Source organism: uncultured Psychrobacillus sp. (assembly GCF_938022135.1).
Classification (GTDB): Bacteria; Bacillota; Bacilli; order Bacillales_A; family Planococcaceae; genus Psychrobacillus.
Window position 1 is genome coordinate 1 of record NZ_CALIED010000039.1, and the last position, 115,343, is coordinate 115,343.

Below are 115,343 nucleotides of genomic sequence, written 5' to 3' on the forward strand. Positions count from 1 at the left end.
TCACAATCTATTTATGTTCTTAATAGCCATTTGAAAGTTCCTTTGTTTATGTTTATAGTCACTATAAAAAAGAATTGTTAGTCAAAATCAACCAATAACTTTAACCAAGCTAAAATAATTTAAGGGAGAATCATATATTGAAAAGAGTAGACGTGGTATACGGCTTAATAACGGATAGGAATGAAGAAAATATACTAATGGTCAAAAATAAGGGGGCAGGCTGGACACTTCCAGGTGGAACAGTCGAGCATGGCGAGACATTGGAGCAAGCAATTAGGAGAGAAATTCAAGAAGAAACTGGTTTAATAACGGAAGTAGAGAGAGTAGTCGCACTAAATGAAGCATTTTTTACACACAAGGATAGCCAGGTATTGTTCGTAACCTTCAAAATGAACGTACTTAATGGAGAGTGTAGCATACAATATCCAGATGAAATAGAAGAGCTAAAATGGGTGGATCATGAAACCGCTAATAAATGGATGCCCTATCACCGAGGAGGAATAAAAAGCTTGTTAAATTCAGCAGCACCCTATACGTTTCAAAACAATTAGGAGGGAATGGAAGTGTTTCATTTATTTAAAAATATTAGTCCTAGCAAAGAAAATGTAGGAAGTAAGGTAGATAGGATACACGAGGACGATGACTTAGGAGTTGGCATACTCATCCACTTTACTCCAATAGCCACTTATATGTATTTATCTACCGATATACTTATAGAAAAAGGAGATACTTTGTATGATTCTAAACACAGAGAAATCATTGTAGAAGGCAACAGTGTATCTATCACTCTAAATAATAGAAGTGAAATCCCAGAGATAATTGATTTATATGGATTAAACAATTTGGATTTACCTTTAATCACTATAGAAGTAACATTATCCTATTAAAGGAGAATTAGGATGGTTATAAGAAAATATGGGGAACGCCCGGGATGGTCAAGAATTTTAAAAAGACGATATACTTTTGTAGAGATTAATTCCGAACAGTTTACGGGAGGGGCATCCCTTTTACATTTAGTAGAGACGGCAAAACCTTTATGGGTTAGTTATGATGCAAAGAAAATTTGTATTGTCGACCACGGGTATATGTGGCTGCAGCACTTTCCAACGGCAGAAAACTATACGGTAACGACCATGTTTGATCAAAACGGAAAAGTAGTTCAATGGTATATAGATATATGCGATAAACATGGTATAGACGATCAAGGTCCTTGGTGGGATGATTTATTTTTAGACATTATAGTCCTTCCATCCGGTGATTACTTTCTCGTGGATGAAGAGGAGCTTGAAGAGGCTTTACATTCTGGTCGAATAAATCAAGAGAAATATGAGTTGGCTAAACATGTAGCTCATAAAATCATGGATGAGCTAAAGGGAAATAACATGAACCTTTTAGGATTATCCGTACATCATAAAAACGAGCTGACAGCACTTCTTAAATAAAAGTGGGGATTATAATGAGAAAAGTTGAAGTTAAAGAGTTTTCAAAGAAATGGGCTACTGATTTCCAACAAGAATCAAAGTCTTTAAATGATATCTTCAAGGAAGAAATAGTAGAAATTCACCATATAGGGAGCACTTCTATAGAAGGGCTTTCTGCAAAGCCGATTATAGATATAATGCCTGTTGTCCGGGATATTAAACGAGTTGATGCTTACGATGAGCAAATGATTCAACTTGGCTATACCCCAAAAGGAGAAAACGGTTTACCAGGTCGACGCTATTTTCAAAAAGGGGGTGACAATCGAACTCATCATGTACATATTTATGAACAAGGAAATCCTGAAATAGAGAGACATCTTATTTTTAGAGATTATTTAAGAAAACATTCTGTGGAGGCAAAGAAATATGGTGAGCTAAAGAGAGCTCTTTCCCAACAGTTTCCTTATGATGTGGAGAGTTATGTTAATGGTAAGGACAAGTTTGTGCAATCATTAGAGGAAAAAGCTATGCGATGGAATAATAGAATTAAGTTGAATTTTCATAGAGCGTTTGGAGTGTATGGTATCTGTATACATGAAAACAAGCTTCTAGTTATTCAGAAAAATGGTGGCCCTTATATCAACCGCTATGACCTTCCAGGTGGGAATTTAGAAACAGGTGAATCGCTGCAGGAGGCAATTGAAAGAGAATTCTATGAAGAAACAGGGTTATTAATCGATGTGCGTAAACAGATTGGAGCAGCTGACTTTATTATTCACACCGATTGGAGAGAAGGCACGGCTGTACACCATGTAGCCGTTTTTTATGAAGTTGAGCATGTAGGAGGGTCGATATCTGAACCATTGCAGTTTGAAGGACAGGACTCACTAGGAGCTGTATGGATTTCGGAACAGGAAACATCGATGGAAAATTCCTCGCCCTTAGTCTTAAAGGCGTTTGAATGGTTGCGAACAAAAAAGATATCTGTTGAAGCTACTTATTATGAACAGTGGAAAGTTAAAGAAAACTGAAATAAGGAGAGGTTTTCGATGATGGGAAATAATTTTTTGAAGGCATTAGATTTAAAGTGCCCTATCATTCAAGCACCAATGGCTGGTGGAGTTACGACTCCAATGCTAGTCAGTGAAGTCTCCAATCAAGGTGCACTTGGAATGATTGGTGCAGGATATTTAAAGCCTGATCAATTACGAGTTCAAATAAATCAGATGAAGGCACTTACGAATGCAAATTTTGGAGTAAATTTGTTCGTTCCTGAGCATTTTGAATTGAATGAGGACCAGGTTGAAAAATCTAAGCAGCTAATAGACAATTATGCGCTCCTTTTAAATCATAAAATGAAAGAACCGGACTTACCTACAAAAGAAATTGAAAAGCAAACATATGAGGAACTACTAAAGATTGTTATAGAAGAAAGAGTGGCTGCTTGTTCCTTTACATTTGGAATTCCTTCCAAAAAAACGATTGAAAGTCTTAAACAAAACGGGATTATGACAATAGGGACAGCTACTACTGTGTCAGAAGCCGTAGCTATCGAACGGGCGGGGATGGACGCGGTAGTTGTACAAGGTAGTGAGGCAGGAGGGCATCGTGGGAACTTTTTAGTAGATTCCCCTAACAGCATGATTGGCTTAATGGCACTAATTCCCCAGGTTACTGATCAGGTGTCAATACCAGTTATTGCAGCAGGAGGAATAATGGACGGTAGAGGACTATCTGCCGCATTATGTTTAGGAGCAGATGCCGTACAAATGGGAACAGCCTTCTTAACAACCAAAGAAAGTGGGGCAAACCCAGTGCATAAACAAGCCGTACTGCAAGCAAAAAGCGAGGACATAGTGAGTACGAAAGCATTTTCCGGGAAGGAAGCAAGAGGAATTGAAAATCGTTTTATGAAAGAAATGCATGTACATGAAAACAAGCTACCGCCCTTTCCCGTCCAAAATGCACTTACACAAAACTTAAGAAAAGCGGCCACTCAGCAAAAAGACGCAGATTTCATGTCTCTCTGGTCGGGCCAAAGTCCAACATTAGCTAGAGAAGAAACGGTTGAACAGCTTGTTCGTCGTGTTGTAAATGAGGCTAACCTAATCTTAAATAGGTAGGCTTTAAGAAATATGGTGACATTAAATGAAATAGCTTTGTTAAATTTTTTGTTTGATTTTGACTAACAATTCTTTTTTATAGTGACTGTAAACATTATAAAAGTGATATTCAAATGATTATTAAGATCAAAAATAAATTATGAAATTGGAGTTCGTGACAGTTTTTCGGCTTAGTTTATGCGAGTAAATTTATTAGCAATTAATCGATGCATTAAAGCTGTTCCCATTTATTGGTTGGAGCGCCAGACGGCGACTCCTACGGGATGTGTGAGACAGATAAGACATCACAACCACGCGCGTAAGCGATGGGGGATGGCTTATCGCTCACCCCGAGGAAAGCGTCCGGCTGGGGCGAAAAATCAATTTAACTCTCTGATCTAAGATTTCTTTGCATCATAAGTCAACCCTAACCTTTTACATATCCAAATTATAAATTCAATTCATTTTATGAATAGGAAAGACAGTAATTCCGATTTTATAGTTGACAACCCTATAAGGATTAAAGGATTATAAGTAATGAAGGTTATCTGTTAGGTAATAGTTTTAAAACCTTTACATAGCATATAGAAAATAGTTTACTAGGAAAATAGGCGAGCTTACTTGTATATCAATAATGTTGAAAGTCTAGTCAGTTATGCTATAATATACAAGTTGTCAATATAATTAGTGAAAAACTGTCCTGTTAAGTTTCAAACTTTTAATATACAGGCTACTAAATTATTGTAATTTATTTATTGGAGGTAGAATAAATGTCAGTTAAATGGGAAAAACAAGAAGGAAATAATGGTCTTTTAACAGTTGAAGTTGCTGCTGATGTAGTGAACAAAGGTTTAGACCAAGCTTTTAAGAAAGTGGTTAAGCAAATTAATGCACCTGGTTTCCGTAAAGGAAAAATGCCACGCCCAATTTTCGAAAAAATGTACGGAGTTGAGTCTTTATACCAAGATGCATTAGATTTCATTCTTCCTGAAGCATATGCTTCAGCAATTGATGAGGCTGGAATCGATCCAGTAGATCGTCCAGAAATCGACATCGTAACTATGGAAAAAGGTCAACCTTTAGTGTTTACTGCTAATGTAGTAGTAAAACCAGAAGTAACTCTTGGCGATTACAAAGGTCTTGAAGTTACTAAGTTAGATCAAACAGTTACAGACGAAGAAATCGAAGAGCAACTTAAAGGGCATCAAGCTCGTTTAGCTGAATTAGTTGTAAAAGAAGATGCAATCGTTGAAGGTGACACTGCAGTAATCGACTTTGAAGGATTTGTAGACGGAGAAGCATTTGAAGGTGGAGCAGGACAAGATTATCCTTTAGAAATCGGTTCTAACTCTTTCATCCCAGGCTTTGAAGGTCAATTAGTTGGCGTTAAAGCTGGCGAATCAAAAGACGTAGAAGTTACATTCCCAGAAGAATATCATGCAGCAGAATTAGCTGGTAAAGCAGCAACTTTCAAAGTTACAGTTAAAGAAGTAAAAGGAAAAGAACTTCCTGAACTTAATGACGAGCTTGCTAAAGAAATTGATGCTGAGGTTGAAGGTCTTGAAGCTTTACGCACTAAGCTAAAAGAAGCAGCAACTGAAGAGAAAAAACAAATGTCTGAACAAAACCTTCGTGATGATCTAGTAGAAGCTGCAGCAGCAAACGCTACTATCGATATCCCAGAAGCTATGATCGAAACAGAAGTAGACCGCATGCTACAAGAATTTGGTCAACGTCTAGAGCAACAAGGTATGAACTTAGAGCTTTACTTCCAGTTCTCTGGTCAAGACGAAGCTGCTTTACGTGAGCAAATGACAGAAGATGCTAAAAAGCGTGTAAAAGTACAATTAACTATTGAAGCTATCTCAGAAAAAGAAGAGCTTCAATCTTCTGAAGAAGAGGTTAATGCTGAACTAGAAAAAATGAGTGCTCAATTCAATATGTCAGCTGATGATATTAAACGTGCACTTGGTGGTACGGAAGTTCTTGAAAAAGACCTTCGCTTCCAAAAAACTGTGGAATTCTTAGTAGAAAACGCTAAAATTTCATAATTACACATAACGCGTTATAATATAACAAGGTACAGCATCTGTCTGTGCCTTGTTTTATACATACATAACTTTTTTAGTATGGCGCTGTTGCTATCGTTGTCACTTGTATCTAGTCTGAATACTGCCTTGAGTAATGCAATCCGATGTTACAGCGTATATAGAATAAATCTTAAGCAAACTTATTATTTGATTCTGGACAAAGAATCTTGTAAGATAATGGCTTGAATAGGGGTGAATATTTTGTTCAAATTCAATGATGAAAAAGGGAACTTAAAATGTTCTTTTTGTGGCAAGCCACAAGAACAAGTTCGTAAACTTGTTGCAGGACCTGGAGTTTACATTTGTGATGAATGTATAGATCTATGTTCTGAAATAGTGGAAGAGGAACTTGGCACAGAAGAAGAAGTAGAGTTCAAAGAAGTTCCAAAACCAAAAGAAATTTTAGCTATTCTTGATGAATACGTAATTGGCCAAGAGCGAGCAAAAAAATCACTTGCAGTAGCTGTTTATAACCATTACAAACGTATTAATTCCAATAGTGTAATTGATGAAGTTGAATTATCTAAATCAAACATAGTTTTAATCGGACCAACAGGGAGCGGTAAAACTTTACTAGCTCAAACTTTAGCTAGAATTCTGAATGTTCCTTTTGCTATTGCAGATGCGACTTCATTAACAGAAGCTGGGTATGTTGGAGAAGATGTTGAGAATATCCTGTTAAAGCTTATTCAGTCAGCAGACTATGATATTGAAAGAGCAGAAAAAGGTATTATATATATAGATGAAATAGATAAAGTAGCTCGAAAATCTGAAAATCCTTCTATTACTAGAGATGTTTCAGGTGAAGGGGTACAACAAGCACTTCTAAAAATATTAGAAGGAACTGTTGCAAGCGTTCCACCACAAGGAGGACGTAAGCATCCTCATCAAGAATTCATTCAAATTGATACAACAAACATATTGTTTATCGTTGGAGGAGCATTTGATGGAATCGAACAAATTATTAAACGCCGTTTAGGTGAAAAAGTAATTGGTTTCGGTGCAGATCCAAATAAAGCAATAGTAGATGTAAAATCAGTATTATCCCAATTAATTCCTGAGGATTTACTAAAGTTTGGTTTAATCCCAGAATTTATAGGTCGTCTTCCAGTATTGGCTAGCTTAGAGCAATTGGATAACAATGCATTAGTACAGATTCTTACTGAGCCTAAGAATGCACTAGTGAAGCAATACCAAAAAATGATTGAGTTGGATAATGTTAAGTTAACATTTGAAGATGAAGCTTTAGTGGAGATTGCGAAAGAAGCTATTGAGCGTAAGACTGGTGCTCGTGGATTACGTTCTATCATTGAGAATACAATGCTAGACGTTATGTATGAATTACCATCTCGTGAAGATATTGTGGAATGTGTGATTACGAAAGAAACAATTACACAACACTCTCGTCCTAAGCTTTTATTGGAAGATGGGTCTGAACTTAAAGAAATAGACAACGAAAAAACATCGGCTTAATAGCCATTGAAAAAGCTGGCTTCCAAACTACGTGCACAGGCGCGAGCAAGGATGTCAGCTATTTCTCTTTATAACGTGAAATCTACCTCTTTTTATCCAGAGGATTTACTGTATTATTAGGATATATAAAGGATACAATATGATGGAGGTGACTTCCAAGATGGCAGAAAAGACGTATTACCCGGTATTACCCCTTCGTGGATTATTTATATTTCCTACCATGGTGCTTCATATAGATATAGGTCGCGAGCGCTCCATCGCCGCTTTGAATACTGCAATGGAACGTGAGGAAAAACTATTTCTTTCTGCTCAGAGGGATTTAGGTATTGAACAGCCAGTGCAAGAGGATATTTATGATGTGGGAATAATTGCACATATAAAACAAGTGGTTAAACTACCTAACGGAACGATGAGAGTTTTAGTGGAAGGTTTACAGCGTGCAATTTGGGATGAATATAAAGTGACGGATACAATTGATGAAGTTACTGTATCGGCTTATATTGAGCCTAAAAACGCTGATCAAGAAGATCAAGCTTTAATGCGTACTCTATTACATAATTTCGAAAAGTATTCTAAAGCTTCGAAGCACGTATCGGAGGAAACATATCGTTCAGTAGCTGATATTGAAGAACCAGGTAGATTAGCTGATATGATCGCAGCAGCTCTGCCGTTAAAGATTTCAGGCAAACAAGAGATTTTGGAAATTATGGATGTTAAAGAGCGCATGGAAACTTTAATCGTGCAGCTTTATAATGAACAAGAAATTTTGAATCTTGAGAAAAAAATTAACAATCGAGTTAAAAATGCGATGGAAAGAACACAAAAAGAGTTCTACCTCCGTGAGCAAATGAAGGCGATTCAAACAGAGCTTGGTGATAAAGAAGGTAAGACTGGCGAGGTTGCCGAGTTAAAAAAACGAATTGAAAAAGCAGGCTTACCTGAGTCTACTAAAAAGAATGTACTGAAGGAATTAGACCGTTATGAAAAGCTGCCAACTCAAGCTCCAGAAAGTGGAGTAATTCGTAACTATATTGAATGGATTGTCTCTATTCCATGGTCCAATTCTACAGAAGACCAGTTAGATATTAAACGCTCAGAGCAAATTCTAGATCGCGATCATGATGGATTAGAAACTGTTAAAGAACGTGTACTAGAATATTTAGCAGTTCGTCAATTGACTAAATCACTAAGAGGACCAATTCTTTGTCTGTCTGGGCCACCAGGAGTCGGGAAAACCTCATTAGCCAAATCTATTGCAGAGTCACTTGGTAGAAAATTCGTTCGTATCTCTCTTGGAGGGGTAAGAGATGAATCAGAAATCCGTGGACATAGAAGAACCTATGTAGGCTCTATGCCTGGTCGTATTATTCAAGGGATGAAAAAGGCAGGAACGATCAATCCGTTAATTCTCTTAGATGAAATTGACAAGATGTCCAATGACTTCCGTGGTGATCCTGCAGCTGCAATGCTAGAAGTGCTAGACCCAGAGCAAAATAACTCCTTTAGTGATCACTACATTGAGGAGACCTATGACTTATCCAATGTATTGTTTATTGCTACTGCTAATGATTTAAGCACAATTCCAGGTCCATTAAGAGACCGTATGGAAATTATATCAATTGCGGGATATACAGAAATTGAAAAGCTGTCTATCGCTAAAAATCACTTGCTACCAAAGCAGCTTAAAGAGCATGGATTAAAGAAAACTCAGCTTCAAGTGAAGGACGATGCACTTATAGATGTCATTCGTTATTATACTCGTGAGGCGGGTGTTCGTAGCTTAGAGAGAGTATTAGCTAATATTTGCCGTAAAGCAGCTCTGCTCATTGTTTCAGGTGATAAAAAACGAGTTACTATTTCCACAAAGAATTTGGAAGATACTATTGGTAAGCGAAAATTCCGTTATGGACAAGCTGAATCGGAAAATCAAGTAGGCGTAGCAACTGGTCTTGCTTATACAACAGTTGGTGGGGATACACTTCAAATAGAGGTCTCCTTATCAGCCGGATCAGGTAAATTACAGCTTACAGGTAAACTTGGAGATGTTATGAAGGAATCGGCTCAAACCGCCTTATCTTACGTTCGCTCTAAGGCAGCTGATTTCGGAATTGATCCTACCTTCCATGAAAATAAGGATATTCATATTCACGTACCAGAAGGTGCTGTTCCAAAGGATGGCCCATCTGCAGGTATAACGATTGTGACGGCACTTGTTTCTGCACTATCTAAACGACCAATTTTACGTGAGGTCGGGATGACTGGTGAGGTTACATTAAGAGGTCGAGTGTTGCCAATCGGTGGTTTAAAAGAAAAAACATTAAGTGCTCATCGCGCTGGCTTGACGACAATTATTTGTCCGAAAGACAACGAGCGTGATATTGAAGATATTCCAGAAAGTGTTCGCGAAGTATTAACATTCCATTTTGTTTCCGATGCTGAAGAGGTGCTTCAACTTGCATTAGAGGAGGCAAAATAAATGAAAATTCATAACGTCGAACTATTAATAAGTGCCGTAAGGCCAGCGCAATATCCAGAAGGTGACTTACCGGAATTTGCGCTTGCTGGGCGCTCCAATGTTGGAAAATCTTCGTTCATCAATAAGATGATTGGGAGAAAAAGCATGGCTCGTATTTCTTCCAAGCCAGGTAAGACACAAACACTGAACTTTTATAAGCTAGAAGAAGATCTGCTATTTGTCGATGTACCTGGATACGGATATGCAAAGGTATCAAAATCGGAACGTGCCGCGTGGGGTAAAATGATCGAAACTTATTTTACCTCCCGTGAGGTTCTAAAAGGTGTGCTATTAATAGTGGATTTAAGACATCCACCTACTAAAGATGATTGTATGATGTATGATTTCTTAAAGCATTACAACATTCCATGTATCGTAATCGCTACAAAGGCGGACAAAATTCCTAAAGGAAAATGGGACAAACATAAGAAGATTGTAAAAGACGAACTTCAAATGGATAAAAGCGATCCACTAATTGTTTTCTCTTCCGAAACTGGGCTAGGATTCGATGCAGCTTGGAAGGAAATCGAAACTAGAATGTAGTATTTTCATATACACTTTTTTTGCCTTAAATTAAGTCGTTAATAAGTCTAGATAAGATTAAAAAAGATTAATTGGGGAATACCATCCTTAGTTAATCTTTTTTTGTGCGAATTAATCAAACTATTATTACTGAGTAGAGAATCATGTTATTTATATCCTTTTCATGAATTAGATAAAGATTGATTTTCACTCTAGGCGGACGCTTTCCGCGGGGTGAGCGATAAGCCATCACCCATCGCTTACGCGCGTGGTTGTGATGTCTTATCTGTCTCACTCATCCCGCCGGAGTCGCCGCCTGCCGTTACAATCAATCACAGAGAATGTCCATCTCGAAAAGGTAAAAAAAAAACTATGTTTAAGATTAATTATTTTTTTATAATAAAAAGTGAAAATGATTTCCGCTCACAATGCTCAAACTTTATAATGGAAAAATTAAATTGAATAGTTAATCTTTTATAAACTTGGACAGAATGTTTGTATATGCGAATAGTTTTTGCTATTATTAATTTATAATAATTCTAAATAAGATTTCATAGCTTGTTCACAAATGTCGAATTCTCTACTTGTGAACCTATGCTATAATAGGTCTTATGAAATGAACGTGAAAGGGTGACATGACTCCATGCACACACTAGTGGTAGGTGTCAATTATCGTACTGCACCTGTTGAGATTCGTGAAAAGCTTTCTTTTGTTGAAGCTGAGCTTCCAAATGCGATGCAGGCGTTACAAGAACAGAAAAGTATTTTAGAAAACGTTATTGTGTCTACATGTAACCGTACTGAAATTTACGCTACTGTAGATCAATTGCATACAGGAAGATACTATGTTAAACAATTTCTAGCAAATTGGTTCGATATCCCGATGGAGAACCTTTCTAGATATTTATTTATTCATGAAGATAATGAAGCAAATAATCACTTATTCCGTGTTACTGCTGGAGTCGACTCCATGGTTCTAGGGGAGACTCAAATTTTGGGACAAGTGAAGAAGAGCTTTTTAAATGGGCAAGAAAATGGGACAACTGGCACGATATTTAACCAATTATTTAAACAAGCAGTGACGTTTGCGAAACGTGCTCATGCGGAGACATCTATTGGTGAAAATGCAGTATCTGTTTCTTATGCGGCAGTTGAGTTAGGTAAAAAAATATTTGGTTCGTTAAATCATAAGCACGTGGTCATTCTAGGTGCCGGGAAAATGGGCGAGTTAGCTATCCAAAACCTACATGGTAGCGGGGCTGAAAAGGTAACCGTTATAAATCGTACGTATGAGAAAGCAAAGGAGCTTGCTTCTAAATTTGCTGGAAATGCTAAGCCGATGGATGAACTTCAATGTGCATTATTAGAGGCGGATATTCTTATCAGCTCTACAGGTGCTACTGAATATGTAATTGACCTGGAACTAATGCAGTTCGTAGACCGTTTACGTAAAGGGAAGCCTTTATTCATGGTAGACATTGCTGTACCGCGAGACTTAGATCCACGTATCGGTGATTTACCAAACGTGTTCTTATATGATATTGATGATCTTCAAGGAATTGTAGAAGCGAATCTTGCAGAAAGAGAACGTGCTGCAGTCCAAATCAATAAAATGATTGAGACAGAAATTGATCAGTTTAATGAATGGGTAGCTACGCTTGGAGTAGTGCCAATCATATCTGCATTACGTCAAAAAGCTAACAGAATTCAAATGGAAACAATGAGTTCTATTGAAAACAAGATGCCGAACTTATCTGATCGTGAACGAAAAATATTAAATAAACATACGAAATCAATTGTTAATCAGCTTTTAAAAGAGCCAATACTACAAGCTAAAGAGCTTTCTACGTCTAAAAATCCAGGTGAACAGCTTCAATTATTCCAACAGATCTTTGGTATTGAGGATGATGTAAAGAAGGAAGTAGAAAGCCAAGCTGAAAAAGCAAAAATTAATTTGAAGCAAGCGTTAATGCATCAAGATTTAAAAGAGAACTTAACGTTCAATTAATCTAAAGGAGGTGTTTTTGTATCTTTATGGAAACTAGAGAGATATAAAAACGCCTTTTTTGTTGTACAAAGGGAGAAATTTATATGGCTGATTTGACGATGACACGGCTCCACGAGATTATGGTCGTCCTTCAATCCGTTAGCCTTGTCTTCTATTTTATAGATTATCTTAATAAGGATCGGCAAGTTCATCGCTTGGCGGTAGGGCTTCTTTCCATCGTCTGGCTACTTCAAACGGTGTTTTTAGTGTTGTATATGGTTGAAATGAAGCGCTTTCCAATTTTATCGTTGTTTGAAGGGATTTACTTTTATGCGTGGCTCATTATTTTGCTTTCCTTAGTCATGCAGCTAGTATTCAAATCAGATTTGCCTGGATTCTTTTTAAATATTATTGGTTTCATATTTATGACTATCCATACATTTGCCCCGAGTCAATTGGAGCAATCTCCAGTGGGTGATGCACTCCGATCGGAGTTATTATTCATTCACATTACATTTGCATTTTTAGCATACGCAGCATTTGCTTTATCGTTTGTTTTTTCTATTCTTTATTTGATATTGTATAGAGTGTTGAAAAAGAAAAAATGGACAAAGCAATTTAGTAGATTACCTTCACTACAGCATGCGGAAACAGGAATGACTCTGTCTATTATTACTGGAATACCTTTATTGTTTGTAAGTCTCGTTCTTGGGTTACAATGGGCTTATATATCTTTAAATGAGTTTTCTATATTTGATTTTAAGATTGTTAATTCCTTTATTCTATTAGTTCTATATATTGTCGTTCTTTTAATAAGAAAGGGTGTACGATATAAAGGAACGAATTATGCGTGGATTCACGTATATGCATTTTTATTTGTTATAATTAATTTTTTACTAGGTAGTCAATTATCACAATTCCATTTTTGGTATTAAGAAAGGTAGCGTGTTTATGCGTAAAATTATTGTAGGTTCAAGAAGAAGTAAATTAGCTCTAACACAAACGAATTGGTTTATCCAACAAATGAAAGATATGGGCGCACCATTTGAGTTTGAAATAAAAGAGATTGTTACAAAGGGAGATCAAATCTTAAATGTAACACTTTCCAAAGTTGGAGGGAAAGGTCTATTCGTTAAGGAAATTGAGCAAGCGTTATTTGACAAGGAAATAGATTTTGCCGTACATAGCATGAAGGATATGCCATCAGTCTTGCCTCCTGGCTTAGTAATGGGATGTACTCCTAAGCGTATTGATGAACGTGATGCTTTCATTTCTACAGGACATGTGAAGCTAATGGATTTACCTAAGGGAGCTATTGTAGGGACAAGTAGTCTACGCAGAAGCGCTCAATTACTATTATTACGTCCAGATATCGAGATTAAGTGGATACGAGGCAACGTGGATACAAGGCTGCAAAAGCTTCAAGATGGAGAATATGACGCTATAATCTTAGCAGCAGCTGGACTTAAACGACTTGGCTGGAGTGACGAAGTAGTAACAGAGTATATTTCCGTTGAGGATTGTGTTCCAGCGGTAGGGCAAGGGTCATTGGGAGTTGAATGTCGTGAAGATGACAAGGAGCTTCTAAATGAGCTTCAAAAACTTTCAGACAAAGAAACTTGGGATACCGTTCTTGCTGAACGTACATTTTTAGCTGCTATGGATGGCGGATGTCAGGTTCCGATTGCAGGGCATGCTGTTATGAATGGCAATGAGATTACGTTCACTGGACTTATTGCAGCACCAGATGCATCTGTTGTGTACAAAGAAGTAGTATCTGGAACAAACCCAGTAACAGTAGGGAAAGAAGCGGCACGAATTTTAACGGAACAAGGAGCTTTCGATTTAATCCAAAAGGTTAAGGCTGATTTAAATGTTTAAAAATTCACCTCTACAAAATGAGCATATCATTTTTACAGGGGTGAATAGATCAGATGAGGCAGCAAACCTTACTGCTAGTTTAGGAGGGGTTCCCTATGTGGCACCCTTCATAGCTACTAAGGAAATTGTGGAGCCCGAAGACAAAGATAAACTCTTAAACAGTAAAACTTACCAATGGTTTATATTTACGAGTCAGGCTAGTGTAGCTGCTTTTCATCAAAAGATGCTTACCTATCATTTAGGTGTAGAAGCTTTTCACGTTAAAATGGCCGCTGTCGGTTCAAAAACGGCGTCAGCTCTCGAGAAAATTGGATTTAAAATAGATTTTATGCCGACTACCTTCAGTGCAGATGTTTTTATTAAAGAATTTCCACGGGTAGCAGCACCGGAAGATACATGTTTGTATTTCCGAGGGAATCTTGCAAAAAATACAATTACAGAGGGTCTGGTCAATTCAGTTGATGAATGGACAGTCTATGAGACCGTGATGCTAGAAGATAATGTAGAGATGGTGAAGGAGCTTTTAACTAGTGGGAAAAGCTGCTCGGTAGTGTTCACAAGTCCTTCTTCGGTGAATGCCTTTCATCAAACGATTGGCAAGGATTTAGGCTATAATAGCTTTACCGTGTGTGCTATTGGTCATATAACGAAAAACCATTTAAAATCATTAGGTGTTACCGTGCAGGTAATGCCTAAAACCTATACTTTAACAGAGGTAGTAAATGCGCTAGCTCAATGGAAGGGATGAATGTAATGACAGACTTATATTTTCAACGTCACCGCCGTTTAAGACAATCGGCTGGTATTAGAGCAATGGTAAAAGAAACTTACTTACATAAAGAGGATTTAATCTATCCAATTTTCGTTATGGATGGAGAGAATATTAAAAATCCCGTTAACTCCATGCCGGGAGTTTTCCAATTTTCATTAGATCGTTTAGGTGAAGAAGTAGATGAGGTCGTTTCTTTAGGAATCCCATCCGTTATTTTATTTGGTTTACCTGCAACAAAGGATGCGGAGGGAACTCAGGCGTATCACGATCATGGAATAGTGCAAAAGGCAATTCGCTTCATCAAGGAACGTCACCCAAACTTAGTTGTTATAGCTGATACTTGCCTATGTGAATTTACGGATCACGGTCACTGTGGAGTAGTAGATGAGCATGAAAGAATACTGAATGACCCATCATTAGACTTGTTAGCAAAGACAGCTGTAAGTCAGGCTCAAGCTGGAGCAGATATTATTGCACCTTCTAACATGATGGATGGATTTGTAACTGCTATTCGTCAAGGATTAGACAGAGCTGGTTTTCACGAGGTACCGATTATGTCGTATGCAGTTAAATACGCATCCGCTTATTACGGTCCATTCCGTGAAGCGGCAGATGGAGCTCCTAAATTTGGAGACCGTAAAACTTATCAAATGGATTATTCTAACCGAATGGAAGCTATACGCGAAGCCACTTCTGATATCGAAGAGGGAGCAGATTTCTTAATCGTTAAACCTGCATTAGCGTATTTGGATATTATTCGTGATGTTAGAAATAGCTTCGACGCCCCTATTGTGGCATATAACGTAAGCGGAGAATATGCAATGGTGAAGGCTGCTGCCATCAATGGCTGGATAAACGAAAAAGAAACAGTTTTAGAAACGTTAACAGGAATGAAACGTGCTGGAGCAGATATCATCTTAACGTATCATGCTAAAGATGTAGCGCGTTGGTTGGAGGAGAAATAATGTCTAAATCATACAAATTATCTAAAGAAGCATTTGCAGAAGCAAAGGACTTAATGCCAGGTGGCGTAAATAGTCCGGTTCGTGCGTTTAAATCGGTCGACATGGATCCGATTTTCATGGAAAGTGGAAAAGGCGCTATCTTGAAAGATATTGATGGTAATGAATACATTGATTACGTACTTTCTTGGGGACCACTTATTTTAGGTCATACGGAGCCTAATGTCGTGAAGGCAATTCAAGATGTAGCTGCAACTGGGACTAGCTTTGGAGCATCTACGTTAGTTGAAAACAAACTTGCAAAATTAGTTATGGAGCGAGTGCCATCTATTGAGATGGTCCGTATGGTTTCCTCTGGTACAGAGGCTACTATGAGTGCTTTGCGATTAGCTCGTGGTTACACTGGCCGCAACAAGATTTTAAAATTTGAAGGGTGCTACCATGGACATGGAGACAGCCTGCTTATTAAAGCCGGTTCTGGTGTTGCTACACTAGGTCTTCCAGATAGCCCAGGTGTTCCTGAGTCGATTGCTAAAAATACGATTACGGCACCTTATAATGACATTGAGAGTGTTCGCTACGTGTTTGAAAACTTTGGTGACGATTTAGCAGCAGTTATTGTGGAGCCAGTGGCAGGTAATATGGGAGTTGTGCCTCCAATTGAAGGATTCCTCGAAGCATTGCGTGAATTAACAGAGAAAAATGGAACAGTTTTAATCTTTGACGAAGTAATGACTGGTTTCCGTGTGGATTATAACTGTGCACAAGGACATTTTGGTATTACTCCAGATTTGACTTGTCTAGGTAAAGTAATCGGAGGTGGCCTACCAGTAGGAGCTTTCGGTGGGAAACGGGAAATCATGGAAATGATTGCACCGGCAGGATCTGTATATCAAGCAGGTACCCTATCAGGGAATCCTCTGGCGATGACAGCAGGCTATGAGACATTATCACGCTTGAACGAGGATACGTATAAGTATTTCGTAAAGCTTGGTGACATGCTTGAAAAAGGGTTCAGAGAAGCTGCAAGCAAATACAACATTCCTCATACAGTAAATCGTGCTGGTTCTATGATCGGCTTCTTCTTCACTAATGAAAATGTAGTGAATTATGACGTAGCTAGAACAGCAGATTTAGACTTATTCGCAAAATACTATCGTCTAATGGCTGAGGAAGGAATCTATATACCACCTTCTCAATTTGAAGGAATGTTCCTTTCCACTGCGCACACCGAGGAGCATATTGAAAAAACAATTCAAGCCTTCCATACAGTGTTTGAAAAGTTAGCTCGATAATAAATATTGAACAGACAAACGTTCTAAGCAATTAGAATGGCTTGTCTGTTTTTTTATTCTCTTTTATATTTACAAATAGCTGTAAGAAGAGGCGAAACTCCTTGAAAGAAAGCGAAGACTGGGGGTAAAACTTTTGAAAAGCTGGCATATTCGTATGGTATTTTTCATATTTTCTTACGTTGAAACATAATTTGTCCTATATGAAGGAGGATGAAAAATGGAAGTTAAAAGTTGGGAAGTTAAGGAACAGTTCTGTTTTCCGCAAAGCTTTGGAGTGCCTAAGGAAGTAAAGACAATTAATGTAACCCCTCAGTATTTTCATGAGGAAATGGACAACATGGTGCATATCAACGGTATTTATCATATTACTTGTCACGTGGAGTTTGAGGAAGGTGAAGTGGAGCATCACGCAACAAGTGAATTTACGGAAATCGAAGACCTAGATTTAAACGGTGAGCTTGGTTATTTTGAATATGCGGTACCGATGAGTGTAGAGATTAGTAAAGATAGAATACAAGCCGAAACGTTACCGACAGTAAGTATAGAAACTATAAATTGCAAGGCAGAGTCAGATGGTATTGAAATCGTATGGCTAGTCAATTGTGAATATGAAACGCATCGTCCTAAAACGGAGGAAGTAGTAGCAGAGGTAAGACAAGAAATGATTGAAGAAGTAGAAGAAACCCTAGTATTAGAGTCTAGTAGCCATAGAGAGGCCTTTGTAAGTAATGAACAGCAGTCCCCACGTACGGTACAGGAACCAGTTCAGGAGCAGACTAATGTGACGATTAAAAATAGAGAAGTGGAAAGCCCGGCTGAGGATGATTCTGAGCTACAGTTTATTTTTAATTTGGAGGATGGTTATACCAAGCTTTCCTTTCCATCAAATAATGTCCTTAAATAATAGAAAACCAAGAAATGCTAGAAATACTAGCAAGAGAAAATCCCATGTTGTTGGAACAATTAAAACACGAACAAGTTGAAAGCAACCGATTGGTATAATGATTCCTTTCACGTAAAAACGAGTTCTTCGTAACCAGTCGGGCAGTAAATAGGGGTTGTATCCTCTTTTCATAGTGTTTTCCTCCTTTCACAAGACTATGCTTGACGGCATATAATAATATCCTATACAATAAAAACAACTATATATGGATGCTATGAATGGGAAGAGTAAAATGACACGGTTATCTAAAGAAAGGAAACAATTTGCTGAAATGTTTCCGTTAGCCACCATTTGAAGGTAGCCCAAGAGCAGCTTTTGTGAACTAACAGTAGCAATTGCCGGTTTGAAGCCGTTATCTAATTGAGAGCGTGATGTGTTATATTGCATCTGCGAATAAAGGTGGTACCGCGAACAAACTCCTTCGTCCTTTAGTGATGATAGGAGTTTTTTTATATTCTTTTTTAAGGAGGAAACGATATGACAAATGAGACAACGATGTCAACCAAGTATGATCCGCAGTCAATCGAAAAAGGCCGCTATGAATGGTGGTTAAAAGGTAAATATTTTGAGGCGCATCCAGAAAGTGAAAAGGAACCATATACCATTGTGATTCCACCGCCTAACGTAACAGGGAAGCTACATTTAGGTCACGCCTGGGATACAACTCTTCAAGACATTATTATTCGCATGAAGCGTATGCAAGGATATGACGCTCTATGGCTACCAGGAATGGACCATGCAGGTATCGCTACACAAGCAAAGGTAGAAGAAAAATTACGTGCTGACAATATTTCGAGATATGACCTAGGTCGTGAAAAATTTGTGGAAGAAACTTGGAAATGGAAAGATGAATATGCAGGACATATTCGCAAGCAATGGTCAAAACTAGGTCTAGGCTTAGACTATTCTCGTGAACGCTTCACTTTAGATGAGGGTCTTTCCAATGCAGTAAAGGAAGTATTTGTTAAGCTTTATAACAAAGGCTTGATTTACCGCGGGGAATACATTATCAACTGGGATCCTGCTACAAAAACAGCACTTTCTGATATCGAAGTAATTCATAAAGATATACAGGGTGCATTCTATCATATGCATTACCCACTTGCAGATGGTACTGGTTCGATCGATGTTGCAACAACTCGACCAGAAACAATGCTAGGGGATACAGCGGTTGCAGTACATCCTGAAGATGAGCGCTACAAACACTTAATCGGAAAAACGGTGAAATTACCAATCGTTGGCCGTGAAATTCCAATCGTAGCAGATGATTACGTAGATATGGAGTTTGGTAGTGGTGCAGTTAAAATTACACCCGCTCATGACCCGAACGACTTTGAAATAGGTAACCGTCATAACCTAGAGCGTATTTTAGTTATGCATGAAGATGGTTCAATGAACAAGAATGCAGCTAAATATGAAGGAATGGATCGCTTTGAATGCCGTAAACAAATCGTAAAAGATCTTCAAGATGCAGGTGTTTTATTTAAAATTGAAGAGCATGCACACTCTGTAGGCCACTCTGAGCGAAGCGGAGCAGTAGTTGAGCCTTACCTTTCTACTCAGTGGTTTGTAAAAATGCAGCCACTTGCAGAAGAGGCGATTAAGCTTCAAGAATCAGAGGGTAAAGTAAACTTTGTACCGGATCGTTTTGAAAAAACGTATTTACGTTGGATGGAAAATATACATGACTGGTGTATCTCACGTCAGCTTTGGTGGGGACACAGAATTCCAGCTTGGTACCATAAAGAAACTGGAGAAGTGTATGTTGGGCATGAGGCTCCAGCAGACGAAGAAAATTGGAAGCAGGATGAAGATGTACTAGATACATGGTTCTCCTCTGCTTTATGGCCTTTCTCTACGCTAGGCTGGCCGGATGTAGAAAACGAAGAAATGAAGAAGTATTACCCAACAAATGCCCTTGTTACAGGTTATGATATTATATTCTTCTGGGTGTCACGTATGATATTCCAAGGAGTAGAATTTACAGGAACTCGTCCATTTGATGATGTATTAATTCATGGTCTTGTTCGTGCAGAAGATGGACGTAAGATGTCTAAATCCCTTGGAAACGGTATTGATCCAATGGACGTAATTGATAAATACGGAGCAGATTCACTACGCTATTTCTTAAGCACTGGTTCTTCTCCAGGACAAGATTTACGTTTCTCAGTAGAAAAAGTAGAGGCCGTTTGGAACTTTGCCAATAAAATCTGGAATGCTTCACGCTTTGCGTTGATGAATATGGATGGATTGAAATACGAGGAAATTAATTTAGATGGGAAAAAATCCGTTGCAGATGCTTGGATCCTAACTCGTTTAAATGAAACAATCGAGCAAGTTACAAGACTTTCAGAGAGATATGAGTTCGGCGAAGTTGGTCGTGCCCTATACAACTTCATCTGGGATGATTTCTGTGACTGGTATATCGAAATGTCTAAGCTTCCACTAAACGGAGATGACGAAGAAGCGAAGCATATGACTCGCTCGGTTCTAGCATACGTATTAGACAACACGATGCGTTTATTGCACCCATTTATGCCTTTCATAACAGAAGAAATTTGGCAAAACCTACCGCATGAAGGCGAATCGATTACAGTAGCGGCATGGCCGACAGTGAACGAAGAGCTTTCTGATCAAAGCCAAGCAGCAAGCATGAAGCTACTTGCAGAGATCATTCGCTCTGTTCGTAACATCCGTTCAGAGGTACAAACACCGATGAGCAAAAAAGTACCGTTATACATTTCTGCAAAAGATGCAGATACGCTAGCAGTACTAGAAGCAAACGCAAAATACTTAGAGCGTTTCTGTAACCCAGAGCCTCTAGTAATCGGTCAAGACCTAGATGATCCGGGCCAATCGATGTCAGCAGTAGTAACAGGTGCTCTTTTATACCTTCCATTACAAGGCTTAATCGATATTGAGGCTGAAAAAGCACGTCTAGAAAAAGAATTAGAAAAATGGGCAAAAGAAGTGAAGCTAGTTCAAGGGAAACTATCCAATGAACGCTTCGTATCAAAAGCTCCTGAGGCAGTAGTAGCCGAAGAGCGTGCAAAAGAACAGGACTACCTGGAAAAACACGCAACCGTTCTAAAACGTATCGAGGAATTAAATAGCTTGTAAAAAAGTAAGTGTAGCCAGAACCGATGAGGTATCTGGCTACACTTTTTTATTGGGAGTGGGGTTTTGATATATTGCCGAGATGGAACAAAGGTGAGTGGGAAGTATTGTGAAGATGGTACAGAACCTTGCAGAGACGGGAGAGAACCTTGCGGAGACGGAGTAGAATCTTGCAGAGACGAGGTAGAACCTTGCGAGTGATAATGTGAAGCGGTAATGGAAAACGTATTAAAGAGATGGCAAAAAGAGTTGGGCGAACGGGTCGGAAGTGTTGCAGAAAAGTGGCAAAGTGTTGCGCGAAAACTCGAAGGTATTGCGGGAAATAAAAGTGTTGCGGGGAATAGAGAAAGAGTTGCGTAAACGGTCGGAAGTGTTGCAGAAAAGTGGCAAAGTGTTGCGCGAAAACTCAAAGGTGTTGCGGGAAATAAAAGAGTTGCGGGAAATAGAGAAAGAATTGCGCGAATGGCTGGAAGTGTTGCAGAAATAAATGGCTACATAAACAAATAAAAGTACATCAAGCTTAACGCTCGATGTACTTTTTTAATTGCTCATCCATATAATTCATAATTGGTATAGCGATATCCGTCTGGGTTGTTTGATAATATGATCTTGCTCCAACTGGATCCTCTAATTCATTGAAAAGCCATCTGCCGTCGGGTAGAAGTAAGAAATCAATTCCTACGTAATCGCTTTTAATGGCTTTTGCTATTTTAATTACATCTGCCTCTTGAGTTGCAGAGAGCTCATATTTTTCTACAGTTCCACCTAGCGTAAAATTGGATTTAAAGCTATTTGGAGCACCGATTCTTTTTACTGCTCCAATTACCTCGCTACCTAGCATAAATACTCTTACATCGGTAGCATTCGTTTCTACATAAGCTTGAGCGATAATGGTCTGGGATGAAAAGTCATTTAGAAATACATCCGCATCTTGTGCTTCGGTAAATCGTTCTACTTGCATCCCCCCATGCCCGCCAGTGGTCTTAAGTACAACTGGATAATCGCGAATGTCTTGAACGGTGTTAATTTTATAAGTTGGAACTGTAGCGATTCCAAGCATTTGGACTAGCTGGATTGCTTTCCATTTATCATTAGCAATGACATTGACCTCTGATCGGTTGAACATGGGAACACCCCGTTGCTCTAGCTTTTTTGAAAGCTCAGGATTCCTTGCTCGGAAGAAAATGAAATCACAATCCGGAAATTCAGTTTGATTATCATCTATAACGGTAAGAGAATGGCCATGCGTTTTTGCTGCTTGGATTAGCCGATCTATAAAGCTTTGATTTCGCTCAATCTCTTTATATTCATATATCAATAGGCCGTTCATATAACAACAGCACCAATTTTAGATAAAATGTAGTTGATCATCGCATCTCCTACGTTAATGCCTGTGACGTTATAAATGTTACGTATATGGGCTACTCCGTTAACTTCACATACTAAGGGCTCTTCATTTTCCCCAAATAGAAGATCTACTCCTGCGAACTCAGCATTCAGTGCAGTAGCAGCTTGAATAGCTACTTCCTTTTGTCTTTCTGTTAAAATAATTTCAGTTGCAGTTCCACCATTAGTAATATTAGCGCGGAAATCTGTAGCTGATTGGCGATGCATGCAAGCAACGACTTGTCCACCTACCACATTCACCCGTATGTCTCTTCCTCTGCTAGATTCAATAAATTGCTGGAAGACATACTCTACACCCTTAAGTTCTTCTACTTTATCAAAGAACTGCTCTCTTGTTTCTATTAGGTATACACGCTGACCAAAGGAGCCATGCGCTTCTTTAATGATCATTGGCAGTTGAAGTATTTGCAGCACTTGTTCGTAATAGCCTGTATGCATAATAGTGAATTCAGGATAAACTTTTGGTGCTATGATCGTTATAGGCATTGGTACATCAGCTTTTGCTAGCTCGAGATATTGATGTGCTTTGTTATCACAAATCTCAATTACACTAGGATCATTGAACACTGGTATGCCCGCATTCTTCAGATATTTCGCAAGCAAAATATCTTTATCAAGAAAGACGACAAAATCAGGCCTCGCTGATAAGCTTTCATGAACATTCATTAGAAGTTCATAATTCTTTACTAAAATAGCTTGTAAGCCTTTTTTCTCTGCGGCTTCTTTAAGGAGGAGAGCCTGATCGAGAAACTTATCATGTGTAAGACTACCATTGTAAATGATCCAACAAGTTTGCATAATTAAATGACCTCCACGGGTACGTGTTATAATGTGTTCACAAGAAGTTTAGCAGAAAAGTAACCAAGACGGAATAGGGTGAATGACTTGGAAATAAAAAAATTTAACAATTATAAGATAAAGTGGAATATTAATAGTGAAACTATGATTAAACCTGGTCTGGATAGGATAAAAAAGGCTCTAGATTTGCTTGGAAATCCTCAAGATAAACAAAAAATAATTCATGTTGCCGGAACAAATGGGAAAGGTTCAACGATTGCTTTTATGAGAGCGATCGCATCTGAACATAAACTCAAGTACGGAAGTTTTACATCTCCCTGTTTAATTGACGTACATGATCAAATTCAACTGAATGGTAATAATGTGACAGAGGCTCAAATGGATCACGCGTTTGGACAGCTAGTGAATGTGGGTATTAGTGGAATGCTTACTGACTTCGAACTGTTAACTGTTGTTGCTTTTATAGTCTTTGCAGAACAAGATTTGGATGTAGTATTTATAGAAGCTGGTATGGGTGGAAGATTTGACAGCACAAACGTGATTAAACAATCAGTAGCGGTTATACCTAGTATTTCTATAGATCATACTAATTTCCTTGGGGAAACAATCGAAGAAATTAGTTGGCACAAAGCAGGAATAATAAAAGATCATGGCAAATTGATATTAGGGGATACTTTACAGTCTTCTAAAGAAGTTATATGGAAAGAAGTAAATAGTCAAAATGCACAGCTGATCGAGATAAATAAAGATTTTCAAATTCGTAAAAACAGCTATAATTATAAAAACTATGCATTTGAGGAACTAACCCCTCAGATGTTAGGGAAGCATCAGCTTTCTAATATGGCCCTTGCCATTACTGCTATGATAGAAACTGGTTTTATATTAAATGAAGAGAACGTTAGAAAAGCAGTTAGAAAAGCTTCACTCCCTGGTCGAATGGAAAAATGGAATGACCATGTTTACATGGATGGAGCACATAATCAAGCTAGTATAGATGCACTCGTTGATACCATTAAGCAGTATTTTCCTAACGAACGTATTCACTTTATTATTGGTATTTTAAAAGATAAAGATTATAAATATATATTAAGTAGACTAGAAGAAGTTGCGACTAGCTTTGAATTCGTTGACTTCAAACATGAACGTGCTTTAGACGCTACTACATTATTTAACCACTGTACACATAGTGATAAACGTGTAACTAAAGATATCCATTTGATAGACCTACATAAACCTAAAAAAGAAAGTGTGACTATTGTCTCAGGGTCATTGTATCTAATTACTGAATTAAAAGGAATAAACAGTTAAAAGGTAATTTTAATTATTCAGTTTATATATGTTATAATCTTTATAATACAAATATATGTAAAATTAATAGATATGTTGAAGGGAGGTCTAAAGGTCTATGGAATTCACTCAGAGAGCAAAAAATATAATGATAGCCGTATGGTTTATCTTTGTTCCACTAGGTACTCTGTTAGTGTATATAAATTCCCCAACAAAACCTACCGAATGGGAAAACTACGGCTACTATTTACTTTTAGCCTTGTTATCTAGTGTATTTCCTTTTGTGATAGCCGGATCCACCATTGTTCTAGTCCTTTGGGTCAATGTAGCAATTTTCATGCAGTTCGGTATACTAGCAGAATTAATTTCGATGCAATTATGCATGTTTCCTATTATCTACCACATGAAAATAACACGTGAAACGTTATTTAAATACTTCTTCAACTCATCTATGTTTTTCTTCCTTTCCGTAATATGCGGAAGTCTTATTATTGGACTTGGATTTGAAGTGGGTAGTGTGAATATAATGGACGTTATTATTTTTGGTTCCTTATATGCCATCTCTTATATTTTCATAAACCATATTATATTATATGGGCGAGAAGTAATTTGCGGCTTTAAACCACTTTTTCTTACAAAAGATTTCTATTGGGAAACTGCATGTCTTTTAATGACACTGCCTTTTGGGCTAAGCTTATATTTATTTGAAGCTGCAATAGGTCCCATTGCTTTATTGTTAATGGGAATCCCGTTAATGACAATAACTGTGATCGTTCGTTTATATAGTGATTCAGAAAAGGTCAATAATGATTTGAATAAGGCTAGTGAATTTGGACATGAGTTAGCGGAACGTTTAACGTCTAATGAAATACTAGATATTTTTGTGGAAAGAGTTTCTAACATGTTTCCTATTGATAGTGCTTTTATTGTTGATAATTTAAATGGCAAATTTATTATTTTACGTGCAATGGTAGATGGAAGTATGAAAGAGCTAGAATTCCCTCATGAAGAAATTCAAAATAGCTTTGCAGGTACTTGTTACGATAAAGGGGAGCCAACCCTATTTAATAAACAGGTAGAATGGGTATCACAAAAGCCTCCATTTTTATCAACAGAAATGCAAAGTGTCATGTGTGTACCAATTTACCGCAACCAAAAAATTGAGGGAGTATTGGTTCTAGCAACGAAGAGTAAGTTCGCCTTTGAGCCATATCAGTTAAATATAGTTCATTTATTATGCTCCTATTTTGCTGTTTCCCTTGAAAAAGCAAGATTGGTTCGTGAAGCTGTTGCACAAAGTGAAATTTGTGAGCTTACAAAACTCTTTAACTATAGATATTTAGACAAACAAATAGCGCGCGATATGGCAAAAATGGAAGCAGGGGCTTATCAATCTCTTTCATTAATCATGCTGGACATAGATAAATTTAAAGCCGTGAATGATACGTATGGACATCATAGTGGAAATATTATCCTTAAAGAATTTGCTCAGCTTATAAAAAGCGAAATCGGTAGAGAAGGCACTGTAGGGAGATACGGTGGAGAAGAGTTCGTCGTCATCCTTCCTAATTACACCAAGCTACAAGCCATGAATCTCGCCGAGCAGCTGCGATTAAAGATCGAGCAAACGCCATTTATGGTCGAACTAGACCTAGCTGACGTAACGAGAGAAGAAATCATCTTTATTACAGCAAGTATTGGTGTTTCAACTGCTCCAGAGGACAGTGACGAGGGTAATTCTCTAATACGTAATGCTGATCGAGCGCTTTATATTGGGGCAAAGCAGGCGGGTAGAAATAGGGTTGCGGAGTATGTGAAGTGAAAAGAATGTTGAAAAATAAAATATAATATTGAATGATAAAAGGGATTTGGGCTACATTGCTCAAATCCCTTTTAAAGTATCCGTATTTTCTCCTACTCAGGCACTGACTCTTTGTATTTATTGTATTGCCTATTATTACCTTTTAAAGATATAATTGATTTATGCTGATAGAAAAATAATATCATATACAGTTAAAAGACGAATATAGTTACTTTTATTGTGACTAAATTCGTCTTTTCATTAAAATAAAAACATTACAAATCTATTATTTTTGTTAAAAAGGGTGAAAAAATTTGAGTTTTAATAAAATTATTAAAAACCAAGAAGGCTTAAGTCTAGTTGAATTATTAGTAGCTATAATAATAATCACTATAATTTTAATGGCATTTTTAACCTATTTTCTTCAGTCAGCAAAGACAGGGAAAAGTTCAGAAAAAATTGTGGATGCAACTTATGTAGCTCAGACCGAAATGGAAAGGTTTTATGAGTTAAGCTTACGCATTAATAATAGTGATAAACTATTGGGAATTGCAAATCTAGGGTACACTCCATCATCGAGTAATAATGAGGTTCAAGAAACATTTATAAAAAATCATTCGGCAAGCAACGAAATTATAGAAGTTAAGATTAAACCTCATAGTAATCTAAATGGTTTATATCATATAGTTATTGAAATTTATGATTATAAAGATGGTCCTCTCCGTGTGAAAATGGAAAATGTTATCGAATGGAGGTAGTTAGTATTGATATCATTGAAAGATAATAAAGGTTTTACTTTAATCGAAATACTTGCAGTAATAATCATAAGCTCATTATTTATAGGGATTTTTTCTAATATCTTATTTTCAATCTCTACCCAACATAAAAGACAACTCAATGAAAATATGCACTTAACTGATATATCTCTTGCTATGAAATTGATTACAAAAGATATAAGGAAATCCGAGAATCCACTCTGGATTAATGAAAAAAAGATAGATTTGAGTGGAGTAATCTATACATTTGATGAAGATAAACAGGTTATTAATAAAAATAAGGAAGCACTTGTTTATAATATACAAAATTTTAATGTCTCAGTTATAAAAAACAAATGGGAAATAGAAGTAACAAATATACAGGGGAAAAGTGAAAAAACCGAAATTGTAATAAGGAGAGGTGACTAAATTGTTTGATTATTTCAAAAAAACTTTTAAACATTCAGAAAAAGGTTTTACTCTCATAAATGTATTGTTATTACTGGTCCTTACAACAATTCTTGGATTAAGCTTGTTATTAATTACTTGGAATGTATCAAAATTTTCCAGCAATGAAAGAACTGATCAGACAACATTCTATATTGCAGAAGCTGGGGTTGCAACGACTAGGACAGTTATAGAAAAGAAAATTAAAAACATATATAACGAAGCATATGATGAAACGTTAAGGAAAAAAGTGATTTATGAAAGTCTTCCTATCGAACAACAAACGGGATTTAATTTTAGAGAAATTCTAAAAAAGGAGTTTGATAAAAGAATACAGAGTCAAATCCCGACCAATGAGGTATCTGTAGTTAATGGTTTTGAGGAAAACTATGATGAGAATAATAGTTTAGTCAAGCCTGAAGCAACCGTGAAATTTATAAAAACCAACACTGATCCCTTTGGTTACACTATTGAATCTATTGGTAAACTAGGAAAAAAGGTACGTAAGGTTAGTCAAGATTTTATTGTGGATTTAGAATATGGTGACGATGGAAGCGACTCTCCTGAGGTGGAAGAACCTGGAGAAAATGAGATTGAAGATTTAGCATTGTATGTTAATAAGACTATAGAACTATCTGGCAGTGCTACTATTAATGGAAATGTTGCTTTGGCTGGAGCTAAAGAGAATTTTAAAAAATGCTTAGATTGGAAAAAGGACATTATTATGTGTGGAGGCACGAAACATAATGGTGAAATTGTTTCAAATGTAAAGAGGATATACGAATTACCAGATTATCCAAATATTCCGAAGTTGAAAATCCCTAATGACTTAATTGTGTCTAAAAATCAACATGAAAAAACTCATGTTATTAAAGATGGAAATTTACTTATAACTAGTTACTTAACAAACAATTATATTCTGAAAATGAGTGAGTTAGGTGATAGTAATGGGAATTTACAATTTAAAAACCTAATTGTTGATAGTTATAATACATTAGTTATAGATGTTGGTTCAACTGATAAAGTTTTAGTAATTGATAGTTTAAGTTTAAGTGGACACATAAATATTATCGGAACAGGAAGCCTTACACTATTTGTAAAAAATTCAATTGGAATATATAACTCTAGTAGTATAAATAAAAATACTCAAAATGTTAATAAAATTAAAATATATTATAGTGGGAATGAAGAAATTAAAACTACTGGTGGAGAAATTATTTACGGATCCATTTATGCACAAAGAGCTAATATTAATTTAGGAGCTGGTGGCGGTGGCTATTATGGTGACATTTATACAGGTGGTTCTAGTTTTAAAATAAGTGGAGGGGTTAATGGATTTACTAACTTATATCTTGCTCCTAATGCACACTTTGAATTGCTTCAAGGAGGGCATGTAAAGGGTTTGATAGTCGCGGATAAATTTTCAGCAAGTGGAGGGGTTACTCTAACTCATGGAAAAGTAATTCCTAAATTTGAGCCCAAAAAAGAAATTTTTATACCAGAAAGACAAAAAGAAAGTGACTTAATAGATAGAAAAATATTATTAGAAAAATAAAATAAAAGAAATTAAATTATTTACAAAGGATAAAGGAAAGTGGATTGCACCTCAAATAATTTTGTCCTTTAACTATAGTGCCATCCTATATTAGGATTAAATACTGTTTGCTATATAGTAAACAGTATTTTTAGTCTAATTTTATTATTCATTCAACTTAAGAAAATATATATTCATATTTATTTTGGAATTTATTCCAAAAATGACTTGTATTAGATAGATTTATAATATATAAATAAGTAAAAGGGTTTATTATTTCTGATTAAAAATAGGAATATTTATATTGGTCTCTATGAAATAAGTGAAGAATTAGACTATAAAATAGGTTATATTTACTATTTTCGGTTTTGGGAAGGGGCATTTCGGTGGTTGTATTCAATAAAAAGGTGTTATTGATCCTATCTTTTATTTTGTTTATCTCAATTTTAATTACAAGTTTGTCACCTTTAAGTGCTATAGCGAAGAATAAATTAAATTCTACTATAGGGGGTTACGAGGTCTCTACTTCAGATAGAGATGAAATAATATCTTTCCTAAACGAAAAGATTGAGGATTGGAAAGCTAATACTCTTATACTGAACGGCAACCAAACTGAGTTAAATTTAGAATCCACATGGTTTATCTTTGACGTAGAGGCTACAGTTGATGACTTTTTAGCCCAAACGGATGCAGGAATTGCATTTTGGAAGGACGTCCCAACCATACATTTACCTCTTCAATTTACAATGAGTGGTGAAGTTAATGCCCTACTAGAAAGTCAGTCAAATATAGATCTTGAACAAACTTTGGCAAATATAAAAGAAAAAGTAGAAGTACTATCTACCGAACCTATAGAAAGTGTTGCAATAGATTTATCGCAACTACCATTAGAAAGAGTCGCATTTACTTTGGAAAATATTGTGCTAAATACAACGAGTCTTGACGAAATTATTACTTTGCTGGATGAACAAGTTATTGGAAGTGGAAAAGTATTTTCTTTAAATGAACAAGTAAATCAGATGAATATTGGTGCTTCCAATGAAACGTTGAATTTTGTTGGTTCTGTTCTTTACAGTGTAATTCTCCAAACAGAGTTTGAAGTAGTAGAGCGTCATTCTCAAGGGGTGATTCCATCCTATCTAGAAGCTGGAATAGAAGTGGAACTTAGCGAAACAAAAGACTTTAAGTTTAAAAATACTACTGATCATCCAGCTAGCCTCAAGGCGAGTATAAAGGATAATGCTCTATTAATAGAAATGTATGCTATACCTACTGAAACAGAAGGAAAATACCAGATTAGAGAGCGACAGGAAATTAAGCCTAGAACCATTTATAGATATTCCCCTGATTTAGCACCAGGTAAAGAGGAGCTAATTGAAGAAGGGAAACCGGGCTTAAGGGTAGCTGTCTATCGCACGATATCAGACAAAGTAGGACCTTATGAGAATGAAGAGCTAATTTCCCAAGATTATTACCCACCTACTAATAGAGTTATTCTAAAGTCAGCTACAATTCCGGAATCGACGGTAGCTCAAGATCCAGATTTAAATATTGATTTGAACGGAGATGGATTGCCGGATATGAATCCAAATAATTCTACTGTTAGTGAGGAGCCAACATCAACTGCCTCCCAACCAACTACTGAGGAGAGCTCAGATGAACTTCCAGAGGGGAGCTATTATGATAAAGCGGGAAATATTATAAATGGCTCTAAATAACTAGTAATCGATTGGGGTGGCATGGTTTGAAGGTGAATGTAAGGAAGCGGTTAGGGGATTTATTGGTAGAATCAAACGTAATTAATAGTGAACAGTTAGATTATGCACTTACACAAAAGAAACGTGAAGAAAAGCTAGGAGATTTTCTTATTAAGGAAAACCTGCTAACAGAACAGCAGCTAATAGAAGTGCTGGAATTTCAACTAGGAATTCCTCACGTCAATTTAAATCAGTATTCCATCGAGCCGGAATTGATACAGCTAGTTCCTAAAGAGCTAGCGAAGCGAACATATATTATGCCACTTAAAAAAGATCGGAATAAGTTATTGATTGCAATGGCAGATCCAATGGATTATTTTGCAATTGAAGAAGTGAGAATGGCGACAGGCTGTCAAATTGAGACAAGTATCGCAGCGAAGGATGATATATACCGTACCATAACAAAATATTATGATTTACAGGAATCCATGGACCAAGCGTTGATTGATATGTCTCCCAAAGAGATAGAAAACGATACACAAATTACTGATGAGGATTCTCCTATCGTTCGATTAGTTAACCAAATCATTGCTAATGGAGTAGCCCAAAGAGCGAGTGATATTCACTTTGATCCACAGGAGAATGATTTGCGTGTTCGTTATAGAGTGGATGGGATGCTTAAATCTGAACGTTCACTGCCTAAATATATGCAAAATGTTATACTAGCCCGTATTAAAATTATGGGTAATTTGAACATTACTGAAAATCGCATTCCTCAGGATGGCCGTATCAAGTTAACCGTTAATATGAAAGCGATAGATATTCGATTGTCCACCCTCCCTACAATATACGGGGAGAAGGTAGTTATGAGGATACTTGATTTAAGTAGTGCTTTAAATAACTTAGGGAAGCTTGGCTTTAATGATAAAAACTTAGCTGCTTTTAGTAAGATGATTGAACAACCTAATGGAATTGTACTTTTAACTGGTCCAACGGGTTCTGGTAAATCCTCTACGCTATATGCTGCTCTAAATCAGTTAAATGATGAGAATGTCAATATTATTACAGTAGAAGATCCAGTGGAATATCAATTAGAGGGTATTAACCAGATTCAAGTCCGTGATGAAGTTGGATTAACATTTGCTGCAGGGTTAAGATCTATTTTACGTCAGGATCCAGACATAGTAATGGTTGGAGAAATTCGAGATTTAGAAACGGCACAAATCGCAGTACGGGCTTCATTGACTGGGCATCTAGTTTTAAGCACACTACATACAAATAGTGCTGTAGAGTCTGTTTCACGGTTAAAGGATATGGGAGTTGAGCCTTTCCTTCTTTCCTCTTCATTGGTTGGAATCGTTGCACAGCGATTAGTACGTAAAATATGTAGAGACTGTGGAGAAATGAAAGTACCCAATGAAAGAGAAAAAGAAATATTTGCTGAACGTGGGATCAGCATCGAACAGGTTCGAAGAGGCAAGGGCTGTCCTGCATGCAATCAAAGTGGTTATAGAGGTCGTTTAGCAATTCACGAGGTGTTAGTTGTGGATGAATATGTAAAGGATCTGATTCTAACTTCCAAAAGCCCAGCATTAATAAAAGATTATATGAATAAAACTGGGTATTCGAGTTTACTAGATGATGGGCTGCTAAAGGTAAAAGCCGGATTAACCACGACAGAAGAGGTATTGCGTGTGGCGACTGTAAATTGAGGTGTTTAACATGAGAAGATCATTCATTCAGTTACTCCAACAATCTTATGAAGATAAAGCATCAGACTTACACATTACTGTGGGACTGCCACCTGTGTTTAGAGTAAATGGTTCTTTAAAGGCGAATGGAGAAATGGAGCTTACTACCAACGAAACGAGAGAAATGCTTAAAGAAATATTGGATCCATCTAAATATGAGGAGTTTGAAGAAAAAGGAGAAATTGATTTTAGTCATGAGCTGTCAGAGTTATGTAGATTTCGTATTAACGCCTATCATCAACAGGGCCAAGTGTCTATAGCAGCGCGAATGATAGAGTCGAATATTCCAGCAATAGAAAGCTTAGGAATGCCTAATGTTTTGTACGCATTAGCAGACAAACCACAGGGGCTAATACTTGTAACAGGTCCAACAGGATCTGGGAAGTCTACTACCTTAGCATCGATGATTGACTATATAAATTCAACTAAAGCGAAGCACATTATTACCCTAGAAGATCCGATAGAATATGTTCACATGCATAAAAAGTCGGTTATAAACCAAAGAGAAGTAGGTACTGACACACTAAGCTTTGCTAATGGTTTGAGAGCGGCGCTTAGACAAGATCCAGATGTAATTTTAGTAGGGGAAATGCGTGACCTGGAAACTATATCAACCGCTATCACCGCAGCTGAAACAGGACATCTTGTAATGGCGACTTTGCATACAAGCAGTGCACCTACTACTATTGATCGAATTATTGATGTCTTTCCTCCCCATCAACAAGGACAAATAAGAATACAATTGGCAAATGTGTTGCAAGGCATCATTTCTCAAAGGTTGTTTGTCCAAAATGACGGAAAGGGAAGGGTGGCTGCTACAGAAATACTTGTACATACACCATCCATCGCAAATCTTATTAGAAATGAGAAGGTACATCAAATTCAAAATGTTATGCAAACTAGCCGTGCCTTAGGTATGCATACATTAGAATCCTCCGTTCAATCTCTACTGACAAGTGGGAAAATTTCCTTGGAAGTAGCTAAGCCTTTTATGAATTTAGGTGAATATTAATGGTAGTTTTTAAATATAACGGTCGAACCTCTCAAGGAGCACTAAAAAAAGGAATTATCGATGCGACAACTAAACAAAATGCCATTGCTAAACTTCGGTCCCAAGGGATCAACCCTAGAGAGCTTGAAGAGTCTAAAAGTATTCTTCATAAGGAATTAACTCTTGGTGGCAAAGTTAAAAATGAGCATTTCGTTATTTATTGTAGACAGTTCGCAACTCTTATTCGTGCAGGTGTTTCCATCTTGGAGTCTACCAAAATATTAGGAGATCAAACGTCTAGTAAACCTTTAAAGAAGGGGTTATACGATGTCGAGGAGGATGTACGATCAGGTCTATCTTTTTCCGAAGCTGCAGCAAAGTATCCTAAAGTATTCCCGTCTTTATTTGTGAATATGATTCGAGCTGGGGAGGCAACTGGTAACTTAGATGAATCATTGGAAAGATTAGCATTTTCTTATGAAAAACAATTTAATTTGAAAAAAAAGGTGCAATCCACCTTGGCGTATCCTGTTGTTTTGCTTTTACTCACTATTGTTGTAGCAGTGTTTTTAATGCTGACCATTGTTCCTCAGTTCGTAACCATGTTCGATGATATGGGGGCAGAGCTTCCGCTTATTACTAAAATCGTAATGGGCTTTAGTGAATCGCTTCAAACCTCCTGGTATTTCTATTTCGGAGGAGTGTTACTAATAGGTGTAACCTTTTACTTGCTTTATAGCAAGAATACGCAATTTTATTATTCCTTTAATGTGTTTTTATTGAAGATGCCAGTGTTTGGGAAGCTTTTACAAAAGTCTGCAATAGCTAGAATGACAAGGACGCTTTCTTCGTTATTTAGCAGTTCGGTGCCAATCCTTCAAGCATTGACAATAGTAGAAAAAGTAATCGGCAATCCAGTTGTTGCAAAAGTAGTGAGTGACTCAAGGACAAGCCTTGAACAAGGGAGCACATTATCAGCACCTTTGGAAAAAAGTTGGATTTTTCCTCCTCTAGTAACGCAGATGACAGCTATAGGGGAACAAACGGGATCACTCGATTACATGCTAGAAAAAATAGCCGACTTTTATGAGGATGATGTGGATCGAACAGTAGATACACTTAAATCCTTAATCGAGCCATTAATGATTGTTTTCTTAGCTGCAATAGTTGGAACCATTGTGATGGCTATCATGGTACCGATGTTTAGTATGTATGAACAAATTTAATATTAGTTTCCATTTAAGGAGGTGAAAGAGATTAACCGGAATGATGATTTAAACAAAGATATGTTAACAACACAAGGGGGAAATAAAATGAAAAAAATGAAAAAGTTATTAAAAAATCAAAAGGGTTTAACATTAATTGAACTTTTAGCAGTTATCGTAATACTTGCTATTGTTGCGGCAATTGCGGTACCTTCTATCGGTAATATTATAGACAATAGTAGAGTTGGAGCAATTAAAGGGGATGCGCAAAATGCTTTAGCAGCAGCAAGTTTATATTTTACTGAGCAAAATAGTGCAAATAATGCGGAGGTTAGTGTAAAAACTTTGAAAGACTCAAAATATTTAGATGAAACTGGCTCTTTGAGTGTTGAAGGCACTAAAATAAAAAAAACAACTACTGGCAATGTAATTAACGGGTCTGGTACTGGTAGTGGTATAACAGTAACTTTTACCAATGCTACAAATGCTGCAATTAGTGCTCATAAAAATAACGATAATGGAAATGACACAATTGGTATTAAAGTAACAGGAAGATAGGATTTACTAAAATAAAATCAGTTTCTACGCTTCTATAGAGCGTAGAAACTAGATTTCAGGTTTGAGTAAACGATTAATCTCGTTTGTTGAAACGTGAAATTAATATTACTTAGAAAACCATGGGGGAAAAGCCAAAATGTTCAAAAAGAAAAAGAAGCGTTTCGTTGTTCTAGATATAAGCGAGTATGTGATCAGAGCTATTGTTATGAATACTTCCGTTATTAGCGAAGGAGAAGTTTTTGAACATTCTCTAGCTCCCGGCATTATGGAGGGGGATATGATCAAAGATGAAATGGCGTTCTTTGAATTGTTGAAGGAGGTTACTCAACAATGGGGGATAAAGAAAGCGGATGTTCGTTTCTTTGTGCCAGACAGCTCCATTATGATGAAAGCTTTTGAGCATCCGAAAGAGTTGGAATCCTCTAAATTAAAAGGATATGTAGAGATGGAGCTAGGTCGTACCATTCATTTACCATTCACAAATCCTTTAATTGATGTATACGATGATTTACCGAATGATGGTGAGGCGACACTTTTTGCTGCTCCTTCGGAGGAAGTGACTAAGATGGCAGGGATTTTGGATGACTTGACTTTGCACCCAACTCACGCAGATGTAAAGGCACTTTCTACCATTCGTTTTTTGGAGGAAAGTAAAAGCTTTGTGATAGGGAAAATTTATCTGATTACTGATTGGTCTATAAATGGGATCAATATTTCGATATATTCCTCTGGTAAGCTTGAATTTTTACGTTATCAATCAATCGAAACTTCCTTACTCGAGTGGAAACCACGCGTGCAAGGGGAGCAAAATTTGAGTTTTGAGTTTGATGGTGACCTGGAAGACTACCGTACACAACTAATCGATCAAATTGCAGAAATCGACCGTATATTAAACTTTTACCGGTTTTCTTTATACAAAGGAGAGAGAGCGGTAACTGAAATTATTATTTTAGGGGATTCTCCAGAAATGGATTATATTGTATCTCAAATGCATGCTAATTATGATACACCTATTCAATATATCGATGATGATAAAGTTCAGTCAATTTATCCTAAAATGAAGGCAAAATATATTCCGCTTATCGGACTTGGACTGAAGGAGGCATTTTAATGGTTCCAGAAATTAATTTGTTGCCTCAAATAGAGAGAAGAAAATCCAGTAATTTGTTAGTAATTATCGGGGCTATCTTAATCGTATTACTCTTAATATTCCTATGTATTCAATATTTTACTTTAAAAAGTAACGTAACATCCTTAAGTAGTCAGGAAACAGAAATTACTGTCGAAAGAGATTTGTTGTCTGCTGAGGTTGCTGCTATGGCGACAGGAGAGCAAGGAAGTCTTTCCTCTTCCGTTACTTTTGTAGAAAGTGTTTCTTATCCAGTAAGCCCTTTAATAGATGAAATTCAATCTTTATTAGCAGAGAATACATATTTACGTGGCTACCAGTTTAATGAAGAGGGCGTCTTGCTTGAAGCAGATTTTGAAACAATGAATGAGATCTCTTCTTTTATTGAAAAGCTGCTAAATAGCTCATATTTTGGTGATGTAAAAGTCGAAACACTTTCTAGCTTTGAGCCTGTCGGAGAAAACGATACAGAGGATGACAAAATTGACTTTGATGTTCAGTGGAGATACTCTGCAACGCTTTTTTTAGTATATGAAGAAACCTACTTGCGAGATGGAGGTACCCAATAATGAATGAATTAGTAAGTGATAAACGAACGGGGTATCTACTTATTGTTGCTCTAGTAGCTGTATTGTTAGGGGCTTTATACTTTTTTCTTATTTCACCCTTACAGCAAGAAAAGCAGTCGAAAGAAGTGGTTATAAGTAATGTGCGCAATGAAATCGATTTGCTTAGTACCCAACTAGTTGCACCAAGTGAAGAGGAAGAAAATTCATTTCTTTTAGAAAAAAAAGTTCCGCTCTCTCGGGAATTAAATCGACTTGTTCAATCTATTGAAGAAGTGGAATTAATTAGTGAGGCAAGGGTGGAGTCCGTTAATTTTAATAACTATGATGAAATTGTTGCGGATTCGTCTCTAGCGGCTACCGACGAAGAGGTGCCTTTAAATGAACCAGTTGCAACAACTGATGAAGCTAATCCTGAAGGAGAAATAGTTACGGAAGCACCAGTATCTCCTATTGCGAATGCTGTACTTCCTCCACAATTAAAGCTGATCACATTTGATATCACGGTGTGGACAAAGGATTACGATCATTTAAGTACATTTATTAAAGAGATTGAAAGTATTGAACGTATTTATCGAATTGATGCAATTGAATTTTCTTTGCTAGGGGAAGAAGAACTTTATGATTTAGAAGTTCAGGAAGCGGTCAGTGCAACGATACAAGTTACTACTTTCTATTATGGGGATGAATAAATTCTATTAATCTATTATTTAAACCTTACTTATTTGCTTTAATAAAATAACTAGATAGGGAGTCTATCTATGTCGATATCTCAATTGTGTATGTATCTAGCCGTGTATGTGCTGCCGGCTTTATATTTGTTTGGCTTAGCTTGTGTGGTGCTAATGCAGCAGTCCAGGAGATTGGAAAATAGATTGATTACGGCTATTTTAGTGTCCTACAGTTTCCTTTATTTTGGGGAGTTTTTTCGGCACCTGTTACCGATTGAATATAGTTCAACCGTTTCTGGTATTGGACTTGGTTTAATTAGTTTGTTAGTGGTGAGTCTTACTCTCCATTTGTATATACATGTTTCCAACTTGTACATATATATCCCGCGTATCGTGTATCCTGGTGTCTTTTATGTACCTTTTTTGATTGTGCTAGTGGCTCAAATTTTACATTGGAGGATCATTCCATTTATTTTACATGAGCCAAGGGGCTTCTGGTACGTGCCTATTTATAATGAGGAATATTATATTGTTTTGACATCATCCGCTATGTTGAATCTTATAATGGTTTTTATTTTAATTATAGGTTTACGAAAGACCGTGAATTTACAGCAACGCAAGCTATTAAAGTTTTTGATGGTTTGTACATTGGTTGTGTTTACTTTAAAGGCTTCTATGGGTTATCTAAATTTCGGTGAACATATACCTCCCTATACATTCCTGATCGAAGGAATTGTTTTCTCCATTTTTATATCTTTTTCCTTCCTGCATAACGATTTACTGCCAAACATCTCTCGGCGATATCGAACCTTATTTGATATCAGTCCCATACCGATCATGATATTAGATAATAACTTGGATATTTTAGAAATAAACAAGCAAGGTAGGTTTCTATTGAATATCAGTGACCCAACGGATATGAATTTGATGAAATATGCAAGGACCAAGCATAATAAAAAACTTCTCCGGAAACTAATTGAACAACTTCAGCTAAAAGGGACTTTACGAGACTATTCTTTGGCGCTAGACAATCTATACCTTGATGGCCGAATACACATCTCCATAGATGCCAAGTACGTGGTTACTGGAAAGGAAAGAATCTTCTACGCTATGCTTAGAGATGTCACGAGCGAGGTTGAAAAGGAAAAAATGATTATGCATATGGCCTATCACGATGTCCTGACCGATTTACACAATCGAGCTTTTTTTGTCACGCATATTACCAAAAAATTAGTAGAGATGTCGCAGAAGGAATCTGGAGAGGCATACTTTGTTTTACTAGATTTAAATCAATTTAAGATTATTAACGATAGCTTTGGTCATTCGGTGGGGGATCAAGTACTGCAATATACTGCTGAAGTTTTGAAAGATGCAACGAATAAAAACGATTTGGTAGCCCGTTTTGGTGGAGATGAGTTTGTTTTATTTTTAGATGACTTTAATACCCGTGAAGACTTTGAAGGATGGCTATCTCAATTAAGAATGACATTTGAGGAAAAAAACTTTAATTATAACGATATCCATATCAAGGTTATACCAAGTATTGGGATAGCCTACTGCCCTGAGCAGGGAGATTCCTTTGAGGATCTTTTTCATGTAGCTGACCTCAATATGTATGCAGATAAAGAAAGTTTAAAAAGTAGGAAATAAGGTGTTTGAATGGAAATCGTAATCGCAATATTTGTATTAATATATGGTTTAGTGCTTGGCTCTTTTTATAATGTAGTGGGACTAAGGGTGCCGAAAGGTGAATCTATTGTTCGCCCGCCTTCTCATTGCACGATATGTGATCGCAATTTAACGGCTAAAGACTTGGTGCCGGTCTTATCCTATGTTTTTTTGAAGGGAAAGTGCCGAGGATGTGATACTAAAATCCATTGGGTTTACCCAGTCATCGAGCTAACTACAGGCGTATTATTCACATTTGCATACTTCCAACTAGGTTTTTCGTGGGAGTTCCTTGTTTCGCTATTGTTTATTTCTTTATTAATTATCATTACAGTTTCAGATATTGCGTATATGCTCATCCCTGATAAAATACTTTTATTCTTTTTAATTCCACTAATTATTGGTCGCATTATCTCACCTTTAACTCCTTGGTGGGACAGTATAGTCGGAGCAATTGTTGGATTTGGAATTTTACTCTTAGTTGCTATGGTGTCGAAAGGTGGCATGGGTGGTGGTGATATCAAGCTTTTCTTTGTTATTGGTGTCGTGTTAGGAACGGTATCCACCTTAGTGACATTGTTTTTAGCCTCTGTTATAGGAACGGTAGTGGGTATTATTACGTTGAAAATTTCCAAGCAAGGAAGGAAAACCCCTATTCCATTTGGACCTTCTATAGCAATCGCAGCGATAATTTCTTTTTTCTATGGTCAAGCAATTGTCGACTTGTATATTAATTTGTTTTTTTAACTCGATAAGTTTTTAGGACGAGCCGACAAAGGTCTTGTCCTTTTTTAATTGGGGAATGGTAAAGTGGTGAAAAAAGAGGTGAAATTATGCCATTTCGAAAAAAAAATCCTAAGAAAATGATTTTAATGGCTGGACTACAAGGGCTTGTTATAGGAGTTGTCGGGGTTTTATTGTTTGGGTTGTTATTAAATATAGCTAACGATCGGAAGGTAGAAGGGGAAGCAAGTGGAGATAAGAATAATACGGAAAAGCCGGCTACCGAAAATGGAAAGGAAACGGGAGGAGAAAAGGTAGAGACATCTGCGGAGCCGTCCCTAACTTTCAAGGCCAAGCAATATGGAATGTTCTCTACAAAAGAAAGCGCCATTTCTTTTATGGCAGTTGAACCCTCACTAGAGCGTGCCGGTATTGTTCAGGCAGAAGGGCAGTTTTATATTTGGAGTGATTTATATGTAAAAGAAACTGCTGCTGTTAGTACAGAAGCATTGCCATCCTTTATAAAAAATTTTTACGTGTCTACAAGCAGTTGTGAGAATCCAAAAGTTAAAAACATGATGACATTATTGACTGAGGAAAATTTGTCTAAAAATTTTTTTGACTCCATTGCCAGTAAAGAAAAATATCCCGATGATCTAGCCACAATTGTTCAAGCTATCACAACGTTTTCGGACAGTCCATCAGTCATTCGACTACATGTTTTTACCCACTATTTAGAACAGAACGATTGTGTAAAATTAAATTTTTAAATAAGAAAACAGCCTAAAATCAAATAGTCACGTTTTTAACACAATTTTCATTTTCTCCATTCTTTTGTATGCTTAGGAAAAGGGGGAATTTCAATGAAAATAACAACAAATAACAGAATAATTCTAGCAAGCGAGTCACCAAGAAGAAAGGAGCTTTTTGGTAGATTAGGGATCCCATTTGAAATACAAGCCTCTGGTGTATCCGAGGATGTCGAACAGGAGCTATCTCCAGAGGAATTTACACTTGCGATAGCGACCAAAAAATCAGATGAAGTAGTACAAGGAAATGAAGATGCCATCGTTATAGCGGCGGATACTACTGTATATTTAGGCGAAAAACTATTAACTAAGCCTGTTGATTCTAATCAGGCAAAAGAGTTTCTTCAAGCACTCTCTGGTCAAGAGCACCGAGTAATCACAGGAGTATCCATCCAAGGAGCAGGTATTTCTATTGGATTTACCGAAACTACTGCCGTGCAATTTTACGAACTGACAGAAGAACAGATAGATGCTTATGTTGCTAGCGGAGATTCACTCGATAAGGCAGGCGCTTACGGTATACAAACAATGGGTGGAATGTTCGTTGAAAAAATCAATGGCGATTACAACAATGTAGTCGGATTACCGCTAGGCCGTTTGTTCCAGACGCTTTTAACATTGAAAGTCATCCAATTAGAAAAGGAGATTTCTGAATGAGTGTTAAAATTCCTCCAGCTCTCATGATCCGAGATGTACATATAGCGGACAGACCAAGAGAGAGACTGATTAGACAAGGTGCCTCAAGCTTATCAAACCAAGAACTACTTGCAATCTTGCTTCGTACTGGAACGAAGCAAGAGTCTGTTCTTCATCTTGCCAATCGAGTATTGGGTTTTTTTGAACAGATTCAAGAGTTAAAAAATGCTACGCTGGAAGAAATGATGACGGTTAAAGGAATTGGCCAAGCAAAGGCTGTCCAACTTCTAGCAGCGGTCGAGCTAGGAAAAAGATTATCGCAGCAAAAAACAAATGAAAAGTTTACAATTAGATCCCCGAGTGACGCAGCCACTTATTTAATGCCAGATATGACCTCCCTCACGCAAGAACACTTCGTAACATTATTCCTAAATGTAAAAAATCAAATACTACACAAGCAAACGATATTTATTGGGTCTTTAAACGCTTCCATCGTTCATCCTAGGGAAATATTTAGAGAAGCGGTAAAACGTTCCGCTGCATCCATTATTTGTGCTCACAACCATCCTTCAGGAAACCCTTCTCCTTCGACTGAAGACATAGAAGTAACGAAACGGTTGATGGAGGCAGGAAAGCTTATGGGTATTGAACTTCTTGACCATGTAATCATAGGGGACCATCAATTTATAAGTTTAAAAGAAAAGGGGTATATGTGACACTGTGCATTTTTCTTTCTTTCCGTTATAATAAGTGTTATTACTTAAAAAATAAGTGAAACTTGTTTAGATTAGAAAGGGAGTAAAAAATAGTGTTTGGATTTGGATCAAGAGATGTAGGGATAGACTTAGGAACAGCGAATACGCTTGTTTTCATCAAAGGGAAGGGCATCGTTTTAAGAGAGCCTTCCGTAGTAGCAAAAAACGTACAAAACGGTGACATTGTTGCAGTAGGTAACGATGCAAAAAATATGATTGGCCGTACTCCCGGTTCTATTGTGGCGATTCGTCCAATGAAGGATGGGGTTATCGCAGATTTTGATACGACCTCAGCCATGATAGAATACTATTTGAAAAATGCGATGAAGTCATCAGGCATGTCTTGGAGCAAGCCCAATGTCATGATTTGCGTACCTTTTGGTATTACTTCAGTAGAACAACGCGCTGTAATTGATGCTGCAAAGCAAGCAGGAGCTCGTGAAGCATTGACTATTGAAGAGCCGTTTGCAGCTGCGATCGGAGCTAATCTTCCAGTTTGGGAACCTACAGGAAGTATGGTCGTTGATATAGGTGGAGGAACTACAGAAGTTGCTGTTATTTCTCTTGGTGGAGTAGTTACGAGTGAATCCGTTCGTGTTGGCGGGGATGCAATGGACCAAGCGATTACAAGCTATGTTCGTAAGACGTACAATCTAACAATTGGTGAACGTACTGCAGAGGCAATCAAGATGGAAATTGGATCTGCACGTGTTATGGAAGCAGAAGAGTCTATGGATATTCGTGGTCGTGACCTTGTGACGGGGTTACCAAAAACAATTGAAATATCATCAAAAGAGATCGCAAATGCATTGCGCGAATCTATTGCGTCTATCATTGATGGAGTGAAGAAAACATTAGAACAGACTCCTCCAGAGCTTTCAGCAGATGTAATGGAGCGCGGCATTATGCTTACAGGTGGGGGAGCTTTACTTCGTAACCTGGACAAAGTGATTAGTGATCAAACGAATATGCCTGTATTTATCGCTGAAAACCCATTAGATTGTGTTGCAATCGGAACTGGTAAAGCGTTAGATCATATGGGATTATTGAAACGTCAACAAACAAAAGGTTAAGGGGAAGTGAGATATGCCACAGTTTTTTTCAAATAAGCGATTAATCTTGCTACTTGTAGGGATGATTTTTCTTGTGGCACTTATCAGCTTTACATTGCGCGATCGAAATCATGCATCATTGCCAGAACAATTAGTAAAAGATGTAGTCGGTTTTGGACAAACGTTGTTTTCCAAACCGACTCAGTATGTAACGGGTGTTTTTAATAATATAGATTCTTTACTTAATACATATGATGAGAACAAAAGATTGAAAGCAAGATTAGAAGATTATGCCTCCTTACAAGCAGAAGTAAATGATTTAAAGCTCGAAAAAAAAGAATTACAAGAAATAGTTGATAAAAAAGAAGACCTTCGTGATTTCAACCCTATCCAAGCAACGGTTATTGCTCGTAATCCCGATCAATGGGAAGAGAAAATAATCATTAATCGGGGAGAGATTCATGGAGTAGAAGCTAATATGGCCGTAATGACTGCCAAAGGTCTAATTGGTAAGGTTATATTAACTACTCCATATACCTCTACGGTTGAGCTTTTATCTACACAAAACCCGAATTATCGTGTATCAGCTGTCATTGCAAGCGAAGAGGGAGAAGTGTTCGGATTAATAGAAGGCTTTGACGAAGAACGAAAAGAATTAGTTCTGAAGAGAATTGATTCGGAGTTTGAGGTGAAAAAAGGACAGAAAGTCACTACCTCAGGCTTGGGTGGAATATTCCCAAAAGGAATTTTAGTTGGTGAGGTAACCGAGGTTACCACTGATGATTATGGTTTGACTAAACTCGCTTACATTAAACCAGAGGCAAGCTTCTCTATATTGGACCATGTAATCATCGCAAATCGTTCTATGAACGTAGTAGATGGTTCTGATGGTGCTAATACGGAGGCTGACTTGGCTGCCGAGAAAGAGGCAGGGGATGGCTCATGATGCGATATCTAGTAGTGCTCATTTCGGTTCTATTATTTTATATGGAACCGATTTTTGGTCTTTTCTCGCCAATTGAGCTAAATAATGAACTTTATACACTAGTACCAAGGTTTTTAATTATATATTTGATTTTTGTTTCTATTTATTATGATAAAAAAAGAGCAATGTTATATGGATTGTTGTTTGGGCTCTTGTACGATGTCTTTTTCATTGATATTATTGGATTATATTCTTTTATTTACCCATTAATGTGCTTGGTAGCAAGTTTTATAGTAAAATTTATACACCAACACTTGCTGGTAGCTACTATCTTGTCGCTAGTTTTAGTGGCAGTAGTAGAGACATTGCTATTCTTTTTCTATACAGCAATTGGTATTAAAATCATGACATTTAGTAGTTTTTATGAACATAATCTTTTACCAACAATGTTGGCGAACCTCATCTTTATATTGATGTTCGGATGGTTATTTAAATATATTCTTCTATACCGTTTTAATCAAAAAGCATTACTTCTTCAAAAATAATATTTTTTGGTTTCACAGTAGATCTGAGGTGACTTGATTGACGAAAAAGCAGTTAATATCGATTAAAGGAACGAAAGAGGGCCTTGTATTACGTTTAGACGATCAGTGTTCATACACAGAACTTTTAGAAGAATTAACGAAAAAGGTTTCTGATGAAGGTTTTGAAGGCCAGGCAGAAGTACTCTTACAACTTGGATATCGATATTGTAATGACGAACAGGCAAAAGAAATTATAAATTGTGTACAACAGACGGCACATCTCCGTGTTTCTAAAATACAGAGTGAAGTAATGACCGTTGAAGATTGTAATAGAAGATTATTAGAAAATCAGTCGGAGACATATGTTGGGATTGTAAGGTCTGGACAAGTCATCAAAGCAGTGGGCGACCTCGTGGTCATTGGAGATGTCAATCCGAATGGACGAGTAGTAGCTGGAGGAAATGTGTTTGTTCTTGGAAGGCTAAAGGGCATCGCACATGCTGGTTCAAATGGCAACAAAAATGCAGTCATCGCAGCTTCCTGGCTAGAGGCAACCCATCTAATAATTGATAATGTTATAGAAACGATGACGGATGAGTTAAGTGTCTTATCGGAGCAACCCGAAATGGAATGTGCTTATTTACATACTAATGGCTCTATCGCAATTGACCGTTTACAGGAGCTTAGATTAATAAGACCAAATTTATCGACATTTAAAGGAGGAAGCTAATGTGGGAGAAGCAATCGTAATAACTTCAGGTAAGGGAGGAGTCGGTAAAACGACGACCACTGCTAACCTTGGTACTGCATTGGCTTTGCAAGGTAAGAAAGTTTGTTTAATGGATACAGACATAGGTCTTAGAAACTTAGACGTTGTTCTAGGACTAGAAAATAGAATTATTTATGATTTAGTAGATGTTGTGGAAGGTCGCTGTAAGATTCACCAAGCATTAGTAAAGGATAAACGTTTTGAGGATAAACTTTACCTTTTGCCAGCAGCACAAACAACGGATAAAAATGCAGTCAATCCTGAACAGATGAGAGAACTGGTTACAGAGCTTAAACGAGATTATGATTATGTATTAATCGATTGCCCTGCTGGTATTGAACAAGGATATAAGAATGCAATTGCAGGTGCTGATAAAGCGATTGTTGTCACTACACCTGAAATTTCAGCTGTGCGTGATGCAGACCGTATAATCGGCTTGTTAGAGCAAGAGGAAGCTATCGATCCTCCAAAATTAATTATCAATCGAATCCGCCAGCATCTTATGCAAAGTGGAGACGCTTTAGATATTAATGAAATTACAACACATTTATCCATCGATTTATTAGGGATCATAGCGGATGATGAGAATGTTATTACATCTTCTAATAAGGGTGAGCCTGTAGTAATGGACCCATCTAACCGTGCTGCACTTGGTTATCGAAACATTGCAAGACGCATTTTAGGAGAATCCGTACCACTTATGTCAATGGATACCCCTAAAAAAGGCGTTATCTCTAAAATAAAATCTATTTTTGCTAAATAAGATAATAATAGCTTCAAGTGATTAGAAGAAGGCACTTTCTGTTCTATTTTGAATAGGAAGTGCCTTCTTTGTTGTTTATATCCGCCTTAAATCAACTCATCCTTTTTAAAAACGCGAATCTCTCTGCCTGTTTTGACCGAATTTAAACTTACCAAGTCGACTTTACTGATTTTACTTTTCGAGCCTTTCTTATTGATTGAAGTGGAAGACGGCGACTCAAGCCGGAAAAGCATGAGGTGAAGACCCCGCAGGAGCACAGCGACGAGGAGGCTGAGGCCATGCGGCGGAAAGCGCCCGTCTGGAACGTAAATCAGAGTCTACTCCCTATTAATTTCATAAATAACCTTTATCTCTTAAACAAGAACGGTTAAATTAATAAGCAATTCCATTTTTCTATCATGAAATGGGACAGATAGTCATATATTTTTTTAGGGGGAATGTTATGCTATCGAAAAGAAAATGGGTTCTTGCATTTCTATTAGTATTTACTTTTATCGCGATGGACAAATTAGAAGAAAATGATGCACTGTCTACTAACTATGCTTCTACACTTTTAGCTCCTCAAAAGCCTACCGAAATGTATCAAAAAGTAAGAGAATGGATTACCCCAAACGAGGAAGTAGTCACAGTGAGTGGACCGCTTTTAGAAAATCCAGTACTGGAGTATAGCACTATACAACCATATAGTGAGGGGGCAGTTCTGTCGCTCTCTGCTTCACAGGAAATTGGAGCTTCTGAAAATGGTCTGATTATATTTACTGGCTACAAAAAGAAAACTGGCAAGACTATATCTATTTTGTACGACAATGGAGAAACAGTTACTTATGGATTTGTGGAGGATTTCTTCCAGCTACCCTATACTTCTGTAAGCGCTGGAGAAATATTTGCATCAGTAAAGCGAGATATACTGTATGTGCAAGTAGAGAAAGATGGGGAAGTATTAGATACGACGGAAATCGTTGACTGGCTAGCTTTAAACTATGAAGAATAGGCTTTTCCGTATACATCCGATTATGATCCCCTTTCTTCTTTTTTTCTATTTATCTGGAGAGATTGCAGTTTATGCTATCGTTTTCGGCTCTCTCATCTTGCATGAATTAGGTCATTTAGGAGCTGCAAAGCTAGTTGGCGGGAAAATATATTCATGTACGATTCTCCCGTATGGAGGAGAAATTAAAATCGAACAATTTTCTAAATGGGAAAAGAGAGAGCAACTTGTTGTTATTTTTGGAGGACCCTTTGTTACTTTGTTACTTCTTTTATTAAGCCTAATTTTGCATTTTCCACAGGTGGAGCTACTTACCTATACGCAGCTAGTAATTCTAGGATTAAATTTACTTCCTATTTATCCACTTGATGGCGGACGCGTTATCTATTCAATATTTCCGAACTTTTATATCGAGTTAGTCAGTTTTTCTCTATGGATTAGTATGCTAATCTTTTATACCAGTCTGTACTACTTTCCTAAAGGTTTATTTGTATCGCTAATCTTTTTGTTTATTGCTATACAAAATTATTCTTCTTGGAGATTTAGAAAGTACAAGCTAGCATTTGATCGAATGACGAAAAACGCTTGACTCGATTTTTTATATGTGTTAACATTTTAATGTTATTGTTTGTAGCAGCACCCGTTGCTACAACCGCTCTGAAAAGGTTCAAGCATTCGAGTGATCGAATCACCTTTTGTAAGGCGAGTCTTAGTCTAAGAGGAGGTGCAGGTAAATGTACGCAATTATTGAAACTGGTGGTAAACAAATCAAAGTTGAACAAGGGCAAGAAATCTATATTGAAAAATTAGATGTAAACGCTGATGAAGTTGTAACTTTTGATAAAGTTTTATTCGTAGGTGGGAATGATGTTAAAGTTGGTGCTCCATTCGTGGAAGGTGCTAAAGTTACAGCGAAAGTTGTAAAAAACGGCAAAGCTAAAAAAATCATCGTTTTCAAATACAAAGCTAAAAAGAACTATCGTAAAAAACAAGGTCACCGTCAACCATATACTAAATTAGTAGTAGAATCTATTAGCTTATAATATGATTAAAGTGACTGTTACACGAGATCAATCAGGTCTTATTCATTCCTTTGAAATGAAAGGACATGCTGATTTTGCTGAACATGGGAAGGATTTAGTTTGTGCAGGAGCTTCTGCTGTATCATTTGGTGCAGTGAATGCCATTATCTCACTTACAAAAATTACTCCTATTATTAAGCAAAAGGGTGACGGAGGGTATTTATACGTGGAAGTACCTAGCATTGAAAGCTCTGAAAAAGCTGCAAGCATGCAGTTAATATTGGAGGCAATGATTGTATCTTTACAAACGATTGAGCAAGATTACGCTAAGTATATAAAAATAACCTTCAAAAAGTAGGAGGTGGAACATATGTTAAGATTAGATCTTCAGTTTTTCGCATCGAAAAAAGGAGTAGGTTCGACTAAAAATGGTCGTGACTCTCAATCGAAACGTCTAGGCGCTAAACGTGCTGATGGACAATTCGTATCAGGCGGATCAATTTTATTCCGTCAACGCGGTACAAAAATTCACCCAGGTGAAAACGTTGGCCGTGGTGGAGATGACACACTTTTCGCGAAAGTTGACGGTGTAGTGCGCTTTGAGCGTTTCGGCCGCGACAAGAAAAAAGTAAGTGTATATCCTGTAGCTCAAGAAGCTTAATTTACAAAATAAGAGGACTGCATTTATGCAGTCCTTTTTTATTTTCTTAAATAACAAAAAAGTAATCATACTCCTGCACAAAATAATTCTATACCTGTTATACTAGAAGGATAGTAAACGTTGGAGCGTGTATACTAATATGAATCCTAAAAATATATCAATTAACGAAGTACTTCGTCATTCCATGCATGATTTTTTAAATCATATGCATTTAATTCAAATGAATTTGGATATCGGTAGACCCGAAGAGGCTAAACAATTAATTCATAGGTATTCAAAGAAGTGCGCCCAATTCTTCGATTTAAACAATTTAGGATTGTTAAAGACGAATGAATGGCTGCAAACGTTTCCTATAACGTATGGTCAGATGACTTTAGAAATTCAAACATCTGTGTCAAAACGTGGGTTAGAAATGTTCGATTATGAATTAGAAAATATTCTCGATTGCTTTGTGCGAACAATTTATCCTAAGCTGCAAGGCTATCAAGAACAGATTCTAAAGGTTCATATCCATTCAAATGAATTACTTGAAGTTATAATTGAAGTAAATGGAGATTGGTCTCCATTCTCTTGGATAGAATATTCGAATCATGAATTATTTACTATGGAAAGACTGAACAACACAGTAGGATACCTGCAATTTAAGTTAGTTGCAAAGGAAAGATTGGAGTGAAATAAATGTTTGTCGATCACGTAAAGGTGTATGTAAAAGGTGGAGATGGCGGAGATGGTATGGTTGGTTTCCGTCGTGAGAAGTATGTTCCTATGGGAGGTCCCGCTGGGGGCGATGGAGGAAATGGAGGTAACGTAGTCTTTGAAGTAGATGAAGGATTACGTACTTTGATGGATTTCCGATATAAGCGACAGTTTAAAGCGAACCGAGGAGTACACGGTGGTAGTAAGAATATGCACGGTGCAAACGCGGATGATTTAATTGTTAAAGTACCAGAAGGCACTGTAGTGATGAACGAGGAAACTGGACAAGTTATCGCTGACCTAGTGGAGCATGGACAAAGAGCTGTTATCGCTAAGGGTGGACGAGGCGGACGCGGAAATTCACGTTTTGCAACACCAGCGAATCCAGCACCTGAGTTATCCGAAAAAGGAGAACCAGGAAACGAGTTAAACGTTGTTTTAGAGTTAAAAGTGTTAGCTGATGTAGGACTAGTAGGCTTCCCAAGCGTTGGTAAATCTACATTACTCTCTGTAGTATCAGCTGCTAAGCCTAAAATAGCATCGTATCATTTTACAACCATTGTACCTAACTTAGGATTAGTAGAAACGGAAGATCACCGCAGTTTTGTAATGGCTGATTTACCTGGACTTATCGAAGGTGCTCATCAAGGTGTAGGCCTTGGACATCAATTCCTGCGTCATATTGAACGTACCCGTGTAATTGTACATGTTATTGATATGTCTGGCATGGAAGGTCGCGAGCCTTACGAGGATTATGTAACAATTAATGAGGAGTTAAGACAATATAATTTACGATTGACAGAACGTCCTCAGATTATAGTAGCAAACAAAATGGATATGCCTGAAGCAGAGGAAAACCTAAAAGCATTTAAAGAAAAAGTGGGAGCAGATGCAAAAATATTCCCTATTTCTGCAGTGTCTCGTCAAGGTTTACAGGAATTACTCTTTGCTATAGCTGATATCTTAGAAGATGCTCCTGAGTATCCATTAGAGCATATGCAAGAAGAAGAAACAGAAACATCTGTCATGTACAAGCATGAAGCTTCTAAGGATGACTTTGTTATTTCTAGAGATGACGATGGTGCATTTGTACTTTCTGGTGGTACTGTAGAAAGATTATTTAAAATGACAGACTTCAGTCGAGAAGATTCTATCCGCAGATTCTCTAGACAATTACGTGGAATGGGTATCGATGATGCTCTTCGTACACGTGGTGCAAAAGATGGAGATACTGTACGACTATTACAATTCGAGTTTGAATTTATCGAATAGGGAGATGGGAACCGCATGAAGGATGTTACAAGCCAACGATTTTTTCTAGTGAGAGAAGATGTGTTGACAGAAGCAATGCAAAAAACTTTAGAAGCTAAGCATCTCCTTCAATCGAGGAAAGTTTCCTCGATTTGGGATGCTGTGAAAGAAGTCGATTTATCGCGTAGTGCTTTTTACAAATATCGTGATGCGGTTTTTCCGTTCCATTCTATTGTACAAGAAAGAATCTTAACTGTTTTTTTACAGTTAGAGGACCGAGAAGGAACGCTTGCACGATTATTATCCCTAGTGGCTGATTATGCTTGCAATGTCTTAACAATTCACCAAACGATCCCGATACAGGGACGAGCTAGCGTGACATTGTCATTGGATGTAACAGCCATGGCAAAGGAATTGGACGAGTTTATAAACGAAATGAAGCGACTAGACTTTGTAGAATCAGCAGAAATAATTAGTTCTGGTGCTTTTTAAGGAGTGTTTGTGTATGATTAATCACCAAGTTGCTTTTCTTGGACCTGAGGCATCTTTTACCCACTTAGCAACACAGGCATTATTTCCAGAGGCACCATTGTTACCTATCCGTACGATTCCAGAGTGTATTGAGATGGTGAGCAACGGTCAAGTTGAAATAGCAGTAGTGCCATTAGAAAATGCGCTAGAAGGGACAGTTCCTTTAACAATAGATTATTTGTTTCACGAAGCTAACGTCTTTGTGATTGCAGAAATTCTATCGCCGATAGCACAGCATTTAATGGTTCATCCAAATAATGAAAAAAGATGGGAAGAAATCTCTAACATTTATTCCCATCCTCATGCTTTGGCCCAGTGTCATAAATATTTGTATTACCGATTTGGTAAGGTGCCACTTGAGCAAGCATCCTCAACTGCAGCCGCAGCCAAATATGTATCGGAGCACAGTGATCAATGTATTGCTGCAATTGCTAATACTTCAGCTGCTGAAGAATATGGGCTGAAAATCGTTGAACAAAATATACATGATTTCCATTTTAACCATACTCGTTTCTTTGTCCTTTCAAAGACGAAAACAAGTATTGAAGAAATAGGTCATAACGGACAAATTAAAACGACGGTTATGATTACATTGCCAAAAGATGACCGGTCTGGTGCTTTACATCAAGTTCTATCCGTATTCGCTTGGCGTCAGCTGAACTTAAGTAAAATTGAATCTCGTCCTTTGAAGACGGGGCTAGGACAGTACTTTTTTATTATCGATGTGCTTGAAAATGAAAAAGCACCTATGATGAAAGGTGCGATGGAAGAGCTAATAGCTTTAGGGTGTGAAGTAAAATCACTCGGCTCCTACTATACATATGAAACAAAAGCGGAAGCATCCTCTAACTGAGATGCTTCCGCTTTTTTAATTTGTTTTCTTCAGAATTTAAATATTAACCCTCGAACACATAGCCTTTTTCTCGTATTGCTGCGATTCCTCGTTGTAATATCTCTTCATTTGGAGCAGATAACAAATGAATATGAAGTCCGGCAGTTAGCTCTAATAAAAAAGACGCCTCTGTTTCTTGGACTTTTTTTAAAAAGTTTTCAACATCATGACGATTAGAAACCATGATAGAGGAGGTGATTTCTCCATAAACCGGATGCTCTACAGTTACACTTTCCACTGTGACACCTGCATCCACTAATGTCAGTAACTCGTCTTTTGTATCTTCTGACTTATGATTACAGGCAATTTTTCTTTTTACAAAATTACTTTCCTCTTGATTGGGAAGTAAGATGTAACCTTGACTGGTAGACAAAATAGGATGGTTAATAGCTTTTAGTAACGTGATGTCACTGACGATAACCTGCCTACTTACATTAGTTAGCTTCGCAAGATCAGCTCCAGTGATTGGGGAGTCCTGTTCCTTTAAATAAGTCAAAATCCATTCTCTTCGCGCTGCCCCTTTTAATTTTTTCAATGTAAATCCCTCCAATCTTGCATAACGGTATAGTTACTATTCATAAGTTTATCATGAAGGGAAGTAACATTGTTTTAAAATCTGTGACCAATTTTTGATGTTACACATATTTTAATGTGAAGGAAGGAGGAAGACTTTGCAAATTCATATTGTCAAAAAGGGTGACACCCTTTGGAAAATCTCCAGAGAGTATGGAGTTTCTTTTGATGATTTAAAAAAGATTAACGCTCATTTAGCAAATCCAGAATATATAGTACCTGGCATGAAAATCTTCATCCCAGAAACTAAAAAAGCAGAGACTATGGTACATCCGTACGGAGATAATCGTCCCAACAAAAAAGGGATGATGGGGGATGGAACGGCACAGCCATACGATGGAAACCTTAAAAATATGCAAAAAGCTCAGCCAGCTCAAGTAGCACCTAAAGCACAACCAGCACCACAAGTACCACCTATACAAAAAGCGGAACCAATCGAGACGATGCCAATTATGCCACCAATTCAACCTAAGGCGGAACCAAAAGCGATTCCAATACCAATACCAATTCCGATCCCAATTCCCGAATCCAAACCCACCCCAGCTCCAGCACCAAAACCAGTACCAAAACCTGCGCCGAAACCTGCACCTGCACCTAAGCCGATAGCTCAACCTAAACCCACTCCAGCTCCAGCACCAAAACCAGTTCAACCAATTCAACAACAACCAGTACAACCAATTCAAGTACATCCGATGCCAGTACCGATGCCAATGCCTATACCAATTCCATGTCCACCAATGCATCAACCGGTATACACAATGCCATGTCCACCAATGCCTTGCCCACCGATGCCATGTCCGCCAGACTATCCGGTACACTATTTGCCACATATGCAACCAATGGCTGTTCAACCAACGACATCCGCTCCAATGCACATGATGACTAAGCCAGAATTTGAAATGCCATCACCAAATAGCTGGATGCTAATTGAGTCGACGAGCATGACAGCAGAGGGACAGGTAGAATTTAGTGCTGCACCTAGTCATCCACGTACGCATGTAGAAGAAAAAGTTCATGAGCAGGTAATGCAAATGTTTGTTGAGGACCCATCATCTGCAATGGAAATGGCTTATGATTATATGCAGCATACTCAGCAGCCACAAGCTCACCAAACATATGCTCAGCCGGAATTTCAACAATATCCTGCATATAATCAGGTACAATGTTCATCCTGTGGAGGCTCTAACCATGCACAGCCAGAAATGTATGCACATCACCAATATCTAGGTGGCTATCCTTACCCTCCACAACATTTTTACCAACCAAATTTTCATTGCCAACCATATCCTCATAGACACTTTTAAATGTGGATACTTATATAAAGCAAATAAAAAAGAATGTGTGGAAGTGGAAAAAGGAAGACGGTATTTTTTCAGTTAAGAAATATGCTTCCCAGGAACAGGCTGCAAAGATAGGCTATATTCATGATGAACTGTCTGCACTAAAAAAACCATTTGTCCTACCAATTATCCCGACTACCCAAAAAGGGTATATCATTCAGCCGTGGTTCGAAAATAGTCGTGCAGTAAGCTACAAAGATAAAAAAGATCGATTAGCGACGTACACGTTACTGAAAAGAATGCATGGAACGAGAAGGAAAATAGAATGGGAAAAGAGCCCGTTTCTTTATCCGTTTAACCTTATCTCTAAATGGCAAGCTAGGTACTTCAAGGTATCAGAGATTGTGCCATTTATAGAATCGTATATTGGGTATAACCAGACTAAATTGCTTTTACATTATGGGGAGATTGCTCTTAGTGAAATTCGACCATTTAGTTTGAAGAATTTAACCCTTTTACACGGTGATGTCGTTCATCATAATTTTCTAGTAAGAGATGATACGTATAAGATGATTGATTTTGATTTAGCAGTGCTAGGTCCAAAGGAAATGGAGTTTATCCTATGGATTCATCGAGTACTACCTGAAATGGACTACAATATTGAGTTATTTTTAAATGAGTTTCCAGAATTAGAAAAAATAATGTCCAAATACAAAGAAGCAATCATGTATCCTAATGAATTGTATAGAGAATGGTTATATGCATTTGCCTTACCGGAAGAACGTAAACAGAAGTTTATAAATCAGCTTATTCCGTATACGAACAAAGCTTTAACAAATTGGCCTATTTTATGCTATAATTTAAGTCAGCTATAATAGTTTACATGTAGTGGTCGCTCAAAGAACATGGGCGGCCCTCTTTGTTTGATATGTTATAATGATTAGAAGGATTGGTGGGAAATAAAGTATGTATGATTACATAAAAGGGCAAGTCACTCGAGTGACACCTGAATACGTTGTGTTAGAGCAACAGGGAATTGGCTATCAATTGTTTACGCCTAATCCGTTCGCCTTTCAAAGAAGTGAGGAAGAAACGCAAGTCTTTACCTATCTACATGTAAGAGAGGATGCCCAACAATTAATGGGCTTTCCTAACCTGGCACAAAGAGAGTTATTTCGAAAATTGATCCTGGTATCTGGTATTGGTCCTAAAGGTGCATTAGCCATACTAGCAAGTGGTGAGCCGACACATGTGATAAAAGCGATTGAAAGAGAAGATGAATCGTTCTTGGTCAAGTTTCCCGGAGTAGGTAAAAAAACTGCAAGACAAATGATTCTAGATTTAAAAGGCAAATTAAATGACCTAATAGATATCGAACAGCTAGAATTTGAGGACGATGAGCCAAGCCTATTCACTGAGCATGATACCGTTCATGAAATGGAAGAGGCTATGCTAGCTTTAACCGCTCTAGGATATTCAGAAAAAGAATTATCCAAAATCCGTCCTAAGCTTAAGGCAAATAATGAATTGACTACAACTGACGAATTCATGAAAAAATCATTGCAGCTACTATTCTCTGGTAAGTAAGAAAGGAGGAGTTTTGTTTGTCAGAACGTGTTATTTCCAGTGAAATTTCTTCCTATGATGAACCTTTTGAGCAATCCCTCCGTCCTCAGTTATTAACTCAGTATATTGGGCAAGATAAAATAAAGCATAATTTGGCTATATTTATTGAAGCTGCAAAAATGAGAAATGAGAGCTTGGATCATTGCTTACTTTATGGTCCACCGGGTCTTGGTAAAACCACACTTGCTGCTGTCATAGCTAACGAAATGAATGTTCAAATGAGGATGACAAGTGGTCCCGCAATCGAGCGTCCAGGTGATTTGGCAGCAATCGTTAGCTCTTTGGAGCCTGGCGATGTGTTATTCATTGATGAAATTCATCGTTTAAACCGCTCGATTGAAGAGGTTCTTTATCCAGCTATGGAAGATTTCTGCTTAGATATTGTAGTAGGAAAAGGTCCTTCGGCTAGAAGTGTACGTTTGGATCTTCCTCCCTTTACATTAGTTGGAGCAACAACAAGAGCAGGCGCACTATCTGCCCCTTTACGGGATCGCTTTGGAGTGCTGCTTCGTTTGGATTACTATGATGAAGAAGCCCTTACGTCAATTGTATTAAGAAGCGCAGAGCTATTTAATGCAGCAATAGATCATGAATCAGCTGGTGAAATCGCCCGTCGCTCTAGAGGCACCCCCCGTATTGCCAATCGTTTGTTAAAAAGGGTTAGGGATTATGCTCAAGTGAGAGGTAATGGTAACATTACGATAACTATTGCTAAAGAAGCGCTGGAACTATTACAGGTTGATCCGAGAGGCTTGGATCATATCGACCATAAGCTGATTAATGCTATGATTGAGCGTTTTAGAGGTGGCCCCGTAGGGTTAGATACGATTGCAGCAAGTATTGGTGAAGAATCTACTACTATTGAGGATGTGTACGAGCCTTATTTAATGCAAATAGGCTTTATACAACGATCTCCTCGTGGAAGAATTGTAACTCCGCTTGCTTATGAACATTTAGGAAAACCATTGCCAATCGATGGAAACAATTAATAAAGGATGTCCTTATAAATGAGAGTAGAAGATTTTGATTTTGATTTACCAGAAGAGTTAATCGCGCAAGTACCGTTAGCTGATCGGACAAGCAGTAAGCTGTTAATCACCGATTATGCGAACCAAAAGCTAACGCATACCAATTTTTCGAAAATAATTGATGAATTACATGAAGGGGATTGCCTTGTACTTAACGATACTAAGGTAATGCCTGCCCGACTAATGGGAACTAAAAAAGATACTGGTGCTAATATTGAGGTGCTATTGTTAACTCAAATGGAAGGTGATGAATGGGAAACCCTTGTCAAACCAGCTAAACGAGTGAAAATAGGCACAAAAATAGTATTTGGTGAAGGATTATTGACAGCAGTGTGTACCGGATTAAAAGATCACGGAGGAAGAATATTCCGTTTTGAATATACTGGAGTATTCTTTGAGGTATTGGACAAACTCGGCGAGATGCCTTTACCACCTTATATTCATGAAAAATTGGAAGATAAGGATCGTTACCAAACGGTTTATGCAAAAGAACAAGGTTCAGCTGCTGCTCCAACGGCAGGCTTACATTTCACAACCGAGCTACTAGAGGAGATAAAAGCGAAAGGTATTAAAATCGCATTTGTAACACTTCATGTAGGTTTGGGAACATTCAGACCAGTAAGCGTTGATTCCATAGATGACCATGAGATGCATTCGGAATTCTACCGTGTTACACAGGAAACTGCTGAACTGATTAATGGTGTGAAGGAAGCTGGTGGTAAAGTAGTAGCAGTTGGAACCACTTCCACAAGAACATTGGAAACTGTCGCTACAAAGTTTGATGGTATATTAAAAGAAGATAGCGGATGGACATCCATTTTCATTTATCCAGGATACGAATTTAAATGTATCGATGGAATGATCACTAACTTTCATTTACCAAAATCCACTCTTGTCATGCTAGTTAGTGCTTTAACATCAAAGGAATTTATACTGTCTGCATACCAAGAAGCAATAGAACAGCGTTATCGCTTCTTTAGCTTTGGCGATGCGATGTTTATAAAAGGAAGGAACTATTAAATGACTGCAATTACGTATGAGTTAATAAAAAAAGATAAACAAACCGGAGCCCGTCTTGGTATAGTACATACACCTCATGGTTCATTCGAGACACCAACCTTTATGCCGGTTGGAACACAAGCAACTGTTAAAACAATGGCTCCAGAAGAAATCAAAGAGATGGACGCAGGAATAATTTTAAGTAATACCTACCATCTGTGGCTTCGTCCTGGACATGATATTATTCGTGAGGCTGGCGGATTACACAAATTTATGAATTGGGATCGAGCAATCTTAACAGATTCAGGCGGCTTCCAAGTATTTAGTTTAAGCGATATGCGTAAGATAGAAGAAGAAGGTGTGCATTTCCGCAATCACTTGAATGGGGACAAGCTATTTTTAAGTCCAGAAAAGTCGATGGAGATACAAAATGCACTAGGCTCTGATATTATGATGGCCTTTGATGAATGTCCTCCTTATCCAGCTACTTTCGAATACATGAAAGCATCTGTTGAGCGTACGTCTCGTTGGGCAGAACGATGCTTAACTGCTCATACAAACACGGATAAACAGGGCTTATTCGGTATCATTCAAGGTGGAGAATATGAAGAGCTTCGTCGCCAGTCAGCGAAGGATTTAATTTCATTAGATTTCCCTGGTTATGCTATTGGTGGTTTATCTGTAGGTGAACCAAAAGACGTTATGAATCGAGTATTAGATTTCACAACTCCTTTAATGCCTGATAACAAGCCTCGTTACTTAATGGGAGTAGGCTCACCAGACTCACTAATCGATGGTTCTATTCGTGGCGTGGATATGTTTGATTGCGTATTACCTACACGAATTGCTCGAAATGGTACATTCTTTACGCACCAAGGAAGATTAGTAATTAAAGGCGCTAAATTTGCTAGAGATTTTGGTCCTATCGATGAAAAATGTGATTGCTATACATGCAAAAATTATTCAAGAGCTTATATTCGTCATCTTTTCAAAGCAGATGAGACCTTTGGATTGCGTTTAGCATCTTATCATAATCTCCATTTCTTGATGAAATTAATGGAGAATGTACGCCAGGCAATTAGAGAAGATCGTCTATTAGATTTTAAAGAAGAGTTTTTTGAAGAGTATGGGTACAACAAACCAAATGCAAAAAACTTCTGATTCTTGTATACTGTATAAAGAGGAAAAGGAGGGGAATTATTAATGGATTTAGTAGGTTTATTGCCAATTATTGCTATGTTCGTCGTTATGTGGTTTTTTATCATTCGACCAGCGCAAAAGAGACAGAAAAGCACTGCCGAAATGCAAAGTAATCTAAAGCGTGGAGATCATATTATTACAGTGGGTGGATTGCACGGTAAGGTAGATGCAGTGGATGATCAAACAATTTATGTAGTAGTAGCTGATGGTACTCGTTTACAATTTGAACGTGTTGCTGTTGGACGAGTTGTTACAGATTCTACAATTTAAGCAAAAGAACTTACTCTCTTATGAGTAAGTTTTTTTTTTGTGGGCAATATAAAATTGAGGTGAATTCATATGAATGATACTCTCATAATTATTTTGCGTACAATAGCATTGTATTGGATTATATTAGCTATTTTAAGAATTATGGGAAAAAGAGAAGTCGGCGAGCTAAGTATTTTTGACTTAGTTGTCTTTTTGTTGATTGCAGAAGTAGGATCCGTTGCAATTGATAACCCGGATAGTAATCTTTGGCATGCTTTTTTACCAATGGGAATCTTGCTGATTATTCAACTGATTGCCTCGTATACTTCCTTAAAGAGTAAAAAATTTAGAGATATGATGGAGGGCCATCCATCCATTATTATAAAAGATGGCGTGATAGTGGAGAAAGAGATGAGGAAGCAAAGATATAATCTAGATGATTTGCTACAGCAGCTGAGAGAACAGCAGATTGGTTCTATTCGTTCAGTTTCCTATGCCTTTTTGGAGCCATCAGGTAACTTATCCGTTTTCAAAAAGAAAGAGGAGCAGTTTATATTCCCTTTAATTATTGATGGAGATATACAAATGGATCATCTTATTCGAATTGGAAAAAGTAAAGAATGGTTATTGGAAGAACTGAATAAAAAAATGCTTTATGATCATAAAAAAGTATTCTATTGTTCCTATGAGGAAGAAGAATTATATATTCAACTTAAGACTTCTTTTTAATAAAAGAGCCCAAAACCTACCTTTTGAAGGGAGATCTTGGACTCTTACTTTTTTAACTAATGGACTTAAAATCTATTTTTAGAGCTTTTAGCTATTTTAAAAATCACACTAAGCTCTTTTCGTCGAATTTGTCCAAATAGTAATAGGCCGATTGTTAAATAAGCTAGAGTGAGTAAACAATCTATTATCAATGATTGGCTACCTATGGACACTAACATTGGTCGAGTAATAATAGTCACTAGAAATACGACATAAGGTAACGCGAAAAAAGAGAATCCAATTTGAGCCTCTTTCTTTTGTTTAAGTGAAGCGATATGTAGAAATGAAGTGATCAGTACACCAAATCCTATCGCAACAATTGCACCTTTCTCCTGGATGCCAGCTTGAGATGCTAAGAAAAATAGTAATAGTAACTTTCCTACCCCGCCATAAAGCGAGTTGAGAAATGCGCTATTAGAGCTATTGAGAGCCTGCAAGATAGAGAACAAAGGGCTTTGAATATAGTAAAAGAAAAAAATTGGAGATAGGATTTTCATATAGACTTCTGCGTTTTCAACATGAAATAGTTCATAGACTAGCTCACCACCATGTAAATAGAACAAGGTAGCTGCATAACAGCCCGTTAGAGTAGAAAATTTTAAAGATAAATGGATTCTTTCTTTAAGCAAACTATAGTTCTTTCTTGCATAAGCGTCACTTACAGCAGGTATAAGGACGATAGAGAGTGCAAATGGTATAAAGGATGGGAATAGTAATAGCGGTACTAAAACGCCTGAAATTACTCCATATAGCGTTGTAGCAGCAACAGCGCTTATACCTGTAATAGCTAAAGCCTTGATAAAAATGATAGGCTCCAAAAACCATGTGAATGAACCAAAAAGCTTACTACCAGATGAAGGCAGGGCTATAGCGAATAATGGCGGCAGTGGATACGCCTTTTTTGACTTTGTATATGTTTGTTGTTTTTTCCACTTTTCATATCTCCATTTGAGATAAAGTAATGATGCTGCCTCTGCAACCAAAGCTAAGAACATAGCGTATGCAGCAGCTTCCTGTGGAGATGAAGATGTTAAAAATAAAGGCAAGGCAAAGGTGATTAATAAGATACGAACTATTTGTTCAATTAGCTGGGCTATTGCTGTTTCTTCTAATTTAGCAATTCCTTGTAAGAAGCCTCTTAAGATTCCCCCTGCTGCTGCGATTGGGACAATAGCAATAGACACGTAGAGAGTCATCGTTATTGCATCGTTTTTCAATAGATTACTAGAAATAAGTGGAGTGACAAAAATAAAGATCGGTGTAAAAATAATCATAGATACTACGGTTACAATTACGGAAGTTCGCATAACTGTGAAATAATCAGATATAGCGTTTCTCGTTCGAAGCTCAGCTATAATTTTAGTTATAGCAATCGGTATACCCAATTGGATAAGGGATAAGAAGAAGATAAAGGCCGGATACGCCGTGCTGTAAATACCAACTGCCTCTTCTCCAGTCAACCGAACAAACTGCATGCGGTAAATAAAGCCTAAGAACTTGGACAAAAAAATGGCAAACATTAATACAATGGACCCTCTTAAATACGTCGACAAATTAAACACTTCCTTCTCAAATGCAGGAACTTCGTTTACAATAATAATATGCAAGCCACTTACCACATTATTCTATAAAGAGGTGCAGTATTTTGGAAAACTCATACAATCATATCTTTCTACACGTGCTACCAGCTTTAGAGAGCAAAAAGAGTGAATTTAAAGTTTATCAGTACGAAACAGTAACAGAACAAGATATTTGGAAGTATTGTGTGGAAAAGAAATGGAGGAAGCTAGACGTTCTTTCCTTATCTCTTCATCAGATTGTCAATGACGTTCTTTCTATTACACCAGCAGAGTATATGACCTACGAGCAAATTCAAAACTCTCGAACATCCAATTGGTTTGCAGACATTAACCAAGAGGAATTACAAGTCTTATTAAATCCTCAAAATGAGAAAAAATAAGCAAACAGTCATTTGACAGTAAGGGGCATCGTGTTTCATAATAAATGTGTTGCATTTTTTTGGAATTGAAATAGATGGAATATTCTATTTCATAATTGTTTTAGCAATAGCCTTTCTGACGAAGGAAGTCTGTGGTTATTCTTAGGAGGAAGTACATATGAAAACAAGAGGACGCATAGTTGCGTTTTTACTGCTTCTTGTAATTTTTGCAGGGACAATAAGCCCAACAGTTGGCGGAGTTTTAAATAATATTAAATTAGGGCTAGATTTACAAGGTGGCTTTGAAGTCCTGTATCAAGTTGAAGAACTACAGGATGGACAAGAAATTACAGATGAAATAGTAGCAGATACGGCGTCAGCATTAACTAGCCGTATTGATGTACTTGGTGTAAGTGAGCCAAGTATTCAGATTGAGAACGACCATAGAATAAGGGTTCAGCTCGCAGGAGTTGAAGACCAAGAGTCAGCTAGGGAACTACTTTCTACACAAGCTAATCTAACGTTCAGGGACTCAGAAGATAATATAATGCTAGATGGTATGGACCTTAAAGAGGGCGGCGCTAATCCTGCGTTTAACCAACAAGGACAGCCAATTGTTACATTAGAGCTAAAGGATGCGAATAAGTTTGCAGAGATAACGGAGCAAATAGCAGCTAGACCTGCACCAGACAATGTGTTAGTCATCTGGTTAGATTTTGAAGAAGGCGTAGATTCCTATGCTGCCGAGGTTTTAAAGGAAGAACACAAATTCATTTCTGATCCGCGAGTATCTCAGCGAATTAGCTCTGAAAGCGTGGAAATATCGGGTGCCTTTTCAGTAGAGGAAACAAAAGATCTTTCAGGTATATTAAACGCTGGGGCTTTACCAGTTAAACTTACAGAAATTTTCTCGACGTCAGTTGGAGCACAATTTGGTGAGCAAGCATTAGACAGCACGATTCTTGCAAGTATTATCGGTGTTGCAGCTATCTTCCTATTTATGATTTTCTATTACCGCTTACCGGGCGCTATAGCAGTCATTTCGTTAGTCGTGTATATCTTCTTAATCTTAGTAATATTCGATTGGATTAATGGAGTTCTAACTCTTCCAGGTATTGCAGCCATTGTTCTCGGAGTAGGTATGGCAGTGGATGCCAACATCTTAACCTATGAACGAATAAGAGAAGAGCTAAGAGTTGGTAATTCGGTAAAAAAATCATTTGAAGCTGGAGCGAAATCGTCCTTCTCGGCGATTTTTGATGCGAATGTCACCACCCTTTTAGCAGCAGTTGTATTATTCTATTTTGGTACAAGCTCTGTTAAAGGGTTCGCTACGCTTTTAATTATTAGTATTTTGGTTGTATTTATAACAGCAGTTTTTGCTTCTCGTATTCTTTTAGGATTGCTAGTTCATAGTGGATACTTAGACAATAAACCAGGCTGGTTTGGTATTTCGAAAAAACGTATACACCCTCCAGAAGAGGAAATTGATACGTTAGATTTAACAACTAAGTTTGATCGAGTAGACTTTGTTCACAATAGAAAAATTTACTATACAGCGTCTATTATATTGACAGTAGCTGGAATTGTCATCTTGAGTGTATTTAAGCTAAATCTAGGAATTGATTTCTCCTCTGGTACACGTGTCCAAATAGACTCCACAACACCGTTGACTCAAAGTGTCGTTACCGAGAAATTGGATACTATTGGATTGTCTTCTGAAGATATTGTCATTTCAGGTGACAATAGCGAAGGAGCAGTAGTCCGTTATAAAGATGAATTTACTCAAGAAGAGATTAAAAATTTAAAAGCAGATATTAAGGAACAATTTGGAGCAGAGCCACAAGTAAGTACAGTTTCACCTACGGTAGGAAAGGAACTTGCTGCCAACGCAATGAAGGCGATGCTATTTGCAGCAATTGGGATTATAATTTACGTTGCCTTCCGGTTTGAGTGGCGTATGGGTGTAGCTGCCATTGCATCCTTAATCCATGATGTCTTCCTAATGGTAGCCATTTTTAGTATTTTACGTTTAGAAGTAGATATTACCTTTATCGCAGCTATATTAACGATAGTAGGTTATTCGATAAATGATACGATTGTAACGTTTGATAGAATTAGGGAAAATCTCCATCGTAGTAAAACTATTACTACCGAAGAAGAACTTGCTTCTATAGTTAATAAGTCACTTCGACAAACTTTAGGGCGTTCAGTTAATACTGTATTAACTGTGGTACTTGTAGTAGTAGCATTATTATTGTTTGGTGCAGAAGGTATACGAAACTTCTCTATTGCACTGTTAATTGGATTATTAGCAGGAACATATTCATCTCTATTTATCGCAACTCAAATCTGGTTTGATCTGAAAGCTAGAGAGCTACGTAAAACAGGCGGTATTAAAGTGGATAAAGAAGAGAAAAAATGGGGTTCAGATGAGCCAGTAGTATAATGAAACAAAATAAGGGGACGGGGTATTTTATACTCCGCCTCTTTTTTCTTTGCAGTAATATATACAACCTTTCTTGTTTTATACGTTATAATAACTAATAAGGAAGTGAAGAAAAATGATACAATCACAAAAAAGATGGAGAATATCTAGGCCCAATGACGAATTAGTTAATACGTTCGAAAAAGAGCTAACCATACCTCGCGTTTGTGCGAAAGTATTAGTCTCTAGGGGGTTTAATAGTGTAGAAGATGCTAAAAACTTTTTATATATAACGGAAGAACATATACATGACCCATTTCTCTTTGAAGGAATGGAGAAATTAGTAGAGAGAGTACATCAAGCAATAGATGCTGATGAAAAAATCATGATTTACGGCGATTACGATGCAGACGGAATAACAAGTACTACTGTCATGATGAAAACATTGGAGGCCCTTGGTGCCGATGTTATTTTTAAGATTCCTAACAGATTTATAGACGGCTATGGACCAAGTGAGCGTTTATTCCAACAAGCTTTTGATGAAGGTGTCAAACTTATCATTACAGTCGACAATGGAATATCAGGGATTCAACAGATTCAGTTTGCAAAAGACTTAGGGATGGATGTCATTGTTACGGATCACCATGAACCAGGAGATGTGCTTCCAGCGGCAGATGTTATCATACACCCTGGTTTAAAAGATACAAGATATCCTTTTTCTCATTTAGCAGGCGTAGGAGTAGCTTTTAAAGTTGCTCATGCATTACTTGGTGAAATACCTAAAGACTTGTTTTATTTAGTGGCTATTGGTACAATTGCTGACCTTGTATCGGTTAAGGGAGAAAATCGATACTTCGTCCAAGAAGGTATTAAGCAAATGAGAAAAACTACCAACATAGCGATAGAAGCATTAGCAAATGTCAGTGGTGTAGAAATAAACACGATCAATGAAGAAACGATAGGTTTTATGTTCGGACCACGTATTAATGCTGTAGGTCGACTTGGTGAAGCAGCACCTGGCGTTGAGTTATTCATAACTGAGGATTCAAATCGAGCACTTGCGCTTGCCAATATGCTAAATGATAAAAATAAGGAAAGACAAGCCATTGTTAAGCAAATCACAGAAGAAGCGGTGGAAATTCTAGAGCAAAACCATACTATCGAGGGTCCTAGTGTCATCGTAGTTGGTAAGGAAGGGTGGAACCCTGGTGTTTTAGGAATTGTGGCTTCGAAATTAGTAGAGAAATATTATCGTCCAACAATTGTTCTTGGATTTGATCCGGACAAGCAAATTGCTAAAGGCTCTGCGCGCAGTATAGAAGGCTTCCATATGTACAATGAACTAGCTAAGAATAGTGATATTGTTTCTCATTTTGGTGGTCACCCGATGGCGGCAGGTATGACGTTTCCGCTTGAACATATAGATGAGTTTAGAGAGAGGCTCAATGAGCAGGCAAGAGAATGCTTAACAGAGGAACAGTTAATACCTGTAGTATCGATAGACGTACCATTAGAAATGGATGAAATTTCTACCGAGTCTATACAGTCCATTCAACGTCTATCTCCATTTGGAATGGGTTTTGCTAAGCCAGTGTATTGTATCGAGAATATACAAGTAAACTCAGTGAAAAAAATTGGATCTGCTCAAAATCATGTTAAAATGGAGCTTATGCAGGGAGCAATCTTGTTAGATGCGGTAGGTTTTGGAAAAGGAGAGCTAGCTGATGAGATAGCACCAGCTACAAAGTTATCTTTTATAGGGGACTTGCAAATTAACGAGTGGAATGGTCGAAAGAAACCCCAGCTTATGATTCAGGATGCTAGAACAAATGAGTGGCAGTTGTTTGATATACGTGGTGTGAGACAAGTGAATAGATGGTTACCAACCATTCCCGTTTCTCAGACTGTTTTTGTGTGTTTTAACAAGGAATCTATTTCCCATTTTGAATCAGTTGTTTCTGAAAATATATGGTCATTGGATAGCTTGATAAAAGAAAAAGTCAAAGCAAATTGTTTATGTCTCTTAGATTTGCCTGAAGATGAAGAGCAATTAATGAACTTATTACAATACCACGATTGGAAAAGAATCTATGCTCACTTTTTTGCATCGGAGTCGACTTACTTTGAGGGCTTACCTACGCGAGAACAGTTTAAATGGTACTTTTCTTTCCTTGCAAAAAGAAAAACGTTTGCTCTCAAACAGCATATACAACAGCTATCCAAGCACACTGGCTGGAGCCAAAATACAATTAATTTTATGTCAAAGGTGTTTTTTGAGCTAGATTTTGTTAGAATAGAGGGTGGCACATTGGTGTTGAATGAAAATCTACCTAAAAGAGATTTATCGGAAGCACCAATCTATCAACAGCGTACAAAGCAAATTGATTTAGAGCAGAAGCTATTGTACGCACCATATAAAGAGCTGAAACAATGGTTTGAAGAGCGAAAAGCAGTACAAACCGTTCCTGAGGAGGAGCAAAAATGGATTTAAAGAAATATGTTACAATAGTAGAGGACTGGCCTAAACCAGGTATTCGTTTCAAGGATATTACAACAATTATGGATAATGGAGAAGCATATAAATATGCTACTGACCAAATTGTGGAATATGCCAAAGAAGTGGGTGTAGATATAATCGTTGGACCAGAAGCACGTGGATTTATCATTGGATGTCCAGTTGCTTATGCTTTAGGCATAGGTTTCGCACCAGTTCGTAAGGAAGGCAAGCTTCCTCGGGAAGTGATCCGTGCAGAGTACGGGTTAGAATACGGGAAAGATGTTTTGACAATGCATAAAGATGCTGTTAAACCAGGGCAACGTGTACTAATTGTAGATGACTTGTTAGCTACAGGTGGTACAATAGAGGCTACTATCAAATTAGTAGAGGAACTTGGTGGTGTAGTAGTAGGTTGTGCATTCTTAATCGAATTGACTTATTTAGATGGACGTGACAAGCTTAAGGACTATAACATCCGTACGTTAATGCAATACTAATATTCTTCTTTCTTTATGGACACAAATTGTGCATAATAAGAAAGTAATTGACTATACAAGATAAGGGTGGACTTTACAAGTCCCTCTTTTTTTTTATAAAATATAGCTTATATACTATTTTTGAAAAATAACGAAATCAGGTGAGTTAACATGGCAAAAGATCAGGTGAAGACAGCAGAAGATGTTTTTGAAACAGTTTCCACTTATATGAATAAAGAACATGTTGACTTCGTTAAGAAAGCATACGAATTGGCAGAGCATGCTCATAGAGAACAATTCCGTAATTCGGGGGAGCCATATATTCTACATCCCATACAAGTAGCAGGAATTCTTGCTGATCTTCAAATGGATCCCGAGACTGTTGCCGCTGGTTTTCTACATGATGTTGTAGAGGACACTGAATATACACGAGAAGATATTGTTCGTGAATTTAACGAAGAGGTTGCCCTGCTAGTAGAAGGGGTAACGAAATTAGGTAAAATTAAATATATGTCTAAAGAAGAACAGCAGGCTGAAAATCATCGGAAGATGTTTATAGCTATGGCACAGGATATCCGAATTATCTTGATTAAGCTTGCTGACCGTTTACATAATATGCGTACATTAAAGCATTTACCTGAGGAAAAACAACGACGTATATCTAACGAAACGTTAGAGATTTTTGCACCTCTTGCCCACAGACTAGGAATTTCAGCAGTGAAATGGGAGCTAGAGGATACGGCATTACGTTATTTAAATCCGCAGCAATATTATCGAATTGTTAATTTTATGAAGAAGAAGCGTACAGAGCGAGAGCTTTACTTAACGGATGTTATGGATGATATAAGAAATCAGCTGGATGAAATGGAAGTAGGAGCAGATATATCTGGGAGACCGAAGCATATTTACAGTATATATCGCAAAATGGTCGTTCAAAACAAGCAGTTCAATGAAATCTATGACTTATTAGCAATGCGAATCATTGTAAATAGTATTAAGGATTGCTACGCAGTTTTAGGGGTTATTCATACACTTTGGAAGCCAATGCCTGGACGATTTAAAGACTATATCGCTATGCCTAAGCAAAATATGTACCAATCCCTCCATACTACGGTAATCGGACCTAACGGAGAGCCATTAGAGGTTCAGATTCGCACTGAGGAAATGCACAATATAGCTGAATATGGGGTTGCCGCGCATTGGGCTTACAAAGAGGGCAAAAAGGTAGAGGCAGGTAAGCAAAACGTTGATTCCAAGCTTACTTGGTTTAGAGAAATCTTAGAATTTCAGCAAGAGTCATCAAATGCTGAAGAATTTATGGAATCCCTCAAATTCGATTTATTTTCAGATATGGTGTACGTATTCACTCCAAAAGGTGATGTAATTGAGCTTCCCGCCAGCTCTGTTCCAATAGATTTTGCGTATCGAGTCCACTCTGAGGTCGGTAACAAAACGATTGGCGCTAAAGTGAACGGAAAAATGGTGCCGCTGGATACCAAGCTGCAAACAGGAGATATTATTGAAGTTCTTACGTCTAAACAATCGTTTGGACCGAGCAGGGACTGGATAAAAATTGCTCAATCATCACAGGCCAAAAATAAAATTAAGCAATTCTTTAAAAAACAGCTCAGAGAAGAAAATGTTATAAAAGGTAAAGAAGCTGTTGAAAAAGAAATAAAAGCTCAAGAGTTTGATATAAAGGAAGTTCTTACTTCTGAGAACATTAAAAGGGTTTGCGAAAAATACGCTTTTGCCGGGGAAGAAGACTTATATGCAGCTGTCGGCTTTAGTGGAATAACAGCACAACAGGTAGTAAACCGTTTAGCGGAAAAAATGCGCAAAATCCGTGACCAAGAAGAGGCACTTGAAAAGATTAATACTGAAATGCAAACGCCTACGATTAAGAAAACAACAGAATCTGGCGTTGTAGTAAAAGGTATCGATAATCTACTTATTCGACTTTCCCGCTGCTGTAGTCCAGTACCAGGGGATGCGATTGTAGGATTTATCACGAAAGGTAGAGGAGTTTCTGTTCATAGAGCGGATTGTCCAAACGTTCAAAATGATGATGCTCATTCACGTATTATTGAGGTAGAATGGGAGCAATCAGATAGTCCTTCGAAAAAGGAATATCAGGTAGATATCGAAGTGTCTGCTTTTGATCGGACAGGCTTGCTAAACGAAGTACTTCAAGTAGTAAACGAATCTAAAACCAATATAGTTGCAGTTAGTGGCAAATCAGATAATGATATAGCGTCCATTCATCTGTCTATTTTAATTTCTAATATTGCACATCTACACAAAGTTGTGGATCGAATTAAACAGCTATCAGATGTCTATTCTGTTCAGCGTATTATTAACTGATGCAAACCAGCAACTGAATTGAGTTAAAGGGAGTAATTTTAGATGAAAGTTGTTCTACAAAGATGTAAAAACGCAAAAGTAACAGTAGACGGCGAAATTACTGGTCAGATAGATCATGGATATATGTTATTAGTAGGAATTACAACTACAGATACTGAAAAAGAAGTCGATTATTTAGTAGAGAAAATAGCCGGACTACGGTTATTTGAGGATGAAGATGGTAAGATGAACCATTCCATTCAAGAAATGAATGGTTCCATTCTTTCTGTCTCTCAATTTACACTGTATGCAGATACAAAAAGAGGAAGACGTCCTAGTTTTATAGAGGCCGCTAGACCAGAACAAGCTAAGCCACTTTGGGAGCTGTTCAATAGCAAGTTACAGGCAAAGGAAATCCAAGTGGAAACAGGGGTTTTTGGAGCCATGATGGATGTAACATTCACTAATGATGGCCCTGTGACTATCGTGCTTGAGGCTTAGTCTTACTTTATATTAAAAGTCCTGAAAATTTTACGTACAGTAAAATTTTCAGGACTTTTTTTGTTTAATTCATGAATGTTATAAGGAATTAGCTTTTTAATTATTTCAATTGACTATCAAAGTAGTCGATAATACCGTTATATATTCCATGAGTTGCTTGTTCCCTAAATGCTCGTGTAGTAACATGCTGTTCTTCTGTTGGATTGCTCAAATATCCTAATTCTATAAGAATAGCAGGCTGCTTATTTTCTCGAAGTACTAAATAGTTACCTGGTTGAACACCACGATTTTTTAAGGAAATCATGTCACCGAGTCCTTTATGAACATAGTTAGCAAGCTCTTTTTGATGGCTGTTCATGTAGTACGTAGTATAGCCTCGTACGGAACTATTATTAATGGCATCGTAATGGAGACTTATGAAAGCATCGGCATTTACTTGATGCGCTATAGAAACTCTTTTACGTAAGTCTACATATTCATCCGATTGTCTGGTCATCCTAACATTAGCACCTGCAGCTTGCAGTTTAGAGGAGAGCAATTCAGCTGTTTTAAGCGTTATATCTTTTTCATCGGTCCCTAAAGCACCGGTTGTCCCACGATCATTTCCACCATGCCCTGCATCAATTACAATTGTTGCACCTTTTAATGTCCCTTTTTTTCTTGTTACTTTTTCTTTCTTTTGCTCTTTCTCTGTTTCTTTTGAAGTTTCCGGAGTATTTGTTTCTTCTGAGGAGGATACTACCCAGTTAGCGATATACCCATTTTTTCCATTTCCTAAATCGATTTTAAACCAGTCATTAATTGTCTCAATGACTTTAAATGATTCACCGGCCGCAGCTCTTTTCACTACTTCGCTGTTAGTATTACTCTCAGCTCGGATATTTGTTCCACTATATAGCACAGTAATGGACTCTGATGAAGTGGTCTTTGAACTAGATCCTACTGCATTTGTAAAGCTACCATAAAAGCTATAAAGCCATCCCTTTTTTCCTGATTCAAGTTCTACTTGAACCCATTGGTGGTCTGTAGCAAGTACGTTAAATTGGTCTCCTTTGTTAACTTGACCTATTTTTTTTGAGGATAAGTCAGGTTTAGCACGTACATTTAAAGCATCCACAGAAATAACAAACTTTTTTTCTTTTATCGATGATGTCGGTGATGGGGCTTTTGTTGCCGTATGCTCCACTATAGTCACATATGTATTATTTACCCAACCCTTTTGTCCATTGTAATCAATTTCAACCCATTCATCTTCTGATTGATGTGCAACGTACTTTTCTCCTTCATTTAATTTACCGATAACGGCAGAAGAAACTGAAGGTGCTGTACGAACGTTTAAATTATTTACTTTGGAGACAATTTGCTTATTGTCTAATCCTTCCGTTTCAATAGTTGCATACCAGCTAGCAACCCAACCAGTAGTATTTTTGTATTTAACTTTTAACCAATCATTTTCTTTTCCAACTACTGAGAGTTTATCATTTTTATGTACTGAACCTATTGTGTCATATGTTAATCCCGGACCACTACGCACCTTTAAAGATGATACACTTACTACAGCCTCTTGTTCTTGAGCTTGAACCTGAATATTAACAAAAGGTATGAAGAGCGAAAATACTAGTAATAATGTTACCAATTTGTGGACTATTTTGTTATTCATTGGATCACCTCTCTCTTTATTGTAAATAGTCTAACAAAAAATTACTACCATTTATTTAAAAAGGTTGACTTATTTCATTTACGTTATTATGATAAAGTATAATTAAAAATTATAATAAACCATTGACCGAAAAAGTAACTGTTTATAAGGAATGACAAGAGAGGGAAAGACGTGGCTGCAATCTTTCCTACAGACCCCTACAGTGAACAACATTCGAGAGGTTTTTTGTCGAAAGAGTATTCTTTAGTAGGCAAAAACGGATCTGGCCGTTATCCAGCGTTGAGAGGGTTAATTATATTAACCAACTAGGGTGGAACCGCGGAAGCTTAAAAGCTCTCGTCCCTTGCTATATGCAAGGGATGAGGGCTTTTTTTATTTGTATTTGAAGGGAGTCCAACATAATGGATATTAAATTACCAAGAGGAACACAAGATATCTTGCCATCTGAAACAGCAAAGTGGCAGATAGTAGAAGATTTAATAAGAGACGAGTGTCGTATGTTTCACTACAAAGAGATTAGAACGCCTGTCTTTGAGCATACTGAACTCTTTACTAGAGGAGTAGGAGATACAACTGATATCGTCCAAAAAGAAATGTACACGTTTCAGGATAGAGGAAATCGATCACTTACGTTAAGACCTGAAGGAACAGCATCAGTTGTACGATCATTTGTAGAACATAAGATGTTTGGATATCCTGATCAGCCAGTAAAGCTATATTACATGGGACCTATGTTCCGCTATGAGCGTCAACAAGCTGGTAGGTATCGTCAATTCGTTCAATTTGGTATGGAGGCAATCGGTAGTGCTGACCCAGCGATCGATGCTGAAGTAATATCTTTAGCTATGTCGATCTATAAAAAAGCTGGTTTAAAAAGCTTGAAACTAGTGATTAACTCATTGGGGGATACAGAAAGTCGAATCGCTCACCGAGAAGCTTTAGTGAACCACTTTGAACCACACATCGAGGAATTTTGCTCTGATTGCCAAAATAGATTGCAAAAAAATCCACTGCGAATTTTAGACTGTAAGGTAGATCGTAACAATCCTTTGATGGCAACAGCACCATCTTTAACAGATTTTTTAAATGAAGAATCTGCAGCATATTTTGAAAAAGTAAAAGAATACTTAACCACGTTAAATATAGAGTTTGAGGTAGATCCTAATTTAGTACGAGGACTAGACTATTATAATCACACTGCATTTGAAATTATGAGTACTGCTGAGGGATTTGGTGCGATCACTACGCTAGCTGGTGGAGGAAGATATAACGGCTTAGTAGCGGAGCTAGGTGGGCCAGATTCTCCGGGGATTGGTTATGCGATGAGCATTGAAAGGCTTCTACTTGCGATGGAGGCAGAAAAAATTGCGTTTCCAGACCATACTTCACTAGATGTTTACCTAGTGGCTATGGGTGAGGAAGCTAAGAAAAAAGTGACGGAGCTTACCTTTGAGCTGCGTCAAAACAAAATTTCTGCTGATATGGACTATTTAGACCGTAAAGTAAAGGCTCAGATGAAATCAGCGGACCGATTAAAAGCAAAAGCAGTGATTGTAATCGGTGAAGATGAACTCGAAAAACAAAGTGTTATGTTAAAAGATTTAACTACTGGGAATCAACAGCTAGTACCATTTACATCCTTAATAGATGAAGTTAAAAAATTAACGGAGGCAAAATAATCATGAACAGAACGCATACAAGTGGACAACTAAACGAACAACATATAGGTGAATCGGTTCAACTAATCGGTTGGGTTCAAAAACGAAGAGATTTGGGCGGACTAATTTTCGTTGATGTGAGAGACCGTACTGGTATTGTGCAAGTTGTATTTAATCCAGAAATTTCAGAAACTGCTCTTCAGGTGGCAAATACGTTAAGAAACGAATTTATCATCGAAATTAAAGGGAATGTCGTTGCACGTGCAGAAAATCAAATAAACCGCAACATCCCTTCTGGTGCAATTGAGGTTCAAGCAAATGAAATTTCCATTATCAACGAGGCAAAAAATCCTCCTTTTTCAATTGAAAATCAAACAGATGCAGGGGAAGATGTTCGTTTAAAATATCGTTATTTAGATTTAAGAAGACCAGTAATGTATGACACATTTAAAATGCGTTCAGATATTACAAAAACAGTTAGACGCTTCTTAGACGATGAAGGATTCCTTGAAGTAGAGACACCGATCTTAACAAAGTCTACGCCAGAGGGAGCTCGAGATTACCTAGTACCAAGTCGTGTACATGGAGGAGAGTTTTATGCTTTACCTCAGTCTCCACAATTATTCAAGCAGTTGCTGATGGTTGGAGGATTTGAAAAGTACTATCAAATTGCTCGCTGTTTCCGTGACGAAGATTTACGTGCTGACCGTCAACCAGAATTTACACAAATTGATATGGAAATGAGCTTCCTATCGATGGATGACATTCTTGAGATGAATGAGCGCATGATGCAAAAAATCATGAAGGATGTTAAAGGGGTAGATGTTAGCATTCCATTCCCACGAATGGATTATGACGAAGCAATGGCAAGATTCGGATCAGATAAACCAGATGTTCGTTTTGGTTTAGAGCTAATAGATCTTTCAGAGCAAGTGAAGGATAGCTCCTTTAAAGTATTTGCATCTGCAGTAGAAGCCGGCGGCCAGGTAAAAGCTATTAACGTCAAAGGAGCAGCAGATAACTATTCACGTAAAGATATTGATGCCCTTGGAGAATATGCGTCTCGTTATGGAGCGAAAGGTCTTGCATGGCTTAAAGTTGACGAGGAAGGCATTAAAGGTCCTATTGCAAAATTCTTTGAAGGTGAAGCAGCAAGTACGCTTATCCAAACTCTAGATGCTGCAGCAGGAGATTTATTACTATTTGTAGCCGACAAGAAATCAGTAGTTGCAGATGCTCTTGGAGCGTTACGCTTGAAGCTTGGTAAAGATTTAAAGCTAATTGATGAAAGTCGTTATGCTTTCCTTTGGGTCGTGAACTGGCCATTATTCGAGTACGATGAAAAAGAAGGACGTTATTATGCAGCCCACCATCCATTTACACGTCCTGCTGACGAAGACCTTCCGTTGATGGAAACTGACCCAAGCCAAGTAAAAGCACAAGCGTATGACCTTGTTTTAAATGGCTATGAGCTAGGTGGCGGTTCTCTTCGTATTTACTCAAGAGAAGTACAGGAAAAAATGTTTGAAATTCTTGGATTCTCTGACGAAGAGGCAAAAGCTCAGTTTGGATTCTTAATGGAGGCATTTGAATATGGTACACCTCCTCACGGTGGAGTAGCATTCGGATTAGACCGTTTAGTTATGCTTCTATCAGGAAGAACAAATCTTCGTGATACAATTGCTTTTCCTAAGACAGCAAGTGCTAGCTGCTTACTGACACAAGCACCAAGCCCAGTAGCAGAAGCTCAACTTGATGAACTACAGTTAAGCTTAAATAAAAAAGAACAATAAATAGTTACCACCTTTTAAGTATGAAATTTATGCTTAAAGGTGGTTTTTTATTTGTGAGTCACAAAGAGAGAAGTTACTCTTAAATTAGCAGGATTCGCACCTAAAATTAGTGGAAGTGACACCTAAATCATAGTGAGGCGCACATAAGTGGGAGAGAAGTGCAACATAAAGAAGAGAAAGTGACACCTAAAGAGTGGATTCGCACCTAAAATTAGTGGAATTGACACCTAAATCATAGTGAGGCGCACATAAGTGGGAGAGAAGTGCAATATAAAGAGGAGAAAGTGACACCTAAAAAGTGGAATCGCACCTAAAAGTAGTGGAAGTGACACCTAAATCATAGCGAGGCGCACGTAAGTGGGAGAGAAGTGCAATATAAAGAGGAGAAATTGACACCTAAAAAGTGAAGGTATATTAAGAGTAGAAGGAGTAATACTTAAAACACGTATACCAAATGCTAAAACTCAATAATAATTGGAAGATAACAAAACTAACTAAAATAATTTAAGAAGAGGTCACATATACTTTTAAGAGATTATACATAATTGGAAGGATGAATGGAGTTATTGAAAAGGCATTACTCTTTATAATTTTATTAAGACTTGCATCTGGTAGCATTGAAATTACTGCAGCCATGTTTATGCTAAAGTTTAACGACTTAGAAAAAGCATTCTATATTAATTCAATGCTTGCACTAGTAGGGCCTTGCATTCTGATTGTTACGACAGGTATAGGTTTAATGGGATTAGCGGATAAAATATCTATGACTCGAATCGTATGCCTATTCGCAGGTATTTTATTAATACTGTTTAGTGTAAATTCAAAATGAGTTTATCAAATTATAAGCTAAAAAAACTAGCACAAGTTCCTTCTCAATAGTGAGAATGGAAGTTGGTGCTAATTTTTTTGAGGATTTATTAAACAGAGGTGTGGCACACAATAAAACCGATAACTTGAAGTCATTATCGGTTTTATTTTTATATTTAACAATATTTTAAGCGGGCTTTTTATCCTTTTTTTCGATTTCACTAACTTTAACCAGTTTAAATGCAAGAAACGTGAGTATAATTCCAAGAACACCACAGCCTATATAAAAAGGATTGATATAGTTTTTCATGACTAATGATAGGATTGGTGGTCCTGCTGCTACTCCTAAAAAACGAGCAGAGCTGTAAAAAGAAGAGATGGTTCCTCGTTCTTCTTTTTTTATGTTTTCAGTAATAATTGCATCTAACACAGGAAGGATGGCACCAATTGCGATTCCAAGAATGCTGGAAACAGCGATCAATAAAAAGATGCTGTCTTTTACAAAGCCTATAAATACAACGCTTGCTGAGGCCGCGATGAGTGTAATAATCATTAGACGTTTAATTGTTTTCAATTGTCCCTTTATTTTTCTGCCCGTAATAAAAGATGCAATACATAAGAATAATAAAGGAATGGCTAATACAAACCCTTTTTTTACTCCTTTAATATCATGAATCTTCTCCAATATTTCAGATAGATAAAATAGAACCCCGAAAAGAACGAACATCGCATATATTCCATTTAAAAATACCGAGGTTAACCACTTACCTTCAGCTTTAAATGTTTCCTTGACCTTCTTTAAGAATTCCTTAAGTTTATCTGGTTCTTCGTTATCTCCTTTAGGAACTTTAACGAAAAATAATATGAGTATGAAGGCGATGGCGCTAAAAATAGAGATAGAGAAAAATGGGAAGAACCATAGTACAGCAGCAATAGCTGAACCTAAGATAGGGCTTAATACTTTACCAAAAGTATTTGATGTCTCAATCAAACCTAAGGTGGAGCTTGTCTTCTCTGGATCATCTTTAAACAAATCACCTACTAGAGGCAAGACAATCGGCATAGCACCGGCAGCACCCATACCTTGCAAAACCCTACCAATAATGATCATCATGTAAGGACTGTCCATTTTCCAGGAAGCCATTCCAGCTATAAGACCACCGATCAATGCTAAAAGTAAGCAAGGCAATATAATTTTCTTTCTCCCAAATCGATCAGATAAATAGCCAGCGACTGGAATAAGGATGATGGCAGCAATTGAGTAGCTAGTTATAATCATACTTGATTGAAAAGAACTAATATCTACCTTTTTCTCTAGAATTGGAAGCACGGGAATAAGCATGGAGTTCCCAAGTGTCATCACTAATGGAATCGAAGCTATACTAATAATAGTCATCTTGCTTACGTTAAGATTTTCATCTTTCTTCCCCAACCTACACACCTCAATTTTTATAGAATAAAGGTATGTTCTCCTGAAGGGATTTTTTTATGCATATGTTTATAAGAAATGATTTCTCGTTAAAAATTAAAATATAGAATAGTAAGCCTGAATTCCGAAGTAAATACCAAAACCTATCATGGAAATAGAAGAGATGATGGACACAGTTTTTAAAAGAGGCGTAGATAATAATTTTCTAGAACCACTAGAAATAGTAGCCATCGTCAGATCGACAAGTGTAATTCCTAATAATATTGTAATACTATACAAAATAACCTCAATCCCTGATAAAGAGCCGCTTGCTCCTCCAACAAGTATGGAACCATAAATACCAAGCCAAAATAAAATAGTTAAAGGATTCAATAGAGCCATAAGTAACCCAGATAGAAAGGAATGTCTTAACCGTACGACCTTGCGATATTTCGCATCCATAGAAATATTATTTACCGTTAACAAGTTTTCAATCCCTGTGTACATGAGGACAAAAAATCCAAAAGACCAAAGAAACGTTTTCATCATTGGATTGTCAATAAACTGTCCGACACCAAAGTACACCATTAACATGTAGAGAATATCAGTTGCTATTGCTCCTAAACCAAAAAACCAAGCATGAAAAAAACCGTTTTTTATGCCAGTGTTCAGTAAGGTCGCCTTTACAGGGCCGATTGGTGCAGCCAAAGATATACCTAATATAAAATAAGTGGTTAGTGAATTCAAATAGAGCCCTCCGTTTAATGTCTTGTCTATGTATATTATTCATAGAAAAGGATATCTAGGACTAGTTTTATAGAGTATTTTTATCGACGTTTGAAAGTGTGAGAGAAGGGAAGGAAATGGAAGAAAGCTATTATATATGATATATCTACTATCCTTCATGTTTCTGAATAGTCAAATAATATCATGGTATTTTCATTGAAGTTTTAAAAGGGATATGCTATTATACAAGTAATACGAATCCTGATGTGTTCGCGAAACGCCAATCAGTTTTGACCGAACAATTATATCGTCGGGAGTCTGACTTTTATTGTTAATGACATGCCCTCTAGTTAGGGACTTCAAAGACAGTGAAGAGGACACCCACCTGCTCTGTGCGGGTTCAAAACGATAAGCACTATTAGTCGGCACGATTGGGATTCGTCTATTTAAAAAAGTCCCCTGTATTTGCAGGGGACTTTTTTAGTGGAATGAATAATAAATACATTTGCTCTTACAATACTCGTTTATATTTTCATAATTTAAAGCATCTAGATGTCTTTATTCTTATAAAAATAAGCTTTGCATCATAAATCAACCCTACCCTTTAACATAGCCTAAAAATAAACTGTAAATTAGAGTTATTCTAATCCAATTTAGCATTTCCTAACGCTATAAAATTAGTGAATTTAGTAAATACTTTATCTGTGTACCATAGTACACTCCATCGTTTATAATAAATTTTCGAGGGTAAAATATTAATAGAATAGTACCCGACTGGAGCTAATGTGATAATATTTGAGTAGTGAAAAGATAAAACCAACTAATCTTATATAAATGGAGTGTTTTTTATGTTACATCAATTTTCTAGAAATGAACTTGCGATAGGAAGAGAAGGAGTAGAGCTGTTAAAGAATACAACAGTAGCTATTTTGGGTGTAGGAGGCGTTGGGTCATTTGCCGCGGAAGCATGCGCTCGAAGTGGTGTGGGTAGAATTATTTTAGTAGATAAGGACAATGTGGATATAACAAATATTAATCGTCAATTAGTAGCTTACATGTCTACTGTAGGACGATCAAAGTCTGAGGTAATGAAAGAAAGAATCGCAGACATTAATCCAGATTGTGAAGTAATTGATATGCATATGTTCTATACCGAAGAAACGTATGAACAGTTTTTTGATATGAAAATTGATTATGTTATAGATGCATCGGATACAATAATATATAAAATTCATTTGATGAAAGAATGTTTAAAGCGTGGCATTAAAATAATTTCTAGTATGGGAGCTGCCAACAAAACAGATCCAACTAGATTTAAAATTGTTGATATTTCTAAGACACATACCGATCCACTTGCTAAAGTAATCCGTACAAAGTTACGTAAGGAAGATCGGATCACTAAAGGAATTCCAGTTGTATTTTCAGATGAAAGTCCCATTGTAGTAAGAGAAGACGTAGTAGAAACAGTTGGAAAGCCAGATGCTGCTATCCGTAAAGCTAAGATGCCACCATCCTCTAATGCATTTGTGCCCTCTGTCGTTGGCTTAATTTGTGCTAGTTGGGTAATAAATGACATTACAAAAAATATTACAATTAATAGAGTGCAGTAAATAGGTTGCAGTTTTTTTTACATCACTTATACTAAAACTAATCACATTTCAAACGAGGTGGAATCTAAAATGACTGAAACAAAAAATCAGGAAGAGCCAAAGAAAAAAATGACTCTTCAAGAAGCTGTGAAACAAAAGCTAGAAGAAAAGAAAAACCAAGCAGGCGGCAGTAACTTAAAAGGAACTGGTCCAGCAGCTAACCAAAAAATGAAAAGTCAACAAACTAAAAAGGTAAGCAATACACGCAGAAAAATGGGTGTATAATCCTTATAAGTAAAGCAAAACGCTACCGATGTTTTTCGGTAGCGTTTTAAATTTTTATGACTCGTATTCTTTTGACTTTATTTTTCCTTCTTAAAGTTCTCCAACCGATTATAAATGGCTGCCAATCGCTTTTCTTCTCCAGCATCTATCGGCTCATAAAATCTTGTACCTACTAAATTATCTGGAAGATAGGTTTGTTTCACCCAACCGCCGAACGTTCCTATTTTATGATCATGAGGATATACATAGCCCCCATGCCCAAGTTCCTTCGCACCAGCGTAATGAGTATCCTTTAAGTGACTTGGAATATCCCCAGTTTTACCTGCATGGATACTGCTAATCGCCTTATCTAGTGCTACATATGCAGAGTTGGATTTCTCGGATAAGCACATTAAAACTACTGCATTAGCGAGGGGAATACGCGCTTCTGGAAGCCCTAGTCTCTCTGCTGATTGAATTGCTGCTAATACTTGTGGTCCTACTGCAGGATTGGCAAGTCCAATATCCTCATAGCTCATTACCAAAAGTCTTCTACTGACAGCTACCAAATCCCCATTTTCTAAAAGGTGCGCAAGATAATATAAAGCTGCGTCCGTATCACTACCTCTCACTGATTTTTGAAGGGCTGATAATAAGTTATAAAAGTGAGAGCCCTTTTTATCTCCAAATACACCTACGCGATCAATAAGGCTATCCAGCGTAGAATCCTCTACTACGGTAATACCATCTTCTTCAAAGCTTGCAAAAATAGTTGATTCTAATAGAGTCAAAGCCTTACGAGCATCACCATTCGAGGCATCTGCAATCTTTAATCGTTGTTCTTCTGTTATTTTAATAGGGGTTTTACCGAGACCTTTAACGCTATCCTCTAAAGCTCTTTTTAGAAGAACGTCTACATCCTCCGTAGTAAGCCGATTCAACTGTTTAATCTCTCCACAACGGGAGCGGATCGCTGGATTGACATCATGGAAAGGATTTTCCGTTGTTGCACCGATCAGAATGATAGAACCATTTTCAACATGTGGCAAAAGAGTATCTTGCTGTAGTTTGTTGAATCGATGAATTTCGTCTAAAAATAATATAATCTTTCCACTGATTCTTGCGTCGGCCACAACATCCTCCACGTCTTTCTTCCCAGCCTTAGTTGCATTTAAGGCTACAAAAGGGAGCTTGGTTGTTCCAGCTATGGCAAAAGCCAAAGAGGTTTTGCCTACACCTGGATCTCCGTACAGTAGCATGGATGGAACATGCCCATTGATAATCATTTTATATAATGCTGTATTCTTCCCAATTACATGTTGCTGGCCTGCAATTTCATCTATTGTTTGAGGTCTCATTCGATAGGCTAGTGGTTCATTTTGCAAAATGGATCTCTCCTTTTTCTATGTATTTATCTAGATTATTTCTATTTGTGGTTCAGGCTAAGCCTAAGCGGTGATAAAACCAACTATTGTAAGAGAAAAGTTATTTTGACTTTAGATTCTATTTGGCTTCCCCTAGTTTTTATTATTTTAACTCAGCCATTTAAGAAACAAAGGATCTTTAGTACTTTAAAACGTACATTTGTTCCTTTATTATATATAAGATGGGACTAAAAGTCATTTTGAAGTCGTTAGCACTATGAGTTATGCTATACTAGGGAAAGAATTTTTTATACCCTGATGAATCTAACATTAAACGCAAAAATTATACTTAAGAATGATTAAATAAGTAATTTGTTAAATTAAAATGAGGTGAAAACGTTGAAATTTTCAACAAAGGGTCGGTATGGACTTACTATCATGGTAGCTTTAGGAAAACAGTATGGAGAAGGTCCACATGCTTTACGACAAATTGCTACGGAGCACTCCTTATCTGAAGCTTACTTAGAACAAATTGTATCACCCTTACGTAATGCTGGCTTAGTAAAAAGTGTTAGAGGAGCATATGGCGGTTATATGCTGTCTAAAGCACCAAATGAGATAACTGCTGGCGACGTTATTCGTGTATTAGAGGGTCCAATTCAAATTGTAGAAGGTATAGATGAGGAAGCAGCGCCACAGCGCGAGCTTTGGTTAAGAATTCGTGATGCAGTTAAAAATGTGCTTGATACGACAACGATTGAAGATTTGTCCAAATACACTGAAGAAAACCCTGATTTGGAAGGGTACATGTTTTATATATAAGGAGTTAAGAGTTCATTATGAATAGAATATATTTAGATCATGCTGCAACAACACCTATGGCAGAGCAAGTTGTTCATACTTTAGTAGAAGAGATGAATAATGTTTATGGCAATGCATCAAGTATCCATCAAACAGGAAGAATTGCTCGAAAAAAATTAGATGATGCTCGTAGAATATTAGCTCAATCAATTGGAGCACAAGAAATTGAAATAACTATAACAAGTGGTGGGACAGAAGCAGACAACTACGCATTATTTGGTACTGCCTATGCCCGTAAAGCTATAGGTAAACATATTATTACGACACAGATTGAGCATCATGCAATCTTGCATGCATGTCAGCAGCTTGAAAAAGAAGGCTTTGAAATAACATACTTACCGGTTGATGAAACAGGCTTAATCAGTATAGATGACTTGAAAAACGCTTTAAGACAAGATACTATTTTAGTTTCCATTATGTTTGCCAATAACGAGGTAGGAACGATTCAACCTATAAAAGAAATTGGCAACCTATTAAAGGATCATCAAGCATATTTCCACACAGATGCAGTACAAGCATACGGAAGTGTTTCAATTGATGTAAAAGAGACCTATATCGATTTGCTGAGTGTCTCCAGCCATAAAATTAACGGACCAAAAGGGATTGGTTTTCTATATCAAAATAAGGATATTTACCTTAAACCATTATTGTATGGTGGTCAACAGGAGCGCAAAAAACGTGCAGGTACAGAAAATGTTCCGGCAATTGTTGCCTTTGCAAAAGCAGTGGAAATTAAGCAGCAAAACATTGAAAAAAGCAACGAGCATTATCGAACGTTAAGAGATACATTTGTTGAGCAATTACAAACAAATGGAGTAGAGTTTAAAATAAATGGCTCACTAGAAAATTTACTACCTCATGTAGTAAATGTAAGTATCCCCAAAACAGATGTGGAGACTTTTCTCGTACAGTTAGATTTAGCTGGGATTGATGCGTCAAGCGGTTCTGCTTGTACCGCTGGCTCCATTGACCCTTCGCACGTCCTAGTAGCGATGTATGGTGAAAAAACACCTGAACTGAGAAATTCAGTGCGATTCAGTTTTGGATTAAACAATACAAAAGAAGAAGCAATAGAAGCGGCCAATAAAATAAGTAAAATTATTCTTGGATAACTGAAAAGAGTGAGTTAAATGATGAAGAAAAAAGAAGATACAAGAGTAGTAGTAGGTATGTCTGGAGGAGTTGATTCCTCCGTAGCTGCTTATCTGCTAAAAGAGCAAGGTTACGATGTAATCGGTATATTTATGAAAAACTGGGATGACACCGACGAAAACGGTGTATGTACAGCAACAGAGGATTACGAAGATGTTATAAAGGTTTGTAATCAAATTGGTATCCCTTATTATGCCGTTAACTTTGAAAAACAGTATTGGGATAAAGTATTTTCTTACTTTTTAGAAGAATACAAGGCGGGCAGAACGCCAAACCCTGATGTAATGTGTAACAAGGAAATTAAATTTAAAGCATTTTTAGAGTATGCATTGGCACTTGGAGCTGATTATCTTGCAACAGGACATTATGCACAAGTAGAAGTTAAAGAAGGCCAAACGAGAATGCTGCGTGGCAAGGACAACAACAAAGACCAAACCTATTTCTTAAATCAGCTTAACCAAGAGCAATTAGAAAAGGTTATGTTTCCAATCGGTCATTTAGAGAAGAAAAAAGTCCGTGAGATAGCATTAGAACAAGGTCTAGCAACTGCAACTAAGAAAGACTCTACTGGTATTTGCTTTATAGGTGAAAGAAACTTTAAAGAATTTTTAAGTCAGTACTTACCAGCTAAGCAAGGTACTATGGAAACAATGGACGGTCAAGTAATGGGTAAACATGATGGCTTAATGTATTACACAATTGGTCAACGCCATGGTTTAGGTATTGGTGGAGCTGGAGACCCTTGGTTTGTTATCGGAAAAGACCTAGCAAGAAATGTTTTATTAGTCGGTCAGAATATTAATAATGACGCCTTGTTCTCTACGAGTCTTACAGCTACTGATTTATCATTTACAACTACGCTAGACAAACCATCTTCCTTTACGTGTACAGCGAAATTCCGCTATCGTCAGGAAGATGTTGGAGTTCACGTAGAGCTACTGTCTGAAAATCGTGTTCGTGTAGTATTTGATCAGCCAGTTCGCGCTATCACTCCAGGACAAGCAGTTGTTTTCTATCAAGGAGATGAGTGTCTTGGTGGAGCGACGATAGACGAGGTTTTTAAAGATGGACTTAAATTGGATTACGTTGGTTAATGGAGGTATTGGATTTGAATTACAATGAACTAGGGATACAAGCAATACAAGAAGAAAATTATGAAAAAGCAGCAGAATGGTTTAACAAAGCAATTGAAGAAAACCCAGAAGAATCAATCGGTTTTATCAACTTTGGAAACCTACTAGCTTCTATGAATGAAAATGAACGTGCAGAACGCTTTTTTCAAAAGGCAATCACATTAGACGAAAAAGCTGCAACAGCCTTTTATAGCCTAGCTAATTTGTATTATAATACAGAGCGCTTTGAAGAAGCAGCAAAGCTTTATGAAAAAGCAATTACAAATGGTATTGAAGGTCCAGATGCTTATTTCATGCTAGGAAAAAGCTTTCAGAAGATTGATCAAACGAAGCTTGCACTTCCATATCTTCAAAGAGCTTACGAATTAGACGAGACACAAGATATTCAGATTAAATTAACGTATGGTATCGCTCTGGCAAGCCTTGAAATGTTCGAGGTGGCAGAACCAATTTTTAAGAAAATATTAGAGCTAGACCCAGAAAACGCGGATGCCCATTACAACATGGGAGTTTTATATGCAGTGTCTACATCTGACACAGAAAGCGCTCTTAAACATTTAAAAGCAGCTTTTACAATACAACCAAACTATGATCAAGCTAGATATGTATACGATATGATTTCACTACGCAATTAGGAAGTTAGGAGACGATTGAAATGACAAATGAAATAAATAACGAAAAACAATTTATATCAGGTCGACCAATCGTCTCTATCTTTCATAATCCACAAAATCTATTCTCCATTATTAAACTAAAGATAAAATCCACTAATACTACATACACAGATAAAGAAATAATTGTTACAGGTTATTTCCCCCAGTTAGTTTTAGAAGAAGCGTATAAATTTACAGGTGTTATTAAAAATCACCCAAAGTATGGGATACAGTTTCAAGTCGAAACGTTCCAAAAGGAGGTCCCAGCAACAGAGACAGGGATTGTTCATTATCTATCTAGTGATATGTTTCCTGGTATAGGTAGGAAGACTGCCGAGCTGATTGTTAAGAAACTCGGAGAAAATGCTATTAATCGAATTTTGGATGACCCAGCATCATTAGACATTATCCCAAAGCTAGGAGAAGATAAAAAACAAACTATTAGAGCCACATTAGAACAAAATTTAGGATTAGAAAAAGTGATGATTCAGTTAAACGAGTGGGGTTTTGGTCCCCAAGTTGCCATGAAAATCTATCAGGCATATAGAGAAGAAACAATTGCTAAGTTAACAGAAAACCCATATCGTTTAATAGAAGATGTAGAGGGGGTTGGTTTTGTACGTGCCGACGAGTTAGGTTATAAGCTCGGGATAAAAGGAAATCATCCGGATCGTATAAAAGCAGCGATATACCATTTACTTCAAACTTCTTCACTTAGTGAGGGTCATGTCTTTCAATATGCTGAGCAGCTTTTAGAAGACGTTAAAAGAATGCTTGAAAATGCACAAAGAGAAGAAATCTCTTACGAGTCAATAACACAATGTTGTATAGAGCTAGCTGAGGAAAGTAGGATTGTTGGTGAGGTAAATAAATTTTATATCCCATCTCTATACTTTTCAGAGGTAGGAATCAGCTCCAAGGTAGAAACTTTACTAATGGATAAAGATATTCACCAATTTCCTTTAAAAGAAATTAAGAAGCATTTAGGTCCTTTAGAAAAGCGTCTTGGCGTTAAATATGCCAATACACAAATCAAGGCTATTGAAACAGCTCTTAATTCGAATATTACCTTATTAACGGGAGGACCTGGGACGGGAAAAACAACCGTTGTACGAGGAATTGTAGAACTTTACTCTGAACTGCACGGGCTGACCTTAGATCCAAAGGAATGGGCGAAGGAGCAAAAGCCCTTTCCAATTGTTCTGGCTGCACCTACCGGTAGAGCAGCTAAGCGATTAAGTGAATCTACAGAGCTGCCTGCAATGACCATTCATAGATTACTTGGCTTTAATGGACAAGAGGACACCGATACAGAAGGTAAAGAAATTGAAGGAAGACTAGTTATTATTGATGAGACCTCTATGCTAGATACTTGGCTAGGTCATCAGCTTTTAAAAGCTATCCCTAAGGATGCTCAGGTTATTTTTGTTGGTGACCAAGACCAGCTCCCGCCTGTTGGTCCAGGTCAGGTATTAAAGGACTTACTGGCATCTAAAAGAATTCCAACAGTAGAACTGGTTGATATTTATCGACAATCAGAGGGATCCTCCATTATAGAATTAGCACATGAAATGAAACAAGGAAGTGTACCTGCTACACTTACCGCTAAAACAAAAGATCGATCCTTTATCAAGGCAACGACTGAACAAATCCCTAAAGTAGTAGAACAAGTGTTAAAGGCGGCATTGTCTAAAGGTCAATCCATTCGAGAGATACAAGTGCTAGCTCCTATGTATAGAGGGCCTGCTGGAATAGATGCGTTAAATAAAATGATTCAAGAGATGGTCAATCCGAATACCGATGGAACACGTAAGGAAATGACCTTTGGAGATACAATTTATCGAATAGGCGATAAAGTACTTCAACTAGTAAATCAACCGGAAAGTAACGTTTTTAATGGTGACATGGGGGAAGTTGTTGCTATTTTTAGAGCCAATGAAACGGTTGAGAAGAAAGAGATGCTTGTTGTCTCTTTTGATGGCAATGAAGTTACGTATGAAAAGAATGACTTAAATCAAATTACTCTAGCGTATTGTTGCTCCGTTCATAAATCACAGGGTAGTGAGTTCCAAACAGTCATTATGCCTGTTACGAGAAGCTATATGAAAATGCTTAGACGTAACTTGCTCTACACTGGAATTACTCGTGCTAAAAATTTCTTAATTCTTTGTGGAGATCCAGAGGTATTTAAATTTGGCGTTGAACGAACAGATGACTTGCAGCGTTTAACTACATTAAAAGAACGTTTAGCAGATGAAGTAAAAGAAGAAATAGAGACAAAATCTACATCATCTGTATCTACAGAAAAAAGTAGTACTGAAGTGACGTTGTCTGTTGAGGCGGATGAAGTGGACTCAACATATTTGTCAGCAGATAATTATCATTTAATCGATCCTCTTATAGGTATGAAGGGTATTACCCCATATGAGTTCTTAGATACCGATTGACATAGTACAAATTGTTAATTATAATCAAAATTGCATATAAAACATGATGACGGAGAAAGTACTGTTGTTACCTGAAGAGAGAAGGATTCCTTTGGCTGAAAGAATCCCCAGCGTATAACAATTAGGAAAGCTACTCCTGAGTGCAGCTAATACCTGCCGTAAATCTGCGTTAAGGATTCTTAAGAGACATAATAAGGTTGTATTTTATTATGTAACTAGGGTGGTACCGCGAAATAATAGCTTTCGTCCCTTTTTGGGATGAAGGCTTTTTTTATTTTATTTTGCATAGCGTCAAATCTTTTGTTAAAGAGGAATAATATTATTAGGAGGAATGAAAAAATGAAACATTTAACTGGTGCACAAATTAGACAAATGTATTTAGACTTTTTTATAGAAAAAGGTCACTCACAAGAACCATCTGCTCCACTTGTACCGATTAATGACGCTTCACTTCTTTGGATCAATAGTGGAGTTGCTACGTTAAAAAAATATTTTGATGGACGTGTAATTCCAGAAAATCCAAGAATCACAAATGCACAAAAATCTATTCGTACAAATGATATTGAAAATGTAGGAAAGACAGCTAGACATCATACGTTCTTTGAAATGCTAGGAAACTTCTCAATCGGTGAATATTTTAAAAAAGAAGCAATTCATTGGGCTTGGGAGTTTTTGACTGATGAAAAGTGGATGGGCTTTGAACCTGAAAAGCTATCTATTACCATTCATCCAGAAGATGAAGAGGCATATGTTATCTGGAAGGATGAAATTGGTATTCCAGAAGAGCGTATTATTCGTTTAGAAGGAAACTTCTGGGATATTGGAGAAGGACCGAGTGGACCTAACTCAGAAATTTTCTATGACCGTGGTGAAACCTATGGTAATGATGTAAATGATCCAGAACTTTATCCAGGTGGAGAAAATGATCGATATTTAGAAATCTGGAACTTAGTTTTCTCTGAGTTTAACCATAATCCAGATCACACATATACACCATTACCAAAGCAAAACATCGATACTGGAATGGGCTTGGAGCGTATGGCTAGTGTTGTACAAAATGTTCCAACTAACTTTGATACAGACCTATTCATGCCGATTATCGAGCAAACTGAAACAATTGCAGGTAAGAAGTATCGCCAAAACAAGGAGAATGACGTAGCTTTCAAAGTAATTGCTGACCATATTCGTACCGTTGCATTTGCTATTGGAGATGGGGCTTTACCTTCCAATGAAGGACGCGGCTATGTACTGAGAAGACTTCTTCGCAGAGCTGTCCGTTTTGCAAAACAACTAGGTATCGATCAGCCATTTTTATTTGAGCTTGTACCTGTAGTAGGGGAAATCATGAAGGATTTCTATCCAGAAGTTACAGAGAAAAAAGACTTCATCATGCGTGTTATTAAAACAGAGGAAGAAAGATTCCATGAAACACTACATGACGGGCTTAGCATTTTAGAAAAAGTAATTGAGGAGCAACGTTCAAAAGGTGAGTCATTTATACCTGGAACAACGACTTTTACACTTTATGACACATACGGCTTCCCGATTGAGTTAACAGAGGAATATGCAGAAGAAGCAAATATGACAGTTGATCATGAGGGCTTTAAAGCTGAAATGGAAGCTCAACGTTCTAGAGCACGTGCTGCTCGTCAGAATGTAGATTCTATGCAGGTGCAATCTGCTGTTTTTAGTAACTTACAAGATGAAAGTGAGTTTGTTGGCTACGATACGCTAAGTGTCACTACAAAGGTTACCTCTATTGTACTTGGGCAAGAATTAGTTAAATCTGCTCAAGAAGGCGATGAAGTGAAAATTATTTTAACTCAGACACCTTTCTATGCGGAAAGTGGGGGTCAAATAGCAGATCATGGAACAATTGAAAATGATAATTTCCGTGGGTTTGTAAAGGATGTTCAAAAAGCTCCAAATGGTCAAAATCTACACACTGTTATTATTGAGTCTGGAGAAATGGTGGTTGGGGCTGACATAGTAGCTACAGTAGATCAAACATTAAGAGGCCACACTATAAAAAATCACTCGGCAACACATATTCTACATCAAGCTTTAAAAGACGTTCTAGGAACACATGTAAACCAAGCTGGCTCATATGTTGGACCAGATCGCTTACGTTTTGACTTTTCTCATTTTGGGCAAGTAACGAAAGAAGAGCTAGAAACAATTGAGCGTATAGTTAATGAGAAGGTGTGGGATAATATCCCGGTAGTAACTGGATATCACAATATTGAAGAGGCAAAAAATATGGGTGCCATGGCTCTTTTCGGAGAAAAATATGGAGATATTGTGAGAGTAGTTCAAATGGGAGCTTATTCATTAGAGCTTTGCGGTGGAGTGCATGTGAAAAACACGTCGGAGATAGGCTACTTTAAAATCCTTTCTGAAGGCGGTATCGGTGCAGGAACACGTCGTATTGAAGCAGTTACTGGAAAAGGTGCATTTGAGGTTATTAAAGAGGAAGAAATGCTTCTTACGGAAGCTGCTTCACTAGTAAAAGCTCAATCAAAGGATTTGGTTATGAAGGTTTCTCAATTGTTAGGTGAATTGAAAAACATTCAAAGAGAAAATGAATCATTATCTGCTAAAATCGCTAATAGTCAGGCATCTTCTGTTTTATCATCAGCTCAAACTATTAATGGCATTACGGTGCTCTCTGTTAAAGTAGAGGCTAAGGATAATAATCAGCTAAGACAAATGATGGATGATTTAAAACAAAAAATGGATAATGCTGTCATAGTTTTAGGCGCAGTAGACGAGGAAAAAGTAATGATTTCTGCTGGAGTGACTAAGGATTTAGTAGGTGGGAACTACCATGCTGGAAATATTGTCAAACTAGTCGCTGAACAATGTGGAGGTAAAGGTGGGGGCCGTCCGGACTTTGCCATGGCTGGGGCTAAAGACGCAAGTAAGCTAGAGCTTGCACTTAACTCCGTTTACGAATACATCAAATCAGTTTAAACTATTTCAAAAATACGGTATACTTAACAAATAACTAAGCAAACATTATTACCAATTTGAAAGCGAGGTGCTGATCATGAGTTCATTTGATAAAACAATGAAATTCAATTTCCCAGAGGAATCGATGGAACAAGAAGTCAAACATGTGATGCTTCAGGTTCACTCTGCATTAGAGGAAAAAGGATATAACTCTATAAATCAAATTGTTGGCTATTTACTTTCTGGTGATCCAGCTTATATTCCTCGCCATCAAGATGCTCGAAATATGATCCGTAAATTAGAACGAGATGAAATTTTAGAGGAGCTAGTTAAGTTCTATATTAAAAAGAATAATGAGGCGTAATTATGAGAATAATGGGTTTAGATGTCGGTTCTCGCACCGTGGGCATTGCAATAAGTGATGCCCTCGGTTGGACAGCCCAGGGAATTGAAACGATCAAAATTAACGAAGATGCACAAGAATTTGGGATGGAACGAATTGATGAATTGGTAAAACAACATCAAGTGAGTGAGTTCGTTGTAGGCTTTCCTAAAAACATGAATAATTCTATCGGACCGCGTGCAGAAGCTTCGGAACAATTTGCCAAGCTGTTAACTGACAAATATAACTTTCCAGTAACATTATGGGATGAAAGATTGACAACTATGGCTGCAGAACGTATGTTAATAGATGCGGATGTTAGTCGTAAAAAACGCAAGCTAGTTATTGACAAAATGGCTGCTGTAATGATTTTACAAGGATATCTTGATAGAAAAAACAGATGAGGTGACCACAAATGGACCACGGACAAGAAAATATCACAATCGTTGATGACAACGGAAATGAACAGCTTTGTAACGTTTTATTTACATTTGAATCAGATGAATTCGGTAAATCATATGTACTTTACTACCCTATCGGTGCTGAAGAAGATGAGAACGAAGAAATAGAAATTCATGCTTCTTCTTTCACTCCAAATGAAAACGGAGAAGATGGAGATTTACATCCAATCGAGACAGATGCTGAATGGGATATGATCGAAGAAATGTTAAACACATTTTTAGATGAAACAGAAGAAGACGAAGACTAATTCAAATCTAAAAAGGGTGGACTGAGTATTCTCATTCCATCCTTTTTCTTTTTGTGAAGCATCATGTATAATAAGGGAGAATAAAGGGGGAAAGCCCGTGGAAAACAAATCAAAAAAAGAGATCATGTTTGATCAGATGAAAAACAAAAAAAAAGAAGTAAAACTTGTTAGAAAAATAGTAATGATAATAGCATTGGTTCTCTTGATCATTATTGCTATAGCTGGATTCACTGGTTATAACTATGTGAAAGGGGCTCTTGAACCAATGGATCCCGACTCTACTGAGAAAGTGACTGTTGAAATTCCAATTGGCTCAGGTATCGATAGCATATCTTCGACCCTTGAAAAAAATGGAATAATTAAAAATGCAAAGATTTTTAAATACTATGTTAAGTTTAATAACCAATCTGATTTTCAAGCAGGTACATATGATTTGTCTAAGGATATGACTTTAGATGAAATTATCGAAAGTCTTAAAACTGGTAAAATTTACAGGGAACCACTACTAACCTTAACCATTCCAGAAGGATTGACTCTAGAGCAAATTGGAGATGTAGTGGAGAAGAAGACTGGAAATTCTTCCAAGGAATTCTTTGAACTAGTTACGAACGCTGAATTTGTTGATCGCATGATGAGTAAGTACCCTACATTGTTAACAGAAGAAATCAAAGGGGAAAATATCCGCTACGCATTAGAGGGTTATTTATATCCATCGACATATCCATTTTACGAGGAAAATCCGACAAATGAAGAAATAGCAGAAATGTTATTGGCTCAAACGGACAAAGCATTGGCACCTTATTATGAATTGCTACAAGCAGAAGAAAAGTCTGTTCATTGGCTTTTAACCTTTGCTTCCTTATTGGAAGAAGAGGCAACTGCTCAAACAGACCGTGAAAAAATAGCTAGCGTCTTTTTCAACCGTTTAGAAATTGATATGCCATTACAAACCGACCCGACTGTACTTTATGCTTTAGGAAGCCATAAAGATCGTGTATTATTTGAGGACTTAGAAATTGATAATCCATATAATACTTACCAAAACAAAGGATTACCACCAGGTCCGATTGCAAATGCAGGGAAAATGTCCATAGAGGCAACTTTAGATCCTGAAAAGACAGAATACTTCTATTTCCTAGCTGATAAAGAAGGAAAAAATCATTTTTCTAAAACATATGATGAACATCTTCAAAAAATAGACGAACATTTAAAATAATTAGCATGCAGGAGAAGGAAGGTTATCGCTTTCCTTCTCCTGCTATGTTATTATAAGATGGGTTTTTTACGTATCAGGTTATATTTGTCTGTTGATTATCCTTGTACTTAGGAGTAGAATTTCGGGAAGCAGAGATATCTCCAGTTTACATAACGAAATAACCTTGCATCTAAAAGGAGTTAAGCTATGAACATCAGTGAAGATTTTATGAAAAATCTAATTAAGCCAAGAGAACCTATCTTTATTGAAATGGAGAGCTATGCAAAAGAAAACCATGTACCAATTATGCAACTGTCGGGAATGGAAGTATTGCTACAGTTACTCTCTTTACAGAAGCCAACCTCTATTTTAGAACTTGGAACAGCAATCGGTTATTCTTCTATGCGCATGGCCGACAAACTAGATGCTTCTATTGTCACAGTAGAGCGTGATGAGCAAAAAGCGATGTTAGCTAAGGAATATATTAACCGAGCCAACTTGGAGGAACGCATCAGAGTCATTATTGGAGACGCCTTAGAGTTAGACGAGGATACTTTGAATAATCAAAGATTTGATGCTATTTTTATTGATGCTGCAAAAGGACAATATAAAAAATTCTTTGAAAAGTACGCACCTTTGTTAAACGATAGGGGCGTTATTTACTGTGATAATATATTGTTAAACGGTCTCTCCGAGCTTCCAATAGAAGAGGTTCCAAGAAGGAAAAGAACCATGGTGCGAAACCAGCATCAGTTTATGGAATGGTTAATGCAGCATCCAGACTATGACACAGCATTCTTTTCTGTGGGAGACGGAATGCTAGTAAGTATAAAGAGGTGACAAGCATGAAAAAAGCAGAATTACTAGTGACACCTAAAAATGTAGAGCACATTCGAGAGCTTATACAGGCGGGTGCAGATGCTTTTTTAGTAGGCGAACAGTATTTTGGGTTAAGGCTAGCAGGAGAATTTACACTAGATGATATTCAAGCAGCGACAAAGCTAGTAAAAGAACATAATAAAAAAATTTACGTTGCCATGAACGGCATTTTTCACAATGACAAAGTAGATGAACTTGGCCCTTATATGCAGAAAATACAAGAAATTGGTGTAGATGCAATTGTATTTGGTGACCCGGCGGTAATTATTGCTAGGAGAGAGGCGGGAGTTACACTACCTCTTCATTGGAATACTGAACAAACAGCTACTAATTTCTTTACAGCAAACTATTGGGGAAAACGTGGTTCTACAAGAGCTGTTTTAGCTCGTGAGCTTAGCTTAGAAGAAGTGATAGATATAAAAGAAAATGCAGAAGTCGAAGTAGAGGCACAGGTGCACGGAATGACGTGTATGTTCCAGTCTAAGCGATCTTTAATCGGCAACTATTTTCTTTTTCAAGATAAAGCAATGGAAGTGGAAAACCGCTCTCACAATAAGAATATGTTTTTACATGATAAAGAGCGATCGAATAAGTACCCTATCTTCGAGGATCAAAATGGAACCCATATTTTTAGTCCGAATGATATTTGTATGATTGATGAGTTAGATGAGTTTTTAGATGCAGGAGTGGATAGCTTAAAGATTGATGGCATTCTCCATGAAACGTCATATGTAACGGAAGTCACTAGCTACTATCGTCAGGCAATTGATGCATACTATGAATCACGTTCAGCCTATAAAGAGATTAAAAAGGAACTATTTAAGAAAATTGAAGCTATTCAACCTCCACTTAGACCCTTGGATACCGGATTCTATTTTAAAGAAACAGTATACTAATTGCGTAGCTCTTAGCTGAAATTATTTTCGGTTCAGAAAGGACAGAATTCATGTGATAAACACGAAAATAGATGAAATAAGTGAATTAGTCGACGGCAAACGTGTCATTACGAAAAAGCCTGAGTTATTGGCTCCGGCCGGTAGTCTAGAAAAATTAAAAATTGCTGTTCATTATGGTGCAGATGCAGTATTTATAGGTGGTAGAGAGTTTGGCTTACGTTCAAACGCAGGTAATTTCTCCATTGATGAAATGCGTGAGGGTGTCGAGTTTGCCAATCGATACGGTGCAAAAATTTATGTTACAACTAATATCTTTGCCCATAACGAAAATATGGACGGGCTAGAGGAGTATTTAAAGTCAATAGAGGCTGCAGGAGTAACTGGAATTATAGTTGCAGATCCTTTAATTATAGAAACCTGTAGGGAGGCAGCTCCTAAGCTAGAAATTCATCTAAGTACTCAACAATCCCTTTCTAACTGGAAAGCAGTCCAATATTGGAAGGAAGAAGGCTTACACCGAGTTGTTTTAGCTCGAGAAACAAGCGGTGAAGAAATAAAGCTAATGAAAGAAAAAGTGGATATAGAGATTGAGACATTTATCCATGGAGCTATGTGTATAGCATATAGCGGTAGATGTACACTCTCTAATCATATGACTGCTCGCGATTCTAACCGCGGTGGTTGCTGCCAATCATGCCGATGGGACTACGATCTCTACGAAGCAAGCTCTAATGGAGAAGAGAAAGCATTATTTGAAGAAGAAGATACTCCTTTTGCTATGAGTCCAAAAGATTTGAAGCTAGTTGAATCTATTCCTAAAATGATTGAAATGGGAATTGATTCTCTAAAAGTAGAAGGTCGTATGAAATCTATTCACTATATAGCTACAGTTATTAGTGTATATCGTAAAGTCATCGATGCTTATTGTGCGGACCCAGAAAACTTTGTTATGAAGCAGGAATGGTTGGAAGAGCTTGAAAAGTGTGCAAACCGAGAAGCAGATACAGCATTCTTTGAGGGTGAACCTGGTGTTGAACAACAAATGTATGGCGTTCATGACAAAAAACTGGGATACGACTTTGTTGGGCTAGTTCTAGACTATAACGATGAAACACAAGTAGTAACATTACAACAGAGAAACTACTTCAAGCCAGGAGATGAAGTAGAATTCTTTGGACCCGAAATCGACAACGTTCGATTAGTAATTGGTGAACTTAAAAATGAAAAGGGAAAAGTTCTAGATGCAGCAAGACATCCCTTAGAAATAGTTCAATTTACATGTCCGACTAAATTATATCCAAACAACATGATGAGAAAGGGGTTAAACTAATGGCTAAACGTACTCCGCTTATCATAGGCATCACTGGTGGTTCCGGTTCAGGAAAGACCAGCGTTACCCAAGCAATTAGTGAAGTTTTTAAAGACCATTCTGTAGTAGTTATTGAACAAGATTATTACTATAAAGACCAAAGCCATTTAGCTTATGAAGAAAGATTGAATACAAATTACGATCATCCCTTTGCTTTTGACAATGACCTACTTATTCAGCATGTAAATGATTTGCTGAACGACAAAGCAATTGAAAAACCAATTTATGATTATGCACAACACACGCGTTCAAGTGAAACAGTCCTGATCCAACCAAAGGATGTAATTATTTTAGAAGGTATCCTAGTGCTAGAGGACGAGCGTTTAAGAAACCTCATGGATATAAAATTATTTGTAGATACAGACTCGGATTTACGTATTATTCGAAGAATTTTACGTGATATTCATGAGAGGGGCCGTACTGTAGAATCTGTAGTAGAACAATATTTAACAGTCGTTCGCCCGATGCATAATCAGTTTATAGAGCCTACCAAAAGATATGCAGATGTAATTATTCCTGAAGGCGGTCAAAATGAGGTAGCAATCGATTTAATGGTTACAAAAATAAAAACTATTCTTGAAACTAATGCTATTGTATAATATGATGATGAAAGATTTACAAATATTTCATTAAATTCATATCATTTTAACTCGAAGCATATGAATAGGAAATATATGTTTATAAAGAGGGATTTTAAAGGAGTGTATGGAAGTGTCAACAGAGAAACAATTTCCGATGACTGTAGCAGGTAAACGTAAACTAGAAGAAGAATTAGAAGTATTAAAAACTGTAAAACGTAAAGAAGTCGTAGAACGTATTAAGATCGCTCGTAGCTTCGGTGATCTATCGGAGAATTCGGAGTATGATTCTGCTAAGGAAGACCAAGCTTTTGTTGAAGGAAGAATCTCTACAATTGAATCCATGATTCGAAATGCTGTGATTATCGAAGAGGAAGATAATAATGATGTTGTCTCTTTAGGTAAAACAGTGACATTTGTTGAAATTCCAGATGGAGATGAAGAAAGCTACACTATCGTTGGATCTGCTGAAGCTGATCCTTTAGAAGGGCTTATCTCAAACGATTCTCCTATTGCTAAAGGCTTACTTGGAAAGACAACCGGAGATAAAGTGAAAATCCTTACTCCAGGCGGAGAAATGGATGTAGAAATTATTTCTATTTCATAAGACGGACAATATATTTTCATAAATGAGGAGTAGACATTTATATGTTTGCTCCTCATTTTAAATTTACAAAGAATTTAAGTATAAATAGTTAAGACCTTTGTCATATTGTTTATTCATTTTTATAACTGTAATGTATTTTTGATATTCCTAAGGGTATAAGTGGATGGACTCACTCTTTCTTCTATGCATATTAATGATAGGGCAGAAATGCTATAAAATCCTGAGGACAAGCGCTAGAGGGAGGTAATGTCTTAGCTCATATGCTCTCATGAAATCGTCCGCTGTAGTGGGAAAAAGCTATTATCGTAGATATTAGTGTATCATTCTCTTTATATCCCTATGATATAATATTTGGAATAAAAATGAGACTTGCTAAAAGCATTTTTATGTATTAAATTAGTTAGCACCTAAAGTTTTGAAACTTAGTTTCTATTATCACGTCTATTATTTATAGTTCTCTATCTTTAAAAGGAGGAAGAGTATGTCAGAACAAAATCAAAAAATTAACTCACGTTTAAACAAAAATAATCGCAAGAAAAAAACTAATACAATACTGAATGTCTTAATTGGAGTAGTACTTCTGTTAATCATTATAGTTGTTGTTAATTTAGTGACAGGTGATAAAGAGGAAAAAGATATTGCACAAGAACCAAAAGAAACTGAATCCGTTTCAGAGAGTAGTGAAGTCGAAGAAGAGGAATCAGAAGATATTGAATTGACTACTGAGGAAATAGCCGAAGAGGACGAACAAAACGAAACAGCCACTGAAGAAAATGATTCGACCACAGAGTCAGGCACATCTTCTAACGACTCAAATGAAATTATAGAAGAATCCGATGATCCAAATGTAGAAGCTGTTCTAGTAGATCCGTCTTGGGAACCTTTAGGGACCTCACAGACAGGAGAGCATGTATCAAGCTATACGAAGGGAACGGTAGACTGGGAAGAAAAAGTTGACGCATTAGCTCACGCTGCAAACTTAGACCCTTCAAATATGATTGTCCAATTTCTTGGTAATGGGGGAAGTCCACAAAAATCTATAGGAACTGTTACTTCTAAAGATGGTAAAGAAATCTATCGTATCTCTTTAGAATGGGTCGATGGACAAGGATGGAAACCAACCAAAAAAGAAAAGTTAAAATCAGTTAAATAAATATTCAATTTGGGAGCGGTACTTGACTAAAGTGCCGCTCTCCTTTACTTTAAAAGAAGTACTTTTAGAGAGGGGTTATTAATAATGAAGATTGCGGTAATTGGAGCAATGGAAGAAGAAGTAGAATTATTAAGAAATGCAGTTGAGAATTCAAGTACTATCGAAATAGCAAATAGTGAGTTTACGACCGGTACATATAAAAATCATGAAATAATACTGTTGAAAAGTGGAATTGGTAAAGTCAATGCAGCTATGTCTACTGCCATTCTTTTAAACGAATATAAGCCAGACTATGTGATCAATACAGGTTCTGCTGGCGGGTATGACCCTCAATTAGAAGTAGGGGCAATTGTTATTTCAGATGAGGTAAGACATCACGATGTAGATGTAACCGCTTTTGGATACGAGATGGGACAAGTTCCCCAAATGCCACCTGCATTTAAGTCCGATGAGCGTTTAATGAAGCTCGCTGAAGATGCAGTAAATGAAATTGGTGAACATCAGGCATCTACTGGCTTAATAGCTACTGGAGATACTTTTATGCATAATCCAGAACGAGTGGAACTTGTTCGCTCTTATTTTCCTACTATGAAAGCTTGTGAAATGGAAGCTGCTGCTGTGGCTCAGGTTTGTCATCAATTTTCCGTGCCATTTGTAGTTATTCGTGCTCTTTCTGATATTGCTGGAAAAGAATCTTCCGTTAGTTTTGATGAGTTCCTTCCAGTTGCAGCTAAGCATTCCACACAAATAGTGCTTCGTGTAATTGAAAACATTTAGTTGTCATTAATTGGACAAACTATAGCATAGAATGCTTGTAAATAGTGTTTCCTTTATGTGCTATGATGAAAGTATATAAAGCTTTCCACAATAGTCTAGGGGGAGATCAAATGGTTTTTATCATGGCTATGTCTGTTTTGGTTACAGCTGTACTAGCATTTGTAATGATTGCAGAAACAAGTGAAGATTAATTTTCTCTAGCTCTCTTGGTGTTTGATCCATCAAGAGAGTTTTTTTCATGGATGTAATACTGATAGAGCTTTACAAGCGCACGCTTTTCAATACGAGAAACATAGCTTCTTGAAATTTTTAATTGCTTAGAAATTTCTTTTTGAGTCATTGGCTCATGGCCTAATAATCCATATCTTCGAACGATGATATCTAGCTCTCGTTTCTCGAGTTGGGATAGGTGTTTATATAAACGATTGGTATCTTCTTCTTCCACTAGCTGTTCGTCCGAGCTTTTATCTAGCCCTTGTAGTAAATCGGTGATTTCTAAAGAATGTCCATCTTTATCCATTCCAATAGGCTCATGTAAAGAAATATCCTTTTGAACTTTTTTTAATGAACGCAAATACATAAGAATTTCATTTTCAATACAGCGAGCAGCATATGTTGCTAATTTTGTTTTTTTGGTAGGTGTATAGCTATTAACAGCTTTCATCAGCCCAATTGTTCCAATTGATATATAGTCATCTAAAAGCTCATGCTTCGGGTGAAATTTCTTAACTACGTGTGCAACAAGCCGCATATTACGTTCGATAAGTTCATCTCTTGCTGTGAGGTCTCCATCTAGAAAACGTTGAATCATTACTTGTTCTTCCTCCGGAGAAAGGGGCTGATGGAACGCCTGCCCTTTTAAATAACCAAGCACAAGTGGCAAATCGATGACCATGTTTATAAATGCGGTTAGAAGACCGGAAATTATGTTCACCTCCATCTAGTTATACTTTCAATATATGTGGAATTACGACAAAATATGAAAAAAACGACTGCATTTGCAGTCGCCTTTTAAGAAATATATAATTGCTTAAAGCATATCAGACCTTTTTTAAAGTAAAAGTACTAATCATTAATAATGCAAGAATAATAAATAAAAACATGTACGTAACTGGCGGAACAAAATTAATAGCGAAGTATGATAATGTTAAAATTACTCCGGCAACCGTAATTGGTAGTCCTGTAAAAAATCCATTTGACTCAGAAATATTAAAGCGGGCTAATCTAAATGCGCCACAAGCTATATATATAACAGTAATAATCATTCCTGCAATACTAAATTCCTGTAAAACTAAGGAGTACATTAAAAGAGCAGGTGCAATTCCGAATGATATAATATCACTCATCGAATCTAATTGTTTACCAAGCTCTGACTCTAAGTTGAATCTTCTGGCAACCATGCCATCAAAACGATCTAACAAGCCTGCTATAAATATAAATAACACGCTAAACGTGTAGTATTCATTTACTGTAGCCATAATTGCTGCTCCACCGAATGCTAAATTACCAATTGTTATCATATTAGCAGCCTGCGTTTTTAGTTTTTTTATTGTTTGAGTCATAGCATTTTGTAAATACATTGCAAATCACTCCTTTACAAATAACATATTTGTTCATTATACTTCGAGTAAACAAAAATTGTAAGTAAATTTTTATAGGGAGACTAAGAAATGAAAGAAAAAATATATCAATCTATGATTGAGCTGACCAATGGTAGGTGGTCATCATCTTTAATCAAAGGCTTTGCTCAGTCTAATCTCAGTAAGAAAATAATACCTGCCTATATGAAACATTTTAATATAGATCCTTCTGAAATGCCATGTCATCTCCATGAATTTTCTACATTGCATGATTTTTTTGTTCGCCCATTAAAACAAAATAGTAGAAATATAGACCCTGCTGTCAACGGAATTATAAGTCCAGTAGATGCGACTATTGAAACTTTCGGGGATATAACGTATGATGGAATTTTTCATGTAAAAGGAAAACCATACACGCTATATGATATGCTCGGCTCCGACAAAATAGGTAAAGAATATGAAAAAGGTAAATTTATCATTTTATATTTAAGCCCGGCGGAATATCACCGAATCCATTCTCCAATTGATGGTAAGGTTACTCGACAGTATGTGCTAGGAAAGAAATCCTATCCAGTGAACAAATGGGGCCTAGCTTATGGCAAAGAAACAATTAGTGGCAACTATCGGCTATTAACAGAGCTTTTGATGCCTAATGAGAAACGTTGTTTTCACATTAAGGTGGGGGCAATGTTCGTGAATTCCATTGAACTCACTAACAGGGAGTTAGAATGGAAAAAGGGAGAAGAGGTTGGTTACTTTTCTTTCGGTTCAACAGTAGTTTTGTTATTTGAAGAAGACAGTATAGAGTTTTCAAGAGAAATAACTCCTGGAAAGTTTATTCGAATGGGTGAGAGAGTCGCAAATATGCTATAATCGTTAAAGAAAAAGTGTCGAAGTGGAGTGTTTGTCTTTGTATTCAAATTTTATACCAAGTGAATTTGTTAGAAGTGTCTTTCATATAACACCGGAAATGTTAAAGGAAAAAGGCGTAAAGGCAATTATTACAGATTTGGATAATACATTAGTTGAATGGGATCGACCAGATGCAACCCCTAAGCTAATAGAATGGTTCACTAATATGAAAGAAGCAGGTATTCAAGTAACCATTGTATCCAATAACAATGAATTACGTGTTAAGTCATTTGCAGATCCATTAGGGATTCCTTTTATATATAAAGCAAAAAAGCCTTTAGGAAAGGCTTTTCGTCATGCTCTTAGTATAATGTCCGTTAAAAAAGAGGAAGTTGTAGTTATTGGTGATCAGCTATTAACGGATGTCTTTGGCGGAAATAGACAAAAGCTCCATACCATTCTAGTGATACCTGTCGCAAAATCAGATGGTTTCGTGACGAAGTTCAATCGTATGGTGGAGAGAAGAATTTTTAGTTACTTGGACAAAAAAGGACAAGTTACATGGGAGGAAGAAGCGTGACAGAAGCACCAAAATGTATAGGTTGTGGAACAGTAATCCAAACCGAGGTAGTTGGAGATCCAGGATATGCTCCTGTTTCTTCGTTAGAAAAAGAGGATATTATTTGCCAGCGTTGTTTTCGTTTAAAAAATTACAATGAGTTGCAGCCGGTATCTTTAACCGACGATGATTTCTTGAAAATCTTAAATGGTTTAGGAACAAAAAAAGGACTAATTGTGAAGATTGTAGATATTTTTGATTTTAACGGAAGCTGGCTACCAGGCCTACACCGATTTGTTGGTAATAATCCGATACTATTAGTAGCAAACAAAGCTGATTTACTGCCCAAATCAGTGAAGAAAAACAAAGTAATCAATTGGATGAAGCAAGAAGCAAAAAAACTTGGCTTATCACCAATTGATGTTCTATTTGTCAGTGCACATAAAGGTACTGGTATGCCAGAAGCTATGGAGGCCATAGAGCATTATCGTAAAGGTGAAAATGTTTACGTAGTAGGCTGTACCAATGTTGGTAAATCTACATTTATAAACAGGATTATTAAACAGGCTACCGGAGTAGAAGCAGTTATCACTACTTCTCATTTTCCTGGGACAACCTTAGACATGATTGAGATACCATTAGACGATAAAAAAGCTCTATATGATACTCCAGGAATCATTAATCATCATCAAATGGCCCATTTCTTAGATCCATCGGAGCTAAAATATATTACACCTAAAAAAGAAGTGAAGCCAAAGGTTTTCCAACTAAATAGTGAGCAAACTCTCTATCTTGGAGGACTTTCTCGATTTGATTTTATAAAGGGCGAACGATCTGCCTTTACTTGTCATATAGCAAACGATATTCCAATTCATCGTACGAAGCTTGAGAATGCTGATACTTTATGGCAAGAGCATCGCGGTCAATTGTTGTCACCACCTTCTGAGAAATTTATAGACCTATTACCACCTTTAGTAAGACATGAATTTAAGATAAAAGATGATAAAACGGATATCGTATTTTCAGGACTTGGTTGGATAACTGTGCAAAAAGGCGGAGTTGTGATAGCAGCTCATGCTCCTGCTGGTGTAGAGGTTTCTATTCGTCCATCTCTTATTTAGGGGGAAGTAAGTTTGAAAAAATGGTTTGCAGTCATAGGTAATCCAATTGCCCATTCTTTATCGCCTTATATGCATGATGCTTGGCTACAGGAGCAAAATATCAATGCAAGCTACATTCCTATTCATGTGAAGGAAGGGAAGCTCAAGGACGCTATCGAAGGTTTAAAGCTTCTGGGGTGTAGTGGATGGAATGTAACGGTCCCGTATAAAGAAGCCATCATTCCTTTTTTGGACCGTCTGGATGAATCAGCTGCCAAAATTGGGGCTGTAAATACAGTCGTCAAAACAGATGAAGGGGAATTCGTGGGCTATAATACGGATGGATTAGGGTTTATCCGTTCGCTTGGAGAAACTGACCATTCCAATAATATATTGATGCTCGGTGCAGGCGGGGCAGCTAGAGGAATTATATTTGCTTTTAAGCAGCTTGGATATAAAAATCTATCCGTTGCAAATCGTACATTAGAAAATGCAAAAAAACTTGTAGATGAGCTTCAATTTGGTCAAGCAATTACATACCTAGAGGCAGAGGAACAATTACAATCGTTTGATGTGGTTGTTCAAACAACTCCTCTTGGTATGAAAAGTAATAGTAAAGAGCTTCCTATTCAACTAAAAGGTATTAAAGAGTATACAATTGTTGCTGATATTGTATATAATCCTTTAGTTACCCCTTTTTTAGAGGAAGCAGAAAAGTACAATGTTCGAACAATTAACGGTTTAGGTATGCTTGTACATCAAGGTGCCTTAGCTTTTTCATATTGGAACGGAAGTTATCCGAATACAGATAATATGATTCAACGATTGACAGAGCAATTAGGAGGATAATATGTTAACAGGTAAACAAAAAAGATTTTTACGTAGTCAAGCTCACCATTTGTCACCAATATTTCAAGTAGGTAAGGGTGGCGTTAACGATGCAATGACTAAGCAAATTAGCGAAGCGTTGGAAGTACGTGAATTGATCAAAATCAGTATTTTACAAAACTGTGAGGATGAAAAGCACGAGGTGGCAGAAGCACTTGCAAAAGGCACTAGAGCAGAGCTTGTCCAGTTAATCGGTTTAACGGTTGTTTTGTACAAGCAGTCTAAAAACAACAAACGAATTGAGCTTCCAAAAGTGAATCGTGCATGACAAAAAAAGTAGGGATATTGGGGGGGACTTTTAACCCTCCACATATTGGCCACTTAATCATTGCAAATGAAGTGTTTCATGCACTTCATTTAGATGAAGTAAGACTGATGCCGAATGCTATTCCTCCACATAAATCAAAGGATACAAGAGTGACTTCCGAACAGCGATTAGAAATGCTAAAGCTTGCTATTGAACAGGTGCCATATATGGCTATTGAAACGATTGAGCTTATTCGAGGGGGAACCTCATATACTGTTGATACGATGCAAATATTAACAGAACAAGAAGCAGACACCGAATTTTATTTCATTATTGGCGGAGACCAGGTAGAGTATTTATCTAACTGGCACCGTATTGACGATCTTTTAAAATTAGTGCGTTTGGTTGGTGTTGCAAGACCAAATACCTCTATCGTGTCTGCATATCCTATTATTACCTTAGATATTCCCCAAATCGATATTTCTTCTACTGTCATACGGGAACGACTGAAGAATGGAGAAACAACAAGATTTCTAATTCCTGCTCAGGTTAGAGAATACATTCAAAAGGAGAATCTGTATGAAATTTGAATCTATGCTTCTTCAAATGAAAGACAGAATGCCGGAGCGCCGTTTTATCCATACGAGAGGTGTAGCCGAGACAGCTACACAGCTTGCAGCTAAATACGGTGAGGATATAGAAAAAGCTGAAATTGCTGGCATATTACATGACAGTGTAAAATATGCAGAAAAGTCCTGGCTGAAAGAAATAATTATCTCAGAGCAAATGGACCCGATGCTTTTAAATTTTCATCATGAATTATGGCATGCTCCTGTGGGAAGCTATGTAGCAAGGCAGGAGTTTAATATTGAAGACGCGGATATTCTTAATGCTATTCAGTATCATACGACGGGCCGGGCAGGGATGTCTAACTTAGAAAAAATCGTCTATATTGCAGATATGATTGAACCTAGTAGAAGTTTCCCTGGAGTAGAAGTATTAAGGGAAATTGCAAATCAAGATTTAGAAGAAGGGATGCTTAGTTGCGTCCAGCACAGCATGACATTTTTGATCAAAAAAAGACAGCCGGTTTTTCCGGATTCATTTCATTGTTATAATGACTTGATACAAAAGAGAGGAAAAGTGAAAGAATGACTTCAAACAAATCATTAGTAGAAATAGCTTATAAAGCGGCAGACGACAAAAGAGCGGAGGATATTGTAATTTTAAATATGCAAGGCGTATCTTTACTTGCGGATTACTTTCTAATTTGTCACGCTAACTCAGATCGTCAAGTTCAAGCGATTGCAAAGGAACTGTTTGAACAAGCAGATAAAGCTGGATTCAATGTAAAACGTATGGAAGGCTTCGATGAGGCTCGTTGGATATTAGTTGATATGGGAGATGTGGTAGCACATGTATTCCATAAAGATGAGCGCTCTTATTATAACCTAGAACGTCTATGGGGCGATGCTCCAATGATTGAAGTAGGACATGACGCATAATGTCTACTTACGACCAGTTCGCCTTCATCTACGATTCGTTGATGTCAGATATACCATATGATAAATATGCAGAATGGGTGCTGGCTAAAGCACCTATTTTGAAAAATAAACGTTTAATGGACATAGGCTGTGGCACAGGTGTACTAAGTGTCAGCTTTGCAAAAGCTGGGTATGAAGTGATCGGCATTGATTTATCTGAGTCAATGCTGACAGTTGCCCAAAATAGAAGCACCGAGCAGAATACAGATATAACGTTTGTGTGCCAGTCTATGACCGATATAGATGGTGTTTCCGATGTAGACGTTGCAGTGATAGCGATAGATTCATTAAACTATCTGGAAACTTTAGAAGAGGTAGAACAAACCTTTCTACAGGTCTATTCTACATTGAATGAAGAAGGTCAGTTATTCTTTGACATTCATTCGGAATATAAAATGAATCATATATTTCCTGATGGACCATTTACATATGAAGATGAGCAGGTAGCTTATATATGGAACACGGAGCAAGGAGAAGAAGAACATTCTATTTACCACGATATTACTTTCTTCGTCCGTGATGCTGCATCAGGCTATTACGAAAGATTTGAGGAATCCCATTATCAAAGAAGTTTTCCTCTTGAAGTTTATATAAAACTTTTAGAGCGTGTAGGATTTTCGCAAGTATATACGGAAACAAATATTTTTGACGAACAGCCCACCGATGAAATTGAAAGATATTTTATACGTGCAGTGAAATAACTCTTTTCAAGAAGAGGTAAATTTGGTATATTTTGTACATCTCCATATCATTTACCTCTTTAAGAAAAGAGGCTGATGCATGATCCCCAAGATTAAATCTAGTAAGCTTAAAAAGCTGATACTCCCTATTGGAGTATTAACTCTCCTAGTGTTTCTATTTCTTCAAAAGCAATTTTTTTCAGCTGTCCCCTCGGCTGAACTAATACAACCCTCCCTTTTAGACGATACAAACTTACAAGAAACTGTAGAAACAATAAACATTGAAGAAGATAACTCCATATTTATAGAAGTTAAAGGAGCTGTCCAAAATCCAGGAGTCTATGAACTCGAAAATGGTGATCGGGTGTTAACTGCTATAGAACTAGCGGGTGGGTATTTGCCTGAAGGTGATAGTAAAACAATTAATCATGCTCAAAAAGTAGAAGATGAGATGATAATTTATGTCCCTTTAGTTGGTGAAGAGGTTGTAACCCCTGCTAATTCCGCTACCAGTTCATCAAAAGATCAGCTGATCAACATTAATAAAGCAGATATACAAGGCTTGACCTCTTTACCAGGAATAGGTCCGGCAAAAGCTGAAGCCATTATTTCTTATAGAGAGGAAAATGGTGGTTTTAAATCTGTTCAGGATTTAATGGAGGTTACTGGAATCGGTCAAAAGACTTTTGAAAAGCTTGAAACTTATATCACTGTTAAATAATAGGCTTGATTGAAGTTTATCCATGAAAGATTTAAACTAAAAGAAGTATTATTTAGGGGGTATTTAATATGGAGAGAATTACATGGGATCAATTTTTCATGGCACAAAGCCACTTATTAGCACTAAGAAGCACATGTACGCGTTTAGCAGTTGGAGCTACCATTGTAAGGGATAGAAGAATCATGGCTGGAGGATATAATGGGTCCATATCGGGTGGGGAGCATTGTATCGATGATGGATGTTATGTAGTTGATAACCATTGTGTTAGAACGGTGCACGCTGAGATGAATGCACTTTTACAATGTGCAAAATATGGTATTACAGTCGGTGGAGCAGACTTATATGTGACCCATTTCCCATGCTTACCTTGTACGAAATCAATCATTCAAGCTGGTATTGCAAGATTGTACTATGCGCAAGACTATAAAAATAATTCCTATGCAATAGAATTACTGAACAAAGCAGGCGTAGAGACCATTCACGTGCCCTTTGACGAGCGTAAAATTGATTTCCTTAGTGACGAGAAGGTAACCCTTTATATGGAGCTTATAACGAAGCTAAGGGACAAGGGAGCAAGTGAGGAGGAACTTCTGCCTTATGAGAGGAAGGTGGCAGAATTATTCGGTTTGGAGGAATCCAAGGTAATGTAATATATGTAGCCTTGTCCATTTTACTTGCTACTCTAGCAGCATTTGAATCGACAAGGCTACTAATCTTGTTCGTGCTATTATTCTGTTGGTTTATTTATAGGCAAATTTCGTTAATGTTAACTATTACTATTATTTCTATAGGCTTCTTTACTTTTTTTTATGTAGATCATATTAATCCAGAAAAGGTCGAACATAACGACGTAAAAACGATTACTTGGACGGATAACTATCGTATTAATGGGAGATTTATAAGAGGCTTTGCTACTTCAGATACAAACCAAAAGTGGTATGTTCAGCTAAAAATATTAAACGAAGACGATAAAGACTACTTTTCTAATAACTCTTTAACTGGTATGGAGTTACAAGTTAAGGTAGAAAAGGCTATAGAAAGACCAACTTCTCATAAATATGCTTTTGACATAGAAAAGTATATAAAGAGTCATGGAGCTATTGGTCAAATAACCGTTGAAGAATATAAAATGTTAACTCTGAAGACTGGATTTAGTACTTATATGGCTAAACAACGCTTCATACTAAAGCAGCATATCCAACTTACTTTTCCAGCAAGCCTCCAAGCAGAAGCAGAGGCTTTACTAATAGGGAGCAGAGAAAGTATGCCTCTAGATCTTCAGGATGCATATCTGACCCTAGGTATCACTCACTTATTTGCAATCTCTGGTTTACATGTGGCATTAGTAGTTATGCTGCTCTATGAAGTAATGGTGCGTCTAGGTGTGAGAAGAGAAACCGCAAATTGGCTTCTAATTTTAGCATTACCCTTATACGGACTTATTGCAGGAGGAGCTCCCTCGGTGTGGAGAGCTGTATCTGTAACAGAAATTTTGTTGATCAGTAGTCTAATAAAAAATAAGTTAATCATATCAGATGCATTTTCTTTAAGTTTCATTTTATTTTTGTTTTCCTCTCCTTGGGTTGTTTATCAAACAGGCTTCCAATTATCCTACTTAGCTGCATTTTCACTTATATTTTCCTCAAGCTTGTTAAGATTAAGCAATAATCCTTTAGCTCAGTCCTTTCTTATTACAGCTATTTGTCAGCTGATGGTATACCCTCTCTTAATCTATCAATTTTATGAGATTTCTCTTTCTTCTTTTTTAGCCAACCTTTTGTTTGTTCCTCTATTTTCATTTGTTATACTACCAATTAATATTTTTATGCTCCCGTTGACTTTTCTTACTCCCATAATCAGCAATATTATCTTTCGAATCTATGAGCCACTACGAATTTGGCTAGATGATTTCATCATTTTTTTAGGTGCATTGCCATTTCAAATGTGGAATCCTGGACAGCCTGAGCTGTGGTTAGTCGTGATGGCTTATATAAGTATCTTTACTTTTTTCATTTTAGTAGAGAACAAATCTAAAGTTTTTCTATCACTCTGCATTCTTTTTGTACCAATCGTTATACTCCATTTATCTCCCTATTTTGATACTAAAACTAGAATAACTTATTTAAACGTAGGTCAAGGGGACTCTATTCTTATCGAAATGCCGAAAAGGGAGAAGGTTATTTTAATTGATGCTGGTGGTTTATTAAGATTTGATCAGGAAGAATGGATGGAAAACGAAAATGTGTATGAGGTTGGTAGACAAGTCGTAGTCCCTTTTTTAAAAGGGAGAGGTATCAGTAAAATTGACGTGATGATTTTATCTCACGCCGATGCAGACCATATGGAGGGAGCAGAGGAAATTCTTCAAGAGATAAAAGTTGAGGAAGTACATATTACTCCAGGTTCTTATGAGGAAGATGCTATGAAAGATTTAAGAGAAGAAATTAATAAGCAAAGAATCTCAGTTTTTGAGAAAGGGGCGGGAGAAGTGATTGAGTCGTCCTATTATCAGCTTATTTATTTATATCCAAAGGATGTAAACTATGAAGGAAATGATGATTCTTTAGTGCTGTCTATGGAAAATGCATATTTTAAGGGGTTGTTTATAGGAGATTTGGAGAGCAAAGGAGAGCGAGTGTTAGCTACAGAGTATTCCAAGCAGATTGAGGGACAAACCATACTTAAGCTGGGCCACCATGGAAGTAAAACTTCTAGTACGCAGCTTTTTTTGGAGAAAGCTAATCCTAAATTTGCCATAGTTTCGGCCGGGTTGAATAACCGTTATGGACATCCGCACCCTGAAGTTGTAGAGCGTCTTAACAAATTGGACATACCCTATTTTCAAACAGGGAAGGATGGGTCTATTGAGGTTATAATAACGAAAAAAGGGGAAGTAACTATTTTTCCACATTAGAATAGAGAAAAGGGTCTTGTCTATATACTAGACAAAACCCTTCTCATGAATTATCGAGCAAGAAACTCAATAACTACTGCAATTACAAACATGATTGTAAAAAATCCAAAGGAGACTACAAAACCTACGCCAGAATCGATAGCGTCATTACGCTTCGACTGTACATTTTGTTCAAACTCATTCATTGTTACCCCTCCTATTTCCACATAATTATATAGGATAGCGCAAAAAAAATCTACACACAAACTTTTCTTTTTCGCTATAAATACATAATGTCACAAAGTTTTCACTACAATTGCGTTATAATAAATATACTAATGATGAGCAAGGAGATTCAAAATGATTTCAGAAAAATGGATGCAAATCTCTAACGGTAAAATATCAAACGTCTATTTATTATATGGCACGGAAGCATATTTTATCGAAGAAACAATAAAAAAATTAAAGAATAAACTCGAAGAAGATGAAGAAGCAGAAGTCATTTACTTCGATTTAGAGGAAAAAAATATTGAACATGTCATTTACGAGGCAGACACACTTCCTTTTTTCTCTGAGAAAAAGTTAATAATCGCAAAAAATGCATTTTTCTTAAAAGCCTCGGAAAAAGGCAAAGAAAAAATTGTTCACGATACAGCTCTACTAGAAAGTTGGCTTAAAGATCCTTCTTCTACTGCCATTGTTGTGTTTGTAGCACCTTATGAAAAGCTGGATGAACGCAAAAAGATAACTAAAGCTATAAAGCAAACAGCAAATGTGATTGAAGCTGCGGGTCTACAAATTCATGACTTAAAAAGCTGGGTGTTGCATGAAGTTTCAAATGAAGGAAAAACGATTACAGATGAAGGCATTGAACGACTAATTGAAAGTGGGGGAACAAATTTAGTTCACCTAAGAACAGAAATCGCTAAAATTTCGACATATATCGGAGAAGAGAATGAGATTGATGCAGATACCGTCAAATCTTTACTTGTCAGAACGCTAGAGGAGGACGTCTTCACATTAGGGAACGCTTATTTATCAGGACGAAAAAGTGAGGCAATGGCGATTTATCATGATTTACTTAAGCGTAAGGAAGATCCTTTGAAGCTAAATGCCTTGATCGCTTCTCAAGTGCGATTAATGATTCAGGTGAGTCATCTAAAGAAAAAAGGCTATCATGCGCAACAAATTGCGTCTCAATTAAAAGTGCACCCTTACAGAGTGAAACTGCTATTCGACAATCCACTGTTACATCAAGAGGAAAAGCTCTTAAATACATTAAATGACTTGGCTACAGTAGATTTGCAGTTAAAGTCATTGAATACAAATAGAGACCGTATTCTTGAATTATTTTTATTAAAATAATGGCATCTGGTTTGAAAGATTAACTTGTGAGTTCGACAGGGGAGTATAAGGAATTATTTTAAGAGAAAAATAATAGAGAGCTTGGAAATAGTTCTCCAAGCTCTTTTTTCTATTCCTGAAACTTCTTAGAAAATATGATTTAATGAAAAAAAATAAAGACTGACCGAGTTTGACATCGGAACAGTCTTTTTTATTTACGCTTTTTTCATTAATTGAGCTTTCTTACGAGAAGCTGCGTTTTTATGAATTAAACCTTTAGAAGCTGCTTTTTCAACTTGTTGAATCGCAGTTTTAATAAGTTCTTTTGCGTTTTCATCGTTATTAAGTGCAGCAGTGTCAGCTTTTTTGACAGCAGTACGCATAGCTGATTTTGCCTTTGCATTTTGAGTGTTTAAAGTCTCATTTTTCTTAACACGTTTGATTGCAGATTTAATGTTTGGCATACCTTTCACCTCCTAGTAAGGTCTGAGATGATACATTTTGTTGGTAACTGAATTTATACAACAAGCATTATTTTAACAAACGAAAAAACAAATTGCAATATATAAATGCAAAGAATATTTACTTGACACTTTGAACAAACTATTTAAGAGGTGATAATTATGTGGGGAAGAACTGATTTAATCGATGAATCGGATGAAATGGTAAAGCACCGTTCGGAAAATCAAAAAGATACATTGGCAAAATCAAAAGGTATAAAATTTGAGGAATCAAGGAATGGAGCCGTATTGGTTACATCGATCGAAGTGGATGCAGAAGGGGAGAAACAAATAGGTAAAAAACAAGGGAAATATATTACCTTGACCGATCTAACCTTAAGTCCAGATGATGAGAAGAGCTTTGAGAATATTGCCAGAGCCTTTATCGACCATCTTCGGCATATGCATCAAGATATTAAACTCACGGATCAATCTAAAATATTAATCATTGGTCTTGGAAATGCAACTATTACTCCTGATGCAATTGGTCCCAAGGCAATCGAGTATCTTCAAAATTCATCCTTGACCAATAATGAACGAGTAAAGGTAGTTATGTATGCCCCGGGTGTTACTGGTCAGACAGGTTTCGAAACAAGCGATTTTGTTAGTGCGATTAGCGAAGCATTTCAACCTGATTTAATTATAGTGATGGATGCCCTTGCTGCAAGGAATAGCGAACGTTTATGTAAGACAATCCAAATAACTAATACAGGCATTCATCCAGGGTCAGGAGTAGGCAACCAGCGTAAGGAAATTTCTAAAGAGGTATATAATGTGCCGGTTACTGCAATTGGTATACCTATGGTGGTAGATGGACCTGTGTTATATGCAGACGCTGTTGAGCAGGTCATTCATCATGTGGCAGCACGTGTAGAGGAAAAAGGGAAGCCTTCCTCTGCCTTAGCAGTTACTCCTATGGTTTCTAATAAGACGAACATTGATAAAAAAGTCCTTCAGCCTATTTTTGGGGAATGGGTTGGCTGGTCAACTGATGAAAAAAGAAAATTATTTGAGGAAGTATTTGTTGGAAAAAATCCATCTTTATTTGTTACGCCAAAGGAAACAGATTTATGGGTGGAACAGTATGCTTACATGCTTTCTACGGGTATTGAAACCTGGCTTGTAAGTAAATAGGTCGTTCTAAAAATCCTTCTCTCCTCATACGATTGTGTGAGGAGAGTGGAACCTATGACTAATACGTTAAAGAAGCTAACTACAATCTTATTACTCTTATTTTTGGCGCCTATTATTATTGCAACAGTCCAAACACCTCTAAGCATGGACGCAACAATGGAAAAAGCAGTAGAAAAGAAAAAAGAGGATATCCCGGTTGTTTATGCGGCACAAATTGAAACACCGCCGGTAACTGAGACCGAAACCGAAACGGAAGCTGAAGCCGATCCGGTAGCAGAGATTTTGCAACCGCCACGAAAAGCTTTCGTGTACTTTACCCATTGGCAAGAAGCTTTTAAACCAATATTAGCTGCCAGCGGAGAAAAGATTGAAATCTATCATCCAGAAAAAAATATTACTAATTTTCAAGAGCAAATTACTGCTCAGTTTGCTTTTCATAATGTAGAAACGGATTTTCTAACAAGCGATAATCCACATGGCACAAAAGATTATCACTCGGTTAGACCTCTAGTCCAGAAAGCTTTATCTCAAAACAATTATGATATTGTACTAGACATTCACCGAGACTCTGCAAAAGCAAAAGTGACTACGTTAAAAGTTGGAGAAGAGAGCTATGCAAAAATCATGCTTGTTGTAGGTGGCGAGCATGCAAACTATAAATGGAACGAGCAACTAGCTAACAAACTATCGGAACAAATGAATACAATAGTCCCAGGTATCTCAAGAGGCGTTTTCTTGAAAACTGGAAAAGGTGTAGATGGAGTCTACAATCAAGACCTAAATAAAAACACCATACTTATTGAATTAGGTGGCATTGACAGTACAGAAGTCGAACTAAATAGGACAATTGCAATCTTAGCAAAAGCAGTTTCAAATGTTTTTGATCAACAAAATGCATCCTAACATTGATGTATCGCTTGTTCACTGCTATAATTCATAATAGTTTAATTAGGAGTGAACAAGCATGAATAATGAAGAGAGACTGGCACGACAGAAAAAGATACGAAACTTTTCTATAATCGCCCATATAGATCATGGGAAGTCAACGCTTGCTGACCGTATTTTAGAAAAAACAAAGACGTTAACATCTAGAGAAATGAAAGACCAATTGTTAGACTCTATGGATCTTGAAAGAGAACGTGGAATTACAATTAAATTAAATGCAGTTCAGCTAAAGTATTTGGCACAAGATGGAGAAGAATATATTTTCCATTTGATCGATACCCCTGGACATGTCGATTTTACTTATGAGGTGTCTAGAAGCTTAGCAGCCTGTGAAGGTGCTATTTTAGTTGTAGATGCTGCACAAGGAATTGAAGCACAAACGTTAGCTAACGTTTATCTTGCATTAGATAACGATTTAGAGATTTTACCAGTTATCAATAAAATTGATTTACCTGCAGCTGATCCTGAACGTGTAAAAAAAGAAGTGGAAGAAGTAATTGGTTTAGATGCTTCAGAAGCTGTTCATGCATCAGCAAAAGCTGGTATTGGTATAGAAGAAATTTTAGAGCAAATCGTGGAAAAAGTCCCTGCGCCAACTGGTGATCCAGAAGCACCTTTAGAAGCATTGATTTTTGACTCATTATTTGATCCATACCGTGGTGTAATTGTTTATATTCGAATTATGCAAGGAACCGTAAAACCTGGAGACCGCATTAAAATGATGTCCTCGGGCAAAGAATTTGATGTTGTAGAAACAGGGGTCTTCACACCTAGAACTACTCAACGTGACGAATTGACTGTTGGAGATGTTGGTTTCTTAACAGCGTCTATGAAGGATGTTGGCGATTCGAGTGTTGGGGATACTATTACTTTGGCGAATAATCCAGCACAAGTGGCATTAGCGGGTTACCGTAAGATGAATCCAATGGTGTTCTGTGGATTGTACCCAATTGATAACTCTAAATATAATGACCTTCGAGACGCATTAGAAAAACTACAGCTAAATGACTCTGCACTAGAGTTTGAACCAGAATCTTCCCAAGCGCTAGGTTTTGGGTATCGCTGTGGCTTCCTTGGATTGCTCCATATGGAGAT

General features: G+C 37.1%; 117 protein-coding genes, 1 other RNA gene and 4 other annotated features (1 of these 122 running past the window's edge). Of the genes, 105 read left to right on the plus strand and 13 right to left on the minus strand.

What is annotated here, in order from left to right; translation table 11 throughout:
• Positions 1 to 137 precede the first annotated feature (137 nt).
• The 16 genes from Q0371_RS08355 (at position 138) to Q0371_RS08435 (ending at position 17,924) form a co-directional block, all read left to right on the plus strand.
• Positions 138 to 551, plus strand: a complete 414-nt coding sequence (locus Q0371_RS08355) for an NUDIX hydrolase (RefSeq protein ID WP_298470251.1) — start codon at positions 138 to 140, stop codon at positions 549 to 551.
• Positions 552 to 563: 12 nt separating this feature from the next.
• Positions 564 to 887 (plus strand): hypothetical protein, encoded by a 324-nt coding sequence (locus Q0371_RS08360; protein ID WP_298470253.1) that lies wholly within the window; start codon positions 564 to 566, stop codon positions 885 to 887.
• Between the two features lie 12 nt (positions 888 to 899).
• A complete protein-coding gene (locus tag Q0371_RS08365) occupies positions 900 to 1,442 on the plus strand; it encodes a DUF402 domain-containing protein (protein ID WP_298470255.1) in 543 nt (180 codons plus the stop codon).
• A gap of 14 nt (positions 1,443 to 1,456) precedes the next feature.
• Entirely contained in the window at positions 1,457 to 2,452 is a 996-nt protein-coding gene (locus Q0371_RS19205) for a GrpB family protein (protein ID WP_366518570.1), read from the plus strand.
• An 18-nt stretch (positions 2,453 to 2,470) separates the two neighbouring features.
• Complete coding sequence (locus Q0371_RS08380) at positions 2,471 to 3,544, plus strand: nitronate monooxygenase family protein (RefSeq protein ID WP_298470257.1); 1,074 nt, start codon at positions 2,471 to 2,473, stop codon at positions 3,542 to 3,544.
• 749 nt (positions 3,545 to 4,293) lie between these two features.
• Positions 4,294 to 5,574, plus strand: a complete 1,281-nt coding sequence (gene tig / locus Q0371_RS08385) for a trigger factor (protein WP_169359863.1) — start codon at positions 4,294 to 4,296, stop codon at positions 5,572 to 5,574.
• Positions 5,575 to 5,814: 240 nt separating this feature from the next.
• Positions 5,815 to 7,086 carry an ATP-dependent protease ATP-binding subunit ClpX gene (clpX, locus tag Q0371_RS08390; protein ID WP_251553451.1) on the plus strand — a complete coding sequence of 424 codons (1,272 nt, stop codon included), beginning with the start codon at positions 5,815 to 5,817 and terminating at the stop codon, positions 7,084 to 7,086.
• A 160-nt stretch (positions 7,087 to 7,246) separates the two neighbouring features.
• Entirely contained in the window at positions 7,247 to 9,562 is a 2,316-nt protein-coding gene (lon, locus tag Q0371_RS08395; protein WP_169359865.1) for an endopeptidase La, read from the plus strand.
• Positions 9,563 to 10,144 carry a ribosome biogenesis GTP-binding protein YihA/YsxC gene (yihA, locus tag Q0371_RS08400; protein ID WP_169359866.1) on the plus strand — a complete coding sequence of 194 codons (582 nt, stop codon included), beginning with the start codon at positions 9,563 to 9,565 and terminating at the stop codon, positions 10,142 to 10,144.
• A 622-nt stretch (positions 10,145 to 10,766) separates the two neighbouring features.
• The gene (hemA, locus tag Q0371_RS08405; protein ID WP_169359867.1) at positions 10,767 to 12,131 is read left to right on the plus strand and encodes a glutamyl-tRNA reductase; all 1,365 of its coding nucleotides are present in this window, start codon (positions 10,767 to 10,769) and stop codon (positions 12,129 to 12,131) included.
• An 83-nt stretch (positions 12,132 to 12,214) separates the two neighbouring features.
• Entirely contained in the window at positions 12,215 to 13,045 is an 831-nt protein-coding gene (gene ccsA / locus Q0371_RS08410; RefSeq protein ID WP_169359868.1) for a cytochrome c biogenesis protein CcsA, read from the plus strand.
• A 16-nt stretch (positions 13,046 to 13,061) separates the two neighbouring features.
• A complete protein-coding gene (gene hemC / locus Q0371_RS08415; RefSeq protein ID WP_298470261.1) occupies positions 13,062 to 13,991 on the plus strand; it encodes a hydroxymethylbilane synthase in 930 nt (309 codons plus the stop codon).
• Entirely contained in the window at positions 13,984 to 14,739 is a 756-nt protein-coding gene (locus Q0371_RS08420; RefSeq protein WP_298470263.1) for a uroporphyrinogen-III synthase, read from the plus strand. Before hemC ends, Q0371_RS08420 begins: the two co-directional genes overlap by 8 nt.
• A gap of 5 nt (positions 14,740 to 14,744) precedes the next feature.
• Positions 14,745 to 15,728, plus strand: a complete 984-nt coding sequence (gene hemB, locus Q0371_RS08425) for a porphobilinogen synthase (RefSeq protein WP_298470265.1) — start codon at positions 14,745 to 14,747, stop codon at positions 15,726 to 15,728.
• A complete protein-coding gene (hemL, locus tag Q0371_RS08430; protein ID WP_298470267.1) occupies positions 15,728 to 17,020 on the plus strand; it encodes a glutamate-1-semialdehyde 2,1-aminomutase in 1,293 nt (430 codons plus the stop codon). The genes hemB and hemL overlap by 1 nt, the downstream gene beginning before the upstream one ends.
• Before the next feature lie 217 nt (positions 17,021 to 17,237).
• Complete coding sequence (locus Q0371_RS08435; RefSeq protein ID WP_298470269.1) at positions 17,238 to 17,924, plus strand: hypothetical protein; 687 nt, start codon at positions 17,238 to 17,240, stop codon at positions 17,922 to 17,924.
• On the opposite strand, the gene Q0371_RS08440 is transcribed toward Q0371_RS08435, so the two are convergent.
• On the minus strand, positions 17,904 to 18,095 hold the full coding sequence (locus Q0371_RS08440; RefSeq protein ID WP_169359874.1) for a hypothetical protein: 192 nt from the start codon (positions 18,093 to 18,095) through the stop codon (positions 17,904 to 17,906). The genes Q0371_RS08435 and Q0371_RS08440 overlap by 21 nt on opposite strands.
• Before the next feature lie 73 nt (positions 18,096 to 18,168).
• Positions 18,169 to 18,395: a binding site (T-box leader), on the plus strand.
• Between the two features lie 45 nt (positions 18,396 to 18,440).
• On the opposite strand from Q0371_RS08440, the gene Q0371_RS08445 reads away from it, so the two are divergent.
• The 3 genes from Q0371_RS08445 to Q0371_RS08455 all read left to right on the plus strand — a co-directional run bounded on the left by Q0371_RS08445 (position 18,441) and on the right by Q0371_RS08455 (position 21,567).
• Complete coding sequence (locus tag Q0371_RS08445; protein ID WP_251553455.1) at positions 18,441 to 21,083, plus strand: valine--tRNA ligase; 2,643 nt, start codon at positions 18,441 to 18,443, stop codon at positions 21,081 to 21,083.
• 63 nt (positions 21,084 to 21,146) lie between these two features.
• On the plus strand, positions 21,147 to 21,281 hold the full coding sequence (locus Q0371_RS08450; protein ID WP_298470271.1) for a hypothetical protein: 135 nt from the start codon (positions 21,147 to 21,149) through the stop codon (positions 21,279 to 21,281).
• A gap of 91 nt (positions 21,282 to 21,372) precedes the next feature.
• Positions 21,373 to 21,567, plus strand: a complete 195-nt coding sequence (locus Q0371_RS08455; protein WP_298470273.1) for a hypothetical protein — start codon at positions 21,373 to 21,375, stop codon at positions 21,565 to 21,567.
• A gap of 33 nt (positions 21,568 to 21,600) precedes the next feature.
• Here the strand turns inward: Q0371_RS08455 and Q0371_RS08460 are convergent, their stop codons facing one another.
• Together Q0371_RS08460 and Q0371_RS08465 are read right to left on the minus strand one after the other, a co-directional pair.
• Positions 21,601 to 22,410, minus strand: coding sequence for an ATP-grasp domain-containing protein (locus Q0371_RS08460; protein WP_298470275.1), 810 nt, complete (start codon positions 22,408 to 22,410; stop codon positions 21,601 to 21,603).
• Positions 22,407 to 23,285, minus strand: coding sequence for a RimK family alpha-L-glutamate ligase (locus tag Q0371_RS08465; protein WP_298470277.1), 879 nt, complete (start codon positions 23,283 to 23,285; stop codon positions 22,407 to 22,409). Before Q0371_RS08465 ends, Q0371_RS08460 begins: the two co-directional genes overlap by 4 nt.
• 87 nt (positions 23,286 to 23,372) lie before the next feature.
• Here Q0371_RS08465 and Q0371_RS08470 point away from each other — a divergent pair, with 87 nt between their 5' ends.
• The 32 genes from Q0371_RS08470 (at position 23,373) to pheA (ending at position 52,303) form a co-directional block, all read left to right on the plus strand.
• Positions 23,373 to 24,593, plus strand: coding sequence for a folylpolyglutamate synthase/dihydrofolate synthase family protein (locus tag Q0371_RS08470; protein WP_298470279.1), 1,221 nt, complete (start codon positions 23,373 to 23,375; stop codon positions 24,591 to 24,593).
• Positions 24,594 to 24,690: 97 nt separating this feature from the next.
• The gene (locus tag Q0371_RS08475; RefSeq protein ID WP_298470281.1) at positions 24,691 to 26,394 is read left to right on the plus strand and encodes a sensor domain-containing diguanylate cyclase; all 1,704 of its coding nucleotides are present in this window, start codon (positions 24,691 to 24,693) and stop codon (positions 26,392 to 26,394) included.
• 293 nt (positions 26,395 to 26,687) lie between these two features.
• Positions 26,688 to 27,131, plus strand: coding sequence for a prepilin-type N-terminal cleavage/methylation domain-containing protein (locus Q0371_RS08480; RefSeq protein ID WP_298470283.1), 444 nt, complete (start codon positions 26,688 to 26,690; stop codon positions 27,129 to 27,131).
• A gap of 6 nt (positions 27,132 to 27,137) precedes the next feature.
• Positions 27,138 to 27,557, plus strand: a complete 420-nt coding sequence (locus Q0371_RS08485) for a type II secretion system protein (protein ID WP_298470285.1) — start codon at positions 27,138 to 27,140, stop codon at positions 27,555 to 27,557.
• Position 27,558: 1 nt separating this feature from the next.
• The gene (locus tag Q0371_RS08490) at positions 27,559 to 29,130 is read left to right on the plus strand and encodes a PilX N-terminal domain-containing pilus assembly protein (RefSeq protein WP_298470287.1); all 1,572 of its coding nucleotides are present in this window, start codon (positions 27,559 to 27,561) and stop codon (positions 29,128 to 29,130) included.
• 365 nt (positions 29,131 to 29,495) lie between these two features.
• Positions 29,496 to 30,827 carry a VanW family protein gene (locus Q0371_RS08495; protein ID WP_298470289.1) on the plus strand — a complete coding sequence of 444 codons (1,332 nt, stop codon included), beginning with the start codon at positions 29,496 to 29,498 and terminating at the stop codon, positions 30,825 to 30,827.
• Between the two features lie 26 nt (positions 30,828 to 30,853).
• On the plus strand, positions 30,854 to 32,518 hold the full coding sequence (locus Q0371_RS08500) for a GspE/PulE family protein (protein WP_298470291.1): 1,665 nt from the start codon (positions 30,854 to 30,856) through the stop codon (positions 32,516 to 32,518).
• 10 nt (positions 32,519 to 32,528) lie between these two features.
• Complete coding sequence (locus tag Q0371_RS08505) at positions 32,529 to 33,569, plus strand: type IV pilus twitching motility protein PilT (protein WP_298470293.1); 1,041 nt, start codon at positions 32,529 to 32,531, stop codon at positions 33,567 to 33,569.
• Positions 33,569 to 34,774, plus strand: a complete 1,206-nt coding sequence (locus tag Q0371_RS08510; RefSeq protein WP_298470295.1) for a type II secretion system F family protein — start codon at positions 33,569 to 33,571, stop codon at positions 34,772 to 34,774. Before Q0371_RS08505 ends, Q0371_RS08510 begins: the two co-directional genes overlap by 1 nt.
• An 87-nt stretch (positions 34,775 to 34,861) precedes the next feature.
• Complete coding sequence (locus tag Q0371_RS08515; protein ID WP_298470297.1) at positions 34,862 to 35,311, plus strand: prepilin-type N-terminal cleavage/methylation domain-containing protein; 450 nt, start codon at positions 34,862 to 34,864, stop codon at positions 35,309 to 35,311.
• Positions 35,312 to 35,447: 136 nt separating this feature from the next.
• A complete protein-coding gene (pilM, locus tag Q0371_RS08520; protein WP_298470299.1) occupies positions 35,448 to 36,422 on the plus strand; it encodes a pilus assembly protein PilM in 975 nt (324 codons plus the stop codon).
• Positions 36,422 to 37,009, plus strand: coding sequence for a PilN domain-containing protein (locus tag Q0371_RS08525; RefSeq protein WP_298470301.1), 588 nt, complete (start codon positions 36,422 to 36,424; stop codon positions 37,007 to 37,009). Before pilM ends, Q0371_RS08525 begins: the two co-directional genes overlap by 1 nt.
• Entirely contained in the window at positions 37,009 to 37,698 is a 690-nt protein-coding gene (locus tag Q0371_RS08530; RefSeq protein ID WP_298470303.1) for a potassium transporter, read from the plus strand. Before Q0371_RS08525 ends, Q0371_RS08530 begins: the two co-directional genes overlap by 1 nt.
• Before the next feature lie 69 nt (positions 37,699 to 37,767).
• The gene (locus Q0371_RS08535) at positions 37,768 to 39,327 is read left to right on the plus strand and encodes a sensor domain-containing diguanylate cyclase (RefSeq protein WP_298470305.1); all 1,560 of its coding nucleotides are present in this window, start codon (positions 37,768 to 37,770) and stop codon (positions 39,325 to 39,327) included.
• 9 nt (positions 39,328 to 39,336) lie between these two features.
• Positions 39,337 to 40,092, plus strand: a complete 756-nt coding sequence (locus Q0371_RS08540) for an A24 family peptidase (protein ID WP_298470307.1) — start codon at positions 39,337 to 39,339, stop codon at positions 40,090 to 40,092.
• A gap of 86 nt (positions 40,093 to 40,178) precedes the next feature.
• A complete protein-coding gene (locus Q0371_RS08545) occupies positions 40,179 to 40,838 on the plus strand; it encodes a hypothetical protein (RefSeq protein WP_251553475.1) in 660 nt (219 codons plus the stop codon).
• 93 nt (positions 40,839 to 40,931) lie between these two features.
• Positions 40,932 to 41,534, plus strand: coding sequence for a Maf family protein (locus tag Q0371_RS08550; protein WP_251553476.1), 603 nt, complete (start codon positions 40,932 to 40,934; stop codon positions 41,532 to 41,534).
• Positions 41,531 to 42,229, plus strand: a complete 699-nt coding sequence (gene radC / locus Q0371_RS08555; RefSeq protein WP_298470310.1) for a DNA repair protein RadC — start codon at positions 41,531 to 41,533, stop codon at positions 42,227 to 42,229. Before Q0371_RS08550 ends, radC begins: the two co-directional genes overlap by 4 nt.
• Positions 42,230 to 42,321: 92 nt before the next feature.
• Positions 42,322 to 43,341, plus strand: coding sequence for a rod shape-determining protein (locus Q0371_RS08560; protein WP_169359895.1), 1,020 nt, complete (start codon positions 42,322 to 42,324; stop codon positions 43,339 to 43,341).
• A gap of 13 nt (positions 43,342 to 43,354) precedes the next feature.
• A complete protein-coding gene (gene mreC / locus Q0371_RS08565) occupies positions 43,355 to 44,266 on the plus strand; it encodes a rod shape-determining protein MreC (RefSeq protein WP_298470313.1) in 912 nt (303 codons plus the stop codon).
• A complete protein-coding gene (gene mreD / locus Q0371_RS08570) occupies positions 44,263 to 44,790 on the plus strand; it encodes a rod shape-determining protein MreD (protein WP_169359897.1) in 528 nt (175 codons plus the stop codon). The genes mreC and mreD overlap by 4 nt, the downstream gene beginning before the upstream one ends.
• Before the next feature lie 37 nt (positions 44,791 to 44,827).
• Positions 44,828 to 45,499: a septum site-determining protein MinC gene (gene minC / locus Q0371_RS08575; RefSeq protein ID WP_169359898.1), complete on the plus strand. Its 672-nt coding sequence runs from the start codon at positions 44,828 to 44,830 to the stop codon at positions 45,497 to 45,499.
• Between the two features lies 1 nt (position 45,500).
• Positions 45,501 to 46,301, plus strand: a complete 801-nt coding sequence (gene minD / locus Q0371_RS08580) for a septum site-determining protein MinD (protein ID WP_298470315.1) — start codon at positions 45,501 to 45,503, stop codon at positions 46,299 to 46,301.
• Positions 46,302 to 46,743: 442 nt separating this feature from the next.
• A complete protein-coding gene (locus Q0371_RS08585) occupies positions 46,744 to 47,292 on the plus strand; it encodes a hypothetical protein (protein WP_298470317.1) in 549 nt (182 codons plus the stop codon).
• Positions 47,282 to 47,878, plus strand: coding sequence for a site-2 protease family protein (locus Q0371_RS08590; RefSeq protein WP_169359901.1), 597 nt, complete (start codon positions 47,282 to 47,284; stop codon positions 47,876 to 47,878). Before Q0371_RS08585 ends, Q0371_RS08590 begins: the two co-directional genes overlap by 11 nt.
• 51 nt (positions 47,879 to 47,929) lie before the next feature.
• Positions 47,930 to 48,009 (plus strand) — a sequence feature (ribosomal protein L21 leader region).
• 14 nt (positions 48,010 to 48,023) lie between these two features.
• On the plus strand, positions 48,024 to 48,332 hold the full coding sequence (gene rplU, locus Q0371_RS08595; protein ID WP_142538629.1) for a 50S ribosomal protein L21: 309 nt from the start codon (positions 48,024 to 48,026) through the stop codon (positions 48,330 to 48,332).
• 1 nt (position 48,333) lies between these two features.
• Positions 48,334 to 48,669: a ribosomal-processing cysteine protease Prp gene (locus tag Q0371_RS08600; RefSeq protein WP_298470325.1), complete on the plus strand. Its 336-nt coding sequence runs from the start codon at positions 48,334 to 48,336 to the stop codon at positions 48,667 to 48,669.
• Positions 48,670 to 48,681: 12 nt separating this feature from the next.
• Positions 48,682 to 48,972: a 50S ribosomal protein L27 gene (rpmA, locus tag Q0371_RS08605; protein ID WP_144535725.1), complete on the plus strand. Its 291-nt coding sequence runs from the start codon at positions 48,682 to 48,684 to the stop codon at positions 48,970 to 48,972.
• A gap of 139 nt (positions 48,973 to 49,111) precedes the next feature.
• On the plus strand, positions 49,112 to 49,645 hold the full coding sequence (locus tag Q0371_RS08610) for a Spo0B domain-containing protein (RefSeq protein WP_298470327.1): 534 nt from the start codon (positions 49,112 to 49,114) through the stop codon (positions 49,643 to 49,645).
• Between the two features lie 5 nt (positions 49,646 to 49,650).
• Entirely contained in the window at positions 49,651 to 50,940 is a 1,290-nt protein-coding gene (gene obgE, locus Q0371_RS08615) for a GTPase ObgE (protein WP_169359904.1), read from the plus strand.
• A gap of 15 nt (positions 50,941 to 50,955) precedes the next feature.
• The gene (locus tag Q0371_RS08620) at positions 50,956 to 51,411 is read left to right on the plus strand and encodes an ACT domain-containing protein (protein WP_169359905.1); all 456 of its coding nucleotides are present in this window, start codon (positions 50,956 to 50,958) and stop codon (positions 51,409 to 51,411) included.
• 13 nt (positions 51,412 to 51,424) lie between these two features.
• Entirely contained in the window at positions 51,425 to 52,303 is an 879-nt protein-coding gene (pheA, locus tag Q0371_RS08625) for a prephenate dehydratase (protein ID WP_298470330.1), read from the plus strand.
• Positions 52,304 to 52,346: 43 nt separating this feature from the next.
• Here the strand turns inward: pheA and Q0371_RS08630 are convergent, their stop codons facing one another.
• Entirely contained in the window at positions 52,347 to 52,877 is a 531-nt protein-coding gene (locus Q0371_RS08630) for a transcription repressor NadR (protein ID WP_298470332.1), read from the minus strand.
• A 136-nt stretch (positions 52,878 to 53,013) separates the two neighbouring features.
• Between Q0371_RS08630 and Q0371_RS08635 the strand changes: the two genes are divergently transcribed.
• From Q0371_RS08635 to Q0371_RS08670, 8 genes are all read left to right on the plus strand, one after another.
• Positions 53,014 to 54,219, plus strand: coding sequence for a LysM peptidoglycan-binding domain-containing protein (locus Q0371_RS08635; protein ID WP_298470334.1), 1,206 nt, complete (start codon positions 53,014 to 53,016; stop codon positions 54,217 to 54,219).
• Positions 54,220 to 54,254: 35 nt separating this feature from the next.
• A complete protein-coding gene (locus Q0371_RS08640) occupies positions 54,255 to 55,070 on the plus strand; it encodes a hypothetical protein (RefSeq protein WP_298470336.1) in 816 nt (271 codons plus the stop codon).
• 91 nt (positions 55,071 to 55,161) lie between these two features.
• Positions 55,162 to 55,782 (plus strand): Holliday junction branch migration protein RuvA, encoded by a 621-nt coding sequence (gene ruvA / locus Q0371_RS08645; protein ID WP_298470338.1) that lies wholly within the window; start codon positions 55,162 to 55,164, stop codon positions 55,780 to 55,782.
• 17 nt (positions 55,783 to 55,799) lie between these two features.
• A complete protein-coding gene (gene ruvB, locus Q0371_RS08650; protein ID WP_298470340.1) occupies positions 55,800 to 56,810 on the plus strand; it encodes a Holliday junction branch migration DNA helicase RuvB in 1,011 nt (336 codons plus the stop codon).
• Between the two features lie 18 nt (positions 56,811 to 56,828).
• Positions 56,829 to 57,869, plus strand: coding sequence for a tRNA preQ1(34) S-adenosylmethionine ribosyltransferase-isomerase QueA (gene queA / locus Q0371_RS08655; protein WP_298470342.1), 1,041 nt, complete (start codon positions 56,829 to 56,831; stop codon positions 57,867 to 57,869).
• The gene (gene tgt / locus Q0371_RS08660) at positions 57,870 to 59,009 is read left to right on the plus strand and encodes a tRNA guanosine(34) transglycosylase Tgt (RefSeq protein WP_169358001.1); all 1,140 of its coding nucleotides are present in this window, start codon (positions 57,870 to 57,872) and stop codon (positions 59,007 to 59,009) included.
• Positions 59,010 to 59,051: 42 nt separating this feature from the next.
• Positions 59,052 to 59,318: a preprotein translocase subunit YajC gene (gene yajC, locus Q0371_RS08665; RefSeq protein ID WP_169358002.1), complete on the plus strand. Its 267-nt coding sequence runs from the start codon at positions 59,052 to 59,054 to the stop codon at positions 59,316 to 59,318.
• A 69-nt stretch (positions 59,319 to 59,387) separates the two neighbouring features.
• Positions 59,388 to 60,026, plus strand: coding sequence for a DUF421 domain-containing protein (locus Q0371_RS08670; RefSeq protein ID WP_298470346.1), 639 nt, complete (start codon positions 59,388 to 59,390; stop codon positions 60,024 to 60,026).
• A 65-nt stretch (positions 60,027 to 60,091) separates the two neighbouring features.
• Here Q0371_RS08670 and Q0371_RS08675 read toward each other — a convergent pair whose 3' ends face one another.
• Complete coding sequence (locus Q0371_RS08675; RefSeq protein WP_240949541.1) at positions 60,092 to 61,672, minus strand: oligosaccharide flippase family protein; 1,581 nt, start codon at positions 61,670 to 61,672, stop codon at positions 60,092 to 60,094.
• A gap of 38 nt (positions 61,673 to 61,710) precedes the next feature.
• Here Q0371_RS08675 and Q0371_RS08680 point away from each other — a divergent pair, with 38 nt between their 5' ends.
• From Q0371_RS08680 to dtd, 6 genes are all read left to right on the plus strand, one after another.
• Positions 61,711 to 62,025, plus strand: a complete 315-nt coding sequence (locus Q0371_RS08680) for a post-transcriptional regulator (RefSeq protein ID WP_169358004.1) — start codon at positions 61,711 to 61,713, stop codon at positions 62,023 to 62,025.
• Positions 62,026 to 62,182: 157 nt separating this feature from the next.
• Complete coding sequence (secDF, locus tag Q0371_RS08685) at positions 62,183 to 64,453, plus strand: protein translocase subunit SecDF (protein ID WP_298470351.1); 2,271 nt, start codon at positions 62,183 to 62,185, stop codon at positions 64,451 to 64,453.
• A 115-nt stretch (positions 64,454 to 64,568) separates the two neighbouring features.
• Positions 64,569 to 66,923 (plus strand): single-stranded-DNA-specific exonuclease RecJ, encoded by a 2,355-nt coding sequence (gene recJ, locus Q0371_RS08690; RefSeq protein ID WP_298470353.1) that lies wholly within the window; start codon positions 64,569 to 64,571, stop codon positions 66,921 to 66,923.
• Positions 66,914 to 67,426, plus strand: a complete 513-nt coding sequence (locus tag Q0371_RS08695; RefSeq protein ID WP_169358007.1) for an adenine phosphoribosyltransferase — start codon at positions 66,914 to 66,916, stop codon at positions 67,424 to 67,426. The genes recJ and Q0371_RS08695 overlap by 10 nt, the downstream gene beginning before the upstream one ends.
• Before the next feature lie 150 nt (positions 67,427 to 67,576).
• Positions 67,577 to 69,769 (plus strand): bifunctional (p)ppGpp synthetase/guanosine-3',5'-bis(diphosphate) 3'-pyrophosphohydrolase, encoded by a 2,193-nt coding sequence (locus Q0371_RS08700; RefSeq protein ID WP_169358008.1) that lies wholly within the window; start codon positions 67,577 to 67,579, stop codon positions 69,767 to 69,769.
• 42 nt (positions 69,770 to 69,811) lie between these two features.
• Positions 69,812 to 70,249 (plus strand): D-aminoacyl-tRNA deacylase, encoded by a 438-nt coding sequence (dtd, locus tag Q0371_RS08705; protein WP_298470356.1) that lies wholly within the window; start codon positions 69,812 to 69,814, stop codon positions 70,247 to 70,249.
• 100 nt (positions 70,250 to 70,349) lie between these two features.
• Here the strand turns inward: dtd and Q0371_RS08710 are convergent, their stop codons facing one another.
• On the minus strand, positions 70,350 to 71,909 hold the full coding sequence (locus tag Q0371_RS08710) for an N-acetylmuramoyl-L-alanine amidase (RefSeq protein WP_298470358.1): 1,560 nt from the start codon (positions 71,907 to 71,909) through the stop codon (positions 70,350 to 70,352).
• A 113-nt stretch (positions 71,910 to 72,022) separates the two neighbouring features.
• Positions 72,023 to 72,256: a binding site (T-box leader), on the plus strand.
• A gap of 54 nt (positions 72,257 to 72,310) precedes the next feature.
• Between Q0371_RS08710 and hisS the strand changes: the two genes are divergently transcribed.
• The 3 genes from hisS (at position 72,311) to Q0371_RS08725 (ending at position 76,189) form a co-directional block, all read left to right on the plus strand.
• On the plus strand, positions 72,311 to 73,588 hold the full coding sequence (gene hisS, locus Q0371_RS08715) for a histidine--tRNA ligase (protein ID WP_298470360.1): 1,278 nt from the start codon (positions 72,311 to 72,313) through the stop codon (positions 73,586 to 73,588).
• A complete protein-coding gene (gene aspS, locus Q0371_RS08720; RefSeq protein WP_298470432.1) occupies positions 73,588 to 75,360 on the plus strand; it encodes an aspartate--tRNA ligase in 1,773 nt (590 codons plus the stop codon). Before hisS ends, aspS begins: the two co-directional genes overlap by 1 nt.
• A 553-nt stretch (positions 75,361 to 75,913) precedes the next feature.
• Positions 75,914 to 76,189, plus strand: a complete 276-nt coding sequence (locus Q0371_RS08725) for a YqhV family protein (protein WP_298470362.1) — start codon at positions 75,914 to 75,916, stop codon at positions 76,187 to 76,189.
• A 165-nt stretch (positions 76,190 to 76,354) separates the two neighbouring features.
• Here the strand turns inward: Q0371_RS08725 and Q0371_RS08730 are convergent, their stop codons facing one another.
• Together Q0371_RS08730 and Q0371_RS08735 are read right to left on the minus strand one after the other, a co-directional pair.
• The gene (locus tag Q0371_RS08730; protein WP_298470434.1) at positions 76,355 to 77,563 is read right to left on the minus strand and encodes an MFS transporter; all 1,209 of its coding nucleotides are present in this window, start codon (positions 77,561 to 77,563) and stop codon (positions 76,355 to 76,357) included.
• A 129-nt stretch (positions 77,564 to 77,692) separates the two neighbouring features.
• Positions 77,693 to 78,322, minus strand: coding sequence for a LysE family transporter (locus Q0371_RS08735; protein WP_298470364.1), 630 nt, complete (start codon positions 78,320 to 78,322; stop codon positions 77,693 to 77,695).
• A gap of 234 nt (positions 78,323 to 78,556) precedes the next feature.
• On the opposite strand from Q0371_RS08735, the gene ssrS reads away from it, so the two are divergent.
• From ssrS to Q0371_RS08750, 3 genes are all read left to right on the plus strand, one after another.
• A non-coding RNA gene (gene ssrS / locus Q0371_RS08740) (6S RNA) lies at positions 78,557 to 78,743 on the plus strand.
• Between the two features lie 406 nt (positions 78,744 to 79,149).
• Entirely contained in the window at positions 79,150 to 79,911 is a 762-nt protein-coding gene (locus tag Q0371_RS08745; RefSeq protein WP_298470366.1) for a tRNA threonylcarbamoyladenosine dehydratase, read from the plus strand.
• A 69-nt stretch (positions 79,912 to 79,980) separates the two neighbouring features.
• Complete coding sequence (locus Q0371_RS08750) at positions 79,981 to 80,175, plus strand: hypothetical protein (RefSeq protein ID WP_298470367.1); 195 nt, start codon at positions 79,981 to 79,983, stop codon at positions 80,173 to 80,175.
• Positions 80,176 to 80,252: 77 nt separating this feature from the next.
• Here Q0371_RS08750 and Q0371_RS08755 read toward each other — a convergent pair whose 3' ends face one another.
• Entirely contained in the window at positions 80,253 to 81,539 is a 1,287-nt protein-coding gene (locus Q0371_RS08755) for a replication-associated recombination protein A (protein ID WP_298470369.1), read from the minus strand.
• 378 nt (positions 81,540 to 81,917) lie between these two features.
• On the opposite strand from Q0371_RS08755, the gene Q0371_RS08760 reads away from it, so the two are divergent.
• The 18 genes from Q0371_RS08760 to Q0371_RS08845 all read left to right on the plus strand — a co-directional run bounded on the left by Q0371_RS08760 (position 81,918) and on the right by Q0371_RS08845 (position 99,452).
• The gene (locus Q0371_RS08760; protein ID WP_169358018.1) at positions 81,918 to 82,340 is read left to right on the plus strand and encodes an Rrf2 family transcriptional regulator; all 423 of its coding nucleotides are present in this window, start codon (positions 81,918 to 81,920) and stop codon (positions 82,338 to 82,340) included.
• 17 nt (positions 82,341 to 82,357) lie between these two features.
• Positions 82,358 to 83,491, plus strand: a complete 1,134-nt coding sequence (locus Q0371_RS08765; RefSeq protein ID WP_298470372.1) for a cysteine desulfurase family protein — start codon at positions 82,358 to 82,360, stop codon at positions 83,489 to 83,491.
• 18 nt (positions 83,492 to 83,509) lie between these two features.
• The gene (gene mnmA, locus Q0371_RS08770) at positions 83,510 to 84,625 is read left to right on the plus strand and encodes a tRNA 2-thiouridine(34) synthase MnmA (protein WP_298470374.1); all 1,116 of its coding nucleotides are present in this window, start codon (positions 83,510 to 83,512) and stop codon (positions 84,623 to 84,625) included.
• A 14-nt stretch (positions 84,626 to 84,639) separates the two neighbouring features.
• Positions 84,640 to 85,299 carry a tetratricopeptide repeat protein gene (locus tag Q0371_RS08775; RefSeq protein WP_298470376.1) on the plus strand — a complete coding sequence of 220 codons (660 nt, stop codon included), beginning with the start codon at positions 84,640 to 84,642 and terminating at the stop codon, positions 85,297 to 85,299.
• 20 nt (positions 85,300 to 85,319) lie between these two features.
• Positions 85,320 to 87,764, plus strand: coding sequence for an ATP-dependent RecD-like DNA helicase (locus Q0371_RS08780; RefSeq protein WP_298470378.1), 2,445 nt, complete (start codon positions 85,320 to 85,322; stop codon positions 87,762 to 87,764).
• A 37-nt stretch (positions 87,765 to 87,801) separates the two neighbouring features.
• Positions 87,802 to 88,018 (plus strand) — a binding site (T-box leader).
• 85 nt (positions 88,019 to 88,103) lie between these two features.
• Positions 88,104 to 90,737 (plus strand): alanine--tRNA ligase, encoded by a 2,634-nt coding sequence (alaS, locus tag Q0371_RS08785; protein WP_298470380.1) that lies wholly within the window; start codon positions 88,104 to 88,106, stop codon positions 90,735 to 90,737.
• 76 nt (positions 90,738 to 90,813) lie between these two features.
• Positions 90,814 to 91,080: an IreB family regulatory phosphoprotein gene (locus Q0371_RS08790; RefSeq protein WP_053588802.1), complete on the plus strand. Its 267-nt coding sequence runs from the start codon at positions 90,814 to 90,816 to the stop codon at positions 91,078 to 91,080.
• A gap of 2 nt (positions 91,081 to 91,082) precedes the next feature.
• On the plus strand, positions 91,083 to 91,502 hold the full coding sequence (gene ruvX, locus Q0371_RS08795) for a Holliday junction resolvase RuvX (protein ID WP_169358024.1): 420 nt from the start codon (positions 91,083 to 91,085) through the stop codon (positions 91,500 to 91,502).
• 11 nt (positions 91,503 to 91,513) lie between these two features.
• Positions 91,514 to 91,807 carry a DUF1292 domain-containing protein gene (locus Q0371_RS08800; protein ID WP_251555603.1) on the plus strand — a complete coding sequence of 98 codons (294 nt, stop codon included), beginning with the start codon at positions 91,514 to 91,516 and terminating at the stop codon, positions 91,805 to 91,807.
• Positions 91,808 to 91,904: 97 nt separating this feature from the next.
• Complete coding sequence (gene mltG / locus Q0371_RS08805) at positions 91,905 to 93,023, plus strand: endolytic transglycosylase MltG (RefSeq protein WP_298470387.1); 1,119 nt, start codon at positions 91,905 to 91,907, stop codon at positions 93,021 to 93,023.
• Positions 93,024 to 93,209: 186 nt separating this feature from the next.
• Entirely contained in the window at positions 93,210 to 93,842 is a 633-nt protein-coding gene (locus Q0371_RS08810; protein ID WP_169358027.1) for an O-methyltransferase, read from the plus strand.
• Positions 93,843 to 93,847: 5 nt separating this feature from the next.
• Positions 93,848 to 94,777, plus strand: a complete 930-nt coding sequence (locus Q0371_RS08815; RefSeq protein WP_298470390.1) for a peptidase U32 family protein — start codon at positions 93,848 to 93,850, stop codon at positions 94,775 to 94,777.
• Positions 94,778 to 94,832: 55 nt separating this feature from the next.
• Entirely contained in the window at positions 94,833 to 96,107 is a 1,275-nt protein-coding gene (locus tag Q0371_RS08820) for a U32 family peptidase (RefSeq protein WP_169358307.1), read from the plus strand.
• Complete coding sequence (gene udk / locus Q0371_RS08825) at positions 96,107 to 96,745, plus strand: uridine kinase (RefSeq protein WP_298470392.1); 639 nt, start codon at positions 96,107 to 96,109, stop codon at positions 96,743 to 96,745. The genes Q0371_RS08820 and udk overlap by 1 nt, the downstream gene beginning before the upstream one ends.
• A gap of 112 nt (positions 96,746 to 96,857) precedes the next feature.
• Complete coding sequence (gene greA, locus Q0371_RS08830; protein WP_251555598.1) at positions 96,858 to 97,331, plus strand: transcription elongation factor GreA; 474 nt, start codon at positions 96,858 to 96,860, stop codon at positions 97,329 to 97,331.
• A 481-nt stretch (positions 97,332 to 97,812) separates the two neighbouring features.
• Positions 97,813 to 98,484 (plus strand): YrrS family protein, encoded by a 672-nt coding sequence (locus Q0371_RS08835; RefSeq protein WP_298470395.1) that lies wholly within the window; start codon positions 97,813 to 97,815, stop codon positions 98,482 to 98,484.
• Positions 98,485 to 98,568: 84 nt separating this feature from the next.
• A complete protein-coding gene (gene mtnN / locus Q0371_RS08840) occupies positions 98,569 to 99,261 on the plus strand; it encodes a 5'-methylthioadenosine/S-adenosylhomocysteine nucleosidase (protein ID WP_298470397.1) in 693 nt (230 codons plus the stop codon).
• Positions 99,262 to 99,305: 44 nt separating this feature from the next.
• On the plus strand, positions 99,306 to 99,452 hold the full coding sequence (locus Q0371_RS08845) for a hypothetical protein (protein ID WP_298470399.1): 147 nt from the start codon (positions 99,306 to 99,308) through the stop codon (positions 99,450 to 99,452).
• On the opposite strand, the gene sigK is transcribed toward Q0371_RS08845, so the two are convergent.
• Positions 99,449 to 100,186, minus strand: a complete 738-nt coding sequence (gene sigK / locus Q0371_RS08850) for an RNA polymerase sporulation sigma factor SigK (RefSeq protein ID WP_169358308.1) — start codon at positions 100,184 to 100,186, stop codon at positions 99,449 to 99,451. The genes Q0371_RS08845 and sigK overlap by 4 nt on opposite strands.
• A gap of 115 nt (positions 100,187 to 100,301) precedes the next feature.
• On the minus strand, positions 100,302 to 100,841 hold the full coding sequence (gene pssA, locus Q0371_RS08855; RefSeq protein ID WP_169358032.1) for a CDP-diacylglycerol--serine O-phosphatidyltransferase: 540 nt from the start codon (positions 100,839 to 100,841) through the stop codon (positions 100,302 to 100,304).
• A 90-nt stretch (positions 100,842 to 100,931) separates the two neighbouring features.
• Here pssA and Q0371_RS08860 point away from each other — a divergent pair, with 90 nt between their 5' ends.
• From Q0371_RS08860 to Q0371_RS08915, 12 genes are all read left to right on the plus strand, one after another.
• Positions 100,932 to 101,714 carry a phosphatidylserine decarboxylase gene (locus Q0371_RS08860; protein WP_298470401.1) on the plus strand — a complete coding sequence of 261 codons (783 nt, stop codon included), beginning with the start codon at positions 100,932 to 100,934 and terminating at the stop codon, positions 101,712 to 101,714.
• A 37-nt stretch (positions 101,715 to 101,751) separates the two neighbouring features.
• Positions 101,752 to 102,273, plus strand: coding sequence for a YqeG family HAD IIIA-type phosphatase (locus tag Q0371_RS08865; protein WP_169358034.1), 522 nt, complete (start codon positions 101,752 to 101,754; stop codon positions 102,271 to 102,273).
• Positions 102,270 to 103,373: a ribosome biogenesis GTPase YqeH gene (gene yqeH, locus Q0371_RS08870; RefSeq protein WP_298470404.1), complete on the plus strand. Its 1,104-nt coding sequence runs from the start codon at positions 102,270 to 102,272 to the stop codon at positions 103,371 to 103,373. Before Q0371_RS08865 ends, yqeH begins: the two co-directional genes overlap by 4 nt.
• Positions 103,374 to 103,385: 12 nt before the next feature.
• Positions 103,386 to 104,201, plus strand: coding sequence for a shikimate dehydrogenase (aroE, locus tag Q0371_RS08875; RefSeq protein WP_298470406.1), 816 nt, complete (start codon positions 103,386 to 103,388; stop codon positions 104,199 to 104,201).
• Between the two features lies 1 nt (position 104,202).
• On the plus strand, positions 104,203 to 104,508 hold the full coding sequence (gene yhbY / locus Q0371_RS08880) for a ribosome assembly RNA-binding protein YhbY (RefSeq protein WP_169358037.1): 306 nt from the start codon (positions 104,203 to 104,205) through the stop codon (positions 104,506 to 104,508).
• Entirely contained in the window at positions 104,505 to 105,077 is a 573-nt protein-coding gene (locus Q0371_RS08885) for a nicotinate-nucleotide adenylyltransferase (protein WP_298470408.1), read from the plus strand. The genes yhbY and Q0371_RS08885 overlap by 4 nt, the downstream gene beginning before the upstream one ends.
• Positions 105,067 to 105,642 (plus strand): bis(5'-nucleosyl)-tetraphosphatase (symmetrical) YqeK, encoded by a 576-nt coding sequence (yqeK, locus tag Q0371_RS08890; protein ID WP_169358039.1) that lies wholly within the window; start codon positions 105,067 to 105,069, stop codon positions 105,640 to 105,642. Before Q0371_RS08885 ends, yqeK begins: the two co-directional genes overlap by 11 nt.
• On the plus strand, positions 105,639 to 105,992 hold the full coding sequence (gene rsfS / locus Q0371_RS08895; RefSeq protein WP_169358040.1) for a ribosome silencing factor: 354 nt from the start codon (positions 105,639 to 105,641) through the stop codon (positions 105,990 to 105,992). Before yqeK ends, rsfS begins: the two co-directional genes overlap by 4 nt.
• Positions 105,992 to 106,732: a class I SAM-dependent methyltransferase gene (locus Q0371_RS08900; protein WP_298470412.1), complete on the plus strand. Its 741-nt coding sequence runs from the start codon at positions 105,992 to 105,994 to the stop codon at positions 106,730 to 106,732. Before rsfS ends, Q0371_RS08900 begins: the two co-directional genes overlap by 1 nt.
• Before the next feature lie 79 nt (positions 106,733 to 106,811).
• Positions 106,812 to 107,432, plus strand: a complete 621-nt coding sequence (locus tag Q0371_RS08905; RefSeq protein WP_298470415.1) for a helix-hairpin-helix domain-containing protein — start codon at positions 106,812 to 106,814, stop codon at positions 107,430 to 107,432.
• 68 nt (positions 107,433 to 107,500) lie between these two features.
• The gene (locus tag Q0371_RS08910) at positions 107,501 to 108,082 is read left to right on the plus strand and encodes a ComE operon protein 2 (RefSeq protein WP_169358043.1); all 582 of its coding nucleotides are present in this window, start codon (positions 107,501 to 107,503) and stop codon (positions 108,080 to 108,082) included.
• 113 nt (positions 108,083 to 108,195) lie between these two features.
• Positions 108,196 to 110,346 carry a DNA internalization-related competence protein ComEC/Rec2 gene (locus Q0371_RS08915; RefSeq protein ID WP_298470416.1) on the plus strand — a complete coding sequence of 717 codons (2,151 nt, stop codon included), beginning with the start codon at positions 108,196 to 108,198 and terminating at the stop codon, positions 110,344 to 110,346.
• Between the two features lie 50 nt (positions 110,347 to 110,396).
• Here the strand turns inward: Q0371_RS08915 and Q0371_RS08920 are convergent, their stop codons facing one another.
• On the minus strand, positions 110,397 to 110,531 hold the full coding sequence (locus Q0371_RS08920; RefSeq protein WP_169358045.1) for a YqzM family protein: 135 nt from the start codon (positions 110,529 to 110,531) through the stop codon (positions 110,397 to 110,399).
• A gap of 154 nt (positions 110,532 to 110,685) precedes the next feature.
• On the opposite strand from Q0371_RS08920, the gene holA reads away from it, so the two are divergent.
• Positions 110,686 to 111,690 carry a DNA polymerase III subunit delta gene (gene holA / locus Q0371_RS08925; RefSeq protein ID WP_298470419.1) on the plus strand — a complete coding sequence of 335 codons (1,005 nt, stop codon included), beginning with the start codon at positions 110,686 to 110,688 and terminating at the stop codon, positions 111,688 to 111,690.
• A gap of 194 nt (positions 111,691 to 111,884) precedes the next feature.
• Here the strand turns inward: holA and rpsT are convergent, their stop codons facing one another.
• Entirely contained in the window at positions 111,885 to 112,133 is a 249-nt protein-coding gene (gene rpsT / locus Q0371_RS08930; protein ID WP_169358047.1) for a 30S ribosomal protein S20, read from the minus strand.
• Positions 112,134 to 112,292: 159 nt separating this feature from the next.
• Between rpsT and gpr the strand changes: the two genes are divergently transcribed.
• From gpr to lepA, 3 genes are all read left to right on the plus strand, one after another.
• Entirely contained in the window at positions 112,293 to 113,303 is a 1,011-nt protein-coding gene (gene gpr / locus Q0371_RS08935; RefSeq protein ID WP_298470421.1) for a GPR endopeptidase, read from the plus strand.
• A gap of 54 nt (positions 113,304 to 113,357) precedes the next feature.
• A complete protein-coding gene (gene spoIIP, locus Q0371_RS08940; protein ID WP_298470424.1) occupies positions 113,358 to 114,206 on the plus strand; it encodes a stage II sporulation protein P in 849 nt (282 codons plus the stop codon).
• Positions 114,207 to 114,267: 61 nt separating this feature from the next.
• On the plus strand, positions 114,268 to 115,343 hold the 5' portion of the coding sequence (gene lepA, locus Q0371_RS08945) for a translation elongation factor 4 (protein WP_169358050.1). Its footprint extends 754 nt past the window's final position; 1,076 of the gene's 1,830 nt are visible here — the first part of the coding sequence; the start codon lies at positions 114,268 to 114,270; the stop codon falls past the right edge of the window.

Excerpts from the sequence above, each read along its gene's own strand:
- Q0371_RS08365 (WP_298470255.1), top strand. The coding sequence starts at position 900 with ATGGTTATAAGAAAATATGGGGAACGCCCGGGATGGTCAAGAATTTTA.
- Q0371_RS19205 (WP_366518570.1), top strand. The coding sequence starts at position 1,457 with ATGAGAAAAGTTGAAGTTAAAGAGTTTTCAAAGAAATGGGCTACTGAT.
- Q0371_RS08380 (WP_298470257.1), top strand. The coding sequence starts at position 2,471 with ATGATGGGAAATAATTTTTTGAAGGCATTAGATTTAAAGTGCCCTATC.
- tig (WP_169359863.1), top strand. The coding sequence starts at position 4,294 with ATGTCAGTTAAATGGGAAAAACAAGAAGGAAATAATGGTCTTTTAACA.
- lon (WP_169359865.1), top strand. The coding sequence starts at position 7,247 with ATGGCAGAAAAGACGTATTACCCGGTATTACCCCTTCGTGGATTATTT.
- yihA (WP_169359866.1), top strand. The coding sequence starts at position 9,563 with ATGAAAATTCATAACGTCGAACTATTAATAAGTGCCGTAAGGCCAGCG.
- hemA (WP_169359867.1), top strand. The coding sequence starts at position 10,767 with ATGCACACACTAGTGGTAGGTGTCAATTATCGTACTGCACCTGTTGAG.
- ccsA (WP_169359868.1), top strand. The coding sequence starts at position 12,215 with ATGGCTGATTTGACGATGACACGGCTCCACGAGATTATGGTCGTCCTT.
- hemC (WP_298470261.1), top strand. The coding sequence starts at position 13,062 with ATGCGTAAAATTATTGTAGGTTCAAGAAGAAGTAAATTAGCTCTAACA.
- Q0371_RS08420 (WP_298470263.1), top strand. The coding sequence starts at position 13,984 with ATGTTTAAAAATTCACCTCTACAAAATGAGCATATCATTTTTACAGGG.
- hemB (WP_298470265.1), top strand. The coding sequence starts at position 14,745 with ATGACAGACTTATATTTTCAACGTCACCGCCGTTTAAGACAATCGGCT.
- hemL (WP_298470267.1), top strand. The coding sequence starts at position 15,728 with ATGTCTAAATCATACAAATTATCTAAAGAAGCATTTGCAGAAGCAAAG.
- Q0371_RS08435 (WP_298470269.1), top strand. The coding sequence starts at position 17,238 with ATGGAAGTTAAAAGTTGGGAAGTTAAGGAACAGTTCTGTTTTCCGCAA.
- Q0371_RS08440 (WP_169359874.1), bottom strand. The coding sequence starts at position 18,095 with ATGAAAAGAGGATACAACCCCTATTTACTGCCCGACTGGTTACGAAGA.
- Q0371_RS08445 (WP_251553455.1), top strand. The coding sequence starts at position 18,441 with ATGACAAATGAGACAACGATGTCAACCAAGTATGATCCGCAGTCAATC.
- Q0371_RS08460 (WP_298470275.1), bottom strand. The coding sequence starts at position 22,410 with ATGAACGGCCTATTGATATATGAATATAAAGAGATTGAGCGAAATCAA.
- Q0371_RS08465 (WP_298470277.1), bottom strand. The coding sequence starts at position 23,285 with ATGCAAACTTGTTGGATCATTTACAATGGTAGTCTTACACATGATAAG.
- Q0371_RS08475 (WP_298470281.1), top strand. The coding sequence starts at position 24,691 with ATGGAATTCACTCAGAGAGCAAAAAATATAATGATAGCCGTATGGTTT.
- Q0371_RS08505 (WP_298470293.1), top strand. The coding sequence starts at position 32,529 with ATGAGAAGATCATTCATTCAGTTACTCCAACAATCTTATGAAGATAAA.
- Q0371_RS08510 (WP_298470295.1), top strand. The coding sequence starts at position 33,569 with ATGGTAGTTTTTAAATATAACGGTCGAACCTCTCAAGGAGCACTAAAA.
- Q0371_RS08515 (WP_298470297.1), top strand. The coding sequence starts at position 34,862 with ATGAAAAAAATGAAAAAGTTATTAAAAAATCAAAAGGGTTTAACATTA.
- pilM (WP_298470299.1), top strand. The coding sequence starts at position 35,448 with ATGTTCAAAAAGAAAAAGAAGCGTTTCGTTGTTCTAGATATAAGCGAG.
- Q0371_RS08525 (WP_298470301.1), top strand. The coding sequence starts at position 36,422 with ATGGTTCCAGAAATTAATTTGTTGCCTCAAATAGAGAGAAGAAAATCC.
- Q0371_RS08530 (WP_298470303.1), top strand. The coding sequence starts at position 37,009 with ATGAATGAATTAGTAAGTGATAAACGAACGGGGTATCTACTTATTGTT.
- Q0371_RS08535 (WP_298470305.1), top strand. The coding sequence starts at position 37,768 with ATGTCGATATCTCAATTGTGTATGTATCTAGCCGTGTATGTGCTGCCG.
- Q0371_RS08540 (WP_298470307.1), top strand. The coding sequence starts at position 39,337 with ATGGAAATCGTAATCGCAATATTTGTATTAATATATGGTTTAGTGCTT.
- Q0371_RS08545 (WP_251553475.1), top strand. The coding sequence starts at position 40,179 with ATGCCATTTCGAAAAAAAAATCCTAAGAAAATGATTTTAATGGCTGGA.
- Q0371_RS08550 (WP_251553476.1), top strand. The coding sequence starts at position 40,932 with ATGAAAATAACAACAAATAACAGAATAATTCTAGCAAGCGAGTCACCA.
- radC (WP_298470310.1), top strand. The coding sequence starts at position 41,531 with ATGAGTGTTAAAATTCCTCCAGCTCTCATGATCCGAGATGTACATATA.
- mreC (WP_298470313.1), top strand. The coding sequence starts at position 43,355 with ATGCCACAGTTTTTTTCAAATAAGCGATTAATCTTGCTACTTGTAGGG.
- mreD (WP_169359897.1), top strand. The coding sequence starts at position 44,263 with ATGATGCGATATCTAGTAGTGCTCATTTCGGTTCTATTATTTTATATG.
- Q0371_RS08585 (WP_298470317.1), top strand. The coding sequence starts at position 46,744 with ATGCTATCGAAAAGAAAATGGGTTCTTGCATTTCTATTAGTATTTACT.
- Q0371_RS08590 (WP_169359901.1), top strand. The coding sequence starts at position 47,282 with ATGAAGAATAGGCTTTTCCGTATACATCCGATTATGATCCCCTTTCTT.
- rplU (WP_142538629.1), top strand. The coding sequence starts at position 48,024 with ATGTACGCAATTATTGAAACTGGTGGTAAACAAATCAAAGTTGAACAA.
- Q0371_RS08600 (WP_298470325.1), top strand. The coding sequence starts at position 48,334 with ATGATTAAAGTGACTGTTACACGAGATCAATCAGGTCTTATTCATTCC.
- rpmA (WP_144535725.1), top strand. The coding sequence starts at position 48,682 with ATGTTAAGATTAGATCTTCAGTTTTTCGCATCGAAAAAAGGAGTAGGT.
- Q0371_RS08610 (WP_298470327.1), top strand. The coding sequence starts at position 49,112 with ATGAATCCTAAAAATATATCAATTAACGAAGTACTTCGTCATTCCATG.
- obgE (WP_169359904.1), top strand. The coding sequence starts at position 49,651 with ATGTTTGTCGATCACGTAAAGGTGTATGTAAAAGGTGGAGATGGCGGA.
- Q0371_RS08620 (WP_169359905.1), top strand. The coding sequence starts at position 50,956 with ATGAAGGATGTTACAAGCCAACGATTTTTTCTAGTGAGAGAAGATGTG.
- pheA (WP_298470330.1), top strand. The coding sequence starts at position 51,425 with ATGATTAATCACCAAGTTGCTTTTCTTGGACCTGAGGCATCTTTTACC.
- ruvA (WP_298470338.1), top strand. The coding sequence starts at position 55,162 with ATGTATGATTACATAAAAGGGCAAGTCACTCGAGTGACACCTGAATAC.
- queA (WP_298470342.1), top strand. The coding sequence starts at position 56,829 with ATGAGAGTAGAAGATTTTGATTTTGATTTACCAGAAGAGTTAATCGCG.
- tgt (WP_169358001.1), top strand. The coding sequence starts at position 57,870 with ATGACTGCAATTACGTATGAGTTAATAAAAAAAGATAAACAAACCGGA.
- yajC (WP_169358002.1), top strand. The coding sequence starts at position 59,052 with ATGGATTTAGTAGGTTTATTGCCAATTATTGCTATGTTCGTCGTTATG.
- Q0371_RS08670 (WP_298470346.1), top strand. The coding sequence starts at position 59,388 with ATGAATGATACTCTCATAATTATTTTGCGTACAATAGCATTGTATTGG.
- secDF (WP_298470351.1), top strand. The coding sequence starts at position 62,183 with ATGAAAACAAGAGGACGCATAGTTGCGTTTTTACTGCTTCTTGTAATT.
- recJ (WP_298470353.1), top strand. The coding sequence starts at position 64,569 with ATGATACAATCACAAAAAAGATGGAGAATATCTAGGCCCAATGACGAA.
- Q0371_RS08695 (WP_169358007.1), top strand. The coding sequence starts at position 66,914 with ATGGATTTAAAGAAATATGTTACAATAGTAGAGGACTGGCCTAAACCA.
- Q0371_RS08700 (WP_169358008.1), top strand. The coding sequence starts at position 67,577 with ATGGCAAAAGATCAGGTGAAGACAGCAGAAGATGTTTTTGAAACAGTT.
- dtd (WP_298470356.1), top strand. The coding sequence starts at position 69,812 with ATGAAAGTTGTTCTACAAAGATGTAAAAACGCAAAAGTAACAGTAGAC.
- Q0371_RS08710 (WP_298470358.1), bottom strand. The coding sequence starts at position 71,909 with ATGAATAACAAAATAGTCCACAAATTGGTAACATTATTACTAGTATTT.
- hisS (WP_298470360.1), top strand. The coding sequence starts at position 72,311 with ATGGATATTAAATTACCAAGAGGAACACAAGATATCTTGCCATCTGAA.
- Q0371_RS08725 (WP_298470362.1), top strand. The coding sequence starts at position 75,914 with ATGAATGGAGTTATTGAAAAGGCATTACTCTTTATAATTTTATTAAGA.
- Q0371_RS08730 (WP_298470434.1), bottom strand. The coding sequence starts at position 77,563 with ATGACTATTATTAGTATAGCTTCGATTCCATTAGTGATGACACTTGGG.
- Q0371_RS08745 (WP_298470366.1), top strand. The coding sequence starts at position 79,150 with ATGTTACATCAATTTTCTAGAAATGAACTTGCGATAGGAAGAGAAGGA.
- Q0371_RS08750 (WP_298470367.1), top strand. The coding sequence starts at position 79,981 with ATGACTGAAACAAAAAATCAGGAAGAGCCAAAGAAAAAAATGACTCTT.
- Q0371_RS08765 (WP_298470372.1), top strand. The coding sequence starts at position 82,358 with ATGAATAGAATATATTTAGATCATGCTGCAACAACACCTATGGCAGAG.
- mnmA (WP_298470374.1), top strand. The coding sequence starts at position 83,510 with ATGATGAAGAAAAAAGAAGATACAAGAGTAGTAGTAGGTATGTCTGGA.
- Q0371_RS08780 (WP_298470378.1), top strand. The coding sequence starts at position 85,320 with ATGACAAATGAAATAAATAACGAAAAACAATTTATATCAGGTCGACCA.
- alaS (WP_298470380.1), top strand. The coding sequence starts at position 88,104 with ATGAAACATTTAACTGGTGCACAAATTAGACAAATGTATTTAGACTTT.
- Q0371_RS08790 (WP_053588802.1), top strand. The coding sequence starts at position 90,814 with ATGAGTTCATTTGATAAAACAATGAAATTCAATTTCCCAGAGGAATCG.
- ruvX (WP_169358024.1), top strand. The coding sequence starts at position 91,083 with ATGAGAATAATGGGTTTAGATGTCGGTTCTCGCACCGTGGGCATTGCA.
- Q0371_RS08800 (WP_251555603.1), top strand. The coding sequence starts at position 91,514 with ATGGACCACGGACAAGAAAATATCACAATCGTTGATGACAACGGAAAT.
- Q0371_RS08810 (WP_169358027.1), top strand. The coding sequence starts at position 93,210 with ATGAACATCAGTGAAGATTTTATGAAAAATCTAATTAAGCCAAGAGAA.
- Q0371_RS08815 (WP_298470390.1), top strand. The coding sequence starts at position 93,848 with ATGAAAAAAGCAGAATTACTAGTGACACCTAAAAATGTAGAGCACATT.
- udk (WP_298470392.1), top strand. The coding sequence starts at position 96,107 with ATGGCTAAACGTACTCCGCTTATCATAGGCATCACTGGTGGTTCCGGT.
- Q0371_RS08835 (WP_298470395.1), top strand. The coding sequence starts at position 97,813 with ATGTCAGAACAAAATCAAAAAATTAACTCACGTTTAAACAAAAATAAT.
- mtnN (WP_298470397.1), top strand. The coding sequence starts at position 98,569 with ATGAAGATTGCGGTAATTGGAGCAATGGAAGAAGAAGTAGAATTATTA.
- pssA (WP_169358032.1), bottom strand. The coding sequence starts at position 100,841 with ATGTATTTACAAAATGCTATGACTCAAACAATAAAAAAACTAAAAACG.
- Q0371_RS08860 (WP_298470401.1), top strand. The coding sequence starts at position 100,932 with ATGAAAGAAAAAATATATCAATCTATGATTGAGCTGACCAATGGTAGG.
- yhbY (WP_169358037.1), top strand. The coding sequence starts at position 104,203 with ATGTTAACAGGTAAACAAAAAAGATTTTTACGTAGTCAAGCTCACCAT.
- Q0371_RS08885 (WP_298470408.1), top strand. The coding sequence starts at position 104,505 with ATGACAAAAAAAGTAGGGATATTGGGGGGGACTTTTAACCCTCCACAT.
- yqeK (WP_169358039.1), top strand. The coding sequence starts at position 105,067 with ATGAAATTTGAATCTATGCTTCTTCAAATGAAAGACAGAATGCCGGAG.
- rsfS (WP_169358040.1), top strand. The coding sequence starts at position 105,639 with ATGACTTCAAACAAATCATTAGTAGAAATAGCTTATAAAGCGGCAGAC.
- Q0371_RS08900 (WP_298470412.1), top strand. The coding sequence starts at position 105,992 with ATGTCTACTTACGACCAGTTCGCCTTCATCTACGATTCGTTGATGTCA.
- Q0371_RS08905 (WP_298470415.1), top strand. The coding sequence starts at position 106,812 with ATGATCCCCAAGATTAAATCTAGTAAGCTTAAAAAGCTGATACTCCCT.
- Q0371_RS08910 (WP_169358043.1), top strand. The coding sequence starts at position 107,501 with ATGGAGAGAATTACATGGGATCAATTTTTCATGGCACAAAGCCACTTA.
- Q0371_RS08915 (WP_298470416.1), top strand. The coding sequence starts at position 108,196 with ATGTTAACTATTACTATTATTTCTATAGGCTTCTTTACTTTTTTTTAT.
- Q0371_RS08920 (WP_169358045.1), bottom strand. The coding sequence starts at position 110,531 with ATGAATGAGTTTGAACAAAATGTACAGTCGAAGCGTAATGACGCTATC.
- holA (WP_298470419.1), top strand. The coding sequence starts at position 110,686 with ATGATTTCAGAAAAATGGATGCAAATCTCTAACGGTAAAATATCAAAC.
- rpsT (WP_169358047.1), bottom strand. The coding sequence starts at position 112,133 with ATGCCAAACATTAAATCTGCAATCAAACGTGTTAAGAAAAATGAGACT.
- gpr (WP_298470421.1), top strand. The coding sequence starts at position 112,293 with ATGTGGGGAAGAACTGATTTAATCGATGAATCGGATGAAATGGTAAAG.
- spoIIP (WP_298470424.1), top strand. The coding sequence starts at position 113,358 with ATGACTAATACGTTAAAGAAGCTAACTACAATCTTATTACTCTTATTT.